Annotated in this window: 102 protein-coding genes (1 of these 102 only partly in view); 39 read left to right on the top strand and 63 right to left on the bottom strand. The window is 75.7% G+C overall.

The features are described from left to right. Positions 1-107: 107 nt before the first annotated feature. The 5 genes from ACI79G_RS12700 to ACI79G_RS12680 all read right to left on the bottom strand — a co-directional run bounded on the left by ACI79G_RS12700 (position 108) and on the right by ACI79G_RS12680 (position 5992). Positions 108-1196, bottom strand: a complete 1089-nt coding sequence (locus tag ACI79G_RS12700; protein ID WP_456881489.1) for an acyl-CoA dehydrogenase family protein — start codon at positions 1194-1196, stop codon at positions 108-110. Continuing rightward, positions 1196-2362 (bottom strand): acyl-CoA dehydrogenase family protein, encoded by a 1167-nt coding sequence (locus ACI79G_RS12695; RefSeq protein ID WP_456881488.1) that lies wholly within the window; start codon positions 2360-2362, stop codon positions 1196-1198. Before ACI79G_RS12695 ends, ACI79G_RS12700 begins: the two co-directional genes overlap by 1 nt. A 90-nt stretch (positions 2363-2452) precedes the next feature. Beyond that, positions 2453-2806 (bottom strand): hypothetical protein, encoded by a 354-nt coding sequence (locus tag ACI79G_RS12690; RefSeq protein WP_456881487.1) that lies wholly within the window; start codon positions 2804-2806, stop codon positions 2453-2455. Between the two features lie 110 nt (positions 2807-2916). Next, positions 2917-5190 carry a SpoIIE family protein phosphatase gene (locus tag ACI79G_RS12685; protein WP_456881486.1) on the bottom strand — a complete coding sequence of 758 codons (2274 nt, stop codon included), beginning with the start codon at positions 5188-5190 and terminating at the stop codon, positions 2917-2919. A gap of 7 nt (positions 5191-5197) precedes the next feature. Next, entirely contained in the window at positions 5198-5992 is a 795-nt protein-coding gene (locus ACI79G_RS12680; protein WP_456881485.1) for an alpha/beta fold hydrolase, read from the bottom strand. Positions 5993-6148: 156 nt separating this feature from the next. Between ACI79G_RS12680 and ACI79G_RS12675 the strand changes: the two genes are divergently transcribed. Next, positions 6149-6874 carry a hemerythrin domain-containing protein gene (locus tag ACI79G_RS12675; RefSeq protein ID WP_456881484.1) on the top strand — a complete coding sequence of 242 codons (726 nt, stop codon included), beginning with the start codon at positions 6149-6151 and terminating at the stop codon, positions 6872-6874. An 87-nt stretch (positions 6875-6961) separates the two neighbouring features. Here the strand turns inward: ACI79G_RS12675 and ACI79G_RS12670 are convergent, their stop codons facing one another. From ACI79G_RS12670 to ACI79G_RS12655, 4 genes are all read right to left on the bottom strand, one after another. Beyond that, positions 6962-7126, bottom strand: coding sequence for a hypothetical protein (locus ACI79G_RS12670; protein ID WP_456881483.1), 165 nt, complete (start codon positions 7124-7126; stop codon positions 6962-6964). A gap of 106 nt (positions 7127-7232) precedes the next feature. Next, positions 7233-8414, bottom strand: coding sequence for a nickel pincer cofactor biosynthesis protein LarC (larC, locus tag ACI79G_RS12665; protein WP_456881482.1), 1182 nt, complete (start codon positions 8412-8414; stop codon positions 7233-7235). Then, a complete protein-coding gene (gene larB, locus ACI79G_RS12660; protein ID WP_456881481.1) occupies positions 8411-9139 on the bottom strand; it encodes a nickel pincer cofactor biosynthesis protein LarB in 729 nt (242 codons plus the stop codon). The genes larC and larB overlap by 4 nt, the downstream gene beginning before the upstream one ends. Next, positions 9136-9945, bottom strand: coding sequence for an ATPase (locus ACI79G_RS12655; RefSeq protein ID WP_456881480.1), 810 nt, complete (start codon positions 9943-9945; stop codon positions 9136-9138). Before ACI79G_RS12655 ends, larB begins: the two co-directional genes overlap by 4 nt. A gap of 167 nt (positions 9946-10112) precedes the next feature. Between ACI79G_RS12655 and larA the strand changes: the two genes are divergently transcribed. Continuing rightward, the gene (gene larA, locus ACI79G_RS12650; RefSeq protein ID WP_456881479.1) at positions 10113-11396 is read left to right on the top strand and encodes a nickel-dependent lactate racemase; all 1284 of its coding nucleotides are present in this window, start codon (positions 10113-10115) and stop codon (positions 11394-11396) included. 10 nt (positions 11397-11406) lie between these two features. Here the strand turns inward: larA and ACI79G_RS12645 are convergent, their stop codons facing one another. Together ACI79G_RS12645 and ACI79G_RS12640 are read right to left on the bottom strand one after the other, a co-directional pair. Continuing rightward, a complete protein-coding gene (locus ACI79G_RS12645; RefSeq protein WP_456881478.1) occupies positions 11407-12534 on the bottom strand; it encodes an aminotransferase class I/II-fold pyridoxal phosphate-dependent enzyme in 1128 nt (375 codons plus the stop codon). Beyond that, complete coding sequence (locus ACI79G_RS12640) at positions 12531-13481, bottom strand: ornithine cyclodeaminase family protein (RefSeq protein WP_456881477.1); 951 nt, start codon at positions 13479-13481, stop codon at positions 12531-12533. Before ACI79G_RS12640 ends, ACI79G_RS12645 begins: the two co-directional genes overlap by 4 nt. A gap of 83 nt (positions 13482-13564) precedes the next feature. Between ACI79G_RS12640 and ACI79G_RS12635 the strand changes: the two genes are divergently transcribed. Together ACI79G_RS12635 and ACI79G_RS12630 are read left to right on the top strand one after the other, a co-directional pair. Beyond that, entirely contained in the window at positions 13565-14038 is a 474-nt protein-coding gene (locus ACI79G_RS12635) for an Lrp/AsnC family transcriptional regulator (protein ID WP_456881476.1), read from the top strand. A gap of 172 nt (positions 14039-14210) precedes the next feature. Continuing rightward, on the top strand, positions 14211-16538 hold the full coding sequence (locus tag ACI79G_RS12630; protein ID WP_456881475.1) for a HelD family protein: 2328 nt from the start codon (positions 14211-14213) through the stop codon (positions 16536-16538). Positions 16539-16652: 114 nt separating this feature from the next. Here ACI79G_RS12630 and ACI79G_RS12625 read toward each other — a convergent pair whose 3' ends face one another. The 4 genes from ACI79G_RS12625 to ACI79G_RS12610 all read right to left on the bottom strand — a co-directional run bounded on the left by ACI79G_RS12625 (position 16653) and on the right by ACI79G_RS12610 (position 20705). Beyond that, positions 16653-16856 (bottom strand): hypothetical protein, encoded by a 204-nt coding sequence (locus ACI79G_RS12625; protein WP_456881474.1) that lies wholly within the window; start codon positions 16854-16856, stop codon positions 16653-16655. A 100-nt stretch (positions 16857-16956) separates the two neighbouring features. Next, on the bottom strand, positions 16957-18192 hold the full coding sequence (locus ACI79G_RS12620) for a cytochrome P450 (RefSeq protein WP_456881473.1): 1236 nt from the start codon (positions 18190-18192) through the stop codon (positions 16957-16959). Positions 18193-18382: 190 nt separating this feature from the next. Further along, entirely contained in the window at positions 18383-20008 is a 1626-nt protein-coding gene (locus ACI79G_RS12615; RefSeq protein WP_456881472.1) for an SIR2 family protein, read from the bottom strand. 73 nt (positions 20009-20081) lie between these two features. Beyond that, positions 20082-20705, bottom strand: coding sequence for a hypothetical protein (locus tag ACI79G_RS12610; protein WP_456881471.1), 624 nt, complete (start codon positions 20703-20705; stop codon positions 20082-20084). Positions 20706-20765: 60 nt separating this feature from the next. Here ACI79G_RS12610 and ACI79G_RS12605 point away from each other — a divergent pair, with 60 nt between their 5' ends. From ACI79G_RS12605 to ACI79G_RS12595, 3 genes are all read left to right on the top strand, one after another. After that, positions 20766-21665 (top strand): DUF1206 domain-containing protein, encoded by a 900-nt coding sequence (locus tag ACI79G_RS12605; RefSeq protein ID WP_456881470.1) that lies wholly within the window; start codon positions 20766-20768, stop codon positions 21663-21665. Positions 21666-21837: 172 nt separating this feature from the next. Then, complete coding sequence (locus ACI79G_RS12600) at positions 21838-22674, top strand: DUF1206 domain-containing protein (protein ID WP_456881469.1); 837 nt, start codon at positions 21838-21840, stop codon at positions 22672-22674. Positions 22675-22823: 149 nt separating this feature from the next. Beyond that, the gene (locus ACI79G_RS12595; RefSeq protein WP_456881468.1) at positions 22824-23615 is read left to right on the top strand and encodes a DUF1206 domain-containing protein; all 792 of its coding nucleotides are present in this window, start codon (positions 22824-22826) and stop codon (positions 23613-23615) included. 56 nt (positions 23616-23671) lie between these two features. Here ACI79G_RS12595 and fabG read toward each other — a convergent pair whose 3' ends face one another. Together fabG and ACI79G_RS12585 are read right to left on the bottom strand one after the other, a co-directional pair. Beyond that, positions 23672-24439 (bottom strand): 3-oxoacyl-ACP reductase FabG, encoded by a 768-nt coding sequence (gene fabG, locus ACI79G_RS12590; RefSeq protein ID WP_456881467.1) that lies wholly within the window; start codon positions 24437-24439, stop codon positions 23672-23674. A gap of 116 nt (positions 24440-24555) precedes the next feature. Further along, positions 24556-25767 (bottom strand): acetyl-CoA C-acetyltransferase, encoded by a 1212-nt coding sequence (locus ACI79G_RS12585; protein WP_456881466.1) that lies wholly within the window; start codon positions 25765-25767, stop codon positions 24556-24558. Between the two features lie 121 nt (positions 25768-25888). On the opposite strand from ACI79G_RS12585, the gene ACI79G_RS12580 reads away from it, so the two are divergent. Continuing rightward, positions 25889-27043 (top strand): MFS transporter, encoded by a 1155-nt coding sequence (locus ACI79G_RS12580; RefSeq protein ID WP_456881465.1) that lies wholly within the window; start codon positions 25889-25891, stop codon positions 27041-27043. On the opposite strand, the gene ACI79G_RS12575 is transcribed toward ACI79G_RS12580, so the two are convergent. From ACI79G_RS12575 to ACI79G_RS12535, 9 genes are all read right to left on the bottom strand, one after another. Continuing rightward, entirely contained in the window at positions 26988-27242 is a 255-nt protein-coding gene (locus ACI79G_RS12575) for a substrate-binding domain-containing protein (protein WP_456881493.1), read from the bottom strand. The two genes, ACI79G_RS12580 and ACI79G_RS12575, sit on opposite strands and share 56 nt — an antisense overlap. Before the next feature lie 380 nt (positions 27243-27622). Then, entirely contained in the window at positions 27623-27931 is a 309-nt protein-coding gene (locus tag ACI79G_RS12570) for a hypothetical protein (protein ID WP_456881464.1), read from the bottom strand. Between the two features lie 79 nt (positions 27932-28010). Then, positions 28011-28904, bottom strand: a complete 894-nt coding sequence (locus ACI79G_RS12565) for an endonuclease I family protein (protein WP_456881463.1) — start codon at positions 28902-28904, stop codon at positions 28011-28013. A gap of 174 nt (positions 28905-29078) precedes the next feature. Beyond that, positions 29079-30323: an ABC transporter substrate-binding protein gene (locus tag ACI79G_RS12560; RefSeq protein ID WP_456881462.1), complete on the bottom strand. Its 1245-nt coding sequence runs from the start codon at positions 30321-30323 to the stop codon at positions 29079-29081. Continuing rightward, a complete protein-coding gene (locus ACI79G_RS12555; RefSeq protein ID WP_456881461.1) occupies positions 30320-31570 on the bottom strand; it encodes a branched-chain amino acid ABC transporter permease in 1251 nt (416 codons plus the stop codon). Before ACI79G_RS12555 ends, ACI79G_RS12560 begins: the two co-directional genes overlap by 4 nt. Further along, a complete protein-coding gene (locus ACI79G_RS12550) occupies positions 31563-32453 on the bottom strand; it encodes a branched-chain amino acid ABC transporter permease (RefSeq protein WP_456881460.1) in 891 nt (296 codons plus the stop codon). Before ACI79G_RS12550 ends, ACI79G_RS12555 begins: the two co-directional genes overlap by 8 nt. Continuing rightward, positions 32450-33316: an ABC transporter ATP-binding protein gene (locus tag ACI79G_RS12545; RefSeq protein WP_456881459.1), complete on the bottom strand. Its 867-nt coding sequence runs from the start codon at positions 33314-33316 to the stop codon at positions 32450-32452. Before ACI79G_RS12545 ends, ACI79G_RS12550 begins: the two co-directional genes overlap by 4 nt. After that, the gene (locus ACI79G_RS12540) at positions 33304-34092 is read right to left on the bottom strand and encodes an ABC transporter ATP-binding protein (RefSeq protein WP_456881458.1); all 789 of its coding nucleotides are present in this window, start codon (positions 34090-34092) and stop codon (positions 33304-33306) included. Before ACI79G_RS12540 ends, ACI79G_RS12545 begins: the two co-directional genes overlap by 13 nt. Before the next feature lie 391 nt (positions 34093-34483). Beyond that, complete coding sequence (locus tag ACI79G_RS12535; protein ID WP_456881457.1) at positions 34484-34849, bottom strand: STAS domain-containing protein; 366 nt, start codon at positions 34847-34849, stop codon at positions 34484-34486. 231 nt (positions 34850-35080) lie between these two features. Between ACI79G_RS12535 and ACI79G_RS12530 the strand changes: the two genes are divergently transcribed. Together ACI79G_RS12530 and ACI79G_RS12525 are read left to right on the top strand one after the other, a co-directional pair. Next, positions 35081-35374: a hypothetical protein gene (locus tag ACI79G_RS12530; RefSeq protein ID WP_456881456.1), complete on the top strand. Its 294-nt coding sequence runs from the start codon at positions 35081-35083 to the stop codon at positions 35372-35374. Positions 35375-35581: 207 nt separating this feature from the next. Continuing rightward, entirely contained in the window at positions 35582-35944 is a 363-nt protein-coding gene (locus ACI79G_RS12525; protein ID WP_456881455.1) for a hypothetical protein, read from the top strand. A 95-nt stretch (positions 35945-36039) separates the two neighbouring features. Here the strand turns inward: ACI79G_RS12525 and ACI79G_RS12520 are convergent, their stop codons facing one another. Beyond that, positions 36040-39144, bottom strand: coding sequence for a sacsin N-terminal ATP-binding-like domain-containing protein (locus ACI79G_RS12520; protein WP_456881454.1), 3105 nt, complete (start codon positions 39142-39144; stop codon positions 36040-36042). Between the two features lie 42 nt (positions 39145-39186). On the opposite strand from ACI79G_RS12520, the gene ppk2 reads away from it, so the two are divergent. The 4 genes from ppk2 (at position 39187) to ACI79G_RS12500 (ending at position 43716) form a co-directional block, all read left to right on the top strand. After that, the gene (ppk2, locus tag ACI79G_RS12515) at positions 39187-40116 is read left to right on the top strand and encodes a polyphosphate kinase 2 (RefSeq protein ID WP_456881453.1); all 930 of its coding nucleotides are present in this window, start codon (positions 39187-39189) and stop codon (positions 40114-40116) included. Positions 40117-40161: 45 nt separating this feature from the next. Beyond that, on the top strand, positions 40162-41673 hold the full coding sequence (locus ACI79G_RS12510; RefSeq protein ID WP_456881452.1) for an aldehyde dehydrogenase family protein: 1512 nt from the start codon (positions 40162-40164) through the stop codon (positions 41671-41673). Then, a complete protein-coding gene (locus ACI79G_RS12505; RefSeq protein ID WP_456881451.1) occupies positions 41670-43283 on the top strand; it encodes a GMC family oxidoreductase in 1614 nt (537 codons plus the stop codon). The genes ACI79G_RS12510 and ACI79G_RS12505 overlap by 4 nt, the downstream gene beginning before the upstream one ends. A 166-nt stretch (positions 43284-43449) precedes the next feature. Next, a complete protein-coding gene (locus ACI79G_RS12500) occupies positions 43450-43716 on the top strand; it encodes a hypothetical protein (protein ID WP_456881450.1) in 267 nt (88 codons plus the stop codon). Between the two features lie 352 nt (positions 43717-44068). On the opposite strand, the gene ACI79G_RS12495 is transcribed toward ACI79G_RS12500, so the two are convergent. After that, positions 44069-45388 (bottom strand): MFS transporter, encoded by a 1320-nt coding sequence (locus ACI79G_RS12495; protein ID WP_456881449.1) that lies wholly within the window; start codon positions 45386-45388, stop codon positions 44069-44071. Positions 45389-45460: 72 nt separating this feature from the next. Here ACI79G_RS12495 and ACI79G_RS12490 point away from each other — a divergent pair, with 72 nt between their 5' ends. The 3 genes from ACI79G_RS12490 to ACI79G_RS12480 all read left to right on the top strand — a co-directional run bounded on the left by ACI79G_RS12490 (position 45461) and on the right by ACI79G_RS12480 (position 48882). Next, positions 45461-46480, top strand: a complete 1020-nt coding sequence (locus ACI79G_RS12490) for a GlxA family transcriptional regulator (RefSeq protein ID WP_456881448.1) — start codon at positions 45461-45463, stop codon at positions 46478-46480. Between the two features lie 223 nt (positions 46481-46703). Next, positions 46704-48287, top strand: a complete 1584-nt coding sequence (locus tag ACI79G_RS12485) for a DEAD/DEAH box helicase (RefSeq protein ID WP_456881447.1) — start codon at positions 46704-46706, stop codon at positions 48285-48287. A 94-nt stretch (positions 48288-48381) separates the two neighbouring features. Then, a complete protein-coding gene (locus tag ACI79G_RS12480) occupies positions 48382-48882 on the top strand; it encodes a hypothetical protein (protein WP_456881446.1) in 501 nt (166 codons plus the stop codon). Positions 48883-48915: 33 nt separating this feature from the next. Here ACI79G_RS12480 and ACI79G_RS12475 read toward each other — a convergent pair whose 3' ends face one another. Beyond that, positions 48916-49446: a helix-turn-helix domain-containing protein gene (locus ACI79G_RS12475; RefSeq protein ID WP_456881445.1), complete on the bottom strand. Its 531-nt coding sequence runs from the start codon at positions 49444-49446 to the stop codon at positions 48916-48918. 63 nt (positions 49447-49509) lie between these two features. Between ACI79G_RS12475 and ACI79G_RS12470 the strand changes: the two genes are divergently transcribed. The 3 genes from ACI79G_RS12470 to ACI79G_RS12460 all read left to right on the top strand — a co-directional run bounded on the left by ACI79G_RS12470 (position 49510) and on the right by ACI79G_RS12460 (position 51396). Continuing rightward, the gene (locus ACI79G_RS12470; protein WP_456881444.1) at positions 49510-49848 is read left to right on the top strand and encodes a hypothetical protein; all 339 of its coding nucleotides are present in this window, start codon (positions 49510-49512) and stop codon (positions 49846-49848) included. Position 49849: 1 nt separating this feature from the next. Beyond that, positions 49850-50791, top strand: a complete 942-nt coding sequence (locus ACI79G_RS12465; protein WP_456881443.1) for an alpha/beta hydrolase family protein — start codon at positions 49850-49852, stop codon at positions 50789-50791. A gap of 104 nt (positions 50792-50895) precedes the next feature. Further along, a complete protein-coding gene (locus tag ACI79G_RS12460) occupies positions 50896-51396 on the top strand; it encodes a cupredoxin domain-containing protein (protein ID WP_456881442.1) in 501 nt (166 codons plus the stop codon). 60 nt (positions 51397-51456) lie between these two features. Here the strand turns inward: ACI79G_RS12460 and ACI79G_RS12455 are convergent, their stop codons facing one another. The 7 genes from ACI79G_RS12455 to ACI79G_RS12425 all read right to left on the bottom strand — a co-directional run bounded on the left by ACI79G_RS12455 (position 51457) and on the right by ACI79G_RS12425 (position 59970). After that, on the bottom strand, positions 51457-52464 hold the full coding sequence (locus tag ACI79G_RS12455) for a sugar phosphate isomerase/epimerase family protein (RefSeq protein WP_456881441.1): 1008 nt from the start codon (positions 52462-52464) through the stop codon (positions 51457-51459). 17 nt (positions 52465-52481) lie between these two features. Next, complete coding sequence (locus ACI79G_RS12450; protein WP_456881440.1) at positions 52482-53645, bottom strand: Gfo/Idh/MocA family protein; 1164 nt, start codon at positions 53643-53645, stop codon at positions 52482-52484. 66 nt (positions 53646-53711) lie between these two features. Beyond that, complete coding sequence (locus ACI79G_RS12445) at positions 53712-54770, bottom strand: substrate-binding domain-containing protein (RefSeq protein WP_456881439.1); 1059 nt, start codon at positions 54768-54770, stop codon at positions 53712-53714. Between the two features lie 95 nt (positions 54771-54865). Then, positions 54866-56032 carry an ABC transporter permease gene (locus ACI79G_RS12440; RefSeq protein WP_456881438.1) on the bottom strand — a complete coding sequence of 389 codons (1167 nt, stop codon included), beginning with the start codon at positions 56030-56032 and terminating at the stop codon, positions 54866-54868. Then, positions 56029-57600 carry a sugar ABC transporter ATP-binding protein gene (locus ACI79G_RS12435; RefSeq protein ID WP_456881437.1) on the bottom strand — a complete coding sequence of 524 codons (1572 nt, stop codon included), beginning with the start codon at positions 57598-57600 and terminating at the stop codon, positions 56029-56031. The genes ACI79G_RS12440 and ACI79G_RS12435 overlap by 4 nt, the downstream gene beginning before the upstream one ends. Before the next feature lie 480 nt (positions 57601-58080). After that, the gene (locus tag ACI79G_RS12430; protein WP_456881436.1) at positions 58081-59247 is read right to left on the bottom strand and encodes an ROK family protein; all 1167 of its coding nucleotides are present in this window, start codon (positions 59245-59247) and stop codon (positions 58081-58083) included. 48 nt (positions 59248-59295) lie between these two features. Then, positions 59296-59970 (bottom strand): alpha/beta fold hydrolase, encoded by a 675-nt coding sequence (locus tag ACI79G_RS12425; protein ID WP_456881435.1) that lies wholly within the window; start codon positions 59968-59970, stop codon positions 59296-59298. 119 nt (positions 59971-60089) lie between these two features. Here ACI79G_RS12425 and ACI79G_RS12420 point away from each other — a divergent pair, with 119 nt between their 5' ends. Beyond that, on the top strand, positions 60090-61517 hold the full coding sequence (locus tag ACI79G_RS12420; protein WP_456881434.1) for an NAD(P)/FAD-dependent oxidoreductase: 1428 nt from the start codon (positions 60090-60092) through the stop codon (positions 61515-61517). Here the strand turns inward: ACI79G_RS12420 and ACI79G_RS12415 are convergent. From ACI79G_RS12415 to ACI79G_RS12395, 5 genes are read right to left on the bottom strand one after another with little or no spacing between them, the layout of a single operon-like run. Then, positions 61514-62197: an alpha/beta hydrolase gene (locus tag ACI79G_RS12415; protein ID WP_456881433.1), complete on the bottom strand. Its 684-nt coding sequence runs from the start codon at positions 62195-62197 to the stop codon at positions 61514-61516. The genes ACI79G_RS12420 and ACI79G_RS12415 overlap by 4 nt on opposite strands. 2 nt (positions 62198-62199) lie before the next feature. After that, positions 62200-63498, bottom strand: a complete 1299-nt coding sequence (locus ACI79G_RS12410) for an erythromycin esterase family protein (RefSeq protein WP_456881432.1) — start codon at positions 63496-63498, stop codon at positions 62200-62202. A 3-nt stretch (positions 63499-63501) separates the two neighbouring features. After that, complete coding sequence (locus ACI79G_RS12405; RefSeq protein WP_456881431.1) at positions 63502-64293, bottom strand: SDR family NAD(P)-dependent oxidoreductase; 792 nt, start codon at positions 64291-64293, stop codon at positions 63502-63504. Positions 64294-64322: 29 nt separating this feature from the next. Further along, positions 64323-65468, bottom strand: a complete 1146-nt coding sequence (locus ACI79G_RS12400; protein WP_456881430.1) for a carboxylate-amine ligase — start codon at positions 65466-65468, stop codon at positions 64323-64325. Continuing rightward, the gene (locus ACI79G_RS12395; RefSeq protein ID WP_456881429.1) at positions 65465-67450 is read right to left on the bottom strand and encodes an alpha-amylase family protein; all 1986 of its coding nucleotides are present in this window, start codon (positions 67448-67450) and stop codon (positions 65465-65467) included. The genes ACI79G_RS12400 and ACI79G_RS12395 overlap by 4 nt, the downstream gene beginning before the upstream one ends. Before the next feature lie 103 nt (positions 67451-67553). Here ACI79G_RS12395 and ACI79G_RS12390 point away from each other — a divergent pair, with 103 nt between their 5' ends. Further along, positions 67554-68531: a S1C family serine protease gene (locus tag ACI79G_RS12390; protein ID WP_456881428.1), complete on the top strand. Its 978-nt coding sequence runs from the start codon at positions 67554-67556 to the stop codon at positions 68529-68531. A gap of 135 nt (positions 68532-68666) precedes the next feature. Continuing rightward, positions 68667-69596, top strand: coding sequence for a GGDEF domain-containing protein (locus ACI79G_RS12385; RefSeq protein WP_456881427.1), 930 nt, complete (start codon positions 68667-68669; stop codon positions 69594-69596). Positions 69597-69640: 44 nt separating this feature from the next. Here the strand turns inward: ACI79G_RS12385 and ACI79G_RS12380 are convergent, their stop codons facing one another. The 3 genes from ACI79G_RS12380 to ACI79G_RS12370 all read right to left on the bottom strand — a co-directional run bounded on the left by ACI79G_RS12380 (position 69641) and on the right by ACI79G_RS12370 (position 71785). Further along, on the bottom strand, positions 69641-70447 hold the full coding sequence (locus tag ACI79G_RS12380; RefSeq protein ID WP_456881426.1) for an SDR family oxidoreductase: 807 nt from the start codon (positions 70445-70447) through the stop codon (positions 69641-69643). A gap of 154 nt (positions 70448-70601) precedes the next feature. Then, on the bottom strand, positions 70602-70781 hold the full coding sequence (locus ACI79G_RS12375; protein ID WP_456881425.1) for a hypothetical protein: 180 nt from the start codon (positions 70779-70781) through the stop codon (positions 70602-70604). Then, entirely contained in the window at positions 70778-71785 is a 1008-nt protein-coding gene (locus ACI79G_RS12370) for a helix-turn-helix transcriptional regulator (RefSeq protein ID WP_456881424.1), read from the bottom strand. The genes ACI79G_RS12375 and ACI79G_RS12370 overlap by 4 nt, the downstream gene beginning before the upstream one ends. Before the next feature lie 96 nt (positions 71786-71881). Between ACI79G_RS12370 and ACI79G_RS12365 the strand changes: the two genes are divergently transcribed. The 3 genes from ACI79G_RS12365 to ACI79G_RS12355 all read left to right on the top strand — a co-directional run bounded on the left by ACI79G_RS12365 (position 71882) and on the right by ACI79G_RS12355 (position 74254). Next, the gene (locus ACI79G_RS12365) at positions 71882-72403 is read left to right on the top strand and encodes a DinB family protein (protein WP_456881423.1); all 522 of its coding nucleotides are present in this window, start codon (positions 71882-71884) and stop codon (positions 72401-72403) included. Between the two features lie 142 nt (positions 72404-72545). Then, positions 72546-73070, top strand: coding sequence for a MarR family winged helix-turn-helix transcriptional regulator (locus ACI79G_RS12360; protein ID WP_456881422.1), 525 nt, complete (start codon positions 72546-72548; stop codon positions 73068-73070). Continuing rightward, complete coding sequence (locus ACI79G_RS12355) at positions 73007-74254, top strand: MFS transporter (RefSeq protein WP_456881421.1); 1248 nt, start codon at positions 73007-73009, stop codon at positions 74252-74254. Before ACI79G_RS12360 ends, ACI79G_RS12355 begins: the two co-directional genes overlap by 64 nt. A 21-nt stretch (positions 74255-74275) precedes the next feature. On the opposite strand, the gene ACI79G_RS12350 is transcribed toward ACI79G_RS12355, so the two are convergent. Continuing rightward, positions 74276-75235 carry a hypothetical protein gene (locus tag ACI79G_RS12350; RefSeq protein WP_456881420.1) on the bottom strand — a complete coding sequence of 320 codons (960 nt, stop codon included), beginning with the start codon at positions 75233-75235 and terminating at the stop codon, positions 74276-74278. A gap of 40 nt (positions 75236-75275) precedes the next feature. On the opposite strand from ACI79G_RS12350, the gene ACI79G_RS12345 reads away from it, so the two are divergent. Continuing rightward, on the top strand, positions 75276-75749 hold the full coding sequence (locus ACI79G_RS12345) for an SRPBCC family protein (RefSeq protein WP_456881419.1): 474 nt from the start codon (positions 75276-75278) through the stop codon (positions 75747-75749). 3 nt (positions 75750-75752) lie between these two features. On the opposite strand, the gene mgrA is transcribed toward ACI79G_RS12345, so the two are convergent. Then, a complete protein-coding gene (gene mgrA, locus ACI79G_RS12340) occupies positions 75753-76784 on the bottom strand; it encodes an L-glyceraldehyde 3-phosphate reductase (RefSeq protein WP_456881418.1) in 1032 nt (343 codons plus the stop codon). 93 nt (positions 76785-76877) lie between these two features. Here mgrA and ACI79G_RS12335 point away from each other — a divergent pair, with 93 nt between their 5' ends. Beyond that, entirely contained in the window at positions 76878-77033 is a 156-nt protein-coding gene (locus tag ACI79G_RS12335; protein ID WP_456881417.1) for a hypothetical protein, read from the top strand. A gap of 216 nt (positions 77034-77249) precedes the next feature. Here ACI79G_RS12335 and ACI79G_RS12330 read toward each other — a convergent pair whose 3' ends face one another. Together ACI79G_RS12330 and ACI79G_RS12325 are read right to left on the bottom strand one after the other, a co-directional pair. Then, positions 77250-77702: an SgcJ/EcaC family oxidoreductase gene (locus tag ACI79G_RS12330; RefSeq protein WP_456881416.1), complete on the bottom strand. Its 453-nt coding sequence runs from the start codon at positions 77700-77702 to the stop codon at positions 77250-77252. Further along, a complete protein-coding gene (locus ACI79G_RS12325; protein WP_456881415.1) occupies positions 77699-78214 on the bottom strand; it encodes a MarR family winged helix-turn-helix transcriptional regulator in 516 nt (171 codons plus the stop codon). The genes ACI79G_RS12330 and ACI79G_RS12325 overlap by 4 nt, the downstream gene beginning before the upstream one ends. A gap of 259 nt (positions 78215-78473) precedes the next feature. Between ACI79G_RS12325 and ACI79G_RS12320 the strand changes: the two genes are divergently transcribed. Together ACI79G_RS12320 and ACI79G_RS12315 are read left to right on the top strand one after the other, a co-directional pair. Beyond that, a complete protein-coding gene (locus tag ACI79G_RS12320; RefSeq protein WP_456881414.1) occupies positions 78474-79292 on the top strand; it encodes an alpha/beta fold hydrolase in 819 nt (272 codons plus the stop codon). Then, complete coding sequence (locus ACI79G_RS12315) at positions 79289-79522, top strand: CGNR zinc finger domain-containing protein (RefSeq protein ID WP_456881492.1); 234 nt, start codon at positions 79289-79291, stop codon at positions 79520-79522. Before ACI79G_RS12320 ends, ACI79G_RS12315 begins: the two co-directional genes overlap by 4 nt. A gap of 262 nt (positions 79523-79784) precedes the next feature. On the opposite strand, the gene ACI79G_RS12310 is transcribed toward ACI79G_RS12315, so the two are convergent. The 5 genes from ACI79G_RS12310 to ACI79G_RS12290 all read right to left on the bottom strand — a co-directional run bounded on the left by ACI79G_RS12310 (position 79785) and on the right by ACI79G_RS12290 (position 83705). Continuing rightward, a complete protein-coding gene (locus ACI79G_RS12310; protein WP_456881413.1) occupies positions 79785-80426 on the bottom strand; it encodes a hypothetical protein in 642 nt (213 codons plus the stop codon). Between the two features lie 209 nt (positions 80427-80635). Further along, positions 80636-81955, bottom strand: a complete 1320-nt coding sequence (locus tag ACI79G_RS12305) for an RNA polymerase sigma factor (RefSeq protein WP_456881412.1) — start codon at positions 81953-81955, stop codon at positions 80636-80638. Further along, on the bottom strand, positions 81952-82362 hold the full coding sequence (locus ACI79G_RS12300) for a YciI family protein (protein WP_456881491.1): 411 nt from the start codon (positions 82360-82362) through the stop codon (positions 81952-81954). Before ACI79G_RS12300 ends, ACI79G_RS12305 begins: the two co-directional genes overlap by 4 nt. A 48-nt stretch (positions 82363-82410) precedes the next feature. Continuing rightward, positions 82411-82989: a maleylpyruvate isomerase N-terminal domain-containing protein gene (locus ACI79G_RS12295; protein WP_456881490.1), complete on the bottom strand. Its 579-nt coding sequence runs from the start codon at positions 82987-82989 to the stop codon at positions 82411-82413. Positions 82990-83063: 74 nt separating this feature from the next. After that, positions 83064-83705: an ATP-dependent Clp protease proteolytic subunit gene (locus ACI79G_RS12290; protein WP_456881411.1), complete on the bottom strand. Its 642-nt coding sequence runs from the start codon at positions 83703-83705 to the stop codon at positions 83064-83066. A 235-nt stretch (positions 83706-83940) separates the two neighbouring features. Here ACI79G_RS12290 and ACI79G_RS12285 point away from each other — a divergent pair, with 235 nt between their 5' ends. Further along, entirely contained in the window at positions 83941-84690 is a 750-nt protein-coding gene (locus ACI79G_RS12285; RefSeq protein WP_456881410.1) for an alpha/beta fold hydrolase, read from the top strand. A 32-nt stretch (positions 84691-84722) separates the two neighbouring features. Here ACI79G_RS12285 and ACI79G_RS12280 read toward each other — a convergent pair whose 3' ends face one another. Next, on the bottom strand, positions 84723-84860 hold the full coding sequence (locus tag ACI79G_RS12280) for a hypothetical protein (protein WP_456881409.1): 138 nt from the start codon (positions 84858-84860) through the stop codon (positions 84723-84725). A 113-nt stretch (positions 84861-84973) separates the two neighbouring features. On the opposite strand from ACI79G_RS12280, the gene ACI79G_RS12275 reads away from it, so the two are divergent. Continuing rightward, entirely contained in the window at positions 84974-85495 is a 522-nt protein-coding gene (locus ACI79G_RS12275; protein WP_456881408.1) for an N-acetyltransferase family protein, read from the top strand. A 97-nt stretch (positions 85496-85592) separates the two neighbouring features. On the opposite strand, the gene ACI79G_RS12270 is transcribed toward ACI79G_RS12275, so the two are convergent. Next, positions 85593-85772: a hypothetical protein gene (locus ACI79G_RS12270; RefSeq protein ID WP_456881407.1), complete on the bottom strand. Its 180-nt coding sequence runs from the start codon at positions 85770-85772 to the stop codon at positions 85593-85595. Positions 85773-85940: 168 nt separating this feature from the next. Between ACI79G_RS12270 and ACI79G_RS12265 the strand changes: the two genes are divergently transcribed. Continuing rightward, positions 85941-86873: a ketopantoate reductase family protein gene (locus ACI79G_RS12265; RefSeq protein ID WP_456881406.1), complete on the top strand. Its 933-nt coding sequence runs from the start codon at positions 85941-85943 to the stop codon at positions 86871-86873. Here ACI79G_RS12265 and ACI79G_RS12260 read toward each other — a convergent pair. The 3 genes from ACI79G_RS12260 to ACI79G_RS12250 all read right to left on the bottom strand — a co-directional run bounded on the left by ACI79G_RS12260 (position 86834) and on the right by ACI79G_RS12250 (position 89836). Next, positions 86834-87397, bottom strand: coding sequence for an N-acetyltransferase family protein (locus ACI79G_RS12260; RefSeq protein ID WP_456881405.1), 564 nt, complete (start codon positions 87395-87397; stop codon positions 86834-86836). The genes ACI79G_RS12265 and ACI79G_RS12260 overlap by 40 nt on opposite strands. Beyond that, a complete protein-coding gene (locus ACI79G_RS12255) occupies positions 87394-88014 on the bottom strand; it encodes a GDSL-type esterase/lipase family protein (RefSeq protein ID WP_456881404.1) in 621 nt (206 codons plus the stop codon). Before ACI79G_RS12255 ends, ACI79G_RS12260 begins: the two co-directional genes overlap by 4 nt. A gap of 148 nt (positions 88015-88162) precedes the next feature. Further along, positions 88163-89836, bottom strand: coding sequence for a purine-cytosine permease family protein (locus ACI79G_RS12250; RefSeq protein WP_456881403.1), 1674 nt, complete (start codon positions 89834-89836; stop codon positions 88163-88165). Between the two features lie 245 nt (positions 89837-90081). Here ACI79G_RS12250 and ACI79G_RS12245 point away from each other — a divergent pair, with 245 nt between their 5' ends. Then, positions 90082-90504, top strand: a complete 423-nt coding sequence (locus ACI79G_RS12245) for a hypothetical protein (protein WP_456881402.1) — start codon at positions 90082-90084, stop codon at positions 90502-90504. A gap of 161 nt (positions 90505-90665) precedes the next feature. Here the strand turns inward: ACI79G_RS12245 and ACI79G_RS12240 are convergent, their stop codons facing one another. Continuing rightward, positions 90666-91046, bottom strand: a complete 381-nt coding sequence (locus ACI79G_RS12240) for a hypothetical protein (protein WP_456881401.1) — start codon at positions 91044-91046, stop codon at positions 90666-90668. Between the two features lie 356 nt (positions 91047-91402). Between ACI79G_RS12240 and ACI79G_RS12235 the strand changes: the two genes are divergently transcribed. Both ACI79G_RS12235 and ACI79G_RS12230 read left to right on the top strand, forming a co-directional pair. Then, positions 91403-92773, top strand: coding sequence for a vanadium-dependent haloperoxidase (locus ACI79G_RS12235; protein ID WP_456881400.1), 1371 nt, complete (start codon positions 91403-91405; stop codon positions 92771-92773). A gap of 86 nt (positions 92774-92859) precedes the next feature. Further along, positions 92860-93549 (top strand): hypothetical protein, encoded by a 690-nt coding sequence (locus ACI79G_RS12230; protein WP_456881399.1) that lies wholly within the window; start codon positions 92860-92862, stop codon positions 93547-93549. An 80-nt stretch (positions 93550-93629) separates the two neighbouring features. Here the strand turns inward: ACI79G_RS12230 and ACI79G_RS12225 are convergent, their stop codons facing one another. The 3 genes from ACI79G_RS12225 to ACI79G_RS12215 all read right to left on the bottom strand — a co-directional run bounded on the left by ACI79G_RS12225 (position 93630) and on the right by ACI79G_RS12215 (position 96765). Further along, the gene (locus ACI79G_RS12225; protein WP_456881398.1) at positions 93630-94574 is read right to left on the bottom strand and encodes a quinone oxidoreductase family protein; all 945 of its coding nucleotides are present in this window, start codon (positions 94572-94574) and stop codon (positions 93630-93632) included. 73 nt (positions 94575-94647) lie between these two features. Next, positions 94648-95316 (bottom strand): SemiSWEET transporter, encoded by a 669-nt coding sequence (locus ACI79G_RS12220; protein ID WP_456881397.1) that lies wholly within the window; start codon positions 95314-95316, stop codon positions 94648-94650. Positions 95317-95553: 237 nt separating this feature from the next. After that, positions 95554-96765 (bottom strand): MFS transporter, encoded by a 1212-nt coding sequence (locus ACI79G_RS12215; protein WP_456881396.1) that lies wholly within the window; start codon positions 96763-96765, stop codon positions 95554-95556. A 194-nt stretch (positions 96766-96959) separates the two neighbouring features. Here ACI79G_RS12215 and ACI79G_RS12210 point away from each other — a divergent pair, with 194 nt between their 5' ends. The 3 genes from ACI79G_RS12210 (at position 96960) to ACI79G_RS12200 (ending at position 98705) form a co-directional block, all read left to right on the top strand. After that, a complete protein-coding gene (locus tag ACI79G_RS12210) occupies positions 96960-97145 on the top strand; it encodes a hypothetical protein (RefSeq protein WP_456881395.1) in 186 nt (61 codons plus the stop codon). Between the two features lie 105 nt (positions 97146-97250). Next, the gene (locus tag ACI79G_RS12205) at positions 97251-97904 is read left to right on the top strand and encodes a chemotaxis protein CheB (RefSeq protein WP_456881394.1); all 654 of its coding nucleotides are present in this window, start codon (positions 97251-97253) and stop codon (positions 97902-97904) included. A gap of 69 nt (positions 97905-97973) precedes the next feature. Next, entirely contained in the window at positions 97974-98705 is a 732-nt protein-coding gene (locus ACI79G_RS12200) for a Crp/Fnr family transcriptional regulator (protein ID WP_456881393.1), read from the top strand. 472 nt (positions 98706-99177) lie between these two features. On the opposite strand, the gene ACI79G_RS12195 is transcribed toward ACI79G_RS12200, so the two are convergent. Next, on the bottom strand, positions 99178-101546 hold the 3' portion of the coding sequence (locus ACI79G_RS12195; RefSeq protein ID WP_456881392.1) for a vitamin B12-dependent ribonucleotide reductase. 493 nt of this gene lie beyond the right edge of the window; 2369 of the gene's 2862 nt are visible here — the last part of the coding sequence; the start codon falls outside the window, past its right edge — the gene reads right to left on this strand; it ends in the stop codon at positions 99178-99180.

The following is a 101546-nucleotide window of genomic DNA, read 5'->3' as shown; positions in this document are numbered from 1 at the left end:
CCGCTGCCCACAGGAGTGGGCAGCGGCAGAGGTCGCAGGAAGCACGTCCCCTCCCTCGCCCGCTCGGGGCGGTCCCGGGAGGGACGGCAGCAGGGGCAGGGAGCCCCTCAGACCACCCGGGTCAGCGCCGGCCAGAGCCCGTCGCCGCCCTGGGCGAGCAGGCCCACGCCCAGCACCTGCGACCAGGTCAGCTCGGAGCCGGCCTCGTCGCGCCACGACCACAGCCGCCGGGTCAGGTGGTGCAACCGGTGCTCCTGGGTGAACCCGATCGCGCCGTGCACCTGGTGGGCGAGCCGGGCCACGACCTCCACCGCCGCACCGGAGCGCACCTTGGCCGCCGCCGCGGCCAGGACGGCGTCCCGGGCGGGCGGGTCAGCGGCGCCGTCGAGCGTCTGGACGGCGGCGTCGACCAGCGCGGTCACCGCGGTGACCTCGCCGGCCATCTCCGCCAGCTCCATCTGCACCGCCTGGAACCTGCCCAGCGGCCGGCCGAACTGGTGCCGCTCCCCGGCGTACTGCACCGTCCAGGCCAGCACCTGCTCCAGCGCCGCCGCCAGCTGCACGGCCCGCGCCAGCGCGTAGCGGGCCCGCACCTCGCCGGCCTGCGCGGGGGTCAGCAGCGCGCCGGACGCCGCGGTGCCCCCGAGCACCAGCGACCCGCGCGGCTCCCCGGCCAGGTTGCGCGCGTCGCTGGTCGCCAGTTCCTCGGCGTCCACCAGCGCGAGCACGGCGCCCTCGATGCCCTCGGGCGGCTGCGCCAGGACGGCGACGTGCCTGGCCACCCCCGCCCACGCGACGTCGGTCGCGGTGCCGGTCAGCGTCCAGCGCCCGGGCCCGTCGCCGTCGTCCGACGGCTCGGCGTGCACCGTGTCCGCGACCGCCAGCGTCAGCGGCTCGGCCGGATCGGGCAGGTCGAGGTCGGCGCCCAGCAGCGCGGGACCCGCGACCAGCAGCTGCTCGGCCACCGGCACCGCCCCCGCCCCGGCGGCCAGCGTGCGGACGACGGCCACCGTGTCGGCCAGCTCGCCACCGGAACCGCCGGCCTCCTCGGGCAGCCCCACCCCGGTCAGCCCGGCCTCGGCCAGGTCGGCCCACAGCCCGGCGTCCCACGCGGTGTCCGCGGTGAGGGCGAACGGCTCGTGGCCTGCGAGGATGTCCCGGACGGTCTCGACCACCAGGTCCTGGTCCGATGCCATCAGCGCAGCCCCAGCCCGCGCGCCACGATCCCGCGCAGGATCTCGTTGGTCCCGCCTCGCAGCGTGTAGCCCGGCGCGTGCAGCTGCGCCTCGGCCAGCGCCCGCCCCAGCGGGTCCGGCGAGTCCAGCGACGGCGTCACCTCGACCACCCGGCGGATCTCGTCGACCACGTCGGCCTCGAACGTCGTCCCCACGTCCTTGACCAGCGCCGCCGGGATGTCGGGCAGCTCGCCGCGGTCCAGCGCCGCCGCGATCCGCAGGGAGAGCTGCCGCAGCGCCAGCAGCCGCGCCGAGAGCCGGCCCAGCGTGGCCAGCTGCGCGCGGTCGCCGGTGTCGCAGGCGCGCCGGCCGAACTCCGCGAGGAGGGGGTAGGTCGACAGGAACCGCTCCGGCCCGGACCGCTCGAAGGCCAGCTCCGCGGTCACCTGGTGCCAGCCGGCGCCCTCCTCCCCGAGCAGCATGTCGCCGGGGACGACGACGTCGTCGAACACGACCTCGTTGAAGTGGTGGCCGCCGTCGAGGATGCGGATCGGGTTGATGCCGATGCCCGGCAGCGACAGGTCGACGAGCAGCTGGGTCAGGCCCTGGTGCTTGCCGCGCGGGCCCTCCCCGGGCGGGCCGGTGCGCACGAGCGTGATCGCGTAGTGCGAGTGGTGCGCGTTCGACGTCCACACCTTGGCGCCGTTGACCACCCAGTCGCCGTCGGCGTTGCGGGCCGCGCGGGTGCGGATCGAGGCGAGGTCGGAGCCGGAGTCCGGCTCGCTCATGCCGATGACGAAGTAGCACTCCCCCGCGGCGATCCGCGGCAGGATCGCCTGCCGCTGCGCCTCGGTGCCGTAGCGGAGCAGGTTCGGCCCGGACTGGCGGTCGGCGATCCAGTGCGCCGCCACGGGGGCGCCGGCGGCCAGCAGTTCCTCGGTCACCGCGTAGCGCTCCATCGCCGAGCGCTCGTGCCCGCCGTACTGCTTCGGCCAGGTCATCCCCAGCCAGCCGCGCTCGCCGAGCTTGCGGGAGAACGCGGGGTCGACACCGGACAACCACGTGTCGACGTGCGTGGTGAAGGTGCCCGCGGCCAGCTCCTCGGCCAGGAACTCCCGCACCTGGGCGCGGACCTCCTCGGCGGCCTCGGACGGCGGCGCGGGCGCCAGGGTCAGGGAACTGCTCATGCGGTGCGACTCCCCACGTCGGTGTGGCTGTGCCCCCCTGGTTGTACAGGGCGGCGGCGTGGGCAGCGCGCCGGCGTCCGGGGCCCCCGGTCAGCCGGGGGACGCCTGCGGGGGGACGTCGGACGGGTCGCCGTCGTCCTCCTCGCCCTCGTCCTCCTCGGGACCGCGGGTGAGCTGGCGCAGCTCGGCGACGACGTCGCCGGCCACGGTCGCCAGCGAGGTCACCGCGCCGGACACCAGCCGTCGCACCCCCGGGCCGTCGAGGCCGAGCAGCGCGCCGAAGCCGGCCGCGACGTCGACCCCGGGGAGGGCACCGGGCACACCGTCCGCCCGCGCCTGGCCGTCGGCCAGCTCCGGCGACCACCGCATCGCGTCGCCGGACATCGTGATGTCGCCGGTGGCCCCGTCGATCGACTCGGTCACCGGGTTGGGTCGACGCTCCATGGCCGCCTCCCGCGCCACACGTGCCTGCGCTCGATGGTGGCCCGCGTAGGCCCAGGAAGCCAGGGCTGTCTGAGGGACCCGTGCCGAGACCGCGGTGTGTCGGCCCCTCCCTAGGGCGATCGGCCGATCGCCAGCAGCGCCACGTCGTCGGCGCGCACCCCGCTCGCCAGCTCGGCCAGCAGCCGGTCGCACAGCTCGTCGGGGTCGGTCGTGCCGGCCCGCACCGCCGCGTCCCGCAGCGCGGCCAGGCCCCGGTCGAGGTCGGCGTCCCGGCTCTCCACCAGCCCGTCGGTGTAGAGCAGCAGCGTCGCCTCCGGGGCGAGCACCCCCGACCACTCCACCGCGGGGCCCGGCGCCGCGGGCGCACCGAGCATCCGGCTGGGTCGGACGTCGAGCAGCTCCGCCGTCCCGCCGGCGACCAGCAGCGGCGCCAGGTGCCCGGCCGAGGCGACCCGCAGCCGGCCGCTGCCCGGGTCGAGCACCGCGAAGAGGGCGGTGGCCATGAGCTGCAGGCCCAGCAGCGACCAGCCCGCCTGCAGCCGGTCGATGACCGCGCTCGGCGGCGGCCGGTCGGCCAGCAGCGCCCGGTAGACGCTGCGCAGCTGGCCCATCACCGCCGCGGCGCGGATGTCGTGCCCGACGACGTCCCCCACCGCCAGCGCCACCTGCCCGCCCGGCAGGGGGACGACGTCGTAGAAGTCGCCGCCCACGTCGGCGCCACGGCTGGCCGGCAGGTACCGGACGGCGACCGACAGCCCGGGCACCGGTGGTGGCGCCGGCGGCAGCAGGTTGGCCTGCAGCGTGTGCGACGTCCGGGTCTCCAGCTCCAGGCGCTGCGCCTTGTCCACCACCTGCGACACCTGCAGCGCCAGCTGCTCGGCCACCTCGACGTCGGCCGGCGTGAACGGCCCGCGCCGCCGGTCGCTGCCCAGGCTGAGGACGCCGAGGACGCGCCCGTCGGTCAGCAGCGGCACGCAGACGAGGTTGACCAGCTCCAGGGCGCGGGCGATCTCCAGGTGTTCCTCGTCGCCGGTGATCTCGGCCAGCCACCGGTCGGTCACCTCGCGGATCCACACCGTCCGGCCCAGCTCCGCGGCCTGCACGGCCGGGTGCGGTGACTCGTGGTGCGGCAGGTGCCGCTCCTGCAGCGCGGCGGCCAGGCCCTGCCGCGACGGGTCGCCGTGCCGGGCGGCCGCCCGGACCAGGCCGTGCTCGACGGTCAGGTCGATGACGCAGACGTCGGCCAGCCGCGGGACCGCCAGCTCGGCCAGCCGCTCCGCGGTCTCGGTGACGTCTCCGGCCGAGGCCATCAGCTTGGCCGCGTCGAGCAGGAACGCCGAGCGCTCCGCGTGCCGCGCGGTCTCCTCGTACAGCCGCACCCGCTCGATCGCCTGGCCCGCCTGGCGGCCGACGGTGGCCAGCAGGTCGGCGTCGGCCTGGACCAGCTGACCCCGCTCGCCCGGCGGGGTGAGGTCGATCAGCCCGGTGTCCCCCGCGACGCCGAGCAGCAGCACCAGCGCGCCCAGGTGGCGGGCGTCGGCGTCCACCGGGACGACGACCAGCGCCTCCTGCCCGGCCTCCTCCATCGCGGTGGCCAGCCCCGGCCACACCGACCGCAGCCCCGCGCCCAGCGGGACCGTGTGCACCCCGCCGTCGCGCACGAGCTCCGCGCCGCCGAAGGCCGCGGCCTCCATCGCCTCCAGCAGCTCGGGGGCGATCCCGTCGGCGGCGGCGAGCTCCAGCGGCGGCACCGACGGCTCGGTCCGCGGGCTGGCCCGCCGCTCGGTGGCCAGCCACAGTGCCGCGCCGCTGGCCCCGACCGCCTCCCGGCTCCGCCGCACGATCACCTCGGCCACGTCACCCGCCGAGGACGCCGCCGACACCTCCGAGACGACCTGCTGCAGCGTGTGCGCCCGGCGCTCGGACTCCGCAGCCGCGCGCTGTGCCGCCAGCAGCGCCCGTTCGTACCGGCGCCGGGACGTCGCCTCGAACACCGTCGCCCGCACCAGCAGCGGCGCGCCCTTGTCGTCGCGCACCTCGACGGCGTTGAGCAGGCACGGCAGCAGCGACCCGTCGGCGCGGACCAGGTCGAGCGCCACCTCCCGCACCATCCCCTGCATCCGCAGCAGCGGCGCCAGGTGGGTCTCGTAGAACACCCGGCCGCCGATGCTCAGCAGGTCCTGGAAGCGCAGTCCGATCAGCTGGCCGACCGGCCGCCCGCTCCACTCGCAGAAGGTGCGGTTGGCCTTGACGAGCTGCCCGTCGGGGAGTGCGGAGAAGTAGCCGCACGGGGCGTTCTCGTACAGGTCGGCCGGGTCGTCCTCCAGCAGCCGGCGCAGCCCGGCGGGACCCTCGCGGGGGTCCGGTCGCCGCGGCTCGTCCATCACCGCGCTACCCCAGGAAGGCCCGGATCGCGGCGGTCGTCTCCTCCGGCGCCGACAGGTGCGGGCAGTGCCCGGTGGCCGCCAGCTGGGTGAAGACGCTGCCCGGCACCTGGGCGTGCACGTACCGGCCGACCACCTCGGGGGCGATGGCGTCGTCGGTGCACTGCAGCACCAGCGTGGGCACCCGGACGCCGGGCAGGTCGGCGCGGTTGTCGGAGAGGAAGGTGACGCGGGCGAACTGCCGGGCGATCTCGGGGTCGGTGCGGCAGAAGCTGTTGGTCAGCTCGGCGGTGAGCTCGGGCCGGTCGGCGTTGCCCATGATCACCGGCGCCATCGCAGCCGACCAGCCCAGGTGGTTGCTGTCGAGGGACTCCAGCAGCGCGGCGATGTCCTCCCGCGAGAAGCCACCGGTGTAGTCGCCGTCGTCGACGTAGCGGGGGTTGGGCCCCACCATGACCAGCGCGCCGAACAGCCCCGGGGCGCGGGCCGCGGCCAGCACGCCCATCATCGCGCTCACCGAGTGCCCGACGAAGACGACGTCGTCCAGCGCCAGCTCGAGGCAGATCTCCACGACGTCGGCGGCGTACCCGTCCAGCGACCCGTACTTGACCGGGTCGTAGGCCGACAGGTCCGACCGGCCCGAGCCGACGTGGTCGAAGAGGACGACGCGGTGGTCGACCGCGAACTCCGGGGCGACGAGGCGCCACATCTCCTGGTCGCACCCGAACCCGTGCGCGAAGACCATCGGCCGCCCGTCGTCCACCCCGCTCACGCGGACCCGGTTCCGGGCGATCACGCTCACCGCCGCAACGTAACCGCCGCGGGGCCCTCCTGTCCCTCCCCCGTCCGCGAATCGTGACCCGGGCGCCGGGACGCGGCAGGGAACGGGAGCCCTGTCGCGCGGGAGCCGCCGTCCCTACGCTCGCGGCATCCGGATCCCACGCTCCCGAGGTGCGCCATGCCCGTCGCCGCGGCGCTCCGCCGCTCCCCCGCCCGCACGGCCCCGGCCGGTTCCCCGGACGACGTCCCGACCTCGCGTGCGGTCGCCTCCGAACTGCTGCTGCACCGGCTGGTGCGCCGCGAGCTGCGGCTGCTGGCCGAGCTGTCCACGTGGGCGCTCGCCGACGACGCCGACCGCACCCGTGACCTGACCCGGCACGCCGACCTGCTCGCCCGCCTGCTGCTGCACCACCACGCCGTCGAGCAGGAGCTGCTGTGGCCGGCACTGCTGCGCGCGGCGCCGGCCGCCCGGCCGCGGGTGGAGCGGTGGACCGCCCGCGTCGCCGGCCTCGACTCCCGGCTGCGCGGCCTGTCCACCGCCGCGCGGCAGTGGGCGGTCGCCGCCTCGGACAAGGCGCGCGACGCCTTCGCGCTGGCCTGCCTGGACCTCGCCGACGCCGTCGACGCGCAGACCGCCGAGGAGGAACGGGACCTGCTGCCGCTGCTGGCCGGGCACCTCGACCAGGCGGCGTGGGCGGAGGTCACCCGGGCGGCACGCTGCCCGCTGTCGCGGCGCGAGCGCTCGCTGGTGCTCGGCCTGGCGCTCGAGGACGCGTCCGCCGGCGACCGGGCGCGGCTGCTCGCCGGGCTGCCGGCGTCCACCCGGCTGGTCTGGCGGCTGGTCGGCCGGCGCCGCCACCGCGCGACCGTCGTCCGGCTGCGCGGCGAACCGCCCGCCGCCTGAGAGAGGACCCCCTGCCCCCCGCCACTCGCGAGCTCGCGGCGGGACCCTGCAGGGGGCCGACCGGACCGGGGACGAGGGCGGGGCGCCTCAATAGCGGGACGTGCCGCAGTCCGCGCAGCGCTTGCGCGGCGGCAGGGTCTCCTGCTGGCAGTTGGCGCAGGTCCAGGCGCTGCGGTCGATGCGCGGGTGGCGGCGCGTGCGCGGGCTGCGCCGGAGCCGGGGGTCGGTCCGGGTCTCGGTGGTCGGGCTCATGGGCACCTCCTGGGGTCGCAGCCCTCACGCTAGGCAGCCGACGTGTCACGGGGATGACATCCGGGTTGCCGTCGTCCACCATCTCGCGTCCACCATCTCGGGACGCTCAGCCGGTGGTCAGCGACTGCGCCAGCCCCAGGGCCTGCGCCAGGACCGCCTTCACCGGCCGGTCCAGCGCCGCGGCCGCCCGGACGACGTCCTCCCACTCCGGCACGGCGTTGAGGACCTCGCCGTCGGGCCCGAGGCCGAGCTTGACGGCCACCGGCTGGCCACCCACGTCCACCGTCCGGAACCGGCGCGCCAGCACCTGCCGGGCCACTCCGGACTCACGGACCCCCAGCGTGGTGGTCTCCCGGAAGAGGACGGCGCGCACGGCCGGGACGGCGACCGGCTCGGCCAGCGCGCTGACCACGTGCGCCGGGCGTCCCTTCTTCATCAGCACCGGCGTGAGCCAGGCGTCGAGCGCCCCGGCGGCCAGCAGGTCGGCGAGGACCGCCGGCCAGGCCCGCGGGTCGAGGTCGTCGACGTTGGTCTCGAGCACCACCACCTGCTGCGGGTGCTCCGCCGCGAGGGCCTCCCCCACCACCAGCCGCACCACGTTCGGCCGGCCGGCGGGGTCCCGGCCGCCGGCGCCGGTGCCGGTCCCCGTGGGCCGCATCGGCGGCAGCGGGCCGTACCCCGACGCCAGGGAGGTCACCAGCGCCACGCCGGTGGGCGTCGCCAGCTCCTCGTCGGCCGGTCCGCCGGAGGCCGGTGCCGACGCGTCGGCGAGCAGCGCCAGGACGGCGGGTCCGGGGACGGGCAGCCGCCCGTGCGCCGTCCGCACCGACCCGCTGCCCAGGGCGATCGGGGAGGCGACCAGCCGGTCCAGGCCGAGGGCGGCCACGCCGGCGCAGACCCCGACCACGTCGGCGACCGCGTCCAGGGCACCCACCTCGTGGAAGTGGACGTCGTCGGCGGGGACGCCGTGCACGGCGGCCTCCGCGCGGGCGAGCGCGGCGAAGACGTCGGACGCCGACGAGCGCAGCGGCTCGGCCAGCCGGTCGAGCAGTCCCCGCACGTCGGACCACCTGCGGTGCGGCTGGTCCTCGACCGGCACGTCGACGTGCACCCGGACGGCGGCCAGCCCGCCGCGCCGGACGGCCTCGCGGCGCAGGGTGATGGGCAACCCGAGCGGCTCCAGGGCCGCGGACAGCGTGGCCAGCGGGACCCCGGCCCCGACCAGCGCCCCGAGGAGCATGTCGCCGGAGACGCCGCTGCCCAGGTCGAGCCAGCCGACCCGGCTCACGCCGGCGGCCCGCCGGAGCGACCGGCGGCGGTGCCGCGGGCGGTGTCGATGGCGCGGGCCACCCGGGCGGCGAAGACCCCGGCGCCGAACCCGTTGTCGATGTTGCAGACGACCACCCCGGGGGCGCAGGAGTTCAGCATCCCCAGCAGCGCGGACAGCCCGCCGAAGCTGGCGCCGTAGCCGATGCTGGTCGGCACCGCGACGACCGGCGTCCCGACCAGCCCGCCGACGACGCTCGGCAGGGCGCCCTCCATCCCGGCGACCACGACCACCACGTCGGCGTCCCGGAGCACCGGCCGGGCGTCGAGGACGCGGTGCAGGCCGGCGACCCCGACGTCGGTGACCCGGACGACGCCGGCGCCGTGCACGCGCAGCGTGGTGGCGGCCTCCAGGGCCACCGGCTCGTCCGAGGTGCCGGCGCTGACCACGGCGACCAGCCCGGCCGGCCGGGGCAGCGGTCCGACCGCGACCGTGGACCGCTCGACCAGCGCGTCGGGCCAGCGGGCGGCCAGCGCGGCGACGGTCTCCGGTCCCGCTCGGGTCACCAGCGCCGGCCGGTCCGGCGCGTCCGCGCGCAGCGCCGCGACGATGGCGACCACCTCCTCGGTGGTCTTGCCGGCGGCGTAGACCACCTCCGGGTCCCCGGTGCGGGCCCGCCGGTCGGTGTCGACGCGGGCGAACCCGAGGTCGACGTACCCCCGGTCGACGGGGACGGGGTCGGTCACCGGGACACCGGGGTCAGGGTGAACGCGCGCCCCGGCCGGTAGGGCTCGTCGTCGAGGACAGCGGTGCGGATGCCGGGGTCCACGGCGCGCATGGCGGCCAGCACCGCGGAGACGACGTGGGGGGGAACGCGGTCCCGGTCGGCGGCACCGACCTCGACGCGCACCTCGTCCTCCCGCAGCCGGCAGCGCACCACCGCCACCCCGGTCCGCGCGGTCAGCAGCGCCTCGCCCACCTCGACGGCGTGCAGCCGCGCGGGCGTCACCGCCGTCCCGGTGTAGAGCCGGCTGGCCAGGCACGGGGACGCGGGCAGCTCGGCGTGGGCCAGGCCGAGCTCGCGGGCCAGCGCCCGGACGTCGTCCTTGGTCGCCCCGACCTCGACGAAGGGGTGCCGGACCCCGGCCTCGGCCGCGGCCTGCAGCCCGGGGCGGTACTCCCCGAGGTCGTCGGCGTTGGCGCCGCTGAGCAGGACGTGCCCGCCCCCGACCACGGCCACCAGGTCGCCCATCGCGTCGTAGAGGTGGGACTTGCAGACGTAGCACCGGTTCCGCGGGTTGGCCAGGTAGCCCTCGTCCTCGAACTCCCGCGACCGCACCGTGCGCAGGTCCCAGCCCTCCGCCGCCGCCGTCTCGAGCACCCGCGCGGTCGCCGCCGCGGGGACGGCCGGCGTCACGCTGTGCACCACCAGCGTGGTGTCCGGCGCGGCCCGGTGCGCGGCCGCGGCCAGGGTCAGGCTGTCCACGCCGCCGCTGCAGGCGACCGCCCGGTACGGCAGGCCGGCGAGCAGGTCCAGCAGCCGCGCCCTCATGTCAGGTCCTCTCCTCGTGCGACCGACGGGCCGCCGTCCCATCCTGCGGCATCCGCCGCGGGCGGACCCGTCCGCGGTCCGCCACCGCGGTGGGGTCGTGGCTAGGCTGCCGTCGTCGGTCGCCGCCCGGCCGGCCGACGCCCCGCCGGCAGATGGAGGACGGTCCGATGACGGCTGCACCCCCGACCGTGTCCCTCGCCTACGGCCGTGGCGCGATCGACGTCCCGCTGCAGGACGGCGCCCTGGTGATCACCCCGCAGGACGACCCGGCGCTGGCGGACCCGGCGACCGCCCTGCGGGACGCCTTGCGCGACCCCCTCGGGGTGCCGCCGCTGCGCGAGCAGGTGCGCCCCGGGATGACCGTCGCGATCTCCGTCTGCGACGGGACCCGGGCCCAGCCGCGCCGCCCGGTCCTGCACGCCCTGCTGGAGGAGATCGACGCCGCCGCACCCGGGTGCGAGGTCGTCGTCCTCGTGGCCACCGGCACGCACCGGGGCAACACCGCCGAGGAGCTGCGCGAGATGCTCGGCGACGACGTGCTGTCCCGGTGCCGGGTCGTGAACCACGACGCGCGGGACCGCAGCTCGCTGACCTCCCTGGGCACCGCCGGGGACGGCGTGCCGCTGGAGCTGAACACCCTGTGGGTCGAGGCCGACCTGCGGATCACCACCGGGTTCGTCGAGCCGCACTTCTTCGCCGGCTTCAGCGGCGGGCCGAAGATGGTCGCCCCCGGCCTGGCCGGGATCGACACCGTGATGGTGCTGCACGACGCCACCCGCATCGGGAGCCCGCTGGCGACCTGGGGCGTCGTCGAGGACAACCCGGTGCACCGCGACATCCGGGCGTGCGCGGCGCTCGCCCCTCCCCACCTGGCCCTCGACGTGCTGCTGGACCGCGCCAAGCGGATCACCCACGTCGTCTGCGGCGAGCTGTTCACGATGCACGCCCGCGCCTGCGAGCTGGCCCGCGCCGCCGCCATGCGCGCCGTGCCCGAGCCGATGGACGTCGTCGTCACGACCAACTCCGGCTTCCCGCTCGACCAGAACCTGTACCAGGCGGTGAAGGGCATGGCCGCCGCCGAGCGCGTGGTGCGCCCGGGCGGCAGCGTCCTGGTGGCCGCCGAGTGCGCCGACGGCCTGCCCGACCACGGCTCCTTCGCCGAGGTCCTCGGCGCGGCCGACGACCCGGCGGGGCTGATCGAGCTGATCTCCTCGGAGGGGTTCAGCGTGCCCGACCAGTGGCAGGTGCAGATCCTGGCCCGCATCCTCGGCAAGGCCGACGTCCAGCTGTACTGCGACGGACTGGGCCCCGACGCGGTGCGCGCCGCCCACCTGACCCCCACCGCGGACCTGACCGCCTCGATCGCCGAGGCGGTGGAGCGGCACGGTCCGGGAGCGCGGGTCTGCTACCTCCCCGAGGGCCCGCAGACCATCCCCTACCTGGCGGGCTGACCGACCGCGGTCAGGCCGCACCCAGCGCGGTCAGCACCTCCGCGACCCGGTCCAGCGCCTCCGCGGTCCGGGCCGGGTCGAGCGCGTGGCTGAGCCGCAGGTGCCCCTCGGCGCCCAGGTACACGCCCGGGCAGACGAGCACGCCCGCCCGGTCCCGGATCGCGGTCGCGACGGCCACCGAGTCGGTCTGCCGCAGCAGCCGCGGCAGGCCGAGCGCCGTCGCGGCCGGGGGACCGAGCGCGACGAGGTCGGGGTGCGCCGCGACCCAGTCGAGCAGGGTGCGCCGGCCGGCGCGGGCCAGGGTCCGCTGCCGGTCGAGCAGCCGGGAGCGGGTGGCGGGCTCGAGCGCCCGCTCGGCGAGCAGCATCGACAGGCTGGCGGTGGCGATGGCGGCGTACTCGTGGCGCCGCCAGAGCGCCTCGACGGCGTCGTGCGGTCCCACGACCCAGCCGACCCGCAGCCCGCTCAGGCCGTACGCCTTGGACAGGCTGCCGACCACGAGCACCCGGTCGGACCGCCCCCAGGCACTCGGCGCCTCGGGACCGTCGAGCTCCGATCCCCGGTACACCTCGTCGGAGTGCAGCCAGGCCCCGCTCCGCTCGGCCGCGGCCACGACGGCGTCCAGCTCGGCCTCGGTGAGGACGGTGCCGGTCGGGTTGTTCGGCGTGTTGATCGAGACCAGCGACGTCCCGGGGCGCACGGCGTCGGCGAGCGCGTCGAGGTCGGGGCGCCAGCCCTGCTCCTGCTGCAGCGGCAGGTCGACGACGTGGGCACCGGCGTTGGCGGCGAGCCCGCGGACCTGCTGGTAGCCCGGCGTCATCACCGCCACGCGGTCGCCGGCCCCGACGAGCAGCTGCACGACGAGGCTGTTGGCCTCGGCCGCGCCGACGGTGACGAGCACCTGCTCGGGCCGGCAGCCGGGGTGGAGGGCGGCGATGCGCTCGCGCAGCCGCTGGGTGCCGTTGACCTCGGGGTAGTGCAGCGGGTGCCCGGCGAGCGGGCCGAGGTCGCCGTCGAGCAGCTCGCCGAGCGGCACGGGGTCGACGCCGCTGTCGGCGAGGTTCACGTCGACGCGCTGCTCCCAGTCGGACTGCCACCGTTCCAGCTCGAAGGCGGCGAAGGGCGGGGGCGTGGTCATGCGGACTCCGTTCCGGGGTCGATCAGCAGGGCGGCGACGGCCAGGTCCTCGATGCCGAGACCGACCGAGCGGAAGAACGCGCGGCCCGGCGGGCGCGGCGGTGCGGTCCCCGTGACGAGCTCGGGGAGGTCGGCGAGCACCTCGACGCGGCCGGCCTCGACCAGTGGTCGCAGCTCGCCCGCGGCCACGGACGCGCCGGCGCGGCTGTCGACGTAGACGGCGCAGCGGGCGACGTCCTCGGGAGCCAGCTCGTGGGCGCCCGGGGCGTTGGTGGACAGGGAGGTCACGAGAGCGTCCTCGCGGGTGTCGGCGAGGTCCACCACCGGGCGCGCGGCCGAGGTGCAGAGGCAGACGACGTCGGCGTCGCGGACGGCCGTGGCCGCGTCGGGAGCGACCTCGACCTCGACCGGCAACGCCCGCAGGGCCGCCAGCCGCGCCGGGTCCCCCGCGGCGAGCGCCGGGGAGCTGACGACGACCCGCCGCCACGCCCGGACGTCGCCGACGTGGCGCAGGTGGGCCAGCCCGACCGTCCCGGCACCGACGACGGCGAGCGTGCCGGCGTCCGCCGGGGCCAGGGCGTCGACCGCCACCGCGGTCGTGCCCGCGGTGCGCTCGACCGTCAGGCGGGCGCTGTCGCACAGGAGCAGCGGCTGCCCGTCGTCGGTCGAGAGCAGCAGGGTCCAGGCGGTGACCCGCTCCCCGGCCGGTCGGGCGGCCAGGTACGGCGACAGCTTTCCGCCCGCGGCCCGCTGACCGGAGAGCGCCCCCGGGTAGACGATCACGTCGCTCGTCCCGTCGGGGAGGGGCAGCCGCACCTGCGGGGGCTGGGCGGCCGTGCCGCCCGCCAGCTCGGCGAAGGCCCGGCGCAGGGCCGCGCGGACGGCGGCCACACCGGGCAGCCGACGGTCGACGGCGGCGGCGTCGAGGACCAGCGGAGAGGGGCTCATGGCCGTCGAGCCTGCGGGACGCCTGCCGTCGGTAACAACGAACTCGTCGCCACCGGGGCTGGAGACGCAACTATCGTCGGCTCGTGCGCCCTCTGGACGACCTCGATTGCGCGATCGTGCGCCAGCTGCAGGAGCAGGGTGACCTGCCGAACGTGGCGCTGGCCCGGAGGATCGGGTTGTCCCCGGCCGCGACGCTGCGCCGGGTGCAGCAGCTGCGTCAGGACGGCGTGCTCACCGGGGTCCACGCCGTCGTCGACCACGAGCAGGTCGGCCTGCGGGTCGAGGCGTTCGTCCTCGTCGTGCTCCGCGAGCACACGCCCGAGGGCGACGCCCGGTTCGCGCGGGAGCTGGCCCGGCTGCCCGGCGTCCTGCGTGCCGACTCCGTCACCGGGGCCGACGACGTCCTCCTCCACGTGGCCGCCGCCGACACCCGTGAGCTGCAGGAGGTGCTGCGCACGCTGCCCAGGATCGGCGCGTCCCGCGTGACCACCCTGCTCCGCCTGGAGTCCGTGAAGCCGCCGTCGCCCGTACCGGTGCGCCCGACGCCCCGGCGGTGAGTGGTGCCGACGGCGGTCCGACGCGGCACCGCCACCGCGCTCGCCCGCCGGGTGGACCCGCGTCCGGTGCGTGGCCGACCGCACGGCGGCACCTGGACCCGGCACCGGGAATGCGCGGGCACCATGGACGTTCGTCTGTTCCCGCAGACGAGTGCCGACAGAGAGACGCGCAGTGCCGACGACGCAGCCCGAGGTCGTACCCCACCCCGAGATCGAGACCGAGCAGCAGTACGTCCGGGAGCTGTACGGCCGCCTGGACGCCGCCCGCGACCTGGCCGAGCGGCGGCTGAAGCAGGCCATCTCCTGGCCCGCGGTGGACCCGCAGGCGCTGCAGGAGCGTGACGCCACGGTCCGCTTCCAGACCGAGCGGGTCACCGCCCTCGACGCCGCCGAGGCGGGCCTGTGCGTGGGCCGCATCGACCGCACCGACGACGGCCCGCTCTACATCGGCCGGATCGGCCTGGCCGCCGACGACGCCGGCGGCGACCCCGCGCTGGTCGACTGGCGGGCGCCCGCGGCGCGGCCCTTCTACACCGCCACTCCGGTGCACCCGCTGGGCGTGGCGCGCCGCCGGCACATCCGCACCCGCGGGCGCACCGTCGTCCGGCTCGACGACGAGGTCCTCGAGGGCGGCGTGCTCACCGACGGGGTCGCCGGGTCGGGCCTGACCGGCGAGGCCGCGCTGATGGCCGCCCTCGACACCGCGCGCACCGGCCGGATGACCGACATCGTGCGCACCATCCAGGCCGAGCAGGACCGCATCATCCGGGCCGACGACCGGGGCGTGCTCGTCGTCCAGGGCGGGCCGGGCACCGGCAAGACCGCGGTCGCGCTGCACCGCGCGGCGTACCTGCTCTACACGTACCGCGAACGGCTGGCCCGCCGCGGCCTGCTCGTCGTCGGCCCCACCCCGACGTTCCTGCGCTACATCGCCGACGTACTGCCCTCCCTCGGCGAGACGGGCGTGCTGCTGGCCGGGCTGGGCCAGCTGCGCCCCGGCCTCGACGCCCGCGGCACCGAGTCGCCGCAGACCGCCGCGGTCAAGGGCCGGCTGGAGATGGTCGGGGTGCTCGAGCGCGCCGTCGCCGACCGCCAGGTGGTGCCCGACGGCCCTCGCGAGGTGACCGTCGACGGGTTCGCGCTGCGGCTGCGGCCGATCGACGTCAAGCGGGCGCAGAACGCCGCCCGCAAGGCCGAGCGGCTGCACAACCTGGCCCGGCCGGTGTTCGCCCGCCGCGTGGTCGACCTGCTCACCCGGCGCTACGCCGAGCGCATCGGGACGGGCATCGAGGGCGGCGCGGACCTGTTCGACCGCGAGGACACCGCCGCGCTGCGCCGCGAGGTCGCCGAGGAGCCCGCCGTCCGGCTGCTGATCGACGACCTGTGGCCGGTGCTCACCCCCGAGCGGCTGCTCACCGAGCTGTTCGCCGACCCGGCCCGCGTCGCCGCCGCCACCCCGGGGTGGGACGACGCGACGCGCGCGCTGCTGCACCGGCCTCGTCCTGCTCCCACCCACCCAGCGGCGTGGACGCCGGCCGACGTCCCGCTGCTCGAGGAGGCCGAGGAGCTGCTCGGCTTCGACGACAGCGCGCAGCGGGCCCGCGCCGAGCGGGACCGCCGGCGCCGGCTGGCCGAGGCGCAGGAGACGCTCGACGTGCTGCACGGCTCGCGCTCCATCGACCTCGAGGACGAGCACCTCGAGGCCGAGGTGCTCAGCGCCGGCGACCTGATCAGCGCCGAGGAGCTGGCCGACCGGCAACGCGCGCTCGACACCCGCACCACCGCCGAGCGGGCCGCCGCCGACCGCACCTGGACCTTCGGGCACGTCGTCGTCGACGAGGCGCAGGAGCTCTCCCCCATGGCCTGGCGGCTGCTGGTGCGCCGCTGCCCGACCCGGTCGATGACCGCCGTCGGCGACCTGGCCCAGACCGGCACCCTGGCCGGCGCCGCCGCGTGGGACGAGACGCTGCGCCCGCACGTCGGCGACGCATGGCGGCTGGAGGAGCTGACGGTCAACTACCGGACGCCGGCCGAGATCATGGCCGTCGCCGGCGACGTGCTCGCCGCGGGCGGTACCGGGGCGAGCGCGCCGCGCTCGGTCCGGCCCGGCACCGCGCCGCCCTGGGCGGAGGTGACCGGCGAGGCCGGGCTGGCCGCGCGGGCCGCCGAGGTGGTCGCGGAGTGGGCCGCCCAGGAGGGCACCACCGCGGTGGTCGTCCCCGGGAGCCGGGTCGACGAGGTCGCCGCGGCGGTCGCAGCCCGGCTGGACGGCGTGACGTCGGGACCCGAGGCCGACTCGGCGCAGGGGCCGGTGGTGCTCACCCCCGGCGAGGCCAAGGGCCTGGAGTTCGACGCGGTGCTCGTCGTCGACCCGCAGCGGGTCCTCGACGAGGGCGTGCGCGGGCACAACGACCTCTACGTGGCGCTCACCCGGGCCACCCAACGGCTCGGCGTGCTCTCCCCCGGCGACCTGCCCGCGGAGCTCGCCCGCCTCGCCTGAGGGAGGACCACCTCCGCCATCTGGCCCCGTCCCGAGGCTCGCCCCGAGCGTGCGAGGGGTGGGGAGGACGGGGTCCTCCCGCCTGCAGGCGGCCGCTCGCCGGGGACCGGCCGGTCAGTGGCGCGGGAGCGCGTCCCGGCGGCGGGTGGCGATCTCGACGGAGGCGGCCACGACGGCCGCGGCCACGAGCAGGACGCCGCCGACGCCGACCAGCGGCACACCGCCCATGGTGTCCCTGTCCAGCTCGGCCCAGACCACGCCGGCGACGAGCGTCAGCAGCCCGACCACGCCCACCAGCGGCGCCAGCCACCTGCCCATGTCGCCCCCCTCGTCCGTACGGCCCTGCGATGAGACCACGCGCTGGTGACACCCCGCGGCCGCTCGCGGTGCGCCGGTGACGCTGCGCAACGGTCCCGGTTCACCGGGTCTTGCGGACCCGCAGCACCACGCCGCTGGCCGGCTTGGCCGGGATGCGCCGCAGCGAGATGGACAGGTCCTGCGGCGGGACGTCGGCCTCCAGCCGGGCCAGCCGCACGGCCAGCGCCGACAGGACGGCGACGGTGACCTGCTCGCCCGGGCAGCGGTGGTTGGTGCGCGGGTCACCGGCGCCCTGGGGCACCAGCTCGAACGCGCCGATCTCGCGGTCGAGGAACCGCTCGGGCCGGAAGGCGTACGGGTCGCCCCACAGCTCCGGGTCGTGGTCCTGCCCGTACAGGTCGAGCAGCACCATCGAGTGCTCCGGCACCCGCTCGCCGTCCCACTCGACCTCGCGCGGCGCGCGCCCGCCGATGAACGGCGCGAACGGGTAGAACCGCCGCAGCTCGTGCGCCCACGCCTCGGCGAAGGCGGGGTCGCCCGAGGCCAGCCGCTCCCGGTGCTGCGGCCAGCGGGTCAGGGCGTGCCCGGAGAAGGAGACGAACCAGCTGATCGCCACGGTCGGCCGGACCACGTTGAGCACCTCGACCGCCGCGGTGTGCGGGTCCAGCCGCTCGCCGTCGGCGTCGCGGTGCCGGGCGACGACGTCGACGACCGAGCCGTCGGGGACCGTCGCCACGCCGCCGCGCACGTCCTCCACCAACCGGGCCAGCCACGCCTCGCGGCGGCCGCGCGCCCGGCGGGCCCGCCAGTGCCGCGGTCCGGCGGTGGCGAAGCCGTCGACCATCGCGGTCAGGTCCCGGGCCACCGAGGGCAGCTCGTCGTCGGACAGCGGGACGCCGGCCCAGTCGCACACCGCGCGGGTGAGCACCTCGGCGGCCTCGTCGAAGAGCACGACCTCCCCGCGGCGCGCCCAGCCGGGCACCGCGGCGTCCCAGGCGGCGGTGGCGGCGTCGACCAGGACGGCGATCCGGTCGCCGTCCATCAGCAGACCCACGAACATCGCCTTGCGGGTGCGGTGCGCCTCGCCGTCGAGGGTGTGCACGGCGCCCTTGCCGAACAACGTGCCCTGCACCGGCTCCGGGATGGCGTGCGAGCGGCGCACGTGGTCCTCGTCGTAGAGGAACCGGGCCGCGTCGGGGCCCTCGATGCCGAGGACGGGCAGGCCGCCGAGCCGGGCGGCGACGGTGCGGCGGCCCCGCGCCCGCCGGGCGTCGGGCAGCCAGCCGTAGCCCTTGGCGATCAGGAGCGGGCTGTTCTCGAGTCGGGGTCGGCGCACCCGGTCCCGTTGCCCAGGCCCGCGTCTCCCCACACGGCCGCTCCGTGCGACATCCGTCGCTCCCCAGGCGCCCGCCACGGCACCGTCCCGAGCGAGGCTCGCCGCAGGCCTCGTCCCGGGTCCCACACCGAGCCTGCGGGCGGGTGGGGAGGACGAGGCCCTCTCACGGTGAGGAGGACGGGGTCCTCCGTCAGCCCGGGCGTTGCTGCTGCAGACGGTCGTCGCGCGGGGCGCTGGCCTCGTCCGACGGCGGCTCGCCGGGCGTGCACACCTGCGAGCCGAGCCGGCGCAGCAGCGCGGTGACCTCGCCGACCGCCGAGGACGACGCCCCCTCGGGCACCGTGCGCTCCACCTGCTGCAGCGCCTCGGCCAGGGCCCGTTCCTCGTCGGAGAGCATGCCCCGGTAGGCGGGGTCGAGCAGGTAGCCGGTCGGTGGGGTGGACAGGCAGCCGATGCAGTCCAGCAGCACCTCCAGCAGCCGGGCGGCCTCGGTCGGTGGGGTGTCGGCCGGCGCGATCGCCACCGTCTGCACGTCCTGCTCCCACAGCCGCGCGCGGGCCGGGTCCTCCAGCAGTGCCAGCACCGTGCCGCTGCGCTGCCGCGGTGCCGCGCCCGGGGCCCGGGTGGCGCTGCGCACCTGGTGGGCGATGCGGATCAGGTCGTCGTCCTGCATCGAGGTGCCGACGAAGAGCACGTGCCGGGTGAGCAGCAGCGAGTGCAGCACCCCGGCCAGTGCCGCGCGGGTGTCGCCGAACTGCAGGTACTCCTCCCGCGTGAGCACGACGCTCTCGGGGTGCGCGGCGTCGCCGTGCAGCTTGAGCAGCCACGGCCGGCCCGGGGCGGCCTCGTCGAAGGGCAGCACCGCGAGGTTCCGGCCGATGTCGGCGGCGGCGAGCTCGACCAGCGGGTCGTAGTTGGTGGTGACGAACTCCTGCACCGGCAGGTCGGCGATCAGCGCGTGCGCCAGCGCGTAGTGCCCGGGCCCGAACCGCTCCTTGACGAAGGTCTCCAGCTGCTCGCGGCCGAGCTCGCGGGCCAGCAGCGCGGCGGCGTCCTGGGCCGGCAGCCGGGACAACCCGGCCCGCAGTGCGTCGTCCAGCCCCGACCGCTCGGCCAGCTCGTCGAGCAGCTGCTCCCAGGTGGGCAGGCCCGCCGCGGCGCTCACCCCCGCGCCGACGAAGACGGCCAGCTGCCCGCGGCCCGCCCGCTCGCCGAGGTCCTCGGCCAGCTCCCACAGGCGCCCGGGCAGGTCCCAGTTGCCCGCCTCGCCCCGGCGGACCCGTTGCGCCGCGGCCAGGTCGCTGGGCCCGCGCAGCACCAGCGCGACGTCGAAGTCGTGCGCGTCCGCGGCCTCGCGCAGCACCGGCAGCAGCCGCTGCAGCAGCGTGCCGCGCTGCCCGGCCGCCCCGCCCCAGCCGGTCCCGAGCGCCGGCAGCGCGACCAGCCGGCGGGCCCGGCCGTGCACCGGGGTCGGCACCTCCCGCCGGGCGACGGCGGCCAGCGCCTCCCGCGCGCCGTCGACCAGCCAGCGCAGCGCGTCCTCGGGGTCCCGCTCGCGCTCGTCGACGGTGTCGACCAGCCACAGCTGCCGCCCGGGCTCGCCGGCGCGGCGGTCGGGGACCTCGAGCACCCGCTCGCCGCCGCCCCAGCCGAGGTCGAGGCAGACGCCGTCGTGGTCCTCGCTGCCCACGAGGTCGTCGGGCAGCAGCCGCCGCCACTCGGGCGTGACCCGCAGCGACCGGTCGGTGGGTACGAGGACGTCGTCGCACACCAGCCGCCGGAGGTCCGCCCCGACGACGAAGACGTGTCCGCTCACGGCCGGAGGGGTGCCCCGCCGGGCGGGGGGTGAACCGGTACCGGACCGGGCGTTGCCCGGCCGGGTCGGGCACTCAGCGCGGGATGCCGCAGCCCCCGGCGCCGCAGGCGCACCCGGCGCAGGCGGCAGGCCGGACGGGTGCCGGCTGCGCGGCGATGGCGCGCAGGCTCGAGGAGCCGACGAGCAGCACGACGCCGAGCACGCCCAGGCCGAGCGCCCCGACGACGGTGGCGCCGCCGGCCGCCCGCGCCCAACCGGCGACCAGCCCGGTGACCACCAGCAGACCGGTGACCAGCGCCCACCAGACGAGGGCGGCCTGACCGCTGCGGCGCACCGCCCCGCCGCGGCCGAGCAGGGTCAGCGCGCCGACGAGCAGCCCGGCCGGGACGGCGAGGAGCAGCCCCCAGCTCGCCAGACCCGCGGAGGCGGAGGCGAGCGCGATCGCCAGCACGCCGGCGGCGGCGACCGCCCACCCCCGCGCCCGGGAGCCGCTCCCGGCCGCCAGCTGCCCACCGCGCCAGGCGGCCAGCGCGCCGGTCACACCCAGCACCAGCCGCGCACCGCCGTCGGCCCAGGACACCCCGACCGCCGCGACCACCAGCAGCGCCACCCCACCGGCCAGCCACCGGGGCCACGCCCGCCGGGCCTGCTCCGGACTGGTCCGCTCCACCGCCGTCATCGCTGCACCGCTCGCCACGCCCCAGAGTGTCCCCCACCGTCCGGGCGTCCCGGCGCGAGCCGTGTCACCCTGCGAGGTGTGCCGCAGCTGCGCGGCCGGCGGAGCGGGGGCGGAGTGGCGACCGAGGCGGATCGGACGGCGGGTACGCCCCTGGCGCACCGGGCCGCTCACAGCGCGGCACTGCGCACGGTGGCCCGGGTCGGCCTGGTCGGCTACGCGCTGCTGCACCTGCTGGTCGCCTGGCTGGCGCTGCAGCTGGCCTGGCAGGCCGGACGGTCGCAGCCGCCCGACCGCGGCGCCGCCGTCGACCAGGACGGGGCGATGGCGCTGGTCGCGGACTCCCCCGTCGGCCCGCTGTTGCTGTGGCTGCTGACCGCGGGGCTCGCCGGGCTGTGCGTGTGGCAGGCCGTCGAGGTGCTCCGCCACCACCGCCGGCTGCCCGCCCCCGGCCCCGTCCGGCGGCGCGCCGTCGTGCAGCTGGTCAAGACCGTCGGGACGGCGCTGGCCTACGGCTTCCTCGCCGTCTCGGCGGCCCGGGTCGCCCTCGGCCGCGGCAGCGACCCCGCAGCGGACACCCGGGCGGTGCGCGGCGTGCTCGCCTGGCCCGGCGGCCAGCTGCTGGTCGTCGCCATCGGCGCAGCCGTCGTCGCCATCGGCGTCTACCACGTGCGCAAGGGCCTGCGGTCGGACTTCCTCGACGAGATCGACCTCTCCACGGTCTCCCCCGCGCTCTGCACCGTGGCGCACCGGGCCAGCCAGGCCGGCTTCGTGCTCAAGGGGGTGGCCCTGGTGCTGGTCGGCGCGATGGTGGCCTGGGCGGCGGCGACGTTCGACCCGGCGCGGGCCACCGGTCTGGACGGCGCGCTGCGGGCGGTGGCCGCCCAGCCGCACGGCGCCTGGGTGCTGACCGGGGTGGCGGTCGGGCTGGCCGCCTTCGCGGTGTACTGCCTGGCCCGCGCCCGGCACCCCGTGGGCTGAAGGACCCCGTCACCGCTTGGGCTCGCGCCGAGCCCCTGGACGGGGCCATCCGGGCGAGATCGCCGATCCCGGCGCAGCAAGAGGGCGGAGCGCGGACCCGGCGGCGGGGACCCCGCTGTGCCACGCTGATCACCCCCAGGGGGACGGTGCTGTGGGGTGGGAGGAGCCGGCCATGGGCGGGACGACGGGGCGGGCGGCGGGAGCCGCGGGCCGGGCGGGCGACAGCGACGCCCTCGAGCACCTGGCGCGCATCGGCCTGATCGCGTACGGCCTGGTGCACCTGCTGGTCGCCTGGCTGGCGCTGCAGCTGGCCTGGGGCGGGGGCAGCGGCCAGTCCGCCGACCAGGCCGGCGCGCTGGCCACGCTGGCCGAGCAGCCGCTGGGCCGGCCGCTGCTGTGGCTGCTGGCCGTCGGGCTGATCGCGCTCGCGGCCTGGCAGGCGGCCGAGGTGCTGCGCTGGCGCAGCCGGCTGTCGTCGTCCGGGGACGCCCGGAAGAAGGCCGTGGAGAAGACCGTCAAGGCGGTTGCCAAGGCCGTCCTCTACACCGCGCTGGCCGTCCTGGCGATCCGCACCGCCACCAGCGGCGGTGGCGGCGGGGGCCAGCAACAGGCGGCCGGCGTCTTCGGCTGGCCCGCCGGGCGCTGGCTGGTGGGGCTGATCGGCCTCGTCGTCATCGGCGTGGGCGTCTACCTCGTGCACAAGGGCGTCTCCAAGCGGTTCCTGCAGGAGGTCGACCTCGGCCAGGCCCCGCCGCAGACGACGCGCCTGGTCACCCGCCTCGGGCAGGCCGGCTTCCCCGCCAAGGGCGTCGCCCTCGGTGTGGTCGGTGGGCTGCTGGTCTACGCCGCCGCCACCTTCGACCCGGCCCGGGCCACGGGGTTCGACGGCGCGCTGCGCACCATCCTCGGCGCCCCCTTCGGCAAGGTGCTGCTCACCCTGGTCGCGATCGGCATCGCGGCCTTCGGCGCCTACTGCTTCGTCCGCGCCCGCTACCCCGAGCGCACCTGATGGAGGACCCCCCTGCCCCCCACCGCTCGTGGCCCCGTCCAGAGGCTCGTCGTGAGCCTGCGAACGGTGAGGAGGACGGGGTCCTTCTCCTGCAGGGGGGCCGGATCCACCGGCTGGTCGAGAACGCCCGCGAGGTCACCGACCACCCGGTGCTCGAGGCGGTCGCCCGGGTGGGGTTGGTCGCCTACGGCGTCCTGCATCTGCTGATCGGCTGGCTGGCGGTGCAGCTGGCCCGCGGGAGCAGCCGCACCGACGCCGACCAGACGGGCGCCCTGCAGACGGTCGCCGGTACGCCCGGCGGCACGGTGCTGCTCTGGCTGATCGGGCTGGGCATGCTCGCGCTGGCGCTGTGGCAGGGCGGCGAGGTGCTGCGGTGGTGGCACGGGCTGCTCGACCGGCAACACGTCGTCCGGACGGCGTTCGTCTGCGCGAAGTGCCTGGCCAAGGCCGCCGTCTACGCGGTGCTCGGCGCGACCGCGCTGCTGTTCGCCCTCGGCCTGGAGTACGAGGCCGACGAGCGCTTCCGGGAGCTCACCGGCGAGACCCTGGAGGTCCCGGGCGGGGCGGCGCTGGTCCTCGCCGTCGCTGCGGGGGTGGTCGCCGTCGGGCTGTACACGCTGGTGCGGGGGCTGACCGGCGGCTTCATGAAGGACATCGACCTACCCACCGCCCCCGACCGCTGGGAGCCGCTGATCGAGGCAGCCGGGCGGGTCGGCTACGTCGCCAAGGGCGTCGCGTTCGGCCTGGTCGGCGTGCTGCTGTGGCGGGCGGCCGTCACCGCCGACGTCTCCTCCGCCACCGGCCTGGACGGCGCGATGACCGCCATCGCGTCGGTCGGCGCCGGCCCCGGGCTGCTGGGCGCGGTCGCCGCCGGGTTCGGCGCCTTCGGTGTGTACGCGCTGGCCCGCGCCCGCTACCCCGACCGCGACCCGTCGTCCTGAGGCCCTCCGCAGGGTCCCGCCGCGGGCCTGCGAGCGGGGTGGGGCGGAGGGTCCGCTCAGGTGCGGGGGCCGCCGGCGACGTAGACGACCTGGCCCGAGACGAAGCCGGCCTCCTCGCTGACGAGGAACGAGACGGTGTGCGCGATGTCCGCAGGTGTGCCGGCGCGCTGCACCGGGATCGCCGCGGCCCGCTCCGTCACGTACTCCTCCCAGTCGCGGCCGATGCGCTCGGCGGTCGCCCTGGTCATCTCGGTCTGGATGAAGCCGGGGGCGACCGCGTTGGCGGTGACGCCGAACTTGCCGAGCTCGAGGGCGAGGGTCTTGGTGAAGCCCTGCAGCCCAGCCTTGGCGGTGGCGTAGTTGGCCTGCCCGCGATTGCCCAGCGCCGAGGTGCTCGACAGGTTGACCACCCGACCCCAGCCGGCCTGGACCATGTGCTGCTGCACCGCGCGGGTCATGAGGAACGAGCCGCGCAGGTGCACGTGCATGACGAGGTCCCAGTCGACGTCGGTCATCTTGAACAGCAGGTTGTCGCGGGTGACCCCGGCGTTGTTGACCAGCACCACCGGCGGGCCGAGCTCGGCGACGACCCGCTCGACGGCGGCCTGCACCTGGTCGGCGTCCCCGACGTCGGCCCCGACCCCCAGGGCGCGGCCGCCGGCGGCCTCGATGGCCTGGACCGTGGTGGCGGTCGCGGACTCGTCGAGGTCGACCACCGCCACGGCGAAGCCGTCCTGCGCCAGCCGCTGCGCGGTGGCGGCGCCGATGCCGCGCGCCGCGCCGGTGACGATCGCGACGCGCTGCTGGTCAGTGGGCACGGACATGCACGGACTCCTGTAGGTGGGGGCCCGCCAGGCCCCGTCCAGCCCCGCCCCGAGCCTGCGAGGGGTGGGGCTGGACGGGGTCCTTCGACGAGGCGCGGGGGAAGGGTGGTGCTTCTTCAGACCCGCTCGAACAGGGCGGCGAGGCCCTGGCCGCCGCCGATGCACATCGTCTCCAGCCCGTAGCGGGCGTCGCGGCGGGCCATCTCACGGGTCAGGGTGGCCAGGATGCGCCCGCCGGTGGCACCCACCGGGTGGCCCAGGGAGATGCCGGAGCCGTTGACGTTGGTCCGCTCGAAGTCGGCGTCGGTGAAGCCCCACTCGCGGGTGACGGCCAGCACCTGGCTGGCGAAGGCCTCGTTGAGCTCGATCAGGTCCACCTCGGCCAGCTTGACGTCGGCCAGCGCGAGCGCCTTGGCGGTGGCCGGCACCGGCCCGATGCCCATGGTCTTGGGCGGCACCCCGGCCACCGCCCAGGAGACCAGCCGCGCCAGCGGCCGCAGCCCCAGCTCCGCGGCCTTCTCCGGGCTGGTGACCACGCAGACGGCCGCGCCGTCGTTCTGCCCGCTGGCGTTGCCGGCGGTGACGGTGGCCTCGGGGTCCTCCTTGCCCAGGATCGGGCGCAGCTTGGCGAGGGTCTCCACGCTGGAGTCGGGGCGGATGTGCTCGTCGCGGTCGACGACGACCTCGCCCTTCCGCTGCTTGACCGTCACCGGCACGATCTCCTCGGCGAACCGGCCCGCCTCGGCGGCCGCGGCGGCGCGCTGGTGGCTCCGCACGGCGTACTCGTCCTGCTCCTCCCGGGGGATCTTGTACTCCCGGCGCAGGTTCTCCGCGGTCTCCAGCATCCCGCCGGGCACCGGGTGGTGCTGACCACCGGCGGTCACCCGGCCGCGGGCCAGCCCGTCGGCCAGCAGCACGCCGGGGCCGGCCTTGACGCCCCAGCGCATCGCGGTCGAGTAGAACGGCGCGTTGCTCATCGACTCCGCGCCACCGGCCAGCACGACGTCCGACGAGCCGGCCTGCACAGCCATCGCCGCGTAGACCACCGCCTGCAGGCCCGAGCCGCAGCGGCGGTCGATCTGCAGCCCGGACGCGGTCACCGGCAGCCCGGCGTCGAGTGCGGCGACCCGGCCCAGGGCCGGGGCCTCCATCGTCGGGTAGCAGTGCCCGAGCAGGACGTCGTCGACCGACTCCGGCGGCAACCCGGTGCGCTCCATGACCGCCCGGATCACCGTCGAGGCCAGGTCCTGCACCGGGACGTCACGCAGGGAGCCGCCGAAGCCGCCCACCGGGGTCCGCAGGGGCTCACAGATGACCGCATCGCGCACGGGGTCCTCCTCGTTCGTCGCCGTCGGCACCCGTGAGTCTGCCCCCGGGCGGACGGCGGTGTCGCGGCGGCCTCTCCGCACGTCGCGCGCGGAGTCGGCGCGCTCTCCGTAGCCTGCCGCGGTGGCCTGGAGGCGAGCGGTGTTCACCCTGTTCGCGGTCGCGGCCGGCACGAACGTCCCGACGCCCCTGCTGCTGGTCTACCAGGAGCGGCTCGGCCTCTCCGCCGAGGTGCTGACCGCGCTGTTCGGCTGCTACGCCGCGGGTCTGGTCCCGGCGCTGTTCCTGGCCGGCCCGCTCTCGGACCGGCTGGGCCGCCGCCGCGTCGCCCTCCCCGGCGTCGTCCTCGCCGGGCTGGCGTCACTGGCCTTCGCCGCGGCCGGCGGGTCGCTGGCGCTGCTGTTCACCGCCCGGTTCCTGCAGGGCGTGGTCAGCGGCGTGGTGTTCAGCGTCGCGAGCGCCTGGGTCGCCGAGCTGTCGGCCGCCTCCGGGGAGGGGGCCGGGGGGCGGCGGGCCGCGGTCGCGATGACCGCGGGCTTCTCGCTCGGTCCGCTCACCAGCGGGCTGCTGGGTCAGTTCGCGCCGGCGCCCACGGTGCTGCCCTACCTGCTGCACTCCGTGCTGGTGGCCGTGGGGCTGGCGCTGGCGGTGCGGGTGCCGGAGACCGTCGTCCTGCGGCCCGGTCGACGGCGGGACGACGGCGACCCCGCCGTCCCGCTGCTGCCGCCGGGCAGCCTGGGCCTCGCGGCCACCGTGCTGGCCCCGGTCGCGGTCTGCGTCTACGCGTTCCCGTCGTCGGTCATCTCCGCCGTCCCGCTGCTCGGCGAGCTGCCGGCCGGTGGGGTCGCCGTGACGGGCGTCCTCGCCGGCATCACCCTCGGCGCGGGGACGCTCGTCGCCGGGCTGCAGCGCCGGCTGGGGTCGTGGACCGCCGTCACCGGCGCCGCCCTCGGTGCGGTGGGGTACGCGACCGCGGCGCTGTTCGTGGCCACCGGCGCCTGGCCGTGGCTGCTGGCCGCGGCACCCCTGCTGGGGTCCGGCGGCGGCCTGTGCCTGGCGGCCGGGCTCACGGTCACCGGCCGCCTGGCCGCGCCCACCCGCCGGGGCGAGCTGACGTCGGTCTTCCTGGCCTGCGCCTACCTGGGTTTCGCCGTCCCGTTCCTGATGGCAGCCGCGACCCGCTCGGCGCCGGCCTGGGTGCCGCTGGGCGTCGCCGCGGCACTCACCGGACTGCTCGCCGTCCGGCTCCTGCCGGTCGCGCACCGCGGCCGGCTCTAGCGGGACGCGCCTCCACACTCGTCCGGTCCGGGGACCTCGTCATCGGGGTGGGGGACGTCGTGCCGCGGATCACGAGCTGCCGGGGCAGCGCGACGTCCTCCGGTCGACGCGCAGGGGGATCCAGCCGCTCGACGACGGCCCGGACCGCCAGCTCGGCCATGCGCGGCACGTCCTGCCGGACCGAGGTGAGGTCGTGCACGACGGACACGGGCGCCGCAGCGCGAACGACGAGGTCCTGGAGCGGGTCCGTGCCGAGGGGATGTCGTTCGCCGACGCCGTGCAGAACCGCGCGATGGTCGAACCGGCCCAGGGGGAACCGGACGTGCCCGCGCTGCTCTCGGACCTCGACGCTCTCGGCGTCCCGCTGATGGCGATCGTGGCACACGGCGTGTACCCGCGTCCCCGGACGTGCCCCTGCCGATCGCGACGCGCACGCACCGCTGCTACAGCGACCGGGGCGTGCGCACCACCCGCGCGTGATGCCCGTGGGGCCGAGGCCCGACGGAGGTGGCGGGTCCGGCCGTCGTGACGACGGCCGGACCCGCCACGCCCGGGAGGCTCCGGTACACCAGCGGACGGTCAGTAGGCGATGGCCGCGCTGGGGACGACCAGGCCACGCGGCTCGAACTCCTCCACCACCGGCTGGCCGGGGGCCGCCTGGCCGCCCGACACGGAGGCCGTGGCGGGTTCGACGACCTCGGCGAAGAACCGGTCGCACTTCTCCTTGGACTCCCAGATCTCCAGCACCTGGAAGCCGTTGGTCGTGGGCCGGCCGACGTGCAGCAGCATGCCGTCGATCCCGCCGGTGCTGCGTCGCGCCACCTCGGCGTGCACGGCGTCGTAGAACTCGATCGGCGCCGGGACGTCCATGACGAGCCCATGGGTCATGGCGGACTCCGTTCTCCTGTGCAGCCGGGGTCGGGCGGTCTCGACGGCTCCCCGTGCCGGCCGTCGTCGGGCACGGCTCTCAAGGACCCCCCGGCGGTCCCAGGAGCGGCAGCAGGCGGCGGGCCAGCTCGGGGTGGTCGATGAAGGGGTTGCGGTTCCCCTGCCGCTCGGAGATGGCGGCGTTGCGGTGGCGCTCCCACTCGGTGACCGGCTCCTCCTCGTGCCAGGCCACCAGCACCCGCTGCCGCTCCGGCGGCATCTCGTCGACTTCCACCAGACCCGGGTAGCGCAGGAGGAAGTAGAGGACGGCCCGGGCGGCGGGTCCCTTGCGGTGTGCCGGCTCGAACCGGTTCGCCCCGCTCTTGCCGCAGTCGTCCCGCACCACGTCGAGCGCCAGGCCAGCCGCCGGCTCGGGGAAGTCCGTGAACTCGTCGTAGGGGGTGTTGCCGCGGAAGCCGTTGCAGCGGGTCTCGCACGCGAACAGGTGGTGCAGGTCTCCGCGCATCGGCTCCCGTCTGGTGAACCAGCTCTGCGGGACCACGTGCTCGCAGTTGAACGGCAACGCATCCTCCACCTCGCCCAGCACCTCGCAGGCGTCCCGTGCCTCCGGGACACCGAGCCGGCAGGTCAGCTCCTGGGCGCGGGCCTCGGCGATGGCGAGGTCGGCGCGGATCAGCTCCTCCGGGTCCCACTCGTGGCTGGTGTACAGGCTCCGGAGCTTCCCCGTGGGCTGCAGGTCGACCCAGGGGTACAGCTCCCTGGCCGGCTTGTATGCCGGCTTGCGCACGTGGGTGCGCGTCACGAGGTCCCCGAACCGCTCGGGCGCGACCTCGCCGTAGTAGCTGTCCGCGGCGGCGGCATCGGCATCGGCGTCGTAGTAGACCCGCTCCCGGGCCTCGGCCAGCTCGGCGAGCGAGGCCGCCACGTCGGCCGCCGTCAGCCCGGGCACCTGCAGGACGTCGGTGACGCTCACCGGGCAACACCTACCCGGGGAGCGTCACCGTGGCGTCAACGGTTCGGTCCCGTCGGCGCGCCCCCACGCTGGTGGGAGCACGCGGGGACGTCGGACCGATCCGCGGGCCGGCTCCCGCAGCGAAACGGCGCCCCCTCCGGGAGGAGGGGGCGCCGCCGGAGGTTCACCGCAGGGTCAGCGCAGGCCCTCCGCGAACTCGCCCTCGAACGCCTCCTGGACGACGGTGGCGCCACCCGGGACGTCGGCCGGCCGCAGGATGAAGCTCTGCAGGCTGGGCGAGCGACCGGTCTCGAAGCCGTCGATCGGGACGACCAGGCCGCCGGTGTCGACGTCCTGCAGCTCGTTGAAGGCGTTGACCACGCCCGCTCGGGTGAGGTCACCGTTCTCGCAGGCCGCGTCGAGGACCTGCTTCATGATCGCGCTCATGCCGTAGCCGACCAGCACGCCGAGGCTCGGCTGCACGTTCGGGTAGGCCTCCTGGTACTGCGCGAGCAGCTCGGGCTGGGCGTCGAAGGCCGACACCGGGCTGGCCACGTACAGGTTGTCCTTGAGCGCCTGCGCGGCCGGCCCCTGCAGCAGACCCGGCGCGAACACCGGGTTGCTGCCGATGATCGGCACGTTGAGCCCCTGGGCCGCCGCCACGCCGGCCGCGGACGCGGTCTGCGTCGGCGCGACGGTCAGGGCGATGGCGTCGACCCCGGCCGCGGCGAACTGGGTGATCTGCGCGGTCATGTCCTGGTCGGTCGACTTGATCTGCTGGGGGATGATCGTCAGCCCGCGCTCCTCGGCCACCGCCTCGCTGCCGGCCAGGCCGTTCTCGCCGTACTCCCCCTCGAAGTAGATGTGCCCGACGGTGTCGCCGTCCTGCAGCAGCCCCTGGTCGAACAGGTAGGAGTAGCCGTTGGCCAGCTCGACGTCGTAGGTGGCGCCGACGACGCCGGTGCCGGGGATCTCGGTCAGCGTGCGCGCCCAGGCCGACGGGAAGTTGACGATCTGGTCGGCCTCGTACTCCGGGGCGAGCGCGGTGTTGATCGGCGAACCGATCGTCTGCTGCATCGCCAGGATGTTGGGCTCCATGCCGCTGTAGAGCTGCACGCCGGTCTGCGGGACGTAGTTGGTGTCCTGGACGTCGAGCTCGACGGTGTAGGTGTCGCAGACCTGGTTGTCCTGCCAGAACAGCGTGTTGGCGTTGGTGATGTCCTGGCCGAGCGCGGCGAACACCCCGGTCAGGTCGGTGAGGACGCCGAGGGTGATCGTCGTCCCCTCGATGCCGACGTCGGTCAGGACCTCGCCGCCCGAGCCGCCCTCTCCCCCTCCGCCGCCGCCGGACTCCGGTGCCCGCGTGCTGCAGCCGGCGGTCGCCACGACGACGGCCGCGGCGACCGCGGTGGTCGTGCGCAGTGCCTTGCCTGTTCTCATCTGGTGTCGCTCCCTTGCGATGGACGGACGGAGGGGGTCGGTGCGGAGCCGGGTTGCTCCGGGGGTGGGGTGGTCACCCCGCCGCGAGCGGGCGCACGGCCCCGGCGGAGGCGTTGGGTGACGCGCTGCGCGATGCCGGCCAGCCCGGCGGGCTCGAACAGGACGACGAGGATGATCGCGGCGCCGTAGAGGAACCGGGCGGCGAAACCGGCGGAGATGCCGCCCTGGCCCGGTGCGCTGACCAGCGGCAGGACGTCGGCGTACTGCTGGAACAGCAGCGGGAGCGCCGTGACGAACAGCGCGCCCAGCGCCGCGCCGCCCACCGAGCCCAGCCCGCCCAGCACGATCATCGCCAGGTACTGGATGGAGACGACGAGCGTGAAGGACTCCGGGGCGATGCTGCCGATGGACAGCGCGTAGAGCACCCCGGACAGGCCCGCGTACATCGAGCTGACCAGGAACACCCGCGCCTTGTAGGCCTGCACGTTGACGCCCATGACCGACGCGGCGACCTCGCTGTCCCGCAGCGTCTGCAGCGCCCGGCCGGGCCGGCTGCGCAGCAGGTTGCGGGCGAAGACGTAGGCGGCCAGGGCCAGGACCAGCCCGAGGTACCACAGCCGCTCGGCCTCCCGGAACGGCACGCCCAGCACCCACAGCTGCGGGTCGCTGTTGCCGAAGGTGAAGCCGAACAGCGAGAACTCCGGCGCCGCGCGGCCGTTGAAGCCGCCGGTCACCGGCGTCCAGGTGTTGAGCACGTGGACGCCGATGAAGACCAGGCCCAGCGAGGCGACGCCGAGGTAGATGCCCCGCAGCCGCGCCGCGATCGGGCTGAAGACCAGCCCGGCCAGCCCGGCGAGCAGGACGCCGACGACCATGCCGACGATCGGCGGCAGGCCCAGCCCCTCGAGTGCGGCCCGGGTGCCGAGCCCGCCGGACTCCCCCGAGATGTAGGTGTAGCTGACCGCGCCGACGGCGAGGAAGAAGGCGTGCGCCAGGGACAGCTGGCCGGTGGTGCCCACGAGCAGGTTCAGGCCGATGGCGCCGATGGCGGCGCCGAACACCGCGAAGCCGGTGCGCAGCCAGAACTCGTCGAAGTACAACGGGAAGACCAGCAGGAACACCAGCAGCGCCGCGATCAGCACCCACTTGACCACGGTGCCGCGGCGGATGGTGCGGGTCGGCCGGGCCGGTGCGGACGACGCCGCGCGGGAGGCCCCCGACGGTCGGGAGACGGTCTGCTCAGACACGGGTCAGCTCCTTGGTGCCGAAGAGCCCCGAGGGCCGGACGAGCAGGACGGCGATCATCACGACGTAGGGGACGACCTCGCCGAAGCCGCGACCGAGGAAGAGCAGGTGCTCCTGGTAGCCGGCGGCGAAGGTCTCGGCGAGCCCGATGAGCAGCCCGCCCACCAGCGCGCCGCCGGTGGAGTCCAGGCCCCCGAGGATCGCCGCCGGGAAGGCCCGCAGCGCGGTGGCGTACACCGCCGAGCTGACGCCGGGGGTCGGGCTGCCGACCAGGAACAGCGCGGCCACCCCGGCCAGGACGCCGGCGACGACCCAGGCCAGCGCGGAGACCCGGCCCTGCCGGATGCCCATCAGCGCCGCCGTCTCGCCGTCCTCGGCCGAGGCACGCATGGCCACGCCCCAGCTCGAGTACTTGAAGGCCACGAAGAACAGGACGATCAGGACACCGGCGACGACCATGGCGATCAGCCGGTTCTGGGTGATCCCGATGCCGCCGATGCGGACCGACTCCCCGCCCCACGGGTGCGGCACGTTGAGGATGTCCGGGCCGATCCGCCGGATCAGCTCGGTCAGCAGGATGATGTCGACGCCGATGGTGACGATCGCCAGGCTGATGACGGGCGCACCCCGCAGCCGGTTGATGATGAAGCGCTCGATCAGGAACGCGGCCAGCGCGGTGACCAGCAGGCCGACGAGCACGGCGAGCAGGAAGCCCAGCGGCTCGGACAGCCGCGCGATCGAGTACGCGCCGAGCAGCAGCAGCGAGCCGTGGGTGAAGCTCACGACCTCGCTGGCCTTGAAGATGATCACGAAGCCGAGCGCGATCAGCGCGTAGATGGCGCCGAGCGACAACCCGTTGAGCAGGAGCGAGAGGAACTGGGTCACGAGGTGGTCCCTGGCGTCTCGGTGGTGTGGTGGGCGGCGGCCTCGGCCGGCCCCTGGTCGTCGCCGGAGCCCAGGTAGGCGCGGATGACCTCGGGGTCGGCCTGCACCTGGGCCGGGGTCCCGTCGGCGATCCGGCGTCCGAAGTCCAGGACGGTGACCCGGTCGGCCAGGGACATGACCATCCCCATGTCGTGCTCGACGAGGACGATCGAGATGCCGAGCGCCGAGCGGATCTCCCGGATGGCCTCGGCCATCCGGCCGGTCTCCTCGGCGTTCATCCCGGCCACCGGCTCGTCGAGCAGCAGCAGGCGCGGCTCGGTGCACAGCGCCCGGGCCACCTCGACCCGCTTCTGGTCGCCGTAGGACAGCACGCCGACGGGGGTGTGCAGCTTGTCGCCGAGGTCGAGGAACTCGGCGATCTCCCGGATCCGCTCGCCGTGCACCTTCCCCTCCCGGGTGGCGCGGGGCAGCCGCAGCCCGGAGGCGAGGAACCCGGCCTTGGTGAGGTGGTGGCGGCCGAGCATGAGGTTCTCGGCCACCGACTGGGCGCCGGAGAGGGCGATGTTCTGGAACGCGCGGGCCACGCCGACCCCGGCGATCTGGAACGGGCGCATCTGGTCGAGCCGGACGTCGCCGAACCGGACCTCCCCCGAGGCGGCCTTGTAGACGCCGGAGAGGACGTTGAACATCGTCGACTTACCGGCGCCGTTGGGCCCGATGACCGCGTGGATGGTCCCCGGCGCGACGGTGAAGGAGACGTCGTTGAGCGCCTGGATGGCCCCGAAGCGGACGCTCACGTGCTCGACCTCGACCGGCGGGACGTCGGGGCGGGTCTCGGTCGCGGCCGCGGTCACGCCGTCCACCGCGAGAGCGTGCGGCGGGAGTGGCGGCCGACCGGCCCGGAGGCCCCCGGGTCGCCGTGGCCGAGGTAGAGCCGCTGCACCTCGTCGGTGCGGGCGAGCTCCTCGGCCGGCCCGGACAGCGACACCCGGCCGACGTCGAGGACGTAGGCCAGGTCGGCCACGCCCAGCGCCATCGTGGCGTTCTGCTCGACCAGCAGCACCGAAGTGCCCTGCCGGTTGATCTCGGCGACCACCTCGCCGATCTGGCCGATCACCCGTGGGGCCAGCCCCAGCGAGGGCTCGTCGAGCAGCAGCAGCTTGGGGCTGGCCATGAGCGCCCGGCCGATGGCCAGCATCTGCTGCTCACCGCCGGAGAGCAGTCCCGCCCGCTGTCCGCTGCGCTCGGCCAGCACGGGGAACAGGTCGTGCACCCGGGCGTGCGCGGCGGCCTTGGCGGCGCGGTCCCGGTTGCCCATCCCGCCGGCGCGCAGGTTCTCCTCGACGGTGAGCCGGCCGAAGATCCGCCGGCCCTCCGGCACCTGGACGACGCCCCGCCGGACGATCTGGCCGGGGTCGCGGCCGGTGAGGGCCTCGCCGTCGAAGTGCACCGAGCCCTCGTCCACGCGGCCGCGGTGCAGCCGGAGCGTCCCGGAGATGGTCCGGAGCAGCGTGCTCTTGCCGGCGCCGTTGCTGCCGAGGACCGCGACGACCTTGCCGTCGGGGACCTCCATGGTCACGCCGCGCACGGCCTCGACGGCGCCGCCGTAGGTGACCCGCAGCGAGTCGATGCTCAGCATGCGGGCCGCTCCGCGGTCGTCCCCGACGGGTCGGCCGGTGTCCGTCGTGTGCCGCGCCGTGGAACGGCATCGGCCTGTGAGCTGAGGCACATGGCCGCAGACTGTAAGCGCACGGCGCGCCGATCCGTCCAGTGCCCACGCGGATCGTGATCAGTAGGTGACCTGAACTGGTGACGGGCTCCCCACCAGGGCATTCAGGTTGCAGACCCCAACTTCCGGACGCGCACGACGGACCCATCGTCGAGCGGGTCCGTCGTGACGGCGGGTCAGGACGGCGGGTCAGGACGGCGTCCCGGGCCGGCTCCGCCGTGGCCCCTGGTGACGTCCTGGAACGGCCCCCCTGCAGGGTCCCGCCGCGAGCCTGCGAGTGGTGGGAGCAGGGGGTCCTTCGTCAGGCCGCGCCGACTCCTGCGCCGGACGCGGGCTGCTCGACGGTGAGCAGGTCGTAGAGGCCGGTGATCTGCAGCGGCCGGACGACCGCCCGGCCGGAGGCGAGCACCCGGAGGGCGACGCCGGCCTCGGTCGCGCGGCGGTGGGCGCCGGCGAGCACGCACAGGCCGGCGGAGTCGAGGAAGGTCACGGCGTCGAGGTCGATGGTGAGCGTCGGGACGCCGTCGGCGAAGGCCGTGTCCAGGACCTCGCGCAACTGCGGGGCGGTGGAGGAGTCGACCTCACCGCGGACGGTGAGCAGGACGCCGGTGGCGGTGGACCCGGTCACGTCGATGGAGACCAGGTCGGGGACGGGAGCAGCGGTCACGGTGCGCCTCTCGGAGGTAGGCGAACCCGTGCGGAGGGCCACGACGACAGCCGTGGCACGACGCGGAGTCCGGCATCTGGTGCCGCGGCTGACTGTTGAACCGCTGCCCCCGACCGTAGGGACCTGCGACACCGATATCAAGGCCTGCCGGGGAGGTCGGGATCCAGCGGCCCCGGACCGCGACCTGGTACGGCGACCGGGTCCGCTCCGCGGACGGGGATACTGGACGGCGTGGCGCGGCGACTGATCGGGTGGGGTGGGGTCTGGCTGGTCGGCTCGATCGCCGCCTTCCTGCTGCTCGACCCGATCCTCGCCTCCTTCCTCGCCATCGTCGGCCTGTGCCTCTGGGGCGTCGCGGTGCTGTCCAGCGGCTGGGAGCAGCACCCCTCCTTCGAGCAGCGCGAGCTCGCCCGGGCCCGCCGGCGCGCCGAGCGCCGGGAGCGGACCAAGGACGCCCGGGCCCGCGACCGCGCCCGCTGGGAGGCCCACCAGCGGCGCAAGGCGGAGCGCGAAGCCGGCCGGTGAGCCGTCGGCGGCGCTCCGGTAATCCGGTCGACGGCGCCGCGGCGCGTCCGTAGCGTCGTCCGCATGCGGTCCTGACCCGTCCCCCGGAACGCCCCGCGGGTCGAGCACGTGCTCCCCGCCGTCCGCGCCGTCCTCCTGCGCCGGCGCCTCCACCCGCTGTCCCCCGGCTGCCGGTCGCGCAGCCCTGCCCTCCTCCGGAGGTCTGCCTTGTCACGCCCGCACCGCGCCCTCGACGGCGCACCCGCCACCGCCCGCGCCGCCCTCCCCGGGACGGAGGCGGCCGACCTCGACCGCCTGGCGCACGCCGTCCTCGCCCGCCCCGGCGCCGCCCTCGGCGCCGTGCTGCGCGCCGTCCTGCCCGGCACGGCCGGCGCCCGGTGGCTGCGGTCGGAGGGCCTGCCGCCCACCACCCGCGCCGCCGACCTGACCGCCGAGCAGTGGTTGTCGCTGCACCGCTGCTGCGCCGCGGCCGGGCACGTCCCGGGACCCGCCAGGGCCGGCGGGCGCAGCGGTCGACCGTCGGCGCACGGGCACGCGCCCGGCGCGATGGCCGCACCCCGCTGGCACTGAAAGGACCCCCTTGCCCCCCGCCACTCGCGAGCTCGCGGCGGGACCCTGCAGGGGGGCCGCCGAGGCCCGTCACCAGGGACGCCGTCGGACCCGACTCACGGGCCGACGGCGTCCTCGGCGGCGAGCGCGGCGGCGCGGTCGGGGTGCGCGAACGCCTCGGCCAGCGCCTGGCGCAGCGGCCACGCCCCCGCCCGCCAGGCCAGCGCCCGCCCGAGCGCGTCCGGTGTGCCGTCGACGTGGTCGACCCCGTTCCCCGGCCACCACGGCACCGCCCGGCCACCGACCCGCAGCGGCTCGTGGACGGCGACCTCGCCGGACAACTCGCTCACGCCCAGCCGTGCGGCGGCCAGCCCCGCCCCGGGGACGTCGGCCCAGCGCACGGTGCGCGCCGGACGGCTCTCCACCCGCGCCCGGACCACCTCGCCGGCCAGCGGCAGGTCCAGCAGGTCGGCGACCGGTCCGGGCGCCCCACCCGCGGGCACGAGCGCGGAGTCGACCAGTGGCAGTGACCACGGCGCGTCGAGGACGACGGCCTGCGCGGCGGGCACCACGCGGTCCGGGGCCACGCGCACCCGGTCCGGCGGGTCCACGTCGACGCCGTCCAGCGCCGCGGCGAGCCGGGCGTGCACGGTGCGCAGCACCGCCGGGGCGACGGTCCGTCGCGGGTCGCCGAGCCGGTCGAGCAGGTCGAGCGCGCCGTCGACGCCGGCCAGGACGTCGTCCACCGAGGCCGGGAGCCGCAGCAGGTCGAGCAGGGCCGGGGCGGCGTCGGCCGGTTCGTACAGTCCCCGCAGCTCCGCCGCGTCCGGGTGCCGCAGCCGGTCCGGGCGCCGCCCGCCGAGCACCGGGTGCGTGCCGAGCCACCAGCGCAGGTAGCCGGGCACCGGCACCCCGTCGAGGACGACGTCGGCCCACGCCCGCGCGGGCAGCTCGGCCAGCAGCGGCAGCGCGCCGGCCCAGTCGGCGACCAGTTCGAGGTCCCGGACGGCGGTCAGCGGCGGCCAGGCCGGCGCCGGCGCGTCGGCGGGCAGCCGGTCGAGGACGGCGTCGGCCCAGTCCTGCGCGCCGTCGACGTCGAGGTCGTCGGGGTCCTCGGCGGACACGAGCGCGAAGCCGTCGAGCACGCCCACGGCGCGCAGCACGTCCGGGTCGGCGTCCACCGCGGGGTCCAGCGTCCCCAGCGCCCCGTCGGCCAGCACGGCGGCGAAGCGCGATCCGGGCAGCACCAGCTCCCCCGCCGGCGCCCAGCCGCCGTCGGCGTCGGGCAGCGCCAGCTCGGCCAGCCACGGCAGCTCCCCGGGCGCGGGACCGGACGCGGCGACCAGCGCCAGGACGGCGTCGGCGAGCGCAGCCGGGTCGCGGTCGGGATCCCAGTCGTCGTCGGCCGCGTCGACCGAGGTCTCGACCGCCGTCCGCACCTCCGGGTCGTCGAGCACCGCGGCGGCGGTCGCGGGGCGGGCGCCGAGCCGCTCCAGCAACCGGCGGGCGGCGGGCAGGACGACGGCGTCCGGATCGGCCACCCGCAGCCCGAGCGGACCCAGTCGCGCCACCGGCAGCCCCTCGTCGGGCAGCAGCACCCCCGACGGGCCGTGCGCGGTGCGGCCGTCGGCGAGCGGCACCGGCAGCGCGGCCAGCTCCTCGCGCTCGGCGCCGTCCAGGGCGGTGTAGAGCCGCGCCCACCACTCCGGCGGCCGGGCGACGCCGCGGACCGCCTCCACCGCCTCGGCGGTGCCGATCCGGCGCACCCCGAGGGCGGCGAGCGCGGGGAGGTCGCCGCGGCCGGCCCAGGCCGCCGGCAGCAGCCCGGGCAGGACGCCGGTCAGCGCGGCCACCCGGTCCTCCGTCGGCTCGGCGAGCACGGCGGCCCGGCCGGGAGGCTGGCGATCGCGCTCCGTCCCGGCCACCGGCAGCCACGCGGCCTCCCGCAGCCGCTCCAGGGCTGCGGTGCCCAGGGCGGCGTCCAGCTCGGCGCCGGCCAGTCCGACGCGCGGCACCAGCGCGAGCACCCCGCCGTCCCCGCCCGCCCGGTCGGCCAGCTCCGCGACGAGGTCGGCGTAGGCACCGGCCGCCTCGGCCACCAGCGCGTCGGTGACCGGCCCGGGCAGCACGTGCCGCCGGTCGGGCCCCAGCGGGAACGGGGCGATCAGCCGGGCGGGCAGGGTCAGCGGCTCGTCGCTGGGCGTCGGGCAGTGCACCCGCTGCGGCAGCGGCAGGGGCACCGGCCGGCCGTCGTCGTCCACCGGCACCGCCCAGGTGAGCGACCAGGCGCGGCGCTCCCGCTCCTCGACCGGCCGGCCGGCGAGCAGCTCCTCGGGCAGCAGGCCGTCCCGCCGCGCGAGCCGCCAGACCGTCGTCCGGTCGCCCTCGGTCAGCTGCGCCCGCGTGCCCGCGTACCGCACCGCCAGCGACCGCACCGCGCCGTCGAGGACGACGTCGATCCCGGCGAGGCCGGGCAGCGCGAGCAGCAGCTCGGGCTCCAGCTCCTCGAGCGCGGCCCGGACGGCGGCCCGCGACCCGGTGCGCAGCGGCAGCACCACCTCGGTGGCGAAGCCCTCGGGCGGGGTCCCCTCGGCCGGCCAGGGCAGTCGCAGCACCGGCACCGCGCCGTCCCGGCGGGCCACCTCGTCGGTGAGCGCGGGGATGCCGGCGACCTCGGCGCGGGTGCGGTCGGCGCTGAACGCGACCCCGCCGGTGGTGGAGTGCACCGCCGGCCCGTCGGTGACCGCGAGCACCGCGGCGAAGCCCACCCCGAACCTGCCGACCGTCTCGGTGCGCGGCCCGCCCGGGACCACGGACCTGCCCACGGTGTCGAGCCTGGGCCCGCCCGCGGGCCCGGACCGGCCTGCGGACCCCTGCTCGTCGCGCTTGGCCGACGCGCGGAGGGTGGCCAGGCCCTGCACCCCGGCGGCGTCGAGCGGGGCTCCGGTGTTGGCCGCACGCAGCACCTCTCCCCCGGCGCCGTCGTCGGCCAGGTCGAGCCGCAGCCGCCCCGGCACGCCCGCCCGGGCGGCGGCGTCGGCGGCGTTCTGCGCCAGCTCGACCAGGAGCCGGTCGCGGTAGCCGCCGCGGACGAGGTCCTCCTCGGCGTTGGCGTCCTCGCGGAAGCGGGCCGGGGAGTCGGCCCAGGCGGCGAGCACCCGGCGCCGCAGCCCGGCGGTGTCGAAGGGGTCGTCTCCCGAGGCGTCGGAGGGGTCGGCCACGCCGTCAGCATGGCAGCGGCGCGGAGGGGTACCCCCCGGTGCGTGTCCGAGATCGACGTGTCCCAGTACCGGTTGCAGGCCCTCCCCGACGACGACTCCGACGAGGACTGGGACGACGACGGTGAGCTCTTCGGCCCCGACGGCGAGCGGATCGAGACCTGGCGGGAGGGCTATCCGTACAGCGAGCGGCTGCCGCGCAAGGAGTACGAGCGGGAGAAGCGCCGGCTGCAGATCCAGCTGCTGCGGCTGCAGGGCTGGGTGAAGGAGTCCGGCCAGCAACTCGTCGTCCTCTTCGAGGGCCGCGACGCCGCCGGCAAGGGCGGCACCATCAAGCGCTTCACCGAGCACCTCAACCCCCGCGGCACGAAGGTGGTGGCGCTGGACAAGCCCTCGGAGCGCGAGCAGACCCAGTGGTACTTCCAGCGCTACGTGGCGCACCTGCCCGCCGCCGGGGAGATCGCCCTGTTCGACCGGTCCTGGTACAACCGCGCCGGCGTCGAGCGGGTGATGGGCTACTGCACCGACGAGCAGTACCAGCGGTTCATGCGCCAGGCGCCGGAGTTCGAGCGGATGCTCGTCGACAGCGGCATCCGGCTGGTGAAGTTCTGGTTCTCGGTGTCCCGGCGCGAGCAGCGCACCCGCTTCATCGTCCGGCGGATCGACCCGGTGCGGCAGTGGAAGCTCTCCCCCACCGACCTGGCCTCGCTGGACCACTGGGACGACTACACCGCGGCCAAGGAGGCGATGTTCGCCGCCACCGACACCGACCACGCACCGTGGACGGTGATCAAGAGCAACGACAAGAAGCGGGCCCGGCTGGAGGCGCTGCGCCACGTGCTCTGCTCGCTGCCCTACGAGGGCAAGGACGAGGCGGTCGTCGGGCAACCGGACCCGAACATCGTGGTGGCCGCCGCCGACGTGCTGGAGTCCGACCGCGAGGCGCTCGAGCGGGATCTGGCCGCGGCCCGCTGACCTGGGCCACGGCCGCCGATCCCTACCCGCGGGTAACCTGCGGCCATGTCGCTCGCCGAGCAGAGGGGCGGCGCCGAGAGCCCCGCCGCCGAGACGTTCGAGTCGACCGCGCCCGCCACGGGCGTGGTCGTCGGCGTGTTCCCCGTGCATGGGCCGGACGACGTCCGCGCGGCCGTGGACCGTGCCCGCGCGGCCGCCGCGACGTGGGCCGACCTCGGCTTCGACGGCCGCCGGACGCGGCTGGCGGCCTACCGCGGCTACCTCGCCCGCCGGGTGCACGAGCTGGCCGACCTGGTGCACCGGGAGAACGGCAAGCCGCACGCCGACGCGATCCTCGAGATCACCCTCACCGTCGACCACCTCGCCTGGGCGGCCACCCACGCGCGCAAGGTGCTCGGCCCGCGCCGCGTGAGCCCGGGCCTGCTGGCGGCCAACCACGCGGCGTGGCTGGAGTACCAGCCGCTCGGGGTCGTCGGCGTGATCGGCCCGTGGAACTACCCGGTGTTCACGCCGATGGGCTCGATCGCCTACGCGCTGGCGGCCGGCAACGCCGTCGTCTTCAAGCCCTCCGAGCACACGCCGGCCGTGGGCACGTGGCTGGCCGACGCCTGGCGGGCCGCCGTCCCCGACGTCCCGGACGCCCTGCAGGTCGTCACCGGCCTCGGGGAGACGGGCGCGGCGCTGTGCCGCGCGGGGGTGGGCAAGCTGGCCTTCACCGGCTCGGCGCCCACCGGCCGGAGGGTCATGGCCGCGGCTGCTGCGACCCTCACGCCGGTCCTCATGGAGCTCGGCGGCAAGGACGCGATGATCGTCGACGACGACGCCGACGTGGCCGCCGCCGCCGACGCCGCCGTGTGGGGCGCGATGAGCAACGCCGGGCAGACCTGCATCGGGATAGAGCGGGTCTACGCCACCGAGCGGGTGTACGACGCCTTCGTCGCCGAGGTGACCGAGAAGGTGCGCGGGCTGCGCCCGGGCACCGACGACGCGGCCGCGTACGGCCCGATGACGATGGCCGCCCAGACCGACGTCGTCCGCCGGCACCTGGACGACGCGGTCGCCGCCGGTGGCCGGATCGCGGTCGGGGGCACGGTGGAGGGCCGCGTGGTCGCGCCGACCGTGCTGCTCGACGTCCCGGAGACCTCCGCCGCGGTCCGCGAGGAGACCTTCGGCCCGACGCTGACCATCACGCGGGTGCGCGACGCGGACGAGGCCCTCGAGCTGACCAACGCCAACGCCCACGGCCTGGCCGGCGCCGTGTTCTCCCGGTCCAGGGGCCGCGCGATGGACCTCGCCCGCCGGATGCGGAGCGGCATGACGTCGGTGAACTCCGTGCTCACCTTCGCCTCGGTGCCGGCGCTGCCCTTCGGCGGCGTGGGCGAGAGCGGCTTCGGCCGGGTCCACGGCGAGGACGGGCTGCGCGAGTTCACCCGCGCCAAGGCCATCACCCACCGGCGTTTCGGGCTGCCGGTGGAGCTGATGAGCTTCACCCGGCCCGCCGCGGCCGCCGACGCGCTCGCCCGCGTGGTGGGCCTCGTGCACGGGCGGCACCGGTGACCAGCGGCGAGGAGTTCGACGTCGTCGTCGTGGGCGCGGGCTCGGCCGGCTGCGCGCTGGCCGCGCGGCTCTCCGAGGACCCGTCGCTGCGGGTGCTGCTGCTGGAGGCCGGCGGTTCGGACGACGTCCTGGAGGTGCAGGTCCCGGCCGCGCTGCACAAGGTCTGGCGCACCCGGCGGGACTGGAACTACACGACCGAGCCCCAGCCCGGCCTGGGCGGGCGGCGGCTGTTCTGGCCGCGGGGCAAGCTGCTGGGCGGGTCGTCGTCGATCAACGCGATGGTCTACGCCCGGGGTGCGGCCACCGACTACGACGAGTGGGCCGAGCTGACCGGCGACCCGTCGTGGTCCTACGAGCACGTGCTGCCGCTGTTCCGCCGGATGGAGGACAACGCCCGCGGTGCCGACCGCTTCCACGGCGTCGGCGGGCCGTTGCGGGTGGAGGACCCGCGCTCGCCGCACACCTGGTCGCGGGCGGCCGTGGAGTCCGCGGTCGCCGCCGGGTACCCGCGCAACGACGACTTCAACGGCGCCACCCAGGAGGGTGCCGGGCTCTACCAGCTCACCCAGCGCCGCGGCCGCCGCTGGTCGGCCGCGGACGCCTACCTGCACCCGGCCGCCGCCCGGCCCAACCTGACCGTGCGGACCGGCGCGCTGACCACCCGGGTGCTCCTCTCGGGCGGGCGGGCCACCGGCGTCGAGTACCGGTCCGGCGGGCAGACCCGCACCGCGCACGCCGCGGCCGAGGTGGTGCTGGCCGGCGGGGCGGTCAACTCGCCGCAGCTGCTCATGCTCTCCGGCATCGGGCCGGGAGCGCACCTGCGCGAGGCCGGCGTCGACGTCGTGCACGACCTGCCCGGGGTCGGCGGCGGCCTGCAGGACCACCCGCTGGTGCCGGTCGTCTGGCACACCCGGTCGGGGCGGTCGCTGTTCCGGGCGGAGTCGCCGTCGGGCTACGCGCGCTGGTTCGGCGCCCGCCGCGGGCCGCTGACCTCCAACCTGGCCGAGGCCGGGCTGTTCACCCGCTCCCGGCCGGAGCTGCGCGAACCGGACCTGCAGTTCCACTTCCTGCCGGTGAAGTTCTGGCGGCAGGCGGAGGTCGACCCCGACGTCGACGCGTTCACCGCCGCCGCCGCCCTGGTGCGGGTGCACTCCCGCGGCTCGGTGCGGCTGCGCTCGGCCGACCCGACCTGGGCGCCGGCCATCGACGCCGGCTACCTCGCCGACGAGCGCGACCTCGACGCGCTGGTGTGCGGGGTCGAGAAGGCGCGGGAGATCGCGTCGACCGGCCCGCTGACCGCCGTCCTGGCCGAGGAGTGGTCCCCCGGCGGCACGGTGCGCTCCCGGGAGGGGCTGCGGCAGGCGGTGCGCGACACCCTCGAGTCGCTGTACCACCCGGCGTCCTCGTGCCGGATGGGCACCGGCGACGACGCGGTGGTCGACCCGCAGCTGCGGGTGCACGGCGTCGACGGGCTGCGGGTGGTCGACGCCTCGGTGATGCCGACGCTGGTGCGCGGCAACACCAACGCCCCGACGATCATGATCGCCGAGCGGGCGGCCGACCTGATCACCGGCCGCACCGTCGACCCGGCCCTCACCGGCACCGCCTGAAGACCCTGCACGCCGGCACGCTCCCAACGCATGCTCGCTCCCGACCGGAGACGCCCCCGGGAGGGGCACATGGCCCGTGCACCGCAGGAGACCTCCCAGCGCCACGTGGCCGTGATCGGTGCAGGCGACGTCGACGCGATCGTCGCCGACCACGCCGGGGACGGGGGTGTCCACGTCCCTGCTCGGTGACCTCCCGGACGCCGCCTGGGAGGTGCCCACCCAGGTGTCCGAGGGGGACGTGCTGCTCATCGGGTGGACGGCGGTCGCCGAGGAGGCCCGGGCGGGGGGCGCCGGCACCTGCGTCGTCGCGGACGACGCGATCCGGGTCCGGACGGTGCTGCTCTCCCTGGAGCGCCCTGCGCAGGCCGGCCTCCCGAGCGGGGTGCCCGTCCGGTGTATCCGTCGGGGGGCCTCGACGCTCGGACGGGTGTGAGCACCGGACGGCCACCCGAGTCCTGGCCCTACCTCCACCTGCTGGAACTCGCCCACGCGCTGGGCCACGCTGACGGCGGGCTCGCCGCGAGCATCGAACCGGCGGAGCCGGTCGGCCCGGGGTCGACGTCCTGCCGGGGTCGTGAGCCCGGGGAGTTCGCCCTCCTGCTGTGGGCCGACCGGCCGGGCGCTCCCCCGAGCGGCCTCCGGCTGAACGCGCCCCTCTGGTACGCCCAGGGCTTCGCCGAGGGCCTGGCCGCCGAGCGGCGCCGGAGCGAGCCGGCGGGAGCGGGGCGGCCCCCTGCAGGGTCCCGCCGCGAGCCTGCGAGCGGTGGGGGGCAGGGGGTCCTCCCTCAGCCGTGCGCCTGGGCGGCCGCGGCCTCCTCGCGGTCGGTCGGCAGCGCCGTGCCGACGGCGGGCTGCGAGGTGCGCGGGATGAGGAAGGACATGGCCGCCGCGGCGACGCACAGCGCGCCGGCGAGGAACCAGGCCAGGTCGTAGGAGCCGGTCACGTCGCGGATCACGCCGCCGCCGAAGGCCGCGAACGCCGAACCGACCTGGTGCGAGGCGAACACCCAGCCGAACACCACCGGTGCCCGGGGGCCGAAGAACTCGCGGCACAGCGCCAGGGTCGGCGGCACGGTGGCCACCCAGTCCAGGCCGTAGAAGACGATGAAGGCGACCATGCTGACGTGCAGGTCGGGACCGAAGAGGGCCGGCAGCAGGAACAGCGACAGGCCGCGCAGCCCGTAGTAGGCCAGCAGGAGCAGCCGCGGGTCGGCGCGGTCGGTCAGCCAACCCGACAGCACCGTCCCGGCGATGTCGAAGACCCCCACGACGGCGAGCAGCCCGGCCGCCGTGGTGATCGGCATGCCGTGGTCGTGCGCGGCCGGGATGAAGTGCGGCTGCACCAGCCCGTTGGTCGACAGCCCGCAGATGAAGAACCCGCCGGCCAGCAGCCAGAACGGGACCGTCCGCGCGGCGGAGAGGAGCCCGCGCAGCGCCGTCCGCGCGGCGCCGGTGCGCACCGGGTCGGCGTCGTCGGCCGCCGTCCCGCCGTAGGGGACGACGCCGACGTCGCGCGGCCGGTCGCGCAGCAGCCACAGCACGAGGGGGACGACGGCCAGCGCGGCCGCGGTGGTGCCCAGCGACGCCGAGCGCCAGCCCCAGTTCGCGTCGGCCCAGGCGACCAGCGGGAGGAACACCAGCTGCCCGGTCGCCCCGCCGGCGGTGAGGATCCCCGACACCAGGCCGCGGCGGGCCACGAACCAGCGGCCGGTCACCGTCGCCACCAGCGACAGCGCCATCGACCCGGTGCCCAGGCCCACGAGGAAGCCCCACAGCAGCACCAGCTGCCAGCTCGCGGTCATGAAGACGGTCAGCCCGCTGCCGGTGGCGGTCAGCAGCAGCGCCGCGACGACGACGCGGCGGATGCCGAAGCGCTCCATCAGCGCGGCGGCGAACGGCGCGGTCAGCCCGTACAGCGCCATGTTGACCGCGACGGCGGCCGAGATCGTCGTGACCGACCAGCCGAACTCCGCGCGCAGCGGCTCGATGAGCACCCCGGGCACCGCGCGGAAAGCCGCGGCGCCGACCAGGGCCAGGAAGGTCACCGCGGCGACCCACCAGGCGGGGTGGACGCGGTGCGTGCGCGGCGCGGCGGTGCTCGTCACGACGGAGAGCATGGCGGACGCCGCGGACGACCGGACAGTGGCCCGCTGGCCAACACGTGCAAGGATCCGGCCATGGCAGCAGGCCCGAGTCCGGCCATGGCAGCAGGCCCGGTCCACGACGTCGCCGTCCTGGCGCTGCCCGGCTCCATCGCCTTCGAGCTCGGCCTGCCGCACCGGCTGCTGGAGTCCGCCGTCGACGCCGACGGGCACCGGCTCTACCGCGTGCGGGTCGCGACGCTCGACGGCGGCCCGGTGCGCACCTCGGCCGGCTACTCGATCACCCCCGAGCACGACGCCTCGCTGCTGGCCTCGGCCGGGACGGTCGTCGTCCCGGGGGTGCACGGCGGGCCGGCGATGACCGACGGCACCCTCCCCGACGGTCTCGGCGAGACGCTGCGGGCCGCCGCCGGGCACGCGCGGCTGGTGTCGATCTGCACCGGCGCCTTCGTGCTCGCCGCCGCCGGCCTGCTCGACGGGCGCCCGGCCACCACGCACTGGATGCACGCGGAGGCCTTCGGCCGCCTGTTCCCCGCCGTCCGGCTCGACCCCGGCGTGCTCTTCGTCGACGACGGCGACGTGCTCACCTCGGCGGGCAACGCCGCCGGCATCGACCTGCTGCTGCACCTGGTCCGGCGCGACCACGGCCACGAGGTGGCCAACCGGGTGGCCCGGCGCAACGTCGTCGCCCCCTGGCGCGAGGGCGGCCAGGCGCAGTTCGTCGAGCGGCCGCTGCCCGAGGTGGGCGACCACGGGACGGCGGCCACCCGCGCCTGGGCCGTGGAGCGGCTCGGCGAACCCCTGACGCTGGCCGACCTCGCCGCCCACGCGCGGATGAGCGCGCGCACCTTCACCCGCCGGTTCCGCGACGAGACCGGCCTGTCGCCGCTGCGCTGGCTCGCCGGGCAGCGGCTGGCCCTCGCCCGGCAGCTGCTGGAGTCCACCGACGCGCCGATCGACCGGGTCGCCGCCGACGCCGGCTTCGGCACCCCCGCGTCGCTGCGCCAGCACCTGCGGGCCTCCATCGGGGTCGCGCCCGGCACCTACCGGCGCAGCTACCGCGGCGGCGGTGTGACGGGGCACTCCCCCGTCTGACGGCACAGGCCAGCGCCGCGTCTGGTTGAGTAGCAGTACCGGCGCCGCCCTGCTGCCCATCCGGGGCGCGGGACTCGACGTCGGGCTGCGGCAGCGCCACCCCGGCGCGCCCGGCTGTCCGACGTCCCGCCGATGACGCAGTACCCGTCGCTGCCCCTCGCAGCGCCGCTGGTGCGCTCGTGCCGGGTCGCCCGACGGCGAACCGAGCACCGAGGAACACCCCATGACCTCGCACGACCCGACCACCGCTGCCCCCGAGGGCACCCGCGGGCGCCGTCGCGGCGGCCGCGGCCGCGGCAACCGCCCCACGACCGGTCAGCAGCCGGCTCCGGCGACCCCTGCCCCGGCGCCGACCCCCGTCGTCCCCGTGGGCGCGGACGCCACCGTCCTCCCCACCGACGCGACGTTCGCCGACCTCGGCGTGCCCGCTCCGCTGGTCGAGGTGCTCGCCGCCAGCGGCATCACCGCGCCGTTCCCCATCCAGGTGGCCACGCTGCCCGACACCCTCGCCGGGCGCGACGTGCTCGGCCGCGGCCGCACCGGCTCGGGCAAGACGCTGGCCTTCAGCCTGCCGCTGGCCGCCCGGCTGGCCGCCTCCGACAGCCGCCGGCAGCCCAAGCGGCCGCGCGCGCTGGTGCTGGTGCCGACCCGCGAGCTGGCCAACCAGGTGCTCGCCGTCGTCGACCCGCTGGCCCGGGCGCTGGACATGAAGGCGACCACCGTCTTCGGCGGCGTCGGGCAGAACCCGCAGGTGCAGGCGCTGGCCGGCGGCATCGACGTCCTCATCGCCTGTCCCGGCCGGCTCGAGGACCTCATCGGCCAGGGCCACTGCGACCTCTCCGCCGTCGAGATCACCGTCCTGGACGAGGCCGACCACATGGCCGACCTCGGGTTCCTGCCCGGCGTCAAGCGGCTCATGGACCGCACTCCGGCCACCGGTCAGCGGCTGCTGTTCTCCGCGACCCTGGACAACGGCGTCGACGTGCTGGTCAAGCGCTACCTGTCCGCCCCCACGACGCACTCGGTCGACCCCGCGGTCGCGCCGGTGTCCACGATGACCCACCACGTGTTCCGGGTGGAGGCCACCGACAAGCCGGCCGTCGTCCGGGAGCTGGCCTCCGGGCTGGGCCGCAGCGTGCTGTTCACCCGCACCAAGCACCAGGCCAAGAAGCTCGCCAAGCAGCTCACCGCGGCCGGCGTCCCGGCCGTCGACCTGCACGGCAACCTCAGCCAGAACGCCCGCGAGCGCAACCTCGAGGCGTTCAGCTCCGGCAGCACCCGGGTGCTGGTCGCCACCGACATCGCCGCGCGCGGCATCCACGTCGACGACGTCGCGCTGGTCGTCCACGTCGACCCGCCGGCCGAGCACAAGGCCTACCTGCACCGTTCGGGCCGCACCGCCCGGGCCGGCGCCGGTGGCACCGTGGTCACCGTCTCCACCCCCGACCAGGCCGGCGAGGTGCGCACCCTCGCCCGGCAGGCCGGCATCACCCCGACGGTGAGCGCCGTCCGCCCCGGCGCCGCGGAGATCAGCGCGCTGACCGGGCCGGCGGCCCCGCACGTCGAGCCGGCGCCCGCGCCGGAGCCCCAGCCGCAGGGCCAGGGCGGCGGCCGGCGCCGCCGGTCCGGGGGCGGCTCCGGTCGCGCCGCCGGCCAGGCCGGCACCGCCTCCGGCGGCGGGACGACGTCCGCCCGCGGCCAGGGCCGGACCTCGGGTCCGGCGCGCACCCGCGCCGAGCTCGCGGCGCGCGCCGGGACGCACTCGGCGGCGTCGTTCAGCGGACGCTCCCGCCGCGGCGGGCGCTGACCGGGCCGGGGCGGCGACGACGGTTGACGCCCCGGCTGGTGGGCACTGGACCGTCCGACCAGGTCCTGACCGTCCGCGACCAGCGAGGAGCACCATGGCACTGCCCATCACCCTGTCCGAGATCGCGCCCCGCATCTCGGCCGGCGCGTTCATCCTCAACAGCGGCCTGGGCAAGCGCGGCGCCGACGAGGGCACCGCGGCCGGGCTGCACGGCTTCGCCACCGGCACCTACCCGTTCCTCAAGAGCGTCGACCCGGCGACGTTCGTCAAGGTGCTGGCCTACAGCGAGATCGCCGTTGGGACGGCGCTGCTGACGCCGTTCGTGCCCACCGCCGTGGCCGGCGCGGCGCTGACCGCCTTCTCCGGCGGGCTGCTGGGGCTCTACCTGAACACCCCCGGGATGCGGAAGCCGGGCAGCCTGGCGCCGACCCAGGAGGGGCTGACGGTGGCCAAGGACGTGTGGCTGCTCGGCATCGGCATCGGCCTGCTCACCCGCGGGACGATCGACCGGGAGCCGCGCCGGGTGCGCAAGGCCGCGAAGACCCTGGCCAAGGCCAACAGGAAGGTCGCCAGGGCCGCCGAGAGCGCCGCCTGACGCGGCAGGGGGCCGGGCCCCCGGCCCCCTGCCTCACCTCGGCAGGAAGACCTGGCTGACGATCCGCCGCCGGCGGACGCCGTCGGGCTCGAGCGCCATCCGCGCGGCCAGGACCGCGCGCAGCTCGGTCACCAGCGCGGTGAACTCCTCGTCGTCGAGCCACAGCGCCACCTGGCGGTAGCCAACCCCGTCGGCCGCCGGGTCCAGCCCCGGGCCGGCCGCGGCGTCGGCGTACCGGTCGAAGTCCGCGAGCAGCGCGGCGACGAAGGTGGCGAAGGCCCGCCGGTGCTCGTCGACCGACATCGCCGCGGCCTCCGCGACGCCCACCGACGCCGCCCCGGTCACCAGCCGGTAGCTGCGCTCGGCCGCGCCGCGCACCTTCCGCTCCCCCACCACGGCCAGCACGCCCGCCTCGGCCAGCACCCCGACGTGCCGGTACAGCGTCGCCGCCGGGACGTCGGGCAGCTCGCTGCGCAGGTCGGCCGTGGTCAGCGTGCGGTCGCCGAGGAAGGCCTGCACGATCCGCAGCCGCACCGGGTGGAGCAGCAGGTCCGCCGTCGCCATGACGTCACCGTTCTCATAGTTGACATCGTTCTCGGTTTCGATAACGATGATGCCATGGCGACCGTGACCACGACACCCCGGACCCTGCAGGTCTCGCTCACCCGCGCCGAGCGCGTCCTCGGCCTGCTCCGCGACCTCGAGGCCCCTCTGTCGGCCGTGCAGTCGGTCGAGGTCGTCCCCGACGGGCCGGCCGCCGCCCGCGGGCTGCGCGCGCCCGGCCTCGGCCTCCCCGGCCTGCGCCTGATCGGCACCTGGCGCGGGCGCGGGGAGAGGACCCTGGTGTCGGTGCGGCGCGGCCAGCCGGCCGTGCGGGTGCGACTGACCGGGCAGCGCTTCGACACCCTCCTGCTCGGGGTGGACGACCCGGCCGCGGTGGCCGGGGCCCTGACCGCGGCGCGCTGAGGTGCGCGAGTTCCCGGTGCAGGTGCCCGGCAGTCCTCCGCTCGCCGGCACCCTCGCCCTCCCCGACGCCCCGGCGCCGGTGCCCGCGGTCCTGCTGGCCGCCGGGTCCGGCCCCCTCGACCGCGACTCGAACCACCGCCGCCTGCGCTTCGACGTCACCCGGGCACTGGCGCACGCCCTGGCCGACGGCGGGATCGCCTCGCTGCGCTACGACAAGCGCGGTGTGGGCGGCAGCCCCGGCGACTGGCGGACCGCCGGCCTGTACGACAACGTCGACGACCTGGCCCGGGCGCGCGACGCACTCGCCGCCCGGACCGAGGTGGACCCCGGCCGCATCGTGCTGGCCGGGCACAGCGAGGGAGCCGTCCTGGCCGCCGCGCTGGCGGGGCGGGCGGTCGGTCAGCAGGGGGTCCCGGTGGCCGGCGTCGTCCTGCTCGCGATGAGCGCGACCCCGGGCGCGGACCTGCTCCGCTGGCAGGCCCGGCAGATCGCGCCCACGCTCCCCACGCCGGTGCGCGGCCTGCTCCGGCTGCTGCGCACTGACCTGGAGGCCAGGGTCGCGGCCAACCACCGGAGGATCCTCGCGACCACCAGCGACGTGGCACGGATCGGCGGCGTCCGCCTCAACGCCCGGTGGACCCGCGAGTTCCTCCGCCACGACCCGCGGACGGACCTCGCCCGGCTGGCCGTCCCGGTCCTGGCCCTCACCGGCGACAAGGACCTCCAGGTGCCGGCCGACGACCTCGCCGTCCTCGCCGCGACCGTGCCCGGACCGGTCGAGGTCCGGCGCGTCCCCGACCTGACGCACACACTGCGCCGGCAGCCGCGCGCGGCCTCGATGCGCCACTACCGGGAGGAGCTGCGCCGCCCGGTCGACCCGGACCTGTGCTCCACCGTGGTCGCCTGGTGCCGGAGCGTGACGGGTGTGCCCGCGTCGTCGTGATCCCCGGGTCGGGGGGTTCCCCGAGGTGCTTGACCCCTGCAGCATCGCGGACCACGGGGAGCCGCCGCCGGGGCGGGGTCCCGTCGGCTCCCAGGAGGTCCCGCGTGTCCCAGGCGACCACGTCCACCCGCTCCGCCCGCCACGCCGCGCCGCTGGTCCTGGCCCTCGGCATCGGCCTGCTCAGCGGCTGCTCCGGGGACGAGGGCGCCGCGGACGCCGCACCGTCGAGCAGCGCACCGTCCAGCAGCGCGGAGGCGAGCACCCCCACGTCGTCCGCCCCCGCCACGAGCGCCCCCGCCACGAGCGCCCCCGCGGAGGCCGAGAGCGAGACGGTGTCGGTCACCGAGGGCGAGATGTTCATCGAGCTCTCCGAGGACTCGTACTCCGCCGGCACCTACACCTTCGAGGTGACCAACGACGGCCGGATGCCGCACGACTTCGTCGTCGAGCAGGGCGGCAGCGACGTCGCCGCCACGGAGGTGCTCCAGCCCGGCCAGTCGGCGACCCTCGAGGTCGACCTCACGCCGGGCGAGTACGTCTTCTACTGCTCCGTCGGCGCCCACCGGGCCGCCGGCATGGAGGTCGCGGTCACCGTCGGCGCCTGAGGGAGGACCTCCCTGCCCCCTGTCGCGATGCAGCGAGTGGCGGGGGCAGGGAGTCCTTCCTCAGTTGCCGCTGGCGAAGGCGGCGTCGAACGCCGCGGCCGGCGGGTCGAACGCCAGCCGGCGCACGAACGCCAGCGCCTCGGGGGCGCCCACCAGGCGGTCCATGCCGGCGTCCTCCCACTCCACCGAGATCGGCCCGTCGTAGCCGATGGTGTTGAGCATCCGGAAGCAGGCCTCCCACGGGACGTCGCCGTGGCCGGTGGACACGAAGTCCCAGCCGCGCCGCGGGTCGGCCCAGGGCAGGTGCGAGCCCATCCGGCCGTTGCGGCCGTTGCCCACCTGCTTCTTCGCGTCCTTGCAGTCGACGTGGTAGATCCGGTCCTTGAAGTCCCAGATGAACGAGACCGGGTCGAGGTCCTGCCAGACGAAGTGGCTCGGGTCCCAGTTCAGCCCGAAGGCCTCGCGGTGGCCGATGGCCTCCATGGTGCGCACCGTCGTCCAGTAGTCGTAGGCGATCTCCGACGGGTGGACCTCGTGCGCGAAGCGGACGCCGACCTCGTCGAAGACGTCGAGGATCGGGTTCCAGCGCGCGGCGAAGTCCGCGTAGCCGTCCTCGACCATCGACTCGGGCACCGGCGGGAACATCGCGACGGTCTTCCAGATCTTGGACCCGGTGAAGCCGACGACGGTGTCCACGCCGAGCTTCGCGGCCGCCCGGGCGGTCGTCTTCATCTCCTCCGCCGCCCGCTGCCGGACGCCCTCGGGGTCGCCGTCCCCCCAGACGCGCGGGTGCACCATGCCGCGGTGCCGCTCGTCGATCGGGTCGTCGCAGACGGCCTGGCCGTTGAGGTGGTTGGAGATGGCCCAGACCTTCAAGCCGTACTTGTCCAGCAGGGCGAGGCGCTCCTGGACGTACGAGTCGTCGTTCGCGGCGCGCTCGACGTCGAGGTGGTCGCCCCAGCAGGCGATCTCCAGGCCGTCGTAGCCCCACTCGGAGGCGAGCCGGGCCACCTCCTCGAAGGGCAGGTCGGCCCACTGGCCGGTGAACAGGGTGACGGGACGGGGCATCGTGGTCTCCTCTCGGCTCAGATCTCGGTCCAGACGGAGTGTGAGGCGGCGCTGCGCTCGACGGCGTCGAGCACCCGCTGCACCTGCAGCCCGTCGGCGAAGGACGGCGTCGGGTCCTCGCCCTTGGCGATGGCGGTGACCAGGTCGACGACCTGGTGGGTGAAGCCGTGTTCGTAGCCCAGACCGTGCCCGGCCGGCCACCAGGCGCCGACGTAGGGGTGGTCGGGCTCGGTGACGACGATGCGGCGGAAGCCCGCGGTCGCGGCCGGCTCGTCGCCGTCGTAGAAGTGCAGGACGTTCATGTCCTCGAAGTCGAACGCCAGGCTGCCGCGCGAGCCGTTGACCTCGATCCGGATGGCGTTCTTGCGGCCGAGGGCGAACCGGGTCGCCTCGAAGCTGGCCAGCGCCCCGCCGTCGAACCGGCCGAGGAACACCGCGGCGTCGTCCACCGTGACCGTGCCCATCCCCTCGCCGGCGACGCCGGACAGCGACCCGGCCGACGCCGGCAGCGGGCGCTCCTTGACGAAGGTCTCCAGCAGCGCGCTGACGCCGGTGAGCCGCTGCCCGGTGATGTGCTGGGTGAGGTCGACGATGTGCGCGCCGATGTCGCCGAGCGCGCCCGAGCCGGCCTTCTCCTTCTGCAGCCGCCACGACATCGGCGCGGCCGGGTCGGCGATCCAGTCCTGCAGGTACTGGGCGCGCACGTGCCGGATCTCGCCGAGCCGGCCCTGCGCGACCAGCTCGCGCGCCAGGCCGATCGCCGGCACCCGCCGGTAGGTGAAGCCGACCATCGACCGCACGCCGCGGGTCGCGGCGCGGGCGGCGGCCTCGGCCATCGCCTCGGCTTGCGCCACGGTGTTGGCCAGTGGCTTCTCGCAGAGCACGTGCTTGCCCGCCTCGAGCGCGGCGATCGCGATCTCGGCGTGGGTGTCGCCCGGCGTGCAGACGTCGACGAGGTCGACGTCGTCGCGCTCGAGCACGCGGCGCCAGTCGGTCTCGACCGAGGACCAGCCCAGCCGCTCCGCGGCGTCGGCGACGCGGACGGCGTCCCGGCCGGCCAGCACGGTGAGCCGGGGACGCATCGGCAGGTCGAAGAAGTGGGGGGCGGTGCGCCAGGCCTGCGAGTGCGCGGCGCCCATGAAGGCGTAGCCGATCAGGCCGACGCCGAGGGTCGGGGGCATGCGGTCTCCTCACCGAGCCGCCGGGGGGACGGCGCGCCGTCCCCCCGGCGACCTCGTGTCAGCGGGTCAGGACTCGAACGCGGCGTCGATGTACTGGTCGACGTTGTCGGCGGTCACGACGGGGGCGTCGAGCACGATGCGCTGCGGCACGCCCTGCGAGGCGAGGTCGGACAGGCTCTTGCCCTGCACGATCAGCCGGGCGAGCGCGATCCCGTCGGCGGCCTGGGTGTGCGGGTAGATGACCGTCGCGTCGAGCACCGACTGGCCGGACTGGATCTCGCGCATCGCGTTGGCCGACCCGGCGCCACCGACCATGATGAACTCGTCACGGCCGGCGTTGTTGATGGCGGCCAGGACGCCGACGCCCTGGTCGTCGTCGTGGTTCCAGATGGCGTCGATCCGCGGGGCGGCCTGCAGCAGGTTGGCCGCGGTCCGCTCCCCGCCCTCGACGGTGAAGTCCGCCGCCACGCGGTTGTCCACGTTGAGGCCGCACTCGGCCAGCGCGTCGGCGAAGCCCTGGCTGCGGTCCTGCGTCAGCGGCAGGGAGTCGATGCCGGCGATCTCCGCGACGACCGCGTCGGGCTGGTCGCCCAGCTGCGTGCAGATGTACTGGCCGGCCGAGACGCCCATGCCGTAGTTGTCGCCGAGGACGGTGGCCTGGGCGGCGAAGGGGCTGTTGAACTCGCGGTCGACGTTGATGACCGGGATTCCGGCCTCCATGGCCCGCAGTGCGACGGGGGTCAGTGCGGCGCCGTCGAAGGGCAGCAGCACGATCGCGTCGACGCCCTCGTTGATGAAGGTCTCGACCTGGCTGATCTGGGTGCTGACGTCGTTGGTGCCCTCCGCGACGGAGAGCTCGACGTCCTCGTAGCGGTCGGCCTCGGCCTGCGCGGCCTGGCTGATCCCGGCCATCCAGCCGTGGTCGGCGGCCGGCGCGGAGAAGCCGATGCGCACCGTCTCGCCGGCCTCGTCGTTGGGGCTGGCGGCCTCACCGCCACCGCCGCCCCCGCCGCCGGAGGCCTCGGGGGTGTTGCTCGTGCAGCCGGCGACCAGGACGCCGGCGCCGAGAACGGCGAGCGCGGTCGACGTGACACGACGGAACGGGCGCTGCCTCGCTGCAGACATGTTCTCTCCTCGTTGATCGCCTCCCTGGCAGTCGTCGCCAGGTGGGGGGTCGTGCGGGTGGTGCCGGTCCGGGACGGGTGCCGCCCCGGGCCGCGTCAGGGGCGGTCGGTCGTCGCGCCGGGTGCGGGGCCGCCGGGGCCGCCGGGCGTCGCGCCGCCGGAGACCGTGCCGGCCGCTCCGGCCGGGGCGGGCGGGCTGCCGGCGCCCGAGCCCCGGCCGAGCCGGCCGAGGCTGAACGACCCGGTCGCCAGCCGCATCTGCAGCAGGACGGCGACGACGATGATCACGCCGCGGGCGACCGCCTGGGCGGAGCTGGACAGGTTGTTCAGCGTGAAGACGTTGCCGAGCGTGGTGAAGATCAGCACGCCCAGGACGGTGCCGACGATGGTGCCGCGGCCGCCGATGAGCAGCGTGCCGCCGATGACCACCGCGGCGATCGCGTCCAGCTCGTAGAGCGTGCCGTGGGTGGAGCTGCCGGTGGTCGTCCGGGCCATGAGCATGACCGCGGCGATGCCGCAGGTGACGCCGGAGAGCACGTAGAGCCACATGGTGTGCCGCTGCACCCGGATGCCGGCCAGCCGCGCGGCCTCGGCGTTGCCGCCGACGGCGAAGGTGCGCCGGCCGAACGTCGTCCGGTTGAGCAGCACCCACCCGGCGACGGCGACCAGCGCGAAGATGACCACCAGCGTGGGGACGCCGAGGACGTCGCCGGAGAAGAAGGCCAGGAAGTCGCGGTCCTGCACGATCTGGGTGCGCCGGTTGGCGATGATCTCGGCCAGGCCGCGGGCGGCGGCCAGCATGGCCAGGGTCGCGATGAAGGCGACGAGCTTGCCGTAGGCGATGACGATCCCGTTGACCAGTCCGCAGCCGGCGCCCACCAGCAGCGCGGTGACCACCATGACGATCCAGTGGAAGTCCTCGGCCATCGCCTGGGTGGCCAGCGTCGTGGCCCACACCGAGGACAGCGCCACGATCGCGCCGACCGACAGGTCGATGCCGCCGCCGATGATCACGAACGTCATGCCGACGCTGACCACGCCGATCACCGCGGCCAGCCGCAGGATCGTCAGCACGTTGTCGACGGCGAGGAAGCGGTCGGGGGCGGTGGCGGTGCCGACGATGCAGAGCACCGCCAGGGCGACGACGAGGCCGAGGTTGCGGCCCACGGGGCCGGCGAGGAACCCTGCCCCGCTGCGGCGCCCCGCCGTGCCGGAGGGCTGCCGGGGAGCGTCCGTCCCCGTCGCCACGGTCGTGCTGCTCATGCCACGTCCCCTTCGCGCTGTGCGTGTGCGGCGCCGTGCGCGGCCGCGTCCTCCATGACCAGGTCGAGCACCCGGTGCTCGTCGAGCGCGCCGGCCGGTTCCTCCGCCAACACGCGGCCGTCGCCGATGACCAGCACCCGGTCGGCCAGACCGAGCACCTCGGGGATCTCGCTGGAGACCACGACGACGGCCACGCCGCGATCGGCCAGCTCGCGGATCAGTGCGTACATCTCCGACCGGGCGCCGACGTCCACGCCGCGGGTCGGCTCGTCGAGCAGCAGCACCCGGCAGTCGCGCAGCAGCCACCGGGCCAGCACGACCTTCTGCTGGTTCCCGCCCGACAGCGTCCGGACCTCCCGGTCGACGTCGGCCGGCCGGACCTCGAGTGCGGTCACCTGCTGCCGGGCGGCCTCGGCCTCGGCGGACCGGGAGAGGAAGCCGGCGCGGGTGAACCGGGCCAGGCTCGAGAGGCTGATGTTGCGCGCGACCGACTCCCCCAGCAGCAGGCCCTGGCTCTTGCGCTCCTCGGGGGCCAGGCCGACACCGGCGGCGACCGCGGCGGCGACGTCCCCCGGGCGCAGCCGCCGTCCGCCGACCCGCACCGTGCCCGACGTCGGGCGGCGGGCGCCGTAGACGGTCTCGAGGATCTCCGAGCGACCGGAACCGACCAGGCCGGCGAGGCCCACGACCTCGCCCGGGCGGACGGTGAAGGAGACGTCGGCGAAGGAGCCGCGCAGCCCCAGCCCCTCGACCTCGAGCAGCGGGGCGGCGTCGGGGTCGGGGTGCTCCCGCCGCTCGGGGAAGACGTACTCGATGTCCCGGCCGGTCATCAGGGTGATGACCTCGCGGGTGCCGGTCTCGCGGGCGGGCAGGCCGGTGGCGACGGTGCGGCCGTCCTTGAGGACGGTGATCCGGTCACCGACCTCGCGGATCTCCTCGAGCCGGTGGGAGATGTAGACGACGGCGACGTCGTGCGCGGTGAGGTCGCGGATCACCGCGAACAGCCGCTCGACCTCCTCGCTGTCCAGGACGGCCGACGGCTCGTCCATGATGATCAGCTTCGCGTCCTGCGAGAGGGCCCGGGCGATGCTGACCATCTGCTGGGCGGCCGCCGGCAGGGAGCCGACCTCGGCGGTGGGCCGGATGTCGGCGTGGCCGAGGCGCTCCAGCAGCCGCGCGGCGGCGCGGTTGGCCGAGGACGGCCGGGTCACGCCCAGCCGCGCGTGCTCCCGGCCGAGGAAGACGTTGTCGGCGACGGTGAGGCCGGCGACCAGGTCGAGCTCCTGGTAGATCGTCGCGATCCCCAGTGACATGGCCGCCTGCGGGTCGGTGAGCCGCACCGGCTCGCCGCGCCAGCTGATCCGGCCGGCGTCGGGCTGGTGCGCCCCTGCCAGCACCTTGATGAGGGTCGACTTGCCCGCGCCGTTCTGGCCGAGCAGGCAGTGCACCTCCCCCGCGCGGACGTCGAGGTCGACGCCGTCGAGCGCCCGGACACCGGGGAAGGACTTGACGACGCCGTGCACCTCCAGCAGCGGAGGTCCACCCGACGGCGAGGGAGACGAGGACATCGGCACCACCCAGACTTCTGCTCAAAGCTGACCATTAGTCGGCTGAGGCGAGAACATAAGGGCGGTGCCCGATGTGGTCAAGGCCACGCACCCCGGGTTGCCGAAACGAGACCCGAGGACATGGCGGTCCTCGCGGACCGCACCGGGGAGTCCGCGCAGCGCGACGCAGCAGCTCAGCGCGCCAGGGGGACGGCAGCTGGCCGTGGCATCCGGGTGAGCCGCCCTGCGAGGCGGTGCGAGGAGTGGGGGCCGGAGGCTCCCGCGATCGAGTGGCGGGAAGGGCCCAGCGCGCCAGGGGGACGGCACCTGGCCGCGGCCTCCGGGTGAGCCGCCCTGCGAGGCGGTGCGAGGAGTGGGGGCCGGAGGCTCCCGCGATCGAGTGGCGGGAGGGGCCCAGCGCGCCAGGGGGACGGCACCTGGCCGCGGTGCGGTCCGGAGGACCGCAGTGTCATCGCGGTGTCGGCCGGTGGGCCGACGGTGTCACCGCGCGAGGGCCTGCTCGACCGACTCCTCGTCGAGGAAGCCCTCGATGGCCATGAGCGCGGCGCCGACCCGGCCGGAGAGCTCCGGAGCCGCGCTGACGGTGATCTCCAGCGCGCGGGCGGCCAGCGGCATCGAGCGCCGATAGACCGACTCGCGGATCCCGGCCAGCAGCGGGACGCCGGCCTGCGCCACACCGCCGGTGATGACGATGCGGTGGGGGTTGAAGAAGTTGACCAGCGCCGCGAGCACCGTGCCGATCGTGCGACCCGCCTCGCGGACCAGCTCGATCGCCGCGCCGTCGCCGTGCGCCGCGCGCTCCACGACCTCGCGGGTGGTGCCGACCGGCAGCCCCGCCGCCACGGCGTCGCGCAGCAGCGCGCCACCGCCGGCGAGCGCCTCGAGGCAGTTCTCCTGGCCGCAGCGGCAGGTCACCACCCGCCCGTCGGGCGTGCTCACGTGGATGTGCCCGATGTCCCCGGCGCTGCCCTGCGCGCCGCGGTAGACCCGGCCGTCGACGATGACGCCGCAGCCGATGCCCGTGCCGACCTTGACCACGAGCACGTCCTGCACCGACCCGGCGGCGCCCATCTCCCCCAGCGCCATGACGTTGACGTCGTTGTCGACGTAGACCGGGCACCCGTAGCGGCCGAACGCGCTCGGGATCGGGAAGTCGTGCCAGCCCGGCATGATCGGCGGGTGGGAGGGGCGTCCGCTGGAGTGCTCCACCGGCCCGGGGACGCCGACGCCCACGGCGCAGACGTCGGCCGGCTCCAGACCGGCCTCGGCGAGGACCAGCTGGGCCAGCCGGTCGACCTCGGCCAGCACCGGGCCGGGGCCGTCGGCGATGTCGATCGGGTGGCCGATGGTGGCCAGGATCTCGGCCGAGAGGTCGGTGACGGCGACGTCGACGCTGGTCACGCCCAGGTCCACCGCGAGCACGCACCCGGCGCGGCTGTTGAACCGCAGCAGGGTCGGCGGCCGGCCGCCGGTGCTCCAGCCGCGCCCGCCCTCGGCGAGCAGGTTGGCCGCGATCAGCTGGTCGACGCGGGCGCTGACGGTGTTCCGCGAGGCGCCGGTCAGCGCGACCAGCTCGGCCCGGCTGCGCGCGCGGCCGGTGCGGACGTACCGCAGCAGCGCGCCGGCCGAGGCGGAGGAGTGGGCCACGAGCACATCGTGTCACGCAGCGGCCACCCTCCCGGGGGTCCGAGCCGATCAGGCACCCGGTCGGAGCCCCCGTGCGCCCGTCCGGCCGGCCGCCGCGCGCAGCAGCGCCGCGACCTGCACCGGGTGGGTCATGGGGGTCAGGTGGGCCGCCCCGGGGATCTCGGCGAGCCGGCCGTCCGGCGCGGCCGCCGCCACGGCCGCGGCCCAGTCGTGCGGGCAGAGCCGGTCGCGGGTGCCGCGGACGACGGTCACCGGCACCCGGACCGCCCCCAGCCGGGCGTCGATCCGGTCGGGCGAGGCCACGTCCCACAGCTGCCGCATGGCCCACGGCCCCGTGCGCAACCACTGCGGGAGCGCCAGGAACGCGTGCGGCCACCGCTCGCGGACCGCCGTCGCCACCCACCGCCGGGCCAGCCCCACGGCAGAGCGCAGCCGCGGGTCGGTGGTGGGCCCGAGCAGCACGAGTCCGGCGACCCGGGGGTCCCGGGCCGCGGCGACCACCACCTGGCAGCCCTGCGAGTGGCCGACCAGCAGCACCGGTCCCTCGCCGAGCCGGGCACGCAGCCTGGCCGCGAGCTCCTCGAGCGGCGGCACCGGCCCCGGCAGCCCCATCCCCGGCAGCAGGACGACGTCGGCGGGCACCAGGTCCCGCAGCCGGGCCGAGGAGCGCTCGTCGAGCCCGAGTCCGGGGACGAGGACCGGCCGGGTTCCGGGTTTCGGCACCCAACCGGTCTACCGCTGCTGCGTGAGGCGCTCACCAGCGGGTAGGACGGCGCTCTGTGACCTGGATCGCCCCGAGGTGTCCGCGCCCCGGGAACACCGAGGTGGGAGACTGATTCATCATGACGACATCACCTGTGGCCGACCCCGTCGGCGCCTCCTCGTCCGGTCGGCCCAGGGTCGTCATCGTCGGCTCCGGCTTCGGTGGGCTGTTCGCCGCCAAGGCGCTCAAGCGGGCTCCCGTCGACGTCACCGTCATCGGCAAGACCAGCCACCACCTGTTCCAGCCGCTGCTCTACCAGGTGGCCACCGGCATCCTCTCCGAGGGCGAGATCGCGCCGGCCACCCGTGAGATCCTGCGGCACCAGGAGAACGCCCGCGTCGTGCTCGGCGAGGTCACCGACATCGACCTGGCCGCCCGCACGGTCACCTCCACCATCCTGGGCCGCACCACGGTGCACCCGTACGACGAGCTGATCGTGGCCGCCGGCGCCGGGCAGTCCTACTTCGGCAACGACCGCTTCGCCGAGTTCGCCCCCGGTATGAAGAGCATCGACGACGCCCTGGAGCTGCGCGGCCGCATCTTCGGCGCCTTCGAGCTCGCCGAGCTCGCCACGGACCCGGCCGAGCGCGACCGGCTGCTCACCTTCGTCGTGGTGGGCGCCGGCCCGACGGGCGTGGAGATGGCCGGCCAGATCGCCGAGCTGGCCCACCGCACCCTGCGCCGCGACTTCCGCACCATCGACCCGACGCAGGCCCGGGTGATCCTGCTGGACGCCGCTCCGCAGGTGCTGCCGCCGTTCGGCGAGAAGCTCGGCGACCGCGCCCGCCGGCACCTCAACGAGATCGGCGTCGAGGTCCAGCTCGGCGCGATGGTCACCGACCTGGACGCCAACGGCCTGGAGGTCAAGGACCGCGACGGGCAGGTCCGCCGCATCCGGGCGGCCACCAAGGTCTGGGCGGCCGGCGTCCAGGCCAGCCCGCTGGGCCGGCTGCTCGGCGAGCAGTCCGGCGCCGAGGTCGACCGCGCCGGACGCATCGCCGTGCAGCCCGACCTCACCCTCCCCGGGCACCCCGAGGTGCACGTCATCGGCGACATGGCCAACCACCCGGACCGGCTGCCCGGCGTCGCGCAGGTGGCCATCCAGGGCGGCCGGTACGCCGCCGAGGCGATCCGGCGGCGGACCGCCGGCAAGCAGCCGCAGGGCCCGTTCCGCTACCGCGACAAGGGCAACATGGCGACGATCTCCCGCTTCTCCGCCGTCGCCGACATCAAGAACCTCAAGTTCGAGGGCTTCTTCGCCTGGGTGCTGTGGCTGGTCGTGCACCTGATGTACATCGTGGGCTTCAAGAGCCGGGTGACCGCGGTGCTGCACTGGATGGTCAGTTTCCTCGGCCGCGGCCGCGCCGAGCGGGTGGCCACCCAGCAGCAGGTGTACGGGCGGCTGGCGCTGGAGGCGCTCGGGTCGGAGTTCGCGGTCTCCAAGACCGGCGGGCCGAAGGACGCCACGGCCCCGGCGACGGACCTGACCGAACGCCGCTCCGCTTAACCGGCCGGCTCGCCCAGCCAGAGGGTGAGGGCGGTGGTCACGTCCACGGGCCGGACGACGTGGCCGCCGTCGAACTCCTCGTAGGTGACGTCGTACCCGCCCGCCCCGAGCTCGCCGGCCAGCCGCCGTCCGCACCGCGCGACGGGCAGCACGCGGTCGTCGGTGCCGTGCGAGATCCAGATCCGCGGCCGGCCGACCCGCCGCGGTGGGACGGCGAACCCCGGCGAGAAGGCGAGCACCGCCTCGGCGAGGTCGCCGTTGGCCAGCCCGAGGCTGAGCGCGTACGAGGCGCCGTCGGAGAAGCCGCCGAAGGCCACGCCGGTGACCGCCTGGCGGGCGAAGACCTGCTCGAGGGCGGCGTCCAGCACCGCCACGTCCCGGCCGAGGCCGCCGGCGATGAGGTCCCAGGTGGCGGCGACCGAGGACGGGGCGAGCACCAGCGCGTCCCGGGCGGTCGCCGGCCCCCCGACCAGACCCACGGACTGCGCCGCCGTCCCGCCCGCGCCGTGGAAGAACACCAACAGCGGCCGCGGCCGGGGCCGCCCCTCGGGGACGACGAGCTGCGCCTGCGCGTGCGGTCCCAGCTCCAGGGTGCGAGCGCCCGGTGGGTACGGCGCCGCGGCCGGCGCGGTCACCGGCCGGGCGTCGAGCCGCCCCTCTGCGGCGTGCGGGAGCGCCACCGCTAGACCGCGTGCGCCAACGGCGGCACGTGCTCGTCGGCCCGCTCGAGGTGCAGCGGCTGCAGGGGCGAGGTGTCCTCCAGGTACAGGAAGGCGTCGTAGCGCTCCCCCAGCACGGTCGGCACGTAGTTGCCCCACTTCTCCCGCTCGGGCCGGTAGACCACGCCGATCGCCCGGTGGTCCAGCCGGCGCTCGAGCTCGGCCGGCGGGGAGCCGTCGCGCGACCAGACCAGCAGCGCGTCGCGGCCGACCTCCTCGTGCAGCAGCGCCTCCAGGCTGCCGGGCCGGGCCTCGGGCACCGGCATCCGCTGCATCTGCGCGCCCCACTCGCTGCCGGCGATGACGCCGCCGCGGTACCCGCCGAAGCCCACCAGGACGACGTCGTCGACGCCGTGCCGCTCACGCAGCATCTGCCCGACGTTGGTCATGCCGGCGTCGGCCATGTCGGTGGCGCGGGCGTCCCCGATGTGGGTGTTGTGCTCCCAGACGACGGCCTTGGGCGGGTGCGGCCCTGTGCCGTGGTGGGCGAGCAGCCGGTCGAGGGTGTCGACCATGTGCACGTCGCGCACGTTCCACGACTCCGCCGAGCCCCGCACCATCGCGCGGTAGTAGCGCTCGGCGTCGACGACGACCGCGGCGTTCTGCTCGGCGGAGAAGCGCGCCTCGGGGTCGTCCTCGGCCTCTCGCCGCCCGCGCTCCTCGCACAGGTGGTGCAGCAGGTCGACGACGGCCTGCTCGCAGCTGGTCGGGGCGAAGCGGGAGGCGAAGGCGTACTCGGCGCCGTCCTCGCCGAAGGGCTCGAAGCAGCGCAGCGCCCGGAGCGCGGTCTCCGCGTGCTCGGGCTCGTTCTCCCGCAGCCAGCCCACGAGCTCGTGCATCGAGTCCCAGAGGCTGTAGACGTCCAGACCGTAGAAGCCGACCCGCTCGTCCTCCGGGCGCCCGGCGTTGACGTCGCGCAGCCAGCGGCAGAAGTCGACGACGTCGTCGTTGGCCCACATCCACGTCGGCCAGCGGGAGAAGGCGTCGAGGGCGTCGCGCGGGTCGACGTCGGCACCCGGCCGCAGCTTGACCGACCGGTCGACCCGGGAGCAGTCGGGCCAGTCGCCCTCCACCGCGACGAAGCCGAAGCCGCGTTCGGTGATCAGCCGGCGGGTCAGCGCGGCCCGCCAGGCGTAGTACTCGGAGGTGCCGTGGCTCGCCTCGCCGATCGCCACGATCCGCGCGTCGCCGACCCGCTCGAGCACCGGGTCGAGGTCGGCGGGGTCGCGCAGCGGCAGCGCCAGGTCCCGGACGCCGGTCATGGCCTACTCCGCGCCGCCGGGCTCGGCCATCTTCGCGTGGCCGGCGGACTTCAGCCGGTCCGGCAGCACGGAGTTGACCACGGCCTGGGCCTTGCTCAGCAGCGAGCCGCCGAGCACCTTGGTCTCCCCCTCCATCAGGGCCTCGAAGCCCTGCCTCGCGACCTGGGCCGGGTCGTCCTTGGGGCCCTGGCCGAGCTTCGTGTCCGTCAGGTCGCCGCGCTCGAAGAACTCGGTGTCGGTGGGGCCGGGCATCAGCGAGGTGACCGTCACCCCGGTGTCGCGCAGCTCGGTGGCCAGCGCCTCGGCGAACGACTGGACGAACGACTTCGAGGCGTTGTAGACCGCCTGGTACGGGCCCGGCATGGTCGAGGCGACCGACGAGGTGAACAGCACCCGGCCCTCGCCGCGCGCGGCCATGTCCCGGAGCACGGACTTGGCCAGGACGACGGTCGAGCGGACGTTGAGGTCGATGATCGCCAGCTCGTCCTCGAGCGGGTTCTCCACGAACGGCCCGCCCTTCCCCACACCGGCGTTGAGCGCCGCCGCGGCCAGCGGGCGCCCCGTGGCGGTCACCGCGTCGTACACGGCCTGCGCGCCCTCGGCAGTCCGCAGGTCGGCCTGCACCGTCTGCACCGTGGTGCCGGCGGCGCGCAGCTGCTCGGCGGCGGTCGTGAGCTCGGCGTCCTCGGCGTTGACCACGAGGTCGAAGCCGTGCTCGGCGAACTGGCGGGCCAGCTCGAGGCCGATGCCGCTCGAGGCGCCGGTGACGAGGGCGAGGGGTCGCGGTTCGGTCATGGCCGCCCCCTACCCCGGGAGGCCTCGTCTCACCCGACGCCGCCGACGCCGTCCCGCACCACCGCGGCCGCCACTGCCCGGCGGTCACGGGTGGCGACCCAGGTGTCGCGCTGCCGGGTGGCCGACGTGCCGTGCGCCCACAGCCGGTCCAGCAGCGCGGCGACCTCGTCCTCCTCGTCGTGCGCGCGCAGGTCCTCGGCGAGCTCGGCGACCAGCGCGTCGACGGCGTGCCGCGCGGCGACGGGCTCGCCGCGCACCGGGTCGAACAGCTCGCCGCGCAGCCCGTCGCGGGCGGCCCGCCAGCGGGCGGCGCGCAGCAGCTCGGGGCGCACCTCGGGAACCGGCTCGGCGCGCTCCGCGCGAGCGGCGAGCACCCGCACCAGCGAGCGGACCAGCGCGGCGTGCAGGACGGCGGCGTCGAGGTCAGTGCAGACGTCGGCCAGCCGGAACTCCAGCGTCGGCCAGCGCGCGGACGGCCGCACGTCCCAGTACAGGTGCCGGCCGTCCTCGACGACCCCGGAGCGCACCAGCCCGTCGAGGACCTCGCGGAACCGCTGCTCGGTGCCCATCGGCTCCGGGGGCCCGGCGTTGGGCCAGTGCGACCACCACAGCGTGCGCCAGGACTCGTAGCCGGTGTCCGCGCCGTCGTGGAAGGGCGAGCTGCCGGTCATCGCGAGCAGCACCGGCAGGTGGGGGCGGGCGCGGTCCATCACCGCCACCGCCGTCCCGAGGTCGGGCACGCCGACGTGCACGTGGCAGCCGCAGATGTCCTGCCGGTCGGCCAGCCCGCCCCAGCGCTCGACCATCGCCTCGTACCGGGGCGCGCCGGTGATCCGCTGCTCGCGCCAGGTGCCGAAGGGGTGGGTGGAGGCGGGGAACGGCACCAGCCCGTCGCGGGCGGCGGCCGCCGCGGCCTCGGCGCGGGTGGCGGCCAGCTGGGCGCGCAGCTCGGCCAGCGTGGTGCAGACCCCGGTGGAGGTCTCCAGCTGCGTGGTGACGATCTCGGGGTGCACGTGCTCCCCCGCGTCGCCAGCGAGGGCAGCCCGCACGACCGTCGCGCTCGGGGTGAGCGCGAGGGTGTCGGGGTCGACGAGGTGGAACTCCTCCTCGACACCGACGGTGGCCCCGGCGGTGGTCGGCGGCGGGTGGCCCGGAGGCACCGTCGGCCCGGTCACGGCTCGGCGTACCAGGCGAAGCCGAGCCCGGGGACGACGACCCGCCCGTCGCGCACCGGGAGGACGCCGTCGCTGCCGTGGACCTGCTCGAAGCTGCCGAAGCCGGTGACGGTGTCGGCGTCCACGGCCTGGGGCGACGGCGAGAAGTTGGCCAGCCCGACGAAGGCGCCGCTGCGCGGGTGCTTGCGCCGCCAGACGAGGACGGCGTCGCTGCCGGCGTCCACCACCACCGACTCGACCCCGCCGCGCAGCGCCAGCTGCGCGCGGCGCACCTCGCCCAGCCGGCGGATCTCCCGCCACACCCGGCCCTCGAGGGTCGCCGGGTCGCGGCGGCGGGCGGCGGCGTCCCAGTCCATCGGCGGGCGGTGCATCCAGCGGTTGTCCGGGGCGAGCGCGGGGTCGGCCAGGTAACCCGCGTCGTTGCGCAGGGCCAGCTCGTCGCCCATGTACAGCAGCGGGATGCCGCCGTACGCGTAGGCGACCGCGTACAGCAGCACCAGCCGGCGGACACCGGCGTCCAGCGCCGCGTCGTCGCCGTCCTCGAGCGCGGCCTCGATGCCGCACAGCGACGCGGCCGAGCCGGAGACCCGGGCGTCGCCGGTGACCTCGTTCTCCTGGAACAGCGCGCCGCGGGCGAAGGAGCCGGGGAAGCGGCCGGCGTAGAAGTCGTTGAGGAAGCGGCGGTGCGCGAAGCTGTCGAGGCCGACCGCGGCGGCGTCCTCGTCGGCGACCGCCCAGCCGATGTCGTCGTGGCCGCGCACGTAGGTGCACCAGGTGGCGCTCGGCGGGATCGGCCGCATCCGGCGCAGCGACTGCCGGGCCAACCGGACGTCGCCGGTGGCCAGGCTGCTCCACAGCAGCACCATGAGCTGGTTGTGGTAGGCCAGCTCGCACTCGGGCCGGTAGCGGTCGTGCCCGCCGAGGTAGCCGACGAGGTCGTCGGGCGAGACGATCGCCTCCGCCTTGAAGATGACGCCGGGGGCGGCCAGCCGGGTCAGCGCGTGCAGCAGCTGCAGCAGGCTGTGCCCCTCGGGCTGGTTCTGGCAGCTGGTGCCCAGCCGTTTCCACATGAACGGGACGGCGTCCATCCGGAAGACGTCGACGCCGCGGTTGGCCAGCCAGGTGATCTCCCCGAGCATCGCCAGGGTGACCTCGGGGTTGGCGTAGTCCAGGTCCCACTGGTACGGCCAGAACGTCGTCCAGACCCAGCCGCCCGCACCGCCGCAGGCCTCCGGCACCCAGCTGAAGGACCCCGGCGCCCGGTCGGGGAAGACCTCGGGGATCGTCGCGTCGTAGGCGTCGGGCAGCGTGCGGTCGGGGAAGGCCGTGTAGAAGCCGGCGTACGCGGGGTCACCGGCCAGCCAGCCCTGCGCCCAGGCGTGCTCGCGGGCGGTGTGGTTGAGCACCAGGTCGATGCACAGCGCCATGCCGCGGTCGTGCAGGGCCGTGGCGACCTCCTCGAGGTCGGCCATCGTGCCCAGCCGGGGGTCGACCGCGCGGTAGTCCGCCACCGCGTAGCCGCCGTCGTTCTCCCCCGGCCGCGGCTGCAGCAGCGGCATGAGGTGCAGGTAGGTGGTGCCGAGCTCGGCGAGGTGGTCGAGGTGTTCCGGCAGCCGGTCGAGGGTGCCGCAGAACCGGTCCACGTAGCAGACGTAGCCCTGCACGCGGGAGCGCTGGAACCACGCCGGGTCGACCTCGCGGCGCCGGTCGATGCGGCGCAGCTGCTCGGGGCGCTCGACCGCGGCGGCCAGGGCGGTGCGCAGCGCGCGGGCGAGGAGCTCGTCGGCCGCGTCCCCGTAGAGGGTGGCCAGCGGCTCGTGGACGTCGTGGAGCGCGAGGTCGGCGCGGGCGAGGAACGTGTCGCCCTCGGCCGGGCCCAGGGCCGCGACGGCCTCGGCCGCCACCGCCGGCCGCAGCTGCTGCCACGCCTGCTCCGCCGCTGCTCGGCGGACCGCCGCCGGGATGGTCGCCGGGATCGTCACCGGGCCAGTATCGGGCCGCCGTTCGCCCACGGCATGACCGCTCCCGCAGGTGTCCGTGCCGGAGTTCACTGGAGCTGTAATCGCGTAATCGAGGAGGTGCGCCATGGGCGTGCTGCCGGAGCCGGACACCTCGCGCCCCGTCGACGAGGCGGCGCTCGACGCCTACTCCCGGGTGGTCACCGCCGTCGCCGCCGAGCTCACCCCGCACGTCGCCGCGCTGCAGGTGACCGCGCCCGGGGGCGGCGGTGGCGCGGGCTCGGCGGTCGTCGTCCCGGGCGAGGGGCTGATGCTGACCAACGCCCACGTCGTCGGGCGGTCCCGCACGGGGAGGGCGGTGTTCGCCGACGGCAGCGAGACCGCGGTCGACGTCGTGGGCGCCGACCCGCTGTCGGACCTCGCCGTCGTCCGGGCGCGGGGCGCCACTCCCCCGCCGGCGCAGCTCGGGGACGCCGCGACCCTGCGGGTCGGCCAACTGGTGGTCGCGGTCGGCAACCCGCTGGGGCTGGCCGGCTCGGTGACCGCGGGCGTGGTCAGCGGTCTGGGCCGGTCGCTGCCCACCCGCGACGGGCGCACCGCCCGGGTGGTCGAGGACGTCATCCAGACCGACGCCGCGCTCAACCCCGGCAACTCCGGCGGGGCGCTGGCCGACTCCGCCGGCCGGGTGGTCGGGGTCAACACGGCCGTCGCCGGCTGGGGGCTGGGCCTCGCGGTGCCGGTCAACGACACCACCCGGCGGATCGTGGACGCGCTGGTGCGCGACGGCCGGGTGCGCCGCGCCTACCTCGGCCTGGTCAGCACGCCCGCTCCGCTGCCGGCGGCGCTCGCCGAGCGCACCGGGCGGCGGCGGGGGCTGCGGATCGTCGACGTCGTCCCCGGCTCGCCGGCCGACCGGGCCGGGCTCAAGGCCGGCGACCTGGTGCTCGAGGCGGGGCGGCGGCCGGTCGCCGAGGCGCAGAGCCTGCAGCGGCTGCTGTTCGACGAGGCGATCGGCCGGCCGCTGCCGGTGACCGTGCACCGCCGCGGCGCGATGGTCGACGTCATCACCGTCCCCACGGAGCTCACCGGGGGTGACCCTGCGTAGCGGGAGGACGACGGCACGAGACCTGGTGTCGCCCACACGGGCGGTGGTGCCTCCCCCCATGGGGTCGGGTCGGTGACGCAGCGCTGCGGGGCGTCGTCCGGGCAGCTGATCCTGGCCCGGACGAACGGGGGATCCATGCACACGCTGCGGCCAGGCGGCACCGCGCTGCTCGCACTGCTCTACGCGGTGAGCGCGGTGCTGTGCGCCGTGGGGGCGCTGGTGCCGGTGTCCGACCGGTCGCCGGTCGCGCTGCTGTGGGGCCTGGCCGGGCTGGCCGCCGCCGGGTCGGTCGTGCTGTGGCTGCACCGCGACCGGCCGGAGCCGTGGGTGCTGCACGCAGCGGTCCTGGTGGCCTCCGCGGCGCTGGGCCTGCTCACCTGGCGCGCGTCGACCGCGGTGGGGATCGTCGGGCTGGGACCGGCGATGGTGTCGGTCGGCGTCTTCAGCGGGCACTTCTTCTCGCGCCGGGCGGCACGCGTCCACGTCGCGGTGCTGCTCGCGCTGACCACGGCCGGCGCCGTCGCCGCGGCGCCCACCGGGTACCTGCCCGTGTGGCTGACCACGGTGGTGACCGTCGTCGTCCTCACCGAGGTGCAGTCGCGCATCTCCGGCGACCTCCACCGGGCCGCGGCCACCGACCCGCTGACCGGGCTGGCCAACCGGCGCGCCTGGCAGGCGGCGGCCGACCGCGGCCTGGCACACGCGCTGCGCAGCGACGAGCCGTTCACGGTGGTGCTCATCGACCTCGACGACTTCAAGGCGGTCAACGACCAGGCGGGGCACCGCGCCGGCGACGCCCTGCTGCAGGAACTGGCCACCGCGTGGAGCGCGCGGCTGCGGCTGTCGGACCTGCTGGGCCGCTACGGCGGCGACGAGTTCGTGCTCAGCCTGCCCGGCACCGACGCCGCCCGCGCCGCGGACCTGCTGGCCCGGCTGCGCGCCGCCCACCCCGCGGCCTGGTCGGCCGGGACGGCGACCGCCCGGCCCGGCGACACCCTCGCCGACCTGCTGGTCCGCGCCGACACCGACCTGTACCGCGAGAAGCGCCGCAAGCGCGGCGCCTGACGCCGCCGGTCCGGCCACTCGTCCCGGTCGGCCGCGCACGCCGGTCAGGGACGGCGCCAGTCGTCGGAGGCCAGGTGCGAGCCGGCCATCGGCCCCATCTGCAGCATGCCGCCGTCCACGGCGTAGGAGGTCCCGGTCACGTAGGAGGCCTCCGGCGAGGCCAGGAAGGCGATGACGGCGGCCACCTCGCGGGCGTCGCCGGGACGGCCGAGCGGGACGCCGGGCCGCTCGTGCCCGGGGGCGGTCGGGTCCTCGTCCTCCTGGCCGGTCATCGGGGTGGAGATCTCACCGGGCGCGACCGCGTTGACCGTGATGCCGTGCTCGGCCAGTTCGATCGCGGCGACCCGGGTGAGCAGGCCGAGCCCGCCCTTGGCCGCGCAGTAGGCACCCGCGCCGACCCGCGGCTGGTGCTCGTGGACGCTGGTGACGTTGACGATCCGCCCGCCGCGGCCGGCGGCGACCATGCGCCGCGCGGCCCGCTGCAGGCAGAGGAACGCGGCGTCGAGGTCGGTGGCCAGCACCTCGCGCCAGGTGGCGAAGTCGGTGTCGAGGACGGTCGACATGTGCCCGGTGCCGGCGTCGTTGACCAGGACGTCGACCCCGCCGAGAGCGTCGGCCAGCTCGTCGACGACGTCGGCGGCCTGCGGCAGCCTGGTGAGGTCGACGTGCCGGACCTCGGCGCGGCGGCCCAGCGCCCGCACCTCCTCGGCGGTGGCCTCGGCGGCCTCGCGCTCGCGGTACCAGGTGATCCCGAGGTCGCAGCCGGCGTCGGCGAGGGCCACGGCGGTGGCCCGGCCGATGCCCGACTCGGAGCCGGTGACGATGGCGATGCGGGGTGCGGCTGCGGTCATGGGCCGACGCTAGGTCGGGGTCTCGGGGCCCGCAGCGCAGCGACCTCGGGCCGCCGCCCTCCGGCGTTCCCGGCCCTCCCGTGGCGTGCCCGGAGCTCGCGCAGGGCTCGGGAGGGGTCCTCCCACGAGTCGCGGAGGGCAGGCAGGCCGTCCCTCAGGCGGCCGCGAGGCGTTCGTCGAGCAGGGCGTCGACGTCGGCCTCGGCCTCGGCGACCCGTCGCGCGTTCTCGCCCGACGGGCTGCGGGCCGCGGCGCTGCGGGCGACACCGAGCGCGATGTAGGCGACAGCGATCTCCAGGTCGAGCGCCTCGATGCTGGTGACGGTGCGGGTCATGGTGACCTCCCCTCGGTGGGACGGTCCCCATGGTCGCCCGGGGGTACGACGGAACCGGCCCGGCAGAACCGACGCCCCCACTCGTGCAGCAGGTGCGACAACTCCGGGGGCGAGACGACGGTGACCTCCGCGCCCAGGGTGCCGATCGCGAAGGCCGGCCAGTCCAGCCCGTCGGCCGCCATGTGCGCCCGGCTGCGGCCGGGACCGTCGTCCTCCACGCGCGCCCACCGCCCGATCCGCGCCCGCACCCGGTCGGCGGGCGCGTCGACGAGGAACTCGACCGGCGTCGGGGAGGTCGGCGCGGCCGTGCCGGCCCGGACGAAGGCGACGGCGTCCTCGGCCGGCAGCCGCCGCGGCGCGAACCGGGCCCCGGTCGGTCGCGGCCGGGCCAGCCGGTCCAGGCGGAAGATGCGCCAGTCGCCGCGGTCGAGGTCGTAGCCGACCAGGTACCAGCGCCGGCCGAGGGTGACCAGCCGGTGCGGCTCGACCCGCCGGTCCGACGGGGTGGCGTCGGCAGCGGTGTAGGCGAAGCCCAGCCGCTCACAGTCGCGGCAGGCCTGGGCGACGACGGCGAGTGCCTCGGGGTCGACGAGCTGCTGCGGGCCCGCCCAGGGCGCAGGGTCGGTCACCGCGCGCAGCGCCTCCACCCGGCGCCGCAGTCGGGTCGGCATCACCTGCACGACCTTGGCCAGCGCCCGCACCGACGACTCCGCCGTCCCCGCGACGGCGCTCTGGGCGGCGGTCTGCAGGCCGACGGCCAGCGCGACCGCCTCCTCGTCGTCGAGCACCAGCGGCGGCAGGGCGGCGCCCGGGGCGAGCTGGTAGCCGCCGTCGACGCCGCGCCGGGCCTCCACCGGGTAACCGAGCTCGCGGAGCCGGTCGACGTCCCGGCGCAGCGTGCGGACCGAGACGCCGAGCCGGTCGGCGAGGTCGGGGCCGGCCCAGTAGCGGCGCTGCTGCAGCAGGGAGAGCAGACGCAGGGTCCGCGCGGACGGATCGGTCATGCGGCGATCCTGCCGCGCACTGCGGTCAGGATCTGGCCGCTGTCCTCCCTAGCGTGGTCCTCGTCAGCGACGGTGCACACCCGAGAGGCGGATCCCATGGACACGACGACGACCCTCACCGGCGAGCGGGCCGACCTGCTGGAGGCGCTGGCCGCGCACCGGCACTTCCTCCGGTTCACCGTCCGGGGCCTCACCGAGGAGCAGGCGCGGCAGCGCACCACCGCCAGCGAGCTGACGCTCGGCGGCCTGGTGAAGCACGTCGCGCACCAGGAGGCCGGCTGGGTGGACTTCATCGTCAACGGCCCCGCCGCCATGGCCTCGGCCACCGACCCGGACCAGATGGCGAAGTGGGCCGAGGAGTTCCGGCTGGGGCCGGACGAGACGCTGGACGGCGTGCTGGCCCACTACGAGGAGGTCGCGCGGCGCACCGACGAGCTGGTGCGCACGCTCCCCGACCTCGACGCGTCGCACCCGCTGCCGGAGGCGCCGTGGTTCGAGCCGGGCGCGACCCGCTCGGCCCGCCGGGTGTTCCTGCACATCGTCGCCGAGACCGCCCAGCACGCCGGCCACGCCGACATCCTGCGGGAGTCCCTGGACGGTCAGAAGACGATGGGTTGAGCCGCCGGGGCTCCGGCTGCGGAGGTCGGCCGGGGACGGCCGGACGCGCCGGGGCGCCCCCGGGGACACCCCGGCACGGCCCCGCCGGACCGACCCGCCCTCGTGGGTCGATGTATGACTGAGTCAGTCATAGGATGGTCCCATGGAGCGGCTCACGAACCTGGTCGGCGCCTTCGCGCTGGCGGTCGCCGATCGGGTGGCAGCGGCCACCGAGGCGGCGTGCGGTGCGGGCGGGGCCGCGGCCGCCGTCCTCGTGCACCTGGGCCGCCATCCGGAGACCTCCGTGTCCGACCTGGCCGCGGTCGTGGGAGTGGGCGGCTCCGGCGGCGTACGCCTGGTCGACCGCCTCGCGGCCCAGGGTCTGGTGACGCGCGCACCGAGCCCCACCGATCGGCGCACCGTCCAGCTGCGCCTGACCGAGGCGGGCAGGGAGACGGCTCGGCGGGTGCTGCACGCCCGCGAGGAAGCCGTGCGCCAGACGGTGGAGGCCCTCGGCGAGGACCAGCGCTCGGCGCTCGAGCACCTGCTCCCGGATCTCGTGGCCGCCCTGCCGAGCAGCCGGACGGAGGTCCTGCGCACCTGCCGGCTGTGTGACGTGACCGCGTGCCGACAGGCGCCGGGCTGCCCGCTGGACTGCTGGCCACCCGACGACGGCGGGCCGGCGTGAGCGGCGGCCCGGCCGTCAGCGCGCCGGACGCCGAGCGCGTCCCACCGTGGGCGCTGATCGGGTCCGGACTGGCGGTGGTGGCGGTCGCCTTCGGTCTCGCGCGCTACGGCTACGGACTCCTGCTGCCGCAGATGCGGACCTCCCTGGAGCTGTCGTGGGGCCAGCTGGGCGTCATCGGCGGCACCGGGTACGGCAGCTACCTGGTCGCCTCCCTGGCCTGCCCCGCTCTGCTGTCCCGGTCGGGGCCACGCGCGACCGTGATGGCAGGGGGGACGGCCGCCGTCGTGGGGATGGCGGTGTGCGCCGCGGCCACCGGCCCCCTGACCCTGGGAGTCGGCGTCGCCGTCGCCGGCGCGAGCCCGGCCCTGGTGTGGCCCCCCTACGTGGCCGCGGTCGAGGAGCACCTGCCCGCGGACCGCCGGGCACGCGGTCACGGGGTCGTCAACTCGGGCACCGCCTACGGCGTCGCCCTGGCCGGGCCGGTGAGCCTGCTGGCCACGGGGTCCTGGCGGGTGGCGTGGTCGGCCTTCGCCGCCGTGGCCCTCCTGGTCACGATCTGGGCGGTGCGCACCCTGCCCCACGGGATCCAGCGCACCGACGGCGCCACCGGGGCCCGCAGCCTGGTGGGGGTGGCGCGGGAGCAGGGAGGGCGGCTGCTGCTGGCCGCGTTCCTCGCCGGTGTGGTCGCGGGCAGCTACGCGACCTTCGGTGTCGAGGTCGCCACCGCCCAGGCGCCGCTGGGCGAGGTCAGCGGCGGGGTCTTCCAGACCCTGGTCGGGATCAGCGGCGTCGCGGGGGGACTCGTCGGGGCGCTGCTGGCCAGGACCTCGCTGCCCCGCCTGCTGACGGCCACGGCGTGGACGCTCGCCGCGTCCTGCCTGCTCCTGGCCGCGGCACCCGGCCTCGTCCTCGTCTCGGCGGTCCTGTACGGCGCGGGCTTCATCGCGATCCTCGGGTTGCTCCTGATCTGGAGCAACGCCCTCGTCCCGCGAGCGCCCGCCACGGGGATCGTCACCGCCATGCTGGCCATGTCCCTCGGGCTGGTCGTCGGCCCGCCCCTGGCCGGCGCCGTCGCCGGGGCGGCCGGCCTCGCCGCGGTGTTCGTCGCCTGTGCACCACTCGCTGCGACCATCGGGCTGCTGCACCCCGCGCGACGGAGTTCCGCCACCGCCCGACCGGCGTGACCACCGGCGGCACCCCGGGGCTCAGCCCTCCTCGAGCTCCCGCAGCGCGGTCACCGCGCGGTCGCGGGCAGCGGTCGCCTCGGTGGCGCGCCGCTCGGCGGTGCGCCTGTGCCGCTCGGCGCGCTTGAGCTCCTCGGCGGTCTGCGCAGCCTCCTCCTCGGTGCGGGCCAGCTCGTCGGTCAGCTCCTCCACCCGCGCCTGCAGGTCGGCCCGGCGGGCGTCGAGGTCGTCGACCCGGTGCCGTTCCTCCTCGGCCGCGGCGACGGCCTCCGCGGCTCTCGCGGTGGCCTCCTCCGCCGCCCGGCGCGCCTCCTCGAGCTCGCGCTGCCGACGTTCCTCGGCCGCCCGCCGCGCCTCCTCCTCGCGCCGGCGGGCCTCCTCCTCGGCCTCCCGCCGGGCGTCCTCGTCGCGGCGTCGGCGGGCGGCCGCGGTGCCGGACCGCGACCGACCGCCGATCCCCTCCCGCTCGGGCCGCGGTGGCACCAGCCGCAGCGCCGGCCGGCTGCCCGTCGTCCCCAGGCCGCTGTAGCACATCGCAGCGGTGAGCCGGCCCGACAGCAGCGCCTCGCCGGCCTCCGGCTCGGCCATCGCCGCGCGCAGCGTGTCCGCGACCTGGGTCTCCACGGTGCCGCCGACGCGCACGCCGTGCTCCCGGGCGAGTGCGACCGCCTGGCGGGTGAGCGCGGTCAGCAGCTGGGACCGCTGGCGGTCCAGCGCCCGCAGCTGGTCGCCGGCCAGGCTCTCCTGCGCCTGGCGCAGCAGGTCGCCGAGCTCGACCAGCCCCTCGATCTCCGCGCGCTGCTCCCGCGCCAGCAGGTTGCACACCCAGGCGGCGGCGGTCGGCTTGGGCAGCGCACCGATCTCCCGCGCGAGGGTCCGGTCCCCCGCGGCGCGGGCGTCGTCCTGGCGCTGCTTGCGCACCGCGACGAACTCGTCGGGCGGCACCGCGTACAGCTCGTCGGCCACCTCGTCGAGATCCACGCGGCCGACCCTGCCACGCCGCCGGTCCCTCACGGGCACGATGGCCGCCGTGACCACCACCCGGGTGAGCCGGCACGTCGACGCGCCGCGCGCCGCCGTGTACCGGGCGCTGCTCGACCCCGGCGCCGTCGCCCGGTGGAAGGTGCCCGAGGGCATGACCTGCGCGGTGCACGAGTTCGACGCGCGCGAGGGCGGCACGCTGCGCGTCTCGCTCACCTACGACGAGCCCGGGCCGCAGGGCAAGACGAGCGCGCACACCGACACCTACCGCGGCCGCTTCGTCCGCCTGGTGCCCGGCGAGCTGGTCGTCGAGGTGGACGTCTTCGAGACCGCCGACCCCGCGCTGCAGGGCGAGATGACCAGCACGATCACGCTGGCCGACGCCCCGGGCGGCGGGACCGAGCTGACCGCCGTCCACGACGGGGTGCCCGACGCCGTGGCCCCCGCGGACAACGAGCTCGGCTGGCGGACGGCCCTGGACCGGCTCGCCGCGCTCGTCGAACGCGGCGGCTGACCGTCAGGCCGTCCGGGGTGCCTCCCACAGGTCGATGCCCGAGTCGACGGCGTGCTGATCGATCGCGGCGAGCTCGTCGTCGGTGAAGTCCAGCCGCTCGAGCGCGCCGACGTTCTGCTCCAGCTGGCCGACGCTGCTCGCGCCGATGAGCACCGAGGTCACGCGCGGGTCGCGCAGCGCCCAGGCCAGGGCCAGCTGGGCCAGGGTCTGGCCCCGCTGCTCGGCGATGCCGTTGAGCGCGCGGACGTTCCCGAGCGCCTCCTCGGTCAGCAGGTCGGTCGACAGCGACTTGCCCTGGCTGGCGCGCGAGCCCTCCGGGACGCCGTCGAGGTACTTGCTGGTGAGCATCCCCTGGGCCAGCGGGGAGAAGGCGATGCAGCCGGCGCCGACGTCCTCGAGGGTGTCGAGCAGGCCCTCGGTCTCGACCCAGCGGTTGAGCATCGAGTACGACGGCTGGTGGATCAGCAGCGGCGTCCCGAGGTCGGCGAGGATCTCCGCGGCCTTGGCGGTGTCCTCCGGGCCGTAGCTCGAGATGCCGACGTAGAGCGCCTTGCCGGCCTGGACGGCGCTGTGCAGCGCGCCCATCGTCTCCTCGAGCGGCGTGGTCGGGTCCGGCCGGTGGGAGTAGAAGACGTCGACGTACTCCAGGCCCATCCGGCGCAGCGACTGGTCGAGGCTGGCGAGCACGTACTTGCGCCCGCCGCCGCCCTGGCCGTACGGGCCGGCCCACATGTCGTAGCCGGCCTTGGTCGAGACGACCAGCTCGTCGCGGTAGGGGCGGAAGTCGTCGGCCAGGTGCCGGCCGAAGTTGACCTCCGCGCTGCCGTACGGGGGTCCGTAGTTGTTGGCCAGGTCGAAGTGGGTGATGCCGAGGTCGAAGGCGCGTCGCAGGATCGCGCGCTGCCGGTCGAAGGGGACGTCGTCCCCGAAGTTGTGCCACAGACCCAGGCTGACCGCCGGGAGGTCCAGGCCGCTGCGGCCGGTGCGCCGGTAGGTCATCGAGTCGTAGCGGTCGTCCGCTGCGGTGTAGGCCATGGTCGCGATCCTGCCCGGCGCGCGGATCCCCGAACCGGGGCCCTCCGGACCTAGGCTCGATCGGTCGGGTCCCCGCTCCACCGGAGGTGCGCCGTGCTGCGACTCGTCGGGTTCCTGCTGGTGGTGTGGCTGGTGGTCTCCGTCGTCGGCGCGGTGATCGAGGGCCTGTTCTGGCTCGCCGTGGTCGGCCTGGCCCTCTTCGTGCTCACCGCCGCGCTCGGCTGGGGCAAGCGGGACACCCGGGTCTGAGCACGCACGAGGAGCCCGGGGCCGCAGCGCTCGCGCTCCCCCACCGCGCCCCGGTCGGGCGAGGCCGCAGTCCGGCGGGCCGGCTCGGCGCGACCGCAGCCCTCCCGACCGCACCGTCCCTCGGACCCCGGCCGGCTCGCCCCTGGCACGACGCCGGCTGCCGGACTCAGCGCCTGCCGAGGGCGTGCCCGACGCCCAGTCGGCGGGCCGTCGCGGTCAGCGCCCGGACATCCGGGACGGCACGGACGCCGGGCCCGGGATGGTGACCGGCCGGACCCGGCCGTTGTGCAACGCAGCGATCCGCCACGCGCCGCCCTCCTCGACGGCGACCAGCGTCTGCCGTGAGAGGCGCCGCTCCGGCAGGCTCGAGCGCCAGGGCATCAGCACGGAGCCGGTCGCGTGCAGCACGGCGAGGCCGGGTCGCAGGTGCCGGACCGACTCGACCCGGCCGACGAGTGCGGAGCCGCTCAGCACGCCCGTGAACAGCCGGTGGTGGTTGTCGACCATCGCCTGGCGACCGCGGGCGTGCGTGCCGTCGTAGGAGACGTAGTCGCTGTCCTCGGTGAAGCAGTCCCCGTAGGCGGCCGCGTCGCCTGCCGTCCAGGCGGCACACATGAGCTCGAACAGCTCGTGCAGCGCCGCGTCCCCGCTCCTGTCGGCGGTTGTCATGGGGCGTCCTCCTCCGCTCGTCCCGGGTGGGTGGGTGCGCCGTCGAGGAGCGCCCGGGCCCGGAGTCGGACCGCGCACTCCTCGAGCTCGTCGGTCGCGCGGGACAGGAAGGCGAGCACCGCGTCGACCTGGTCGCGGGTCATCCCGGCGGTGAGGCGGTCGAGGTCCGGCCCGTCCTCGGCGAAGACGGCGGCGACCTCGGCCACGCGGTCCGGCACGGGTCGGAGCAGCTGCCGTCGTCCGTCGGTCGGGTCCGGACGGCGGTGCAGGAAGCCGGCCGCCTCCAACCGGTGGACGACACCGGTGACCGCACCGGTGGTGAGACCGGTCATCGCGGCGAGCCGGCTGCCGGTGAGCTCGCCGTGCTGCACCAGCAGGTCCAGGCACTTGTGGTCGGAGGGCCCGAGACCGAGCCGCTCCGCGACGGCGTGGTGGTACAGCACCGTGGCCGTGCTGTGCCGGCGCGCGATCAGCGCCAGGTCCGCACGTCCGGCTGCTGCACGTCGACTCATCCTGATCCCAGCTCGCTTAGAAGGTAAGCTACTTTAAGACCGATCAGGCTCGGGGTGTCAACACCCGCGGCGCCTCACGGCAGCCGGAGCCGGACCAGGTCGGCGGCGGATCGCGACCGGTGCGGTGGCGACCACGGTCGGGTGACGCGGCGCCGGGCGCCGCCCCCGGTGAGGGTCGGAGGGCCCCTCGCGCCCGCGCCGCCGGCGAGGAGGATCACCGCAGCGGGGACCGTCCGCCCGACCCGGAGGGAGAGGCGCGATGCCGTTCTTCGACGGCTCCCGTGGCCGCGTCCACCACACCGCCTGGCTGCCCGACGGCGAGGTCCGTGCCGTCGTCGTCTTCTGCCACGGTGACTTCGGCGAGCACGTCGGTCTCTACGAGGTGCTGGGGCGCCGGCTGGCCGCCGCCGGCATCGCCGTGCACGCGCTGGACGCCATCGGCCACGGGCGCAGTGACGGCGAGCGCGACCTGATGGTCAGCCGGGACGACCAGGTCGACGACGCGCGGACCCTGACCGGTCTCGCGCAGGCCCAGCACCCCGGCCGCCCGCTGGTGCTCATGGGGCACTCCGGGGGTGGGGTCGCCGCCCTGCTGCTGGCCCAGCGGTCCCCCGACCTGGCGCAGGCGCTGGTGGTGTCCGCACCACCGGCCCAGCCCCTGCCCTGGGTCGAGGAGCTGATCGAGGGTGGCGCCGACGAGGTCGACGCCCCCGACCCGGCGGAGGCGTTCAGCACCCACCCCGAGTACCTGCAGGCGCTGCGCACCGACCCGTTGGTGCACCGCGGTCCGGTGCCGCCGCAGACCCTGGACGCGGTGGTGCACTCCTGGTCGGCGGTGGCGACGGGCCTGGCCGAGGGCCGGCCGTCGATCCCGACCCTGGTCCTCCACGGCGAGGCCGACCCGGTGGTCCCGGTCGAGGACTCGCGGGCCCTGGTCGCGCGGCTGCCCCGGGCGACGCTGCGCACCTTCCCCGGCGACCTGCACGACGTCCTCAACGAGCACGACCGGGATGCGGTGCACGACGCCGTCGTCGAGTTCGTGCTCGCCCAGGTCGGCCCCGCCGCCGTCCGAGCCTGAACACCCGCGATCCCCCGTCCGTCGAGATCGGCCGACTCGCGCGGATCGAGGGCTCCAGGCGTGCGACATCGGCGATCTCGCCGGGAGCACGCCCGGTCAGCCCCGCGTGCGGCAGGGTCTTCGAGGGCACCAGCCGCGACCGCAGCTGCCAGTGGTGCAGCAGCAGCGACTGCGGCGACCGAGACCGCGCCCGCGAGCACCAGCGACGCCGCCGGGCCGCCCGGGGGTGAGACCGCACGACGCTGCTGCTCGGGGTCCATCGCGGCGTGGTCGGCGTCCAGCCGGATGCGCATCTCCAGGTCGACCGCGGCCAGCGCAGCGAGCTGGGTCTGCGAGGCGCGCTTCTCGGCGGGGGCGCCGCGCAGCAGGTTGCTGGCCCACCGCTCGGTGTGCCAGCGGGTCGTCGGGCCCGTCGTCGCCACCCGCCGATCAGCAGCCAACTGGCGGGTGTGTCGCGGGGTTGTGCTGCGACCCGACTGTGGCTCGTGCGGTTCAGCCGGCTGCCAGGGTCCCGACCCCGGTGAACGTCCATGGCTGGAAGGTGCCGCGCTCGGGAGACACCGAGACGGCGAGCGTGCCCAGCTCGGCGCCGGGCATGTAGAACAGCCCGGTCCACTCCGCCGACGAGCCCGGCACCAGTTGCGTGGGCAGGTTGTTCTGGTCGTTGTAGTAGGCGTGGGCCGGGAAGCGGTTCTCCCCGTAGAAGAGGTCCCCGTCGGGGCCGGCGTCGATGACGTTCGGGTCGCTGCTCCAGGCGAACGCCTCGGTGCCGGTGTTGGTGAAGCGGACGGTCACCAGCACACGGGTGTCGTTGGCAGGGTCGTAGGGGTCGGCTTCGGCAGCGGTGGTGACGTCGACGACCTCGGCGGTGAGGTCACCGGGGAAGGTGCCCGGTTCGGTGACGGGGCCCTCCACGACCGGCACTCCCTCGCCCGCACGGTCGACCTCCTCCGCTGCCGAGTTGGCGTCCGCCTCGGCGATCGCCTCACCGACGGAGTCGCGAACCACGTCCAGGCAGGCTTCGGTGTTCTCGTCGTAGAACGCCTGGTCCTGGCAGTCAGCCAATGACGGCGAGCCACCGCCGCACCCGGCCAGGGCCAGGCAGGCAACGGCGATCATGACAGGACGGCGCATGGTCACCTCCGAGGCGGTCAGCTACCCGCAGCAAGGTAGGCAGGGCGTGCGGCCGGCCGCCGGGCCACTCGGTGGGGTTCACCCGGTCGGACGACGAGCTCGGCGATCCCCCGCAGGAATCGGTCGTCGGGCGCCGTTCGATGACACAGGCCTCGGGGCGGTCCTGCAGCTGCCGGCAGGCCTCGCCGAGTCCCGCGGCGCGCAGCCGGTCAGACCCAGGCCGCGGCCTTGCGGCGGAGCAGCTCCCGCTCCCGCTCGTTGCCGCAGAGCTGCACCGCCCGCTCGATCTCGCGCCGCGCCTCGTCGAACCGGCCGAGCCGCGCGAGCAGCTCGCCCCGGACGCTCGGCAGCAGGTGCGAGCCCGCCAGGCTGCCCGCTCGTGCCAGCCCGTCGACCAGCGGGAGCGCGGCTGCCGGGCCGCGGGCGACCGAGACGGCGACCGCCCGGTTCAGCTCGACGACCGGGGACGGCGCGAGCCGGCCGAGCACGTCGTAGAGGAGCACGATCCGCTCCCAGTCCGTCTCCTCGACCGACGGCGCGACCGCGTGGCACTCGGCGATCGCGGCCTGGACGCCGTAGGGGCCGAGCCCGCGGCCGACCCGGCCGGCGTGCACCAGCGCCGCCCGCCCGCGCCGGATGGCCGCGCGGTCCCACCGCCGGCGGTCCTGCGCCTCCAGCAGGACCGGCTCGCCGTCGTCGCCCACGCGCGCCGGGAACCGCGCGGCGGTGAGCTCGAGCAGGGCGAGCAGGCCGTGCACCTCCGGCTCGTCGGGCACCAGCTGCGCCAGCACGCGGGTCAGCCGGACCGCCTCGCGGGCCAGGTCCTGCCGGATCCACTCGCTCCCGGAGGTGGCCGTCGACCCCTCGGTGAAGACCAGGTACAGCACGCTGAGCACCGAGCCGAGCCGCGCACGGCGCTCCTCCGGCGGTGGCACCTCGAACGGCACCTGCGCGGCCGCGAGCGTCTTCTTGGCGCGGGTGATCCGCGCCTGCACGGTGGCGGTCGGCACGAGGAAGGCCCGGGCGATCTCGTCGCTCGTCAGACCGCTCACGACGCGCAGGGTGAGCGCCACCCGGGCCTCGCGCGAGAGCACGGGGTGGCAGGCGGTGAACACCAGGGCGAGCACGTCGTCGTGGATGCGGTCGGGGTCCCAGAGCAGGTCCCGGTCCGGTCCCGCCGGGTCGGGCGCGGCCGCCCCGGTGACGGCGCCGCCCTCGGGGAGGTCCCGCGACAGGACGGCGTACCGCTCGTCGAGGGCCGAGCGGCGGCGGAACGCGTCGATGGCGCGGCGTCGTCCCACGGTCAGCAACCACCCGGCGGGCTCCCGCGGCACGCCGTCCCTGGGCCAGGCGACCAGTGCCTCGGCCAGCGCCTCCTGGGCGAGGTCCTCGGCCAGGGCGAAGTCCCCGGTGTACCGGGCCAGGGTCCCGGTGATGCGTGCGGACTCGATCCGCCACACCGCCTCGACCGCCTCCCGGCCGCCCGGGTTCCGGGGGGTGGCCGCGGGGCCACCCCCCGGGCGGCTCACAGCTGTCCGGTCGCCGCCCGCCACGCCCGCTCCTTCTGGATCCACTCGTTGTCCTGCGGGAACTCGTCGATGCTGGTGACGCGGCGGATCTCGGTCTTGCTGCCCGGACCGGCCATCGGCGCCCGCTTGGCCCACTCGACGGCCTCCTCCAGCGAGGCCACGTCGAGGATCCAGAAGCCGCCGAACAGCTCCTTGGTCTCCCCGTACGGGCCGTCGGTGACCACGGGGGACTCCGCCGAGTAGTCGACGACGACGCCCTTCGCCGGGTCGTCGAGACCCTCGGCCGCGACCAGGACGCCGGCCCGGATCATCTCGTCGTTGAACCGGCCCATGGACTCGATGACCTCGGTGAAGTCGACGTCCTGGAAGGCGGCGTAGGTCTCGTCAGTGGCGCGCATGATCAGCATGTACTTCACGGTGGTCTCCTACCGATCGCGGGTCCCCGTCGGACCCTCTCACCCCTCGGTCGAACGGCGGCACTCCCGGATCGACACCGCGTGCGGGGGATCTGCACGCCGGTGCTCCCGGTCACCCGGGCGGTCGGCGACCGAGCGCGGCCAGCAGCCGGTCCTGCGCCGGTGCGTCGTCCGGCACGGGGACCGCCGGCGCGTACATGCCGGTGGCCTGCAGCTGCCCGCCGAGCGCGAGGACCCCGGGCAGCAGGGCGCGGACGGCCTCGGGATCGAGGTCGGCCGGACGTCCGGTCGCGGTCGCCAGGTCCCAGGTGTGGACGACGGGCTCGACGAGGGCGATGCCGAGGAGCTGCTCGACGTCCGCGGGCCCAGCGGGGTGGCCACTCCGGCGCCGGGTGCGGCACCGCTCAGCGCCGCGACGGCTGACTGGTGGGCGCGTCGCCACGAGCCGGCCGGGTCCGGGCCGGCGAGCAGGCCGAGTGCTCCCGGGTCGGCGACCGGCGCACGGGGTCCCTCCCCGGCGAGCATCGCGAGCACCTGGCGCTGCCCGTCGACGAGGTGGCCCAGCAGCTGGCGGGCCGACCGACCGGAGCAGGGCGTGGGCGCGTCCCAGCCCTGCACCGGGACGGCGTCGACGACGGCGCCGAGCCGGTCGAGGGCCCGGAGGTACCGCGCGACCGCGTCGTGCGGCCGGGTCACGGGGCGGCGACCGGGTCGTCGCGGACGGGCAGCGCCGCAGCCGAGGCGACGACGTGGTCGACGAGGCCGTACCCGCGGGCCTGTTCGGCGGTGAACCAGCGGTCGCGGTCGGAGTCGCGCTCGATCTGCTCGACGCTCTGCCCGGAGTGCGCTGCCTGCAGCTCGTTGACGTCCCGCTTGAGGCGCCGGAGCATGTCGGCCTGGATGGTGGTGTCCGACTGCGTCCCGCCGACCCCCGCCGAGACCTGGTGCATCATGATCCGCGTGTGCGGCAGCGAGAACCGCTTGCCCGGCGTGCTCGCGGTGAGCAGGAACTGGCCCATCGAGGCGGCCATCCCGAACGAGTAGGTCGCGACGTCGCAGTCGATGCAGCGCATGGTGTCGTAGACGGCCATCCCGGCGCTCACCGAACCGCCCGGCGAGTTGATGTACAGGTGGACGTCCCGGCGCGGGTCGTCGGCCGAGAGCAGCAGCATCTGGGCGCAGATCTGGTTGGCGATGTCGTCGTCCACCTGGCTGCCGAGGAACACGATGCGCTCCCGCAGCAGGCGGTCGAAGACGGCGTCGTGCAGTGACGCGTGCCCGTTCCCTGCCTGCAGGAACGGTGCGCCCGCGCCGGTGGGCGGAGGAACGTGCATGGGCCGACCCCTTCCGTGGACTGGTGGCCCGGAGTCAATCGGTTCCCGCCATGAGATGCGCGGCAGGAATGGCGCATTCCGCCCGTCGCGCAATTCTTGTGCCATCAGCGAAATGGTCTCGACCGTGACCGTCGACGTCGTCCGGCGCGGCCGGGACGTCCGGCGTCCCGGCGTCCTCCCGGGGGATGCGGCAGGCTGCGGCCGTCGCACCCGGCACCGACACCGCGGAGGACCCGTGACGACCCCGCCCGCCGTGCTCGTGCACGGCAGCCCGGAGACCCCGGCGTTGTGGGACCCGCTCGCCGGCTCCCTGCAGCGGGACGTCGTCCGGCTGGCCCCGCCCGGCTTCGGCGCGCCCCTGCCCGCGGACTTCGGGGCGACGGTGCCCGAGTACCGGGACTGGCTGGTCGGGGAGCTCGAGCTGATCGGCGAGCCGGTCGACCTCGTCGGCCACGACTGGGGCGGCGTCCACGTGGTGAACGTGGCCATGGCGCGGCCCGACCTGCTGCGCAGCTGGGTCAGCGACGCGATCGGCGTCTTCGACGAGGACTACGTCTGGCACGACCTGGCGCAGGTGTGGCAGCAGCCGGGCGCGGGTGAGGACTCCATCGCGCAGATGCTGGGCGGCAGTCCCGCCGACAAGGCCGCGCGGCTGGCCTCGTTCGGCTTCCCGCCGGACGTCGCGGAGCAGGTGGCCGCCGGGCAGGACGAGGACATGGGCCGCGCGGTCCTGGCGCTCTACCGCTCGGCGGCCCAGCCGGCCATGGCCGAGGCCGGCCGCTCGCTGGAGGCCGCCGCCGCCCGCCCCGGCCTTGCGTTGCTCCCGTCGGAGGACTCCTTCGTCGGCACCGACGCCCAGCGGCGCCGCGCCGCGGCCCGCGCCGGTGCCCGGGTCGAGGTGCTCGACGGCCTCGGACACGGGTGGATGGTGGAGGACCCGCCGCGTGCGGCCGTCGTCCTCGAGCGTTTCTGGGCGTCGCTCTGACGGCACCGGGCTCAGCCCGACGGCAGCACCCGTCACCGCGGGGTGGCTCGTGCGCCGACGTCGTCGACGACCGGCACGACGTCGATGCGCTCGGGCGCGACCGCCGGCGGCGTGTGGGTGAGCACGAGGAGCGTCACCTGCAGCTCGTAGGTGTCGGCGTAGCCAGCCATCGCGAACGTCCGTCGACCCATCAGCAGCGCGCCGGTCTCCTCCTGTCCTCGGTGTCTCGTCGGTGGGACCCATCGACCGGGCCGGACTCATCGCGGCCGGTTAGCGTCGCCGGGTGGACAGGGTCCGGGGGCGCGCAGTGACCACCGTCCGGACCGCCACGAGGGACGACGAGCGCCGGCTCGCGGCCCTCGACCGGGTGACGTGGTCGCCGGCCGTGGCCCCCGCGCCGCTGTGGCCGGAGGACGTCGACTTCTTCGGGGAGGCGCCGCCCGGGGACGTCCTCGTGGCCGAGCTGGACGGCGCGGTGGTCGGGTACGTGCGGCTGCGCCGGCCCACGGCCCTGCCGTCCCACCGGCACGTGCTCCAGGTGAACGGGCTGGCGGTCGACCCGGCCGTGCAGCGCCGCGGCGTGGGCCGGGCCCTGCTGGTCGCCGCGGTCGAGGAGGCCCGGCGGCGCGGCGCCCGGCGGCTCACCCTGAACGTGCTGGCCACGAACCCCGGCGCCCGCGCCCTGTACGCCGACTGCGGCTTCGTGGTCGAGGGCGTGCGGCGCGGGGAGTTCCTCCTCGAGGGCCAGTACGTGGACGACGTCTTCATGGCCGTGTCCCTGGAGCCGCACGCCGAACCGGGTTGAGCAGCACCGCTCGTGCGCGCGAGCACCGCAGCCGGTTCGACGGCGGCGCGGGGCCCGTCGGGATGCCGCAGCAGGACCGCGTGCTTGCCCGGCACGGCTACCGCCGGGCGACCGACCGCGGTGTCGGGACCGAGGTGGAGTTCGAGCAGGAGGCCGGCGCGGGCAGCCGGTGCACCAGCGTCAGGGACCGCTCCAGTTCCCGCCCTGCGCCCTGCTGGGTCAGGTCCGACGCGATCGCCAGCTCCGGCGTGGCCCACCAACTGACCGCACGCAGCACCTCTGGACGGGTCGACCGGAGGCCCGCACAAGACGAACTCGCAGGTCAGAGCCGGGACGGCGCCACCTCGGGAGGAGCCGGCCCTGCTCGCCCTCACGCCGGGATGCGCCAAGGCAGGCGCCCGGCGCAGCGACCGGGCCTGATGTCGCCCGGCCGGCCTCTGCTTGCATGTCCGTCGTGACCGACGGAGGGAACGCCCTGACCGGACTGCGCGTCGCCGTGCTCGGCCCCGGCGGCGTCGGCGGCCTGCTGGCGGCACTGCTCGCCCGCGGCGGCGCGGCGGTCAGCTGCCTGGCGGGCGCGGCGACGGTGGAGCAGCTGCGGACGGCGGGCATCCGGCTGGAGAGCGCGCACCTCGGCGACTCCACCACCCCGGTGGACGCCGCCGAGCGGTTGACCGCGCCGGTCGACGTCCTCCTCGTGACCGTCAAGGCCACGCACCTGGACGACGCCCTCGAGCGGGTACCGGCCGACGTCCTCGGCGACGCTCTGGTGGTGCCGCTGCTCAACGGCGTCGAGCACGTCGACCACCTGCGCCGGCGCTACCCGCAGGCCGGCGTCGTCCCGGCGACGATCCGCGTCGAGAGCACCCGCACCGCACCGGGGGTGATCCAGCACGGCAGCCCGTTCGTCACCGTCGACCTCGTCGCCGTCCCCGGGCTCGAGCAGCGGGTGCGGCGGCTGGCCGACGCCCTGCAGCAGGTCGGCGTGACGACGCGGGTCTCGGACGACGAGCCGGCGGTGCTGTGGAGCAAGCTGAACTTCCTCGCTCCGCTCGCACTGCTCACCACCGCCGCACAGGCGACCGCCGGCGAGGTCCGCGGGTCCCGGCGGGAGGACCTGGTCGCCATCGTCGGCGAGGTCGCCGCCGTCGCTCGGGCCGAGGGGGCGCCCGCCGACGAGGAGCAGGTCGTCGGCTTCTTCGACGGCGTCCCCGCGGGCATGCGCTCGTCGATGCAGCGCGACGCCGCGGCCGGCCGCCCGCTCGAGCTCGACGCGATCGGCGGGGCCGTGGTGCGGGCCGCGACCCGGCACGGGATCGCCGTTCCGGTCACCGCCCGCTACGTTGACGAGCTGCGCCAGCGCCACCCGGGCAGCTGACCGTCCTCCAGGGTCAGTGCGAACAGCACCCGGTGCAGGCCGGGCCCGTCGTGGTCGCGGTGCACCGGGACGCCGTCCACGACGTCGTCGCCGGGGACGACCTCGAAACCGAGGCCGCGGTGGAACCGCACCGAGGTGGCGTTGCCCGGACTGGTGAGGCAGGACAACCGACGGGCGCCCCGTCCTGCGACGTGCCCGGCGAAGCGGCGGTACAGCGCACCGGCCACGCCCCGGCGGTGCAGCGCCGGGTCCACCCCGACGACGTGCACGTAGCCCACCTCCGGCTGCGCCGAGGACAGGAACCCGACGAGGAAGGCGCGCAGGTCCCCGGCGGCGTCCTCGACGACCCAGCTGCTGTCCCGGAAGTGCTCGAAGAACAGCCGCGACAGCAGCAGCGCCCGCTGCCGGGCGCCGTCCGGACCGCCGAGGCCGCCCCACCACGAGTCGAGCACCGCGACGACCCGGCCGTGGTCGTCGGGCACGGGGTGGCGGGCACCCAGGCCCGGCGGGAACTCCTCGGTCACGGCACCTCCGGGGACGACGGCGCCACGTGCGCGGCCAGCCAGCGCAGGAACACCGGCTCGACGAGCGCGGCCAGGCGGGCGTAGCCGCGGGTGGACGGGTGGTAGGCGTCGCCGGCCGCGACCTCGGCGACCCACACCGCGTCGTCCGCCAGGCCGGTGGTGTCGACGAACGGCACCGCCCGCGCGCCGCACTCCGCCGCCATGCCGGCGGAGAGGTCGGCGGCTCGCGCGCTCTCCCCTGCCTCCGACACCGGGGGCGGGCCCACGACCAGCGCCGCCCAGCCCCTCGCGGTCGCGGCGTCGAGGACCTCGGCCACCGCGGTCAGCGACCGGTCCCGCGCCACCCGCCGGCGTCCGTCCTCCAGGACGACGTCGTTGAGGCCGACGGCGACGACCACGCCGTACCGGTTCCCGTCGCGCAGTCGCCACGACGCCTCCGCGAGGAAGCGCCGGGCGACGTCGACCGAGGTGTCGCGTCGGACGCCGAGGCCGTAGGCGGTCAGCTCCCAGCCGGCCCGTCGGGCGACCGCCGCGACCGGGCCGACCCAACCCGCGCCGGTCGGGTCGCCGACCCCGGCGGTGAACGAGTCGCCCAGGAAGCAGACCCGCGCGTCCATCAGGCCACCGGGGGACGACGCCCTCCCGGAGGGCCGCCACGGCGTCGCGTCGCCACGGGGGACGCGGCGGCGGGACGGGGGACGGCGACGACGGTCATGGCGCCAGTATGGGCATGCACCGTCGTGCATGCCCGACCGGGAACCCGCGTCACGGGCGCGCGGGTGCACCTCTGACCACCTGAGCCGGCAGCACGTGGTCGCCGACGCGGTCGGTGGACAGGCACAGCGAGCAGACGTGCGCGTCGTGGGTGGCGCAGGCGGTCATGTCCGGCCGCTCGTAGTCCTGCCGGCAGACGTGGCAGGTCAGCGACTCCCCCGACGGGTTGCCGTGCTCGTCGAACATGGGGGCGTCGATGCCGTCGTCCGTGCGCCGCAGGTAGTACCGCCCGCGGGTGGCGACCGCCAGCACCGGCGGCAGCACGAACGCCAGGCCGATGGCGACCAGCGGGGAGTACGGCCGCAGCACCTCGCCGAGGCCGCCGAAGAAGCACGCGATCGAGACGCCGGCCGCGACCAGCATCGAGACGAAGCCGACCGGGTTGACCGCGTAGAGCATGCCGCGGCGGAACTCCGGTGCCTTGGGCGAGATGCCGAGCAGGTACTTGTTCACCGCGATGTCGGTGGCGACGACGACCACCCAGGCGATGCCGCAGTTGGCGTAGAAGCCGAGGATCGTGTTGAGGAAGTCGAACATGTCCGCCTCCATCAGCACCAGCGCGATCGCCAGGTTGACGCCGAGGAACACCAGCCGTCCCGGGTAGCGCCCGGTGACCCGCGTGACGCTGTTGGTCCAGGCCAGCGAGCCCGAGTAGGCGTTGGTCACGTTGATCTTCACCTGGCTGATCACCACGAGGACGACCGCGAGGGCCATCGCCAGCCACCCCGGCATGAGGTCCCGGTAGATCTCCAGGAACTGGTGCACCGGCTGGTTGGCCACCGCCGCGCCGTCGGCGACGGTGGCGATCACCCAGACGGCGAGGAACAGCCCGATCACCTGCTTGGCCGCGCCGAACAGCACCCAGCCCGGGCCGGCCAGCAGCACCGCCGTCCACCAGCGGCGGGCGTTCTCCGGCGTCTTCGGCGGCATGAACCGCAGGTAGTCGATCTGCTCGGCGATCTGCGCGATGAGCGACAGGCAGACGCCGGCGGCCAGCAGCGCCGAGCCCACGTTCGGCGACTGGCCGTCCTCGCCGCGGTAGGCGAGGAACGCGTCGATCGACTCGGGGTGGGCGACCAGCAGGTACCCGAACGGGATCACCATGAGGACCAGCCACAGCGGGGTCGTCCACACCTGCAGCGTGGAGAGCACCTTCATCCCGTAGACGACCAGCGGGAAGATCACGACGGTCGACACCAGGTAGCCCAGCCACAGCGGGATGCCGAGCCCGAGCTCGAGGCCCTGGGCCATGATCGAGCCCTCGAGGGCGAAGAAGATGAAGGTGAACGTCGCGAAGACGACGTTGGTGACGACCGAACCGTAGTAGCCGAAGCCGCTGCCCCGGGTGATGAGGTCCAGGTCGAGGTTGTAGCGGGCGGCGTAGTAGGCCAGGGGCAGCCCGGTCAGGACGACGACGACCGCGAAGACGGCGATGCCCCACAGCGCGTTGGTCGTCCCGTAGCTGATGCCGATGTTCGCGCCGATCGCGAAGTCGGCGAGGTAGGCGATGCCGCCGAGCGCGGAGGTCGCCACCACCCCGGTCGACCACCGCCGGTAGCTGCGCGGGGCGAAGCGCAGGGTGTAGTCCTCGAGCGTCTCCCTCGTGGCCGTGTCCGTCGGTGGCGCGGCGGCCGCGGCCGCGGTCTCCAGCTCGCTGTGGGTCATGGCGTCCCCCGGGGTCTGCGTCGGTGACATCGGTCCCCGCAGACGCTGGTGGACCGGTGTTGCCCCGACGTTCCGGGTCCATGACGTCTGTCGACCGCGGCGACGGCACGCCCGGGGCGTCCGACTCCCTCGGCCGCCCGCGGTGGGTCAGGATGGGGGCACGACCGCGTGCCCCCGTCGACGGTGGCGGCGGAGTGCGCCGTGGCAGTCGGCCGGGGGGACGCACGCCGGGAGAGGGGCCCACCGTGTCCGACGACCCACCGCAGACGAGCAGCACCCCGACCCCCCGGCGAGGTCGCGGACCGGCCGGGCCCCGGGGAGACCTCCCACGGGCGGGGTCGGACGCGATCGACCGGGGGTGGGAACGGGACGACGCCGCCGAGGCGCGCGACGGCGCGGCCGCCAGCCGCGACGTCCGCGCCGACGAGCGGGACCGGGCTGCCCGCGAACGCGACGAGCACGCCGTCGACCGCACGCCGAGCGCCGCGGACAGGGCCGGGCAGCGGGCCGCCGACAGCGCCGACCGCGAGGAGGCGCGCCAGGACCGGCATGCCGCCGCGCGCGACCGCCGGGCGGCGCAGGCCGACCGCGACCAGGCGGCGCAGGACCGGGTGGCCGCCCGGGCCGATCGCGAGCAGGCCGAGGTCGACCGGGCCCAGCAGGACTGAGGCCGACGCCGTTGCTCCGGAGGCGGTCAGTCGCCGGGGTCGCTGCCGGCGACGAGGCCGGCCAGACCGACCCCCGGCTGCCGTCCCGCCTCCGCCCACTGGCCGGCCCACCGCGGGCGCCCTCCCCCGCGCCGCTCGGGGTGGGCTCTCCCACGCGGGGGTCAGGTGCGGCCGAGAGCGGACACGCGCTCCTCGCGGGCGGCGCGCAGCAGCGGCACCAGCCGCGGATCCCGGAGGTCCTCGGCCCGGCGCACGGTCAGCTTGCGGAACGCCTTCCCGGTGCCCTCCAGCAGGCCGCCGTGCTCCAGGTCGGCCCCGTGGTTGAAGCCCAGGTTCAGGTGCCGGGCGAACGTCGCCAGGTAGGCGTAGTGCTCGCTGTTCTTGGCCGGCCCGACGCCGTAGCCGACCGTCCCCTGGTGCGGCCAGACGACCCGGACGACGTCCGGGTCCACCTCCCGGACCAGCGCGTCGGCGGCACGCACCAGCTCGGCGACCCCGGGCGCGAGCCGGGCCAGCAGGACGTCGAGGTCTGCGGTGGTCATCCCGGGAGTGCACCACCCCGGTCCCGTCGCGCCTCGCCGCCCCTCCGGACGGCCCGCGGCGGAGGCGTGGGGTGGGCCCCGGGCCGGGCGGCGAGCGGGTCCGCCCGCCCCTGGGTGGTCTGGCGCGTCGTCGCCGACCCGGTCGACGGACGGGGGCGGCGAGCCGACCAGCCCGCTCCCGGAGCAGCCGAGGTGCCGGACGTCCCTTCGCCCTCCGTACTCGGCTCGTAACGTATCGGTCACGCATGGGCTCGGCGACCGACCGGGAGGCGGTGACGTCCGCCACGCTCCCCGCCCACGGAGGCGCCCGTCCGGACCGACCGGGAGCGCTGGTCGCCGCCGGCCGGAGGATCGGCATGCGCAGGCCCATCACCCGACGCGAGGTGCTCGTCGCCGCCCTGGGCACGGGAGCGGCCGCCGTGCTGCCGCGGACGGCTTCGGCGGCGACGGCAGGTGGCACGGGGCCGGGCGGCGTGACCGCCGCGGGGCACGCCGCCGACGAGGCGCTGTCCTGGCTCCAGACCACCTACGACCTCGTGCTGGGGGAGAACCTCAGCCCACCGGCCGCCGCCCGCACCTACGCCCACACGGCGATCGCCATGTACGAGGCCGCCGTCCGGGGGATGCCCGGTCACCGGTCCCTGGGCGGTCAGCTGCGGGACCTGACGACGCCGGCACCGCAGCCCCTCGCCGCGCTGATCGACTGGCCGGCCGCGGCGGTGGCGTCGGCGGCTGCCGTGCTGCGGCAGGTGCTGCCCTTCGCCGGCGTCGGCACGCGGACACTGCTGGACCCGGCCGAGGCCGCGGTGCTGGGCCGACGGCGCGCCGCGGGTGTGCCCCAGCGAGCCCTGGACGCCTCGGTGGCGCACGGCCGGTCCGTGGCGGGACACCTGGCCGGCTGGATCGCCGGCGACGGACACGCCGGGACCGTGGGCCGCTCGTACACCGCGCCCGCCTCCGCACCCTGGCACTGGGTGTCGACGCCGCCCAACTTCCGACCGGCGATCGAGCCCCACTGGGCCGAGGTCCGGCCGATGGTGCTCAGGAGCGCCGACGAGGTCGAGCCGGAACCGCCGCTGCCCTTCTCGACCGAGCCGGGGTCGGACTTCCACGAGCAGGCGGTGGCCGTCCACCGCCAGTCGGTCGCGAACACCGCCGAGCACCGGGCGATCGCCCGCTTCTGGACCGACAACCCCGGGTCGTTCACCCCACCGCCCGGCACGCCGACCGGCCTGCCGTCCGGCCACTGGATGCTCATCGCCGGCCAGGCGCTCGCCCTGCGCGGGGCGCGGCTCGACGTCGCCCTCGACACCCTCGCCGTCACCGGGATCGCCCTGCACGAGGCGTTCCTCAACTGCTGGACCTGGAAGTACCGGTACAACCTGCTCCGCCCGGTCACCTACGTGAACCGGTACCTCGACGGGGGCTGGTCGAGCCTGGTCAACAGCCCGCAGTTCCCGGAGCACACCTCGGGGCACAGCGTCGCGTCACCGGCGGCCGCCGCGGTGCTCACCGACCGGCTGGGCACCTTCTCCTTCACCGACCACTCGCACGACGTCCGCGGCCACGCGCCACGCACCTTCGCGTCGTTCCACGACGCCGCCCAGGAGGCCGCCCGGTCGCGGCTGTACGGCGGCATCCACTTCCCGCACGCGATCGAGGCGGGCCTCGCGCAGGGCGAGCAGGTCGGCGCCCTGGTCCTGCAGCGCGTCCGCACCCGCCGCTGAGTCCCGTCGTCCCCACCCGGGGGCGCCCGCCGGGCGTCCCCACCGTCCCCGCACGGTCCCGCCGTGCACCAACGGAAGAAGGTCCCATGTCCGCCTCCTCCCTGCGCCGCCTGACGACGGTCACCGCCGCGGCGGCCGCGCTCGCCGTCGCCGTCCCCTCGCCGGCGCTGGCCGGCGACCTGTTCTTCTCCAGGTCCTCGGGCATCCAGGTCTCCACCACCTGGCTCGAGGTCGGCGAGCTGCCGCCGGCGGCCGACGCGCCGGGCAACGCCCACTTCGGCGACCTCTACGTCGAGGACCTCGGCAACGGCCGGGCCCGGGTGTTCGGCACGGTCCACGACGTCGAGTGCGACGAGGGGACGACGCCGCAACTGCCCGCCGGCGGGCACGGCGAGCCGGCCCCTGCGGACGGCCCGTGCCAGCTGCTCGGGACCCGCTTCGTCGAGGGCGGCCAGGTGACCTTCACGGTCGACAAGAAGCTCACGACGGCGAGGCTGACCGGCACGCTCGCGGTCGGCAGCGGGCACGGGGACACGACGGGCAGCCCGGCAGTGGACATCACCTGGACCGGCGTGGGCGACACCTACAGCGAGCGGCAGAGCGGCACGTTCGTCGACGAGTACGGGACCTGGACCTACCGGTACGACTTCACCGGCCGGGACGCCGTGGTGGCCCCGGGCAGCCGGATCGGGCCGATGGTCTTCGACGACGAGGCCGGCGAGTCCTCCGCGTCGCTGCTGGGCAGGTACCGCTCCTCGGACCGCCAGCGCTCCTGAGCCGGCCGTGCCGCCGGGCCGCTCTCCCGGCCTGGCGGCACACCGGCCCCCGACCGTCGCCGTCGACCGGACCCGGAGGGTCACACCGTCAGGAGCAGCTTGCCGGTGGTCCGGCGTCCCTCGAGGTCCTCGTGGGCGCGGCCGGCCTCGGCCAGCGGGTACCGGCCACTGATGCGGACGTCGAGCCGGCCGGCGGCGACCATCCCCAGCACCGCACCGGCCCGCTCGCGCAGCATCTCCGGGGTGCGGGTGTAGGTGCCCAGCGTCGGCCGCTGGACGTACAGCGAGCCGTGCGACGCCAGCTGCTGCACCGGCAGCGGCTCGGGCTGCCCGCTGGCGGCGCCGTACACGATCATCCGCCCGGTCGGCCGCAGCGCGGTCAGCCCCGCGGCGAACGTCGTCCGCCCGACGCCGTCGTACACGGCCGCCGCACCCTCGCCGCCGGAGAGCTCGCGGACCCGCTCGGGGAAGCCGTCGTAGCCGACCACCACCTCGTCGGCGCCGGCTCCCCGGGCGAGCTCGGCCTTCTCCTCGGTGGAGACGGTGGCCAGCACGTGGCCGCCGCGGGCGCGCACCAGCTGGATGAGGAGCAGCCCGACTCCCCCGGCCGCGCTGTGCACGACCACCCAGTCGCCCTCGGCGACGGGGTACGAGTCGGCGGCGAGGTACTGGGCGGTGCAGCCCTGCAGCACCACGGCGGCGGCAAGCTCGAGCGGCACGCCGTCGGGCACCGGTACCAGCTTCTCCCGCGGCGCGGCCACCCGGCCGGCGTAGCTGCCGGCGACGTCGAGCCAGGCGACCCGCTCCCCCGTGCCGACGACGGTGCCGGCCCCCTCCGCGCCGACGACCCTGGGCAGGTCGCCGCCGTAGGGCGGACGCCCCTCGCGCTCGTACACGTCGCGGAAGTTGACGCCCACGGCCGCCACGTCGACCAGCACCTGCCCCTCGCCGGGCTCGGGGTCGGGCACCTCGCGGACGGTCAGCACCTCGGGGCCACCGGTCCGCTCCATGAGCACTGCCTGCACGTCGTCCTCCCGTCGTCGGCCGTGCCCGGTGCCTACCACGGACGTCGGGACCGTGCCGGGCGCAGCCGGGAGGTCAGGCCGCGGCCAGCACCGCCCGGGACGCCCGCCGCGGGACGGCGCGGGGAGCCGTCCTCCGGGCCCGCAGGACGGCACAGGTCGCGACCGCGCAGACCAGCCCGAAGCCGGCCGACAGCCACACCGTCGGCTGACCGAGCAGCCAGCCGTAGACCGTCCACGAGGCGCACGAGCCGGCGCCGAGGTACCAGCGCGCCGAGGACATCCCGGACAGGTCCTGGGTCCGGTCGAACAGGATGCTCACCAGCTGGGGCAGCGCGGCGACGATCCCGACCAGGGTGACGACCGCGCTGAGCCCGGCCGCGACCGCGACCGTCGCGGCACCGAGGACGACGGCGACGACGCTGACCGCGGCGAGCGCGGCCAGGCCTGCGGCTCCCGCGGCGGTGCGGCGGAGCTGCTGCCCCGTGCGCAGCTGCGGCTGGGCGCGGAGCAGGGCGACGAGGACGGCGGTGTTGCCGGCGCCGACGACGGCGTGGGTGGCGATCTGCGGTCCGTCACCGACGAGGAGACCGAAGGTCAGCCAGCAGAGGTTGAGACCGACGGCGAGCCAGCTGCCGGTCGGGGAGAGACCGAGCGTGCGGCCGTGCCGGCAGGAGAGCCAGACCTGGGGCCAGACGACGGTGATGCTGAGGGCGGCCGCGGTGGAGCCGAGGGCGGCGATCATGGTGGAGCGGGGATCCGTTCGGTGGACTGCGATGGGCGCGGCCACCGGCGGGCTGTCCGCCACACGCCGGCCCCGGGCACTCGTCGGTGAGCGCGCAGCGGGATTGGCCAGAGGGGTCATCGGCGGCCCGGACCCGTGACGGGAGGCGATCCGGCGTGATCGTCCTGTGACCTCGCTCATCGCCGTGGCGGGGGTCACGCGGGGCTCCGAGAGCCCACCGGTACCCCGCCCGGCGGCCTATCGACGGACGGCTGCGCCCGCTGTCCGCGGGAGGGTGAGGGCGGCGCCGAGCCCGGCGGCCAGCACGGCCGTGGTGACGGCGAAGGCCGTCTGGTACGAGGCGACGTCGGTGAGCCAGCCGGCCACGAGCGGACCGGCGATGGCGCCGAGGTCGGCCGACATCTGGAACACCGCCACCACCCGACCGCCGCGGGCCGGGCTGACGTCGGCGACCAGTGCCGCCGGCACGCTGGCGAGGAACGAGGCGGCCAGCCCGAAGAGGGCCATGGACAGCAGGAAGACCCACAGGACCGGGGGCAGGACCAGCGCCGCCGTCGAGACCGTGGCCAGCGCGGCACCGAACACGAGAGCGGGACGCCGTCCCCACGTGTCGGCCAGGCGACCCGACCGCAGCAGGCCGAGGGCCTGGGCCACCGAGCCCGCCAGCAGGCCGGCGCCGGCCCACGCGACCGTCCGGCCCAGCTCCTCGGTGACGTACAGCGGCACCAGCGAGTTGCGGACCCCGAAGAGCACCCAGCCCACGCCGAGGTTGGCCACCAGCGCGGTCAGGTAGACGCGCGAGCGCAGGGCCGTCCGCAGGCCGACCGGGTCGGCGGCGAGGTCGGGACCGGTTCCCGCCGGGGCCGCCGACCGCTGCGGAGTGACGGACGGGCGCAGCAGCACCATGGCCACCGAGCCGGCCAGGATGAGGAAACCGGCGTACAGGAAGAAGGGGAGGCGTGGGGAGAGCTCGGCGAGCAGCCCGCCGGCCGCCGGACCGGCGATCCCGCCGAGGATGAACCCGCCCTGCCACGTCGCTGCGGCACGTCCCCGGTGCGAGGGCGGGGCGACCCGCAGCAGCAGCGACAGGGCGGCGACGGTGAACATGGCGCTGCCCACGCCGCCGGCCGCACGGAGGGCGAGGAACAGCGGGAAGGACGTCGCCAGGCCGGCCAGCCCCGTGGTGACCGCGACGATGCCGAGGCCGGCCGAGAGGACCGTGCGCTCGCCGAACCGCTCGACCAGGGAGCCGCCGCCGAAGGCGGACACGAAGCGGAAGAACGCGAAGGCGCTGACGGCGAGCCCGACAGCCGTCGTCCCGACGCCGAAGGCCCGGGCGAACAGCGGGATGGCGGGTGCGACGACGCCGAAGCCGAGCGCGACGACGAAGGCGACGACGGCGAGGATGCCGACCTCACGGGGCAGCTCCCCCCGTCCCCGCCACGGCACCCCCGGATGCTCGCACGGGGCCGGCCGGCGCCCGTCGAGGGCCCAGGACCCCGCCGGGGCGGACTGCCCCGCACCTGCTCGCGTGCCGGCCGTGGACCGCGTGTTCTCCAGCCACGTGCGCAGCGCCGGCTCCGGCGCCGCGCCGGCCGGGACATCCCGGCTCCCGCAGTTCCTCAGCCGCCTCGGCGGCCTCGATGGCCTCCTGCAGGGCCTCGGCCGGGCTCGGGTCCCCGCTGCACGACCCGGACGGCACGGTCCGCGGCTGGCTCGGCATGAGCACCGACCTCGAGGACTCCGCCGAGCGACCTGACACCCGCGAGCCGGCCTCCCCCACCCTGCTGGGTCGCCTGGCGTCGGCTCCGGTGCGGTGGGTGCGCTGATCCCGGGCGCCACCGGGTGCGGTTGCCGTGGGGACATCGGGCCGGTGCCAGGACACGCGCAGCAGTGCTGTGTCAGGTACCTGACACAGGCGTACCTTCGGTCGGGTGGCGACGCGACCCCTCACCGACCGGAGCCACGGCTTCGACGTCGTCGCGCTGGCCGCCAGCGCCGGCGGCGTGCGGGCACTGCGCACGGTCGTGTCCGGGCTGCCGGGGGACTTCCCGGTGCCGGTCCTGGTGGTGCAGCACCGCGGCTCCGGCACGCCCGAGCTGCTGAGCGACCTGCTCCGGACCCGGGCGGCCCTGCCCGTGCGCACCGCCGCGTCCGGACCCCTGCTGCCCGGGGTCACCGTGCTGCCGGCCGGGACCACTGCGGAGCTCCACCCCGACGGTCGGCTGGCGCTACGGGCCTGCCCGATGGCCAGGACCGCCGACGACCTATTCACCAGCGCCGCTGCCGCCTTCGGCCGGCGGGTGCTGGCCGTGGTGCTGACCGGACGGCTGTCCGACGGCGCCGCGGGCGTGCGCGCGGTCCGCCGGGCCGGCGGCCGCGTGCTGGTCCAGGACCTGGACGACGCCGAGGCGCCGGGCATGCCCAGCGCGGCCCTGGCCACCGGCTGCGTCGAGCACGCCCTGCCCCTGGACCTGGTTGCGCCGGCTCTGGTGGCGTACGTGATGGCCCCGGGCGCCGCCGACCTGCTCGCCGTGCCGATCCCGCCGTGGGCCCGCCTGGGCCCGCGTCCGCCCGTCCCGGCATGACGCCCGCCCTCCAGGGGTAGCTCCTCTCGGCCCGGAGCAGACGGGACCGCCCGTCCCGGAGGGAGGCCCGTGTCCACGCTGACCGACAGCACGCCCCCGGACCCGCGACGCAACCTCCTGCTCGGCGCCCTGCCCGAGGACGAGTACCGCCGGCTGCGGCCTGCCCTCGAGCCGGTGGAGGTCGACGTCCGCCAGCAGCTCTACGAACGCGGCAAGCCCATCGAGCACCTCTGGTTCCCCGTCGATGCCGTCCTGTCGCTGCTGGCCACCGTCGAGGGCGAGGCGGCGATCGAGGTGGCCACGGTCGGCTACGAGGGCCTGGGCGGCCTCCCGGCCTTCCTCGGGGCGGCCGAGAGCCCGCACGACACCTTCGGCCAGATCGGCGGCACGGCCGTGCGCCTCCCGACGGGTGAGCTGCGCCGGTTCCTGTCCGAGGACGGCGCGCTGCACGACGTGCTGCACCGCTACACCCTGGCCACGATGATCCAGCTGTCGCAGAACGTGGCCTGCAACCGCCTGCACACCACCGAGGAGCGCTGCGCCCGCTGGCTGCTGCAGACCCGCGACCGCGTCGGCGCCGACGAGTTCAACCTCACCCAGGAGTTCCTCGCCCAGATGCTCGGCGTGCGCCGGGGCACCGTCTCGCTCACCGCGGGCGTGCTCCAGCAGGCCGGCGTCATCCGCTACACCCGCGGGCGGATCACCGTCCTGGACGCCGATGCCCTGCACGAGGCGGCATGTGACTGCTACGACATCGTCCAGTCCGAGTTCCGGCGGGTCGCGGCTGCGCCCGAGGTCTGACCACCACGGGGATCGCTCCCCGAGGCAGGGCACCCGCCCGTCACGGCGATCGGCCCGGTACCTCGACGGCGGCACGTGTACAGGACCACCGGTCCGTCGGCCGGCGTCGCCGTACGGGGCCCGTCGACGGGGATGCGCCGACCACGGCCGCTCACCGCGTGTCCTTCCCTCTCCCGGCCCGGGTGACGGGCCCAGCAGAGGGCCCGTCAGGTCAGCGGCTCGTGGCGTTGCCGCTTCGCGGGACCGAGCAGCTGGAGTCGACGACTCGCCCACGAGTCGGGACCCAGGCGTCCAAGAGTCACTGCGGGCTCCATGCCGAGGCACCAGCGACTTCCGGACGGGCGCACCCACCGGCCCGGCCCTCGAGGAGAACCGGGCCGGTAGACGAGCCGTACCAGCCGAGGAGACGTCTCGCTGACCACGTCCAGGACATCGCTGTCCGATTCAGCGGGACATCTCCTGGCCGTTCACATCAACTGCAACCGCTGGTGGAGCCGCAACCCTCGCAGACGTAGCAGCTGCCGGCCGGGCGCATCTTCGTGCCGCAGGTCATGCACAGCGGCGCGTCGGTGGCGGTGCCGGTGACCAGCTCGAGCAGCTCGGCCGAGGAGTGGGCCTCCTTGACCGGCGTCTCGGACTTCACCTCGGGCTTGGCCGGCCCCTCGGTCGGCGCCGAGCCGCGCAGCGCCTCGAGGTCGACCTCCTCCTCCACGACCGCGGCGGTCGAGGCCGAGGTGCCGTAACCGGACACCTGGGCGGCGCGCTCCTCGGCGCTGAAGATGCCGAGGTTGGCCCGCTTCTCCACCGGCAGGTGGTCCAGCGCCAGGCGACGGAAGATGTAGTCCATCACCGACTGGGCGATCCGGATGTCCGGGTCGTCGGTCATGCCGGCCGGCTCGAACCGCATGTTGGTGAACTTCTGGATGTAGGTCTCCAGCGGGACACCGTGCTGCAGCGCGATCGACAGCGAGATCGAGAAGGCGTCCATGACGCCGGCGAGCGTCGAGCCCTGCTTGCCGAGCTTGAGGAACACCTCGCCGAGGCTGCCGTCCTCGTACATCCCGGCGGTCATGTAGCCCTCGGCGCCGGCGACGCTGAACGACGTCGTCATGCTCTGCCGCTTCTTCGGCAGCCGGCGGCGCACCGGCTGCGACGTCGTGGCGACCGGGGCCGCCTCGACCTCCGCCTTGGCCTCGCTCTTCTTGGCCTTGGCGTCGGACAGCGGCTGGCCGACCTTGCAGTTGTCGCGGTAGATCGCCAGCGCCTTGAGGCCGAGCTTCCAGCCCTGGAAGTAGATGTTCTCGACGTCCTCGACGGTCGCCGTCTCCGGCATGTTGACCGTCTTGCTGATGGCGCCGGAGATGAACGGCTGCACCGCGGCCATCATCCGGACGTGGCCCATCGGGGAGATGGCCCGCTCGCCCATCGCGCAGTCGAAGACCTCGTAGTGCTCCGGGCGCAGGCTCGGGGCGTCGACGACGTGGCCGTGCTCGGCGATGTACTCGACGATCGCCTCGATCTGCTCGTCCTGGTAGCCCAGGCTGCGCAGCGCCCGCGGGACGGTCTGGTTCACGATCTGCATGGAGCCGCCGCCGACCAGCTTCTTGTACTTGACCAGCGAGAAGTCCGGCTCGATGCCGGTCGTGTCGCAGTCCATCATGAAGCCGATCGTGCCGGTGGGGGCCAGCACCGAGGCCTGCGCGTTGCGCCAGCCGAAGTCCGCGCCGATCTCCAGGCACGCCTGCCATTCGGCGGTCGCGGCCTTGAGCACGTCGGCGTCGTCGGCGCCGACCGGGCGGATGGCGTCGTTGGCCGCGGCGTGCTTGCGCATCACCCGGGCGTGGGCGTCGGCGTTGCGGGCGAAGCCCTCGTAGGCGCCGACGATGCCGGCCAGCTCCGCCGAGCGCCGGTAGGCGGTGCCGGTCATCAGCGAGGTGATCGCCGCGGCCAGGGTCTGGCCGCCGCGCGAGTCGTACGCGTGACCGGTGGCCATGAGCAGCGCGCCGAGGTTGGCGTAGCCGATGCCCAGCTGCCGGTAGGCGCGGGTGGTCTCACCGATCGGCTCGGTCGGGAAGTCGGCGAAGCAGATCGAGATGTCCATCGCGGTGATGACCAGCTCGACGGCCTTCACGAAGTTCCGGGTGTCGAACGTGCCGTCGTCCTTGAGGAACTTCATGAGGTTCAGCGACGCCAGGTTGCACGAGCTGTTGTCCAGGCTCATGTACTCCGAGCAGGGGTTGGACGCGTTGATCCGCCCGGTCTCGGGGTTGGTGTGCCAGTCGTTGATCGTGTCGTCGTACTGGATGCCCGGGTCGGCGCACTCCCAGGCGGCCTGGGTGACCTTGCGGAACAGGTCCTTGGCGTCGACGGTCTCGATCACCGAGCCGTCGAGGCGGGAGCGCAGGCCGAAGTCCGTGCCGTCCTCGACCGCGCGCATGAACTCGTCGGAGACGCGGACGGAGTTGTTGGCGTTCTGGTACTGGACGCTGGTGATGTCCTTGCCGCCGAGGTCCATGTCGTACCCGGCGTCGCGCAGCGCGCGGATCTTGTCCTCCTCGCGCGCCTTGGTCTCGATGAACTCCTCGATGTCGGGGTGGTCGATGTCGAGGACGACCATCTTGGCCGCGCGGCGGGTGGCGCCACCGGACTTGATGGTGCCGGCGGAGGCGTCGGCGCCACGCATGAAGCTGACCGGGCCCGAGGCGGTGCCGCCCGAGGAGAGCAGCTCCTTGGAGGAGCGGATGCGGGAGAGGTTCAGGCCGGCGCCCGAGCCGCCCTTGAAGATCAGCCCCTCCTCCCGGTACCAGTTGAGGATCGAGTCCATCGTGTCGTCGACGGCGA

Source organism: Geodermatophilus sp. SYSU D00779 (assembly GCF_054050595.1).
Note: the sequence above shows the minus strand (reverse complement) of the source record. Positions and strands in the feature narration are given on the sequence as shown.

Bases quoted from the DNA above. Each gene is read 5' to 3' on its own strand.
- ACI79G_RS12480 (WP_456881446.1), top strand. From the start codon at position 48,382: ATGGCACTGCCCATCACCCTGTCCGAGATCGCGCCCCGCATCTCGGCC.
- ACI79G_RS12280 (WP_456881409.1), bottom strand. From the start codon at position 84,860: ATGGCTGGCTACGCCGACACCTACGAGCTGCAGGTGACGCTCCTCGTG.
- ACI79G_RS12385 (WP_456881427.1), top strand. From the start codon at position 68,667: ATGCACACGCTGCGGCCAGGCGGCACCGCGCTGCTCGCACTGCTCTAC.
- ACI79G_RS12570 (WP_456881464.1), bottom strand. From the start codon at position 27,931: ATGACCCATGGGCTCGTCATGGACGTCCCGGCGCCGATCGAGTTCTAC.
- ACI79G_RS12510 (WP_456881452.1), top strand. From the start codon at position 40,162: ATGTCGCTCGCCGAGCAGAGGGGCGGCGCCGAGAGCCCCGCCGCCGAG.
- ACI79G_RS12625 (WP_456881474.1), bottom strand. From the start codon at position 16,856: ATGGGCAGGTGGCTGGCGCCGCTGGTGGGCGTGGTCGGGCTGCTGACG.
- ACI79G_RS12320 (WP_456881414.1), top strand. From the start codon at position 78,474: ATGCCGTTCTTCGACGGCTCCCGTGGCCGCGTCCACCACACCGCCTGG.
- ACI79G_RS12240 (WP_456881401.1), bottom strand. From the start codon at position 91,046: ATGACCACCGCAGACCTCGACGTCCTGCTGGCCCGGCTCGCGCCCGGG.
- ACI79G_RS12440 (WP_456881438.1), bottom strand. From the start codon at position 56,032: ATGAGCAGCACGACCGTGGCGACGGGGACGGACGCTCCCCGGCAGCCC.
- ACI79G_RS12700 (WP_456881489.1), bottom strand. From the start codon at position 1,196: ATGGCATCGGACCAGGACCTGGTGGTCGAGACCGTCCGGGACATCCTC.
- ACI79G_RS12370 (WP_456881424.1), bottom strand. From the start codon at position 71,785: ATGACCGATCCGTCCGCGCGGACCCTGCGTCTGCTCTCCCTGCTGCAG.
- ACI79G_RS12375 (WP_456881425.1), bottom strand. From the start codon at position 70,781: ATGACCCGCACCGTCACCAGCATCGAGGCGCTCGACCTGGAGATCGCT.
- ACI79G_RS12235 (WP_456881400.1), top strand. From the start codon at position 91,403: ATGCGCAGGCCCATCACCCGACGCGAGGTGCTCGTCGCCGCCCTGGGC.
- ACI79G_RS12655 (WP_456881480.1), bottom strand. From the start codon at position 9,945: ATGAGGGCGCGGCTGCTGGACCTGCTCGCCGGCCTGCCGTACCGGGCG.
- ACI79G_RS12645 (WP_456881478.1), bottom strand. From the start codon at position 12,534: ATGACCACGCCCCCGCCCTTCGCCGCCTTCGAGCTGGAACGGTGGCAG.
- ACI79G_RS12670 (WP_456881483.1), bottom strand. From the start codon at position 7,126: ATGAGCCCGACCACCGAGACCCGGACCGACCCCCGGCTCCGGCGCAGC.
- ACI79G_RS12695 (WP_456881488.1), bottom strand. From the start codon at position 2,362: ATGAGCAGTTCCCTGACCCTGGCGCCCGCGCCGCCGTCCGAGGCCGCC.
- ACI79G_RS12435 (WP_456881437.1), bottom strand. From the start codon at position 57,600: ATGTCCTCGTCTCCCTCGCCGTCGGGTGGACCTCCGCTGCTGGAGGTG.
- ACI79G_RS12210 (WP_456881395.1), top strand. From the start codon at position 96,960: ATGGCCTCCTGCAGGGCCTCGGCCGGGCTCGGGTCCCCGCTGCACGAC.
- ACI79G_RS12345 (WP_456881419.1), top strand. From the start codon at position 75,276: ATGGCCGCCGTGACCACCACCCGGGTGAGCCGGCACGTCGACGCGCCG.
- ACI79G_RS12540 (WP_456881458.1), bottom strand. From the start codon at position 34,092: ATGCTGAGCATCGACTCGCTGCGGGTCACCTACGGCGGCGCCGTCGAG.
- ACI79G_RS12250 (WP_456881403.1), bottom strand. From the start codon at position 89,836: ATGACCCACAGCGAGCTGGAGACCGCGGCCGCGGCCGCCGCGCCACCG.
- ACI79G_RS12690 (WP_456881487.1), bottom strand. From the start codon at position 2,806: ATGGAGCGTCGACCCAACCCGGTGACCGAGTCGATCGACGGGGCCACC.
- fabG (WP_456881467.1), bottom strand. From the start codon at position 24,439: ATGTCCGTGCCCACTGACCAGCAGCGCGTCGCGATCGTCACCGGCGCG.
- ACI79G_RS12475 (WP_456881445.1), bottom strand. From the start codon at position 49,446: ATGGCGACGGCGGACCTGCTGCTCCACCCGGTGCGGCTGCGGATCGTG.
- ACI79G_RS12290 (WP_456881411.1), bottom strand. From the start codon at position 83,705: ATGCACGTTCCTCCGCCCACCGGCGCGGGCGCACCGTTCCTGCAGGCA.
- ACI79G_RS12310 (WP_456881413.1), bottom strand. From the start codon at position 80,426: ATGCGCCGTCCTGTCATGATCGCCGTTGCCTGCCTGGCCCTGGCCGGG.
- ACI79G_RS12390 (WP_456881428.1), top strand. From the start codon at position 67,554: ATGGGCGTGCTGCCGGAGCCGGACACCTCGCGCCCCGTCGACGAGGCG.
- ACI79G_RS12380 (WP_456881426.1), bottom strand. From the start codon at position 70,447: ATGACCGCAGCCGCACCCCGCATCGCCATCGTCACCGGCTCCGAGTCG.
- mgrA (WP_456881418.1), bottom strand. From the start codon at position 76,784: ATGGCCTACACCGCAGCGGACGACCGCTACGACTCGATGACCTACCGG.
- ACI79G_RS12445 (WP_456881439.1), bottom strand. From the start codon at position 54,770: ATGTCTGCAGCGAGGCAGCGCCCGTTCCGTCGTGTCACGTCGACCGCG.
- ACI79G_RS12600 (WP_456881469.1), top strand. From the start codon at position 21,838: ATGGGCGGGACGACGGGGCGGGCGGCGGGAGCCGCGGGCCGGGCGGGC.
- ACI79G_RS12220 (WP_456881397.1), bottom strand. From the start codon at position 95,316: ATGATCGCCGCCCTCGGCTCCACCGCGGCCGCCCTCAGCATCACCGTC.
- ACI79G_RS12265 (WP_456881406.1), top strand. From the start codon at position 85,941: ATGTCCGTCGTGACCGACGGAGGGAACGCCCTGACCGGACTGCGCGTC.
- larA (WP_456881479.1), top strand. From the start codon at position 10,113: ATGACGGCTGCACCCCCGACCGTGTCCCTCGCCTACGGCCGTGGCGCG.
- ACI79G_RS12675 (WP_456881484.1), top strand. From the start codon at position 6,149: ATGCCCGTCGCCGCGGCGCTCCGCCGCTCCCCCGCCCGCACGGCCCCG.
- ACI79G_RS12485 (WP_456881447.1), top strand. From the start codon at position 46,704: ATGACCTCGCACGACCCGACCACCGCTGCCCCCGAGGGCACCCGCGGG.
- ACI79G_RS12640 (WP_456881477.1), bottom strand. From the start codon at position 13,481: ATGAGCCCCTCTCCGCTGGTCCTCGACGCCGCCGCCGTCGACCGTCGG.
- ACI79G_RS12330 (WP_456881416.1), bottom strand. From the start codon at position 77,702: ATGACAACCGCCGACAGGAGCGGGGACGCGGCGCTGCACGAGCTGTTC.
- ACI79G_RS12560 (WP_456881462.1), bottom strand. From the start codon at position 30,323: ATGAGAACAGGCAAGGCACTGCGCACGACCACCGCGGTCGCCGCGGCC.
- ACI79G_RS12455 (WP_456881441.1), bottom strand. From the start codon at position 52,464: ATGCCCCGTCCCGTCACCCTGTTCACCGGCCAGTGGGCCGACCTGCCC.
- ACI79G_RS12255 (WP_456881404.1), bottom strand. From the start codon at position 88,014: ATGGACGCGCGGGTCTGCTTCCTGGGCGACTCGTTCACCGCCGGGGTC.
- ACI79G_RS12685 (WP_456881486.1), bottom strand. From the start codon at position 5,190: ATGGACGAGCCGCGGCGACCGGACCCCCGCGAGGGTCCCGCCGGGCTG.
- ACI79G_RS12450 (WP_456881440.1), bottom strand. From the start codon at position 53,645: ATGCCCCCGACCCTCGGCGTCGGCCTGATCGGCTACGCCTTCATGGGC.
- ACI79G_RS12365 (WP_456881423.1), top strand. From the start codon at position 71,882: ATGGACACGACGACGACCCTCACCGGCGAGCGGGCCGACCTGCTGGAG.
- ACI79G_RS12410 (WP_456881432.1), bottom strand. From the start codon at position 63,498: ATGACCGGCGTCCGGGACCTGGCGCTGCCGCTGCGCGACCCCGCCGAC.
- ACI79G_RS12230 (WP_456881399.1), top strand. From the start codon at position 92,860: ATGTCCGCCTCCTCCCTGCGCCGCCTGACGACGGTCACCGCCGCGGCG.
- ACI79G_RS12300 (WP_456881491.1), bottom strand. From the start codon at position 82,362: ATGCTGATCATGCGCGCCACTGACGAGACCTACGCCGCCTTCCAGGAC.
- ACI79G_RS12325 (WP_456881415.1), bottom strand. From the start codon at position 78,214: ATGAGTCGACGTGCAGCAGCCGGACGTGCGGACCTGGCGCTGATCGCG.
- ACI79G_RS12405 (WP_456881431.1), bottom strand. From the start codon at position 64,293: ATGACCGAACCGCGACCCCTCGCCCTCGTCACCGGCGCCTCGAGCGGC.
- ACI79G_RS12360 (WP_456881422.1), top strand. From the start codon at position 72,546: ATGGAGCGGCTCACGAACCTGGTCGGCGCCTTCGCGCTGGCGGTCGCC.
- ACI79G_RS12490 (WP_456881448.1), top strand. From the start codon at position 45,461: ATGGCAGCAGGCCCGAGTCCGGCCATGGCAGCAGGCCCGGTCCACGAC.
- ACI79G_RS12420 (WP_456881434.1), top strand. From the start codon at position 60,090: ATGACGACATCACCTGTGGCCGACCCCGTCGGCGCCTCCTCGTCCGGT.